The organism is Bifidobacterium amazonense (assembly GCF_018555435.2).
GTDB lineage: Bacteria > Actinomycetota > Actinomycetes > Actinomycetales > Bifidobacteriaceae > Bifidobacterium > Bifidobacterium amazonense.
On sequence record NZ_JAFEJT020000005.1, the window covers coordinates 1 to 90339 of the forward strand.

Below are 90339 nucleotides of genomic sequence, written 5' to 3' on the forward strand. Positions count from 1 at the left end.
GTTCTTCGGTTCTATTCTTGGCGGAAACAAACCTAACAGAAGAACGCCCCTCTCATACCCGCACACACGAAAGCCCCGGCAACGACGCCGAGGCCCACAACCTCACCACACAAACTGGCGAAGACTCGATTATAGTAGCCGATCGGCAGCAGGTTGCCAATGCCCAGCACCTTGCCGTTCAGCAGCCACTTGACCAAGTCTCCCAAGCCGAGGCCGGGAATCGTATCCAGAATCTTCGCCAAACCATCGACCAGATTACCCAGCGTCTTCGTAATGATCTCATACTGGGTCTCACCGGTCACATAACCGACGAAACCACCAGTCATGCCCTTCACGTTCGACACGGTCACATCCTCGACCACGCAACCGGACACGGTCACCTCACCATCGATACGACCGGCAAAACCGCCGGTCGCGAACGTGGAAGGATCCTCCTCCCTGATGTTCAGCAACCCCTTCAACACGCCTTCAAGATTCGTTCCGAGCCCAGGAATAATGCCGGTCACCCAGTCGATGACCCCTCCCAGACCACCAAGAACCGTGCCAAGCAACTTCAGCAAGCCACCGACCAACGTCCCCTGTTCCTGGAACGAATCGGACTCGTTCTTCACATCCACATTCTGCAAATGGAGATTCGAAACAACGGTCTCACCCGTGCTGGCGATGCTGTTCGACGTCAGGCTGATCTTGTTGCTGATCGTAGCGAAGAAACCAACGCCTGACTGCTTCGACTGATCCATCGCACCGGTCTGACGAACCGTCACGTTCGAAATCACGGGACGATCGGCCTTGTCGGTGACCGCATCGCCCTTGTCATTCACACCGTCCCACAAGCTTCTCGCAGTATCGGGAGATTGCGACTTGGCACCAAGCATGATGGCCTGGAACATGAGCGGGGCCCAGTTGGTGTTGCTCTTTTCGGCTGCGTTCTTGGACAGGTCGATGTCGCGGAAGATGATGTAGTTGGCAGTGGAAGTATAAGTCGCCCCCGTATTGGCGGCTTTCACATCAGTCAATACCCCATCATCTGAAACACCGTAGTACTTGGTGCGCTTTTGACTGATCGTCAATGCGGTACATGCCAGCAATGGACTGTTATTATCGTCCGCATCTTTGGCTCGCAAAGTGGCATCAGACGCAAGATCAGCGTCACCCTCATATTCGACAGTTGCCTCAGATGTATCTTGCCACTCATAATCAAGGAATTTATTGCGCACGCAAGTCTGGGTTGTCCGCATCACGCGGCCAATGACCTTTTTGTCCGAACCAATCGCGCGCAGCTGCTGTTCGTTGCCGATGAGGATGTAGGTCTTGCCGTTGATGGTCTTGGTGACCTGGCCTTCGAAATCGCGGCCGCCGAGGGTGGATGCGGCGGCTTGGGCGGTGGCGTCGGCAGCATCGGAGGATGCATCGTCCGCAGCAGTCGCATCATCCGCGGCGGTGTCGTCGGCATTCTTGTCGTCCGCGGTACCGTCGGACTTGTCATCGGTGTCGGTTGCATCCGTCTTGCCGGTCACATCGGATTTGCCGGCGTTCGTTGCAGAATCGGCAGTATCGGTCTTCTTGCCGTCGGTCGATGATGCGGTCGAATCAGAAGCAGACGAATCGGCGGCCGCGGCGGACTGGTCGCTCCCCTCCCCCGCCGTGTCGGCGGCACCGGTCAGTGCGGACGAATCGTTGGAAAACGCGGAATCGGACTGGAATGCGGAATTCTGCTTGAACGTCACGCCGGACGCGTTGTCCGAAGCGGAGGACGTGGAGTTCGTGCCCGAATCGGCAGTCGTGCCGTTCTTGGCGGCATTCTTGGCGATCTCGTTGGCCGCAGAGACGATGGTGTTGTCGGTGACGACCTTGCCGTCGGAAATGACCGTGACATTCGACGAAACTGTCGAATTTACTGTCGAAACTGTCGAATTGGTGACAGTGTTCATGGTAATATCCTGCGCCTGCGCGGGGATGGCGCAGGTAAGGGACAACGCTGCAGCAACAAGGGAGGCGATGGTCTTGCGGCGGTTCAGGGTACGGAAATGCTGCGGCTTTGCGCCGTTTTTGCTCCTGTCCTTTCGCCTGTCCAAACCAAATCGCATCTCTCACCTCTCGTTTTAGCGAACGGGTCTCCTCACTGCGAAATCTGTCGACAACTTAACCCCCCCCCCCCCATGACAAATATGGACAAAAAGCATCCAAATGTTGGGTAACAGCCCCTATGTCAATCGTCAAATCCAACACGCACAAAACGATTGACATCACGTCAAAACACGGAAAAATACAACAAAAAACAAGAAAAACGAAAACTAGGCACCCTTGCCAGTTAACGTTCACACAAATACCAGTACACCCCCGAACGGTCACACAATACGACACGCCGAGGCTACGACGCCGTAACCTTCGAGACCAGCATCACCTGCAATTCCTGAATCTGTCGCTTCAGATCGGAGTTCTCCCGCTCCAGTCGATCAATGTAGTTTGCCTGCTGCGCCAGCATCCTGTTGCACACGTCCAACGGCAGCAGGTTCGCCGCAGAATCCGACGCCGGCACCGGCATATCGGCCGCCGCAGCGGCCGGCATCTGCGCCACCCCCTCGTCGGCGCCGTCCGTCACGCCCTTCTCCCGCTCACGCCGCCAACGCGACGTGCAGCGCTCGATCCGCTTGTATCCGATAATCGCCGGATCCAATCCGGCCGCGCGGAAAATCGCGACCGGCCCCTCGCCGGCATCGACGCGACGCAGAAAATCCTCACGGAACCACTGATGGAACACAATGCGGTTGCCGCTCACGCTCACCACCGCGGGCAGCGACTCCAGATACGCCAGCTGCTCGCCGGTAAACCGGAGACGACGTCCCGACGCATCCCGCGCAACATCCTGCGAGTCCGCCAACTTGCCTCCCTGACTTTCACGACGTTCTCGACTCTATCGTTGCAGATCGCCAGCCCGACCACTCGCCCCGGCCAGCCTCACTGCAATGGTTGTCATCCTACCAACACACGCGACCATCCCCAAGCAAACCAACACATCTCCGCATATCTGCATTCTCCGCCAAAATACGACGAACGGGAATCGTCGGTCCGTACGATCGCGCACAATCACGCACAATCACGCGCCCAACGTGGCAATGGGCACGACAAGAATGCCGCCGCACCAACACCGCCACCATGCGGACGGGTTTCGCACATGGCGGACGCAAAATCCGCGGGTGAGGGTATACGTTGGGGACGTAAGTTTCAGGGAAGGTGAAAATCCTTACTGGCGGTAAACGCGCGGCCGACCTTCATAACGGCCCCACGCGCAAGCCCGCGACCCGCGAAAGCGGCTGATCCGGTGAGAATCCGGGGCCAACGGTTACAGTCCGGATGGAAGAAACGGAGCTCAGCATGAGTGTCTCTTCGCATACCACCAATTCCGTCAGCGCAACCTCGTCGCGCCCCGACACCGCGCACTCCACCGGCGTCGCCGACTCCGGCCGCTGGTCCACGCGCCGCATCGCCATGTACGCGCTGTTCGTCGCGCTCGCCATGGCCACCAGCTTCATCGAATTCCCCATCATTCCGGGCATTCAGTGGCTCAAGTACGATCCGTCCGGCATCGTCGCGCTCATCGCCGGATTCGCGTTCGGCCCGGCCGCCGCCGCGATCGTGAGCGTCCTCGGCTTCGTGCCGCACCTGTTCATGGACCCGTGGGGCACGCTCATGGCCGTGCTCGTCGCGCTCTCGCTCTCCCTGCCGGCCGCGTTCATCTACCGCGCGAACCGCACGCGCAAGAACGCGCTCATCGGCCTGATCGCCGGCGCCGTGTGCGCGCTCGTCATCGCGATCGTCGGCAACCTGATCGTCACGCCGATCTACGCGCACATGACCGTCGCACAGGTCGCCGCGCTCATCGTGCCGGCCCTGCTACCGTTCAACCTGCTCAAGTTCGCGATCCACGGCGTGGTCACGTTCGCCATCTACAAGCCGATCACCACGCTGCTCGACAAGTAATCCCCGCAGCAGCACCAACGGCCATACGACCAATACCGGCCCTCCCTTGTCGGAGGGCCGTTTTTCGCGCAAGGAACACCATGAACACCACTGCAACCGCGGCCGAACTCGCCGGCATCCGCTTCAGCTACGACGGGGGCACGAGCTGGGCGCTGGACGGGGTCAGCCTGACCGTTCGCGCCGGCGAATACGTATGCCTGACCGGCGCGAACGGGTCCGGCAAGTCCACGCTCGCACGCCTGATCGCCGGACTCACCGCGCCGGACGCCGGCGACGTCACGCTGCTCGGGCATCGCGTGTTCGCATCGTCCGACGCCGACGGGACGGCAGGGACCGCAACCGGCGCGAATCCGGCCGAATACCGGGCCGCACGCCGCGGCATCGGCGCGGTGTTCCAGAATCCCGAAGACCAGATCGTCACCACGATCACCGAGGACGACGTCGCGTTCGGCCCGGAAAACCTTGGGCTTGCGCGCGAAACGATCGGCGAGCGCATCGTCGGTTCTCTGGACGCGGTGGACATGGCCGCGCATCGGCGCGACGATCCGACGCGCATGAGCGGCGGCCAGCAGCAGCGCGTCGCCATCGCCGGCATGCTGGCGATGAACCCGGCCATGCTGGTGCTCGACGAGCCGACCGCCATGCTCGATCCGGCCGCGCGCGCCGACGTGCTGCGCATCCTCGACGAGCTGCACGCGCGCGGCACGACCATCGTGCACGTCACGCATCATGCGGACGAGGCCGCGCGCGCCGGGCGCGTGGTGCGGCTCGAGCGCGGGCGCATCGTCGGCGACCGTCGGAACGCGGCGGATGGTTCCGTCCTGGGCACCCCGCAACCGATCGTTCCAGCGCAACAGTCGGCGCAATCATCGTCAGCAGAATCAGCGGAAGCGCAACCGTCGCCGGTCCGCTCATCGACGGCACAATCGTCTCCGGCAGAACGGCGTCCCGCAACATCCGTCTCTCGTCCGGGCGACGGCGATCAAACGAACGTTTCCACAACCGCCGCACATCGTCCGCTCCCCTCCCCCACTGCGACTTCCGCAGCAGCTTCCACGACGGCTTCCGCAGCGTCTTCCGCAGCGTCTTCCGCGCCGGCGATCGCGGTCAGCCACGTTTCGTACCGGTATCCGGGCGCGGACAGGCCGGCGATCAGCGACCTGTCGCTTACGGTCGGCGCGGGCGAAACCGTGGCGATCATGGGCGAGAACGGCGCGGGCAAGTCGACGCTGGCACGGCTGCTGTGCGCGCTCGACAAGCCGTCCGCCGGGTCGATCAGCATCGCGGGCGTGCCGGTCGCGGTCGATCGCGCGATCGGCGACACAATCGGTGACCTTGGAACCGTCGATTCGGGCCTTACCCCCGGCCTTACCCCCGACTATCCCCCCAAGTCAGAGCACGGGTCCGGCGAACGTCGTCATCGCAAGTCGCGCGTGCGCACGCTGAACCGTCGTCAGCGCGAACGGTTGCGCGGCGTGGTCGGATTCGTCATGCAGCATCCCGAACGCCAGCTGTTCGCGGACACGGTGGCCGACGACGTCGCGTACGGACCGCGCAATCAGCGGCTTACCGAACCGGAAGTGGCGAAACGGGTGACCGACGCGCTGCATCTGCTGCATATCGACCATCTTGCCGAACGTTCGCCATTCAGCCTGTCGGGCGGGCAGCAGCGGCTCGTCGCGATCGCGGGCGTGATCGCGTGCCGGCCGCGCGTGCTGGTCATGGACGAGCCGACGGCCAGTCTGGACGCCGATGCAACCGCGCGTATTCACGAGCTGATCCGCACGCTCAACGCGCAGGGCGTGACCGTGCTCATCATCACGCATTCGTTTGCGGAAGCGCGTGCGGTCGCCGATCGCACGGTGACGCTGGGCGGCGGTTCAGTCTCCGCGGACGCGACGGTCACAACGGCGGCGACGGCGACGGTCACAACGGCGACGGCATCGGCTTCGGCGATGGATTCGGCGATGACTTCGGCTGCACGTACGGACCATGCCGGTCATACAGATCATGACGACTATGCGGTTCGCACGAACCGCGCGGACCGCACGAATCACACCGATCGCACAAATCGTACGAATCATGTGAACCGTACAAACCACACGGACGCCGTGTCGGCTCCCGGCTCCGGCGCCGACACGGCCCGCGACGAACGTTCGCTGATCGCGCGGCTGGATCCGCGCGTGAAAATGGTCGCGTTTCTGGCGATGATGTTCACCGCGTTCGCGATCAACACGCCGCTGCAGCTCGCGCTGGGCGCGGTCGTGGTCGCGACGATCGTCGCCATGTCCGGCGTCGGACCGTTGCGACTGCTGCGTTCTGTGCACATGTTTCTGGCGATGTTCGTCGTCATGGGCCTGCTCAACGTGTTCTTCGTGCGTTCGGGCAATGCGCTCGCGCAGCTCGGCCCGATTCCGATCACCGACGACGGCGTGACGATCGCCATCCTGTACGCGCTGCGACTCGCGCTCGTGATCATCCTCGGCGCGATTCTGCTGGAAACGACCACGCCGACCGAACTGACCGACGGATTCGGCTCGCTGCTCTCCCCGCTCAACCGCTTCGGGCTGCACACGCAGGAACTGGCGCTCGTGATGAGCCTCGCGCTGCGGTTCCTGCCCACGCTCGGCGCCGAAGCGAAAGCCGTCGCGGACGCGCAGGCGGCGCGCGGCGGCACGATCGAAACCGGCCCGCTGCCCGCGCGGCTGCGCGCGATGACCGCACTGTGCGTGCCCATGTTCGCCGGCGCGATCCGGCACGCGGACAATCTCAGCCTCGCGCTCGACGCGCGCTGCTACGAGGAAGGCATCCGCCGCACGCACTGGCGCGCCCTGCGGGTGCGCGGGCGCGACCGGGCATTCTGCGCGGCGGTGCTCCTTTATATTGCGGTGCTGGTCGTGCTCGGAATGTTGGCGTAGCCGGGTCTCACCAACCGCAGCCCAACCGCAGCCGAGCCCGCGTCGCAGCACGAAGAGCCAACGCAACACTTCCAGCTTTTTACACGCTATCTCCGCTAAGTGTGGCGCTTTCCCCAATGTTCCACCATCTATCTGCGTTGCGTGTAGCGGATAATCAGCAGCACCACGAGCCTCAGTGCAGGAAATCCGCCATTATTGTCCGTGGATTCAGCAAAGAGACGCTACACGTAACGCAGATAGATGTCCGCGTGAGTGGAAAAGCGATACACTCAACGAAGATAGACGGCGTCAGCCCCTCAACAGGACTCGGATCAGGCCTCAAGCGCGTCGTGGGCAGGCCATTCGGGCTTCCACGTGTACTGCATGTCGTACGCGCTGGCCCAGAACATGTACTCGTTCTCCACGCCGGTGACGAAAATGTCGACCAGCTCGGCCTTGCGCTCCTCGCTGAGCCCCGCGGCAAAACGCTCGATATGCTCGATCAGCCAGGCGGAACCCTCCCAGAACGAGTCGGTCTTGTACATGTCGACCCAGCTCTTGTACGGGTTGCCCTCCAGCGTGTCGGCGAACTCGCGGGCGAGACGCTGACCGTAGTCGGCGTACACCCACGCGCACGGCAGCACGGCGACCAGAACGTCCACCAGCGGATTGCCGTAGGCGATCGAGAGAATGTTCGACGTGTACGCGCGGGCGAACGCGGACTGGCGCACGTGGTCCATCTGCTCCTCGGTCACGCCGTAGGACGCCATGTAGGCGCGATGCACGTTGGTCTCCACATTGAGGATGGCGCTCTGCACGTTCACCATGAACGCGGTGATCTCGGGATCGCGGGTCTTGGTGAGGGCGAGCGCGTGGACCTTGCCGTAGTCGTTGAGGTAACGGTAGTCCTGCAGCAGGTAGAACGCGAACTTCTCCTGGGCGAGCGTGCCCTTGCCGAGCTCGCGCAGGAACGGCTGGCGGTAGCCTTCCTCCCACACCACGTCGGCGGCCTTGCGCAGGCGCTGCGCGAACGGCGGCAGATGGTCGAGAGTGATCGGGCCGAACGCGGCGGCGTCGAAACCGGGCTGTTCGGATGCTGCGGGCGCGGTGGCGGTGGCTGTGGCGGGCTCGGTGGCAGGCGCGGATGCGGATGCTGCGGACGTTGCGGACGTTGCGGACTGGATGGCGTCTTCGGCCATGACATGTCTCCCTTCGCTGGTGTTAGCCAACAGGTTCTAAGGGTCAGGCCATTGCGGCCTTTCTCAACCCGTCGCCGGGTTCCCCTGCATTACGCGCCTCATTATGCCAACCCCGTCCGACCGACTGCACGGCATGTCCGCTTCGTTGTTCTCCTTTGTCGAGCTCCCTTGTCGGTCTCCCTTGTCAGGCTCCTTCGCTGTTCTCCTTTGTCGTTCTCCTTCGTTGTTCTCCTTTGTCGTTCTCCTTCAGCGCAGCAAACCCAACAGACCTCCAACAATCCACCACGCGGAAACCCCTCCCAGCGCAGCAATTTGTTGAAGAACCAGCAGATCTGCCACGCTATCAACCCGCAGCGCAGCAAAATCAACAGACCTTCGACAATCCACCACGCAGAAACCCCTCCTAGCGCAGCAACTCGTCAAAGAACCAACAGATCTGCCACGCTATCAACCCCCAACGCAGCAAAACCAACAGACCTTCGACAATCCACCACGCAGAAACCCCTCCTAGCGCAGCAACTCGTCAAAGAACCAACAGATCTGCCACGCAAAGACAGAGGTCAAACCAAACATCACCTAGGTGCCAACGCCAACCTAGATACCAGCCCTAGCTGCCAGCCGCACAATGCCAGCCTCACACCGAGCACAAATCGCTCACGCCACAAGCGTAGCGGCGTTGCATATCGCACCACAGACGCGCGAGAATGGGAGCCATGACCGAAATCATGCACAACGAAACCGTAGACACCCTCCTCAACCGCCGTTCCATCCGCAAGTTCAAGCCGGAACCGCTCGACGACAGCATCATCGCCACGCTGGAAACCGTCGCGCAGCACGCCGCGTCCAGCCAGTTCCTCAACGACTGGTCCGCGATCCGCGTCAGCGATCCGACCGTCAAGCGCAAGCTGGCCGAATTCGGCCATCAGCCGTACATCGCCGACGCTCCCCTGCTGTACGTGTTCGTGCTCGACGAGCATCGCAACGCGGCCATCGCAGCCGCCAAGGGCGTCGACACGCACGCCGACGCGTTCACGCTCACCGGCAGCTACCGTTTCACGCAGGCGCAGAACGATGCGGCGTTCGCGCTGCATGCGATGGAAACCGCCGCGTATTCGCTCGGTCTCGGCTGCGTGATCCTCGGCTCGATCTTGAACGACGTGGACGGGCTGATCGAGGTGCTGCACCTGCCTGAATACACGTATCCGCTGCTGGGACTGGCGATCGGCAAGCCGGATCAGGAGCCGGCGCTGAAGCCGCGCATGCCGCGTTCGATGCAGTTCTTCGAGAACGCGTATCCGGCCGACGATGCGACCGTGCTGGAACCGCTCGCCGAGTTCGACGACGAGGTGCACCAGTACTACGATCTGCGCAACACGGACCGTCCGGTGGACGCGTTCAGCGATCAGATCGCCAAGAACGCGGTCGCCGACATGACCGGCCGTACGGTCGGCGAGCCGGCCTCTCGTCAGGGATTCCGTCTCGACCGATAGACAGCTGGCGGGATGTCCCGGCCAGCCGACAGACAGTTCGGCCGGCCGACAGACAGTTCGACTGACCGACAGACAGTTCGACTGACCGACAGACCGTCTATCGGTCAGCAACTCAGCCGACCGATAGACCGACCAGCAGCCCGACCGGCAACCAGGTCGACCCGCTGACCGACCGACAGCTCGGCCGACCGGCAACCCGCTCGGCTGGCCGGCGACCCGATCGACCGACAGACTGACCAGCGACCCGATCGACCGACAGACTAGCCAGCGACCCGGCCAACCGACAGCTCGACCAACCAACAGCCCGACCGACCCGACCGCCCCATCCGGCAAACGGGTTCGACAACGTTGTCCGACACGCGCCCAAGTACCCGCGTTACCCAGTCAGAACGCCTATACTTGGGCGAATGGATAACACATATACCATTCGCAATATCGTCAATGAAGATGGTTCCGCACTGGTGAGCGACTACGGCGCGCACGTGCTCTCCTGGACCCCCAAGGGCCACGAGCCGGTGGTCTGGCAGCCCAAGGCCGTGTATCTCAGCGAGGGCACGGCGATTCGCGGCGGCGTTCCGGTGATCTTCCCGTGGTTCGGCCTCGGCTACGAGAACGGCGAGCCGGCCGGCAAGAACCCGCGACACGGCTTCGCCCGCACCGCGTTCTGGCATGTCGACCGCGACACGCTCACCGACCGCCATGTGCTGTACACGCTGGAATCCGACGAGATCGCCCCGGAGCTGCTCGCCGAAACCCCGTCCGGGCCGGACTCCAAGTTCCACGCCGAATACGACGTGGCCGTTTCCGACACGCTCACCATGACGCTCACCGTGGAGAACACGGGCGACGCGCCGCTCACGTTCGAGGCGGCCATGCACACGTACCTGCATGTGGGCGACGTGCGCTGCACGCAGATTTCCGGCCTCGTCGACACTCCGTATCTGGATTCGGCCGACGATTTCGCACCGAAGGAGCAGACGACCAGCCCGCTCGCGTTCGACGGCACGATGGTCGACCGCATCTACCAGTCGGAAGGCACGCTGCTCGTGCACGACGAGGCGCTACATCGCACGATCATGGTGGAGAAGTCCGGCTCGCCGCAGACCGTGGTGTGGAATCCGGGCGAGGAAGCCGGCAACAAGATCGGCGATCTGATGGAAGGCGAATGGCATGACTTCGTGTGCGTCGAGGCCGTGGTGAACCGCGACAGCGCGGTCACGATCGAGCCGGGCGAGGCGTACTCCATCAGCCAGACGATTCGCGTCAAGTAGCTCGCATACCGCTCGCGCAACGCTTGTCGGCAACGCCCGGTCGGGGACGGAAATGCTCCGTTCCCGACCGGGCGTTGTCATGTGCATTTATTCATATATTTGTATGGACTCGTCGTTCAACGGCCACGCGCCGCGCGCAGGCGGAACGCGGCGACGAGCGAGACGATCGACACCGCGCAGATCACGATCATCACGGCGAACACGGCAGCGCCGCCGACCGCCGTGGCGTGGCGGAACGCGGCCGAACCCTCCTCGCCGGCGCCGGCCTGCGCCACGCCGAGGATCGTGGAGAACAGGGCCGTGCCGACCGCGCCGCCGAACTGCAGCGACGTCTGGAACACGGCGTTGCCGTCCGGCGTGAATTCGCGGTCGATGCCGCTCAGCGCGCTGGTCATGATGTTCGAATAGCCGAGCGCATAGCACAGGCCGAAAATGAAGTAGAATCCGGCCAACAGCCCGGGCGTAAGGTTCATGGAGAACACGAGCAGCAGAATCGGACCGAGCGTGGCCGTGCCGATCGCGGCGAGCACCGGTCGCGGCGCGCCGAACCGGTCGTACAGCATGCCGCCCACGGGCGCGAAGAACGCGCCGATCAGCGCGCCCGGCAGCACGAGCGCGCCGGCCACGAACGCGGTCGTGCCGAGCGACATCTGCGCCACGTTCGTGATCACGTAGCCGAATCCGATGCCGTTGATCGGCAGCAGCAGGTACGGCAGCAAGTGCAGCAGCACGACCGGGTCACGCAGCCAGCCGAGACGGATCAGCGGCGAGAACGAGCGTTTCGACGACCAGCCGAAGAACAGCAGCGAGCCGACGCCGACGATCAGGCTGACCACGGCTAGAATCGCCGGACGCAGTGCCGCGGACGCGCCCGAGCCGCCGGACACGGCCTCGCTCACGGCCACGCCGGCCTGGTTGAGCGCGAAGATCAGCCCGCACAGGGCAAGCACGATCGCGACGAACTGCAGCGGATTGAGCTGCGCCGCTTCGGTCGGGCGCGTCTGACGGATGCAGCGCAGGCCGACCGGCAGGGACAGCAGGAGCACGATCGGAATGACGATGACGAAGATCGCGCGCCACGGCAGCACGCTGGAGATCGCGCCGCCGACGGTCGGGCCGATGGCCGGCGCGACGGTGATGACCAGAGAGCCCACGCCCATGAGCTGGCCGACTTTGGAACGCGGCGCCTGCTGGAGAATGATGTTCATCATGAGCGGCGTGGCGATGCCCGAGCCGACGCCCTGGATCACGCGCGCGAGCAGGATGAGCGGGAACGCGTGGCCGACGATCATGATGAACGAGCCGGTGACGGCCAATGCGACGGCCGCGACGAACAGCGAGCGCAGCGTGAACCGGCGGTTGAGGAACGACGAGAGCGGCATGGTGGCCGCGACGACGAGCAGGTAGATCGTGGTGATCCACTGCACGGTGGCCGTGTTGACGTTGAATTCGACCATGAGCTGCGGGAACAGCACGGTCATGACCGTTTCGGTGAGGATGCCGACGAACGCGAGCGAGCCGACGGCGACGATCGAGCCGATCAGACTGAGCGGAATACGCTCGTCGGGGCGTGCGGCGGACGTCGCGTGTCCGGTATCGGTGTTGTGCGTGATGTCGGTGCGTTCCGTTTCGGTATTGCCTGCCTGACGTGTCGTAGGCGATTCCATACGTACTCCCGTTTCTTGCTCTCGTCTCCCATGACCGTGACGGCGAGTCGCATGGCGGCGGCCACACGCGGTCATAAGCCTATCGGAATGTGGTTTGCCAACCGTCCGGGCGTCTTGTCTCGACGGATCGCAACCGGTTTCCGGCCATCCGCTTCCGCCCCTAACCACCGCACACCTTAGCCGACCGCGCTGGACAAATGCACCGGGCACATATCGACAGCCGCGCGCGACGCAACACGGCGCGACGCAACACGGCAGCAACACGGCAGCACGCAGCGCAACAACGCGGCACAACAAAAACCGTGGGGCGCGGCCGGCAAGCACCGGTCGCGCCCCACGCACAGGAGAAAGGAAAGAGAAGAGCAATCAGTATGGTCGTATAGGCGCTACTCCTTCTTGCCGACCGCGGTGACCGCGCGCTGCAGCACCACGAAGATCAGGATCATCAGGCCGACCACGATGGTCGTCCATTCGCTCGGCACGCCGAAGTCAGAGGTGAGTGGGTCGATCGTGGAGCGCACGAGCGCGCCGATCACGGAGCCGAGCACGTAGCCGAAGCCGCCGGTGACGATCGTGCCGCCGATGACCACGGATGCGACCGCGTCGAGCTCCCAGCCGACGCCGACCGTGTTCTTCGCGGAGCCGATGTTCGCCGTGTACACGATGGCGGCGAGCGCGGCAAGCGTGCCGGAGGTCAGGTAGATGATGCGCTGGGTGCGCTTGACGGGCAGGCCCATGAGTTCCGCGGAGGAGCGGGAGCCGCCGATCGCGTAGATGGTGCGTCCGGTGCGCGTCTTGTGCAGCAGGATGTAGCCGCCGGCGACCACGATCGCGGCGATGATCACGCCCGCATTGATCGACAGGTCGTTCTTGATCTTCGGATTGTCGATGATCTTGATGGTGGTGGCGATCCAGCCATAGTTGTTGTTTTCCGGCGCGATGAGCGAGTCGGTGGAGATCATGGCGGCGATGCCGCGGGCGAGGAACATGGTCGACAGCGTCGCGATGAACGGCTGCATGTTGAATTCCTCGATGAGCGTGCCGGCGATCGCGCCGAACGCGAGGCCGATGAGCAGCATGACGACGATCACGAGCCACGAGTTGACGCCCTGGTTGAGCAGGGTCATGCCGACGACGCCGCAGATGGCGACGATCGCGCCGATGCTCAGGTCGATGCCGCCGGTGAGGACCGGCAGGGTCATGGCGACGGCGAGGATGATTAGGTACGCGTGGTCGATGAACAGGGAGGAGATGAAGCCGAGGCTCGTGTAGGTGCCGAAGAGCGCCTGTCCCATGATGATCATGCAGATGAAGATCACCACGGCCGCGATGGTCGGGATCATCTGGGTGTTGATTCTGAGTGCCGGCTTCTTGGCCCGGGACTTGGTCTTGAGGTTGTTCCGGGTTGCCGGGTTTGCCGTTGCAGAGGTCATGCTGCCACCGCCTTTGCTTGTGCCTTGAGCGCGCGCCTGCGTTTCATTTCGGCGCCGAGGTTGTGGATCTTGGGTGCCTGCATCACGCAGATGACGATCACGACGAGGGCGAAGAAGGCCGGGGTTGCGGCCGAATCGATGCCGAGGGTGATGATGGTCTTGCGGATCATGGCGATGACGATGGCGCCGAGCGCGCTGCCGGCGAGGGAGAATTTGCCGCCGAGCAGGGACGTGCCGCCGATGACGACCGCGAGGATCGCGTACATTTCGAGGTCCTGGCCGGTTTTGGACACGTCGACGCGCATCACGGACGCGGTGGCGAACAGTCCGGCGACCGCGGCGAGCAGGCCGGAGATCGCGTAGACCATGAACAGGATCTTCTTGGGTTTGATGCCGGTCATGCGGCTGGCTTCGGGGTTGATGCCGACGGATTCGATCATCATGCCCATGGCGGTTTTGCGGCACAGCAGGCCGACGAGGATCACGATGAGCAGGGCGAGCAGGAAGTTGACGGGCAGGCCGAACACGAAGCCGTTGGCGAGCCAGCGCAGCGGTTCGCTGCCGGCCACGCGGGAGGCGTCGGTGTTTTCGCCGGAGGTGATGACCTTGGCGATGCCTCGTCCGGCGAGCATCATGATCAGCGTGGTGATGAACGGCTGCAGGCCGAGGATCGAGACGAGCGCGCCGTTGATGCAGCCGAGCAGCAGGCCGATGAGCAGGGAGATGAGGATCGCGGCCCACACGTTCATGCCGCTGGTGAGCAGCTGCATGGCGGCCGCGCCGGAGACGGCCATCACGGAGCCGACGGACAGGTCGATGCCGGCGGTGGAGATGACGAGCGTCATGCCGGTGGCGATCATCAGGTAGCGCGCGGATTCCTGCAGCATGGTGATGAGCGGGCCGGACAGGCCTCCGGTGTTCTTGTTCCAGTGCAGCGAGAGGAATTCGTGGCTGGGGTCGAAGATGGTGCACAGGGCGATCAGAATGACGAGCGCCACGACCGACCAGGTGAGGTTGTTGCCGAGCAGCTTGCGGGCGTCGAACCGTGCGGCGATGCCGGTTCCGGCGTTGTTGCCGCGTTTAGCGGTTGCCATCTCATGCCTCCTTTCCGTTGACGTTCGTGTTGGCGATGGTTTCGACGATGGTCTGCTGGGAGACGGTGTCGTCGTTGTCGATTTCGGCGATCTTGTGGCGGTCCTTCATGACCTCGATGTCGTCGGAGAGGCGCACGACCTCTTCGAGTTCGGAGGAGATGAACACGACGCCCATGCCTTCAGCGGCCAGGTCGAGCACGACCTGCTGGATTTCGGCCTTGGCGCCGATGTCGATGCCTCGGGTCGGCTCGTCGAGGATGAGCAGTTCGGGATGCGTGGCGAGCCAGCGGGCGATGAGCACCTTCTGCTGGTTGCCGCCGGACAGGTTTTTGATGAGCTTGTTCGGGTCGGCGGGGCGGACGTTGAGTTCCTTCATGTACTTGTCGACGATCTCGTCGGCTTCCTTTTTCGGGATCGGCTTGAACATGCCGCGCGTCGCCTGCAGGGCGATGAGGATGTTCTCGCGCACGGTCAGGTCGCCGATGATGCCCTCGTCGCGCCGGTTTTCGGTCGAGTAGGCGATCTTGTTCTTGAGCGCGGTGTACGGGTCGCCGATCGCGACCTGCTTGCCGTTGAGCTCGTACGTGCCGGAGTCGGGCTTGTCGGCGCCGTACAGCAGACGGCCGAGTTCGGTGCGTCCGGAGCCGAGCAGGCCGGCGAATCCGACGACCTCGCCCGAGTAGATGTCAAGGTCGGCGGGGTTGATGTCGCCCTTCTTGCCGAGTCCCTTGACCGAAACGATCGGCTTTTCGCCGGCCTTGGCCGCACGGCGTTCCTTCTTCGCGCCGATCTGGCTCAGTTCGGCGGCGGACTTGCCGATCATCATGCCGATGAGTTCGTCGCGCGGCGTGTCGCGGGTCATGACCTCCTTGATGAATTTGCCGTTGCGCAGGATGGTCAGGCGGTCGGTGATCTCGTAGATCTGATCGAGGAAGTGGGAGACGAACAGGATCGCGACGCCCGAATCGCGCACCTTGCGCATGATCTTGAACAGGTCCTGCACTTCGTTCGCGTCGAGCGAGGAGGTCGGCTCGTCGAGAATGAGCACCTTCGCGTCGATGACCATGGCGCGCGCGATGGCGACGAGCTGCTGCATGGCGATCGAAATGGAGCTCAGCGGCGCGTGCGAGTCGAGATGGTCGAGGCCCATCTGCGCGAGGTACTTGCGGGCCTCCTCGTGGGTTTTCTTCCAGTTGATGCCGAGCGGGCCGCGCGCTTCGTGGCCGAGCATCACGTTTTCGCCGATGGACAGGTTGGTGCACAGGTTGACTTCCTGGTACACGGTGGCGATGCCCGCGTTCTGCGCGTCGAGCGTGCCGTTGAACGTCTGCGGCCGGCCTTCGACGAGGATGGTGCCCGCGTTGATCTTGTACACGCCGGTCAGGGCCTTGATCATGGTCGACTTGCCGGCGCCGTTTTCGCCCATCAGGGCGTGGACTTCGCCCGGGTACAGCGTGAGGTCCACGCCGTCCAGGGCCTTGACGCCCGGGAATTCGATCGTGATGCCCTTCATCACGACGATGGGTTGCTTGTCTGTCATGGTGTTCGCCTTTGCGAGGGAAAATTGTTACCGTTTTGTGATGTTTCGCCCTGACATGGCGAACGGTGCGCATCTGGCTACGGATCGCGCACCGTTCGTCAAGTTCGGTTGTTTCAGGAAAGGTTAGGGGACGTTGGAATAAGACCGATTGGCCGGAGTGGGGCTCAGTACTGGCGTTCGCCGGAGTCGAGCGCGGCCTGCGCCTCCTCCTTGGTGAAGGTCTTCGATTCGATTTCGATGTTCGGCTCGACGTCCTTGCCGTCAAGGTAGTCCTGCACGGCCTGCGCGGTCTCCTTGCCGAAGATCGGGTTGTATTCGATGTCGAACGCGAGCTCGCCGTCGGCCACGGCCTGCAGGGCGGCCTTGGTGCCGTCGTTGCCGATGATGGTGACCTTGCCCTTGAGGCCGGCCGCGTCCACGGCCTGCGCCGCGCCGAGCGCCATCTCGTCGTTCTGCGCCCAGATCCAGTTCACGCCCTGCGACTTGTACTTGTCGAGCAGGCCGGCGGTCACGGTCTTGGCCTCGTCGGTGGACCAGTTGGCGGACTGGGATTCGAGCACCTTCTGGTTGGAGGCGATCTTCTCGTCGAAGCCGGTCTGGCGGTCCTTGACGACGGACAGGCCGGCGATGCCTTCGAGGATCAGGCCGTTGCCGCCGTCGGGGAACTGCTTGTTGAGGAATTCGGCGGCCTGCTGGCCGCACCATTCGTTCGACGGGCCGATGTGGGAGACGATGGCCTTCTTGGCGGCGGCGTCCTGCACGTCCACGTCGCGGTCGACGGTGAACACCGGGATTTCGGCCTCGGCGGCCTTCTTGAGGGAGTCGTCCCAGCCGGAGTCCTCGGTGGAGGACAGGATGATCGCGTCGACCTCGTCGTTGACGAACTTGTTGAACGCCTGGATCTGCTTCTGCTGGTCGGACTGGGTGGTCGGCGAGTAGCGCAGGTCGAAGCCGGCGTCCTTGAACGCGGTCTGGATGTCGTTCTCGTTCGCGGTGCGGAAGCCGCCTTCCGCGCCGACGGCCACGAAGCCGACGACCTTCTTGCCGCCGTTGCCGCCGCTGGCCCCGTTGGCCGAACCGCAGGCCGCCATGGACACGAGCGCGGACATCGATGCGATCAGGGCGATGGCTTTCTTCCAGTTCTTCATGGAACACTCCTCCTCGAGCTGTGTTTCCTTGCGTTCGGAGGACCGTTCCTCCGTCTGCTTGATGACTTCCTTCGTCATCTGACAGTCTCAAGTATGCCGACGCGCATAACTCGATTCAATCCACAGCGATAACGGTTCGATAACGGAACCATCACAATTCCATAACGTCCCTAACGCCCGTCGGAACGACGTTGCCGAACGTCATCGACCGTTATTGGGCGGACAAGGCGGCGACCTGCGAGTCGGCGAAGGCCCAGGCGCCGTCGAGGGAGCCGCTGGCGGAGCGGACCATGCCCTTGGCGTCGAGGGCGACGAGCCGGCGATACGAGGAGATCATGCCGGAGGCGAGCGCCACCGTGTCCTCGGGCAGCTGCTGGTCTTCGGCCGGGCCGGGCGCGATCTGGCGGAACGCCGGCTGCACGCCGCCGTCGGCGTCGGCGTCCGCGTCCTCGCCGTAGACGAGCATCACGTCGTTGTAGAACGTGAGCATCGTGACCCCGGATTGGGCGGCCGCCAACGCGTAATCTCCGGACAGCGCGTCGGGCAGTCCGTCATCGCCGCGCACGACGCCGCTCATGGCCACCCCGCTCGTGCCGTCCGTCCCCGCATCGTCGCCATCAGCGGCGCTCCCGCCGGCATTGCCAACGGCCGCATCATCGTCGCCGTCAGCGGCACCCCCGCCGTCGCCGTCATCCGCAACCTGCAGCGACACGGCGAGACGCGAGCCCTCCGGCGACACGGCGATCGCGGTCATCTCCGCATCACCGTCCAGCCACGGCACGGCGACGCGCGACGTGACTCCGCCGCGCGAAACGAACAGCGAGCGCCCATCCTCGCCGACCGCCCATATTTCGCCGTCCGCGCCCTTGACAATCGCACGTATCCGCCGTCCGCCGAACAGCAGCCCGCACGACGAGCCGTCGTCGGCAATGCATTCGACGGCATGGTCGGCGCGCAGCACGGCTCCCCCGCCGTCCGCGTACACGAATCCGAGCGCCCCGTCGAAACCGCCGGTCTGCGCGACTCGCAGCGGCGAGGCCGACCGGAGCGAGACCACGTTGCCGCCGCTCAGCGTGTACATGCCGGTGACCGGCAGCGACGCGGCGAGCATCATGCCGTCGTCCGCGGCGGAATAGTCGCCGTTGTCGGACGTGACCTTCACCGCGTCGCTGGCTGTGCCGTCGCCGAGCGTGAGCCGTATGAGGTGCACGAGCAGCGCGCGGTCGTCGTCGTTCATGTCCGCGATGTCGTCGGTCAGTTGCACGTGCATGTCGCCGTCGGTCATGGGCACCGTGTTCACGGCGAGCCGCACGCCGGCCGTGTTCAGGTCGACGGCCGCGCCGGCAAGCCAGTCCGGAGGCGAGGCGAGCGATTCGCGCACGGCCAGCGTGCGCCAGTTGCGCCAGCTGAACCAGCGCACGTCGGGGATGAGCACGGCGCGCGTGCGGTCGGTGCGGTACACGGACACCTGCCGGTAGACCTGTTCGAAATCGGATTCCGAAATGATCACGCCGTCGGGCAGCTCGCTGATGCGCCACTGTCCGTCCTGCCGGACGAGCCGGTAGTCGACCGTGGTGTCGCCCGCGCCGGCGGCGGAGAACAGGCCTTGCTTGTCGAGTCGGCCGGTCGCGTTCACACTGACGGCGATGATGACGCTGCCGTCGGATTGCGTGTCGGAGGTGCCGGTCGAGTTGGTTTTGCGGCGGGTCGACACGGTGCCGTCGTGGATGACGGCGGACTTGTCGCCGTTCCATGATTCCGCGGCCCTGTCGGTGAGGAATTCGCGCGCGACCCGATAGCCGTCGTCCTGCACGCCGGCCGGCAGCGCGTCGAGGAATCCGGTCACGATGGCTTCCGGCTGGGCGTCGGTTTCGGGCCCGTCGGGCGTGGTGTACACGCGTTTCGACTGGCGCAGTACCGGTTGGAGCGTGCGCACGTCGCCGGAGGTGGGCAGGGCGAACGGGCTGGAGCACGCGCCGATCATGCACACGATGGCGAGCATGGCGGCGATCGCGGCGGCTCCGCGACGAATGCGCCGAACGCGGCGAACCGCACGTCGGCCGCGAGGCTGGCCGCACGGTCGATCGCAGGGTCGGTTGCAACGTCGAACGCTTGGAATCATGCCGATCATCGGCCCGCTCCTTCCCGACCGTCGCGGTAGTCCGCGAAACCGTTGTCGGCCACGCCGAACCCGCCGACGATCTCCATCCGCTCCGTCTCTCCTGCCGTGCTACCGGTCGTCCCACGCGTCTCCCCACGCATCTCACCACGCGTCCCCTCGTCTGCCGTTCCGGCCGCGTCATCGTCATCCGCGCCGCCGGTCGTGCCGATGCGGCCTTCCGCGGCTGCTCCAGCGGCGTTTTGCGCGAACGCCACGGGCAGATCGGCGCGCGGCACGCTGCCGCGGTCCGGGTCGCGCGGCAGCGACAGCAGAAACCACGTGCCCTCCCCCGGCTTGGATCGCACGGCGAGCGTGCCCTGATGCAGCTGCGCGTCGGCGAGCGCGATCGACAGGCCGAGACCAGATCCGCCGGTCGTGCGCGAACGCGACGGGTCGGCGCGCCAGAACCGGTCGAACACGTGCGCGCACTGGTCGACGGTCATGCCGACGCCGTGGTCGCGCACGCTGACCACCACGGCCTTGCGGTTGGCGGCGAGCCGTATCTCGACCGGACGGCCTTCGGCGAAATCCACCGCATTGTTGAGCAGGTTGCGGATGATGCGCGTGATGCGCCGCGCGTCGATGCGCGCGAACACCTGTACGTTCGGCAGGTCGACGCGCAGCGGCACGCCTTTGGCCTGCGCGATGCCGCGCATCTGGTCGACGGCCTCGCCGATGGGTTCGCGCACGTCCGTCTCGGTCAGGTCGAGCGCCGCGTATCCGGCGTCGTAGCGGGAGATTTCGAGCAGGTCGGCGAGCATGTTCTGGAAGCGGCCGATCTGTCCGGACAGGAGTTCGACGGTGCGTCTGGTGGTCGCGTCGAACGTGTCCTTGCGCAGGTCGAGCAGGTCGGAGGCCATGCGCATGGTGGTCACGGGGGTGCGCAGTTCGTGGCTGACGTCGGAGACGAACCTGCGCTGGGAGGCGCCGGCTGCTTCGAGTTCGTCGATTTTCTGGTTGAGCGCGACGGCCATTTCGTTGAACGATCGTTGCAGGGTGCCGATTTCGTCGTTGCGGTCCACGTCGACGCGCGCGTCCAGGTCGCCGGATGCGAGTGTTTCCGCGGCGACGGCGACGCGTTCGACTGGCGTGATGATGCGGTGGATCACCACCCACATGAGCAGTCCCATCACGACGCTGAGCAGCACGCTGATGAGGATCAGGTTGATCTGGATCTGTTCGAGCGCCGACTGCTGGCTTGCGTACGAGTAGATGAAGAACAGTTCCAGGTCGCCGACGACGGGCATTTGCAGCATGGTGCCGAGCACGGCGCCGGGCGGGCCGCCTCGCGCCGCGTCCCCCGCCGTAAGCGCGACCGGCTGATAGAAGACGCTGCCTTCCCCGCCCGCGGCGACTGCGGAGCGCATGCCGTCGGAGATGAGGTCCGTGTACGCGGGTTCGGTGGACACCGGCATGATCGAATGCCGTGACGTGCTGCGGCTCCACAGATACACGCCCACGAGGTTCGACGCGCCGTCCGACTGGAGGCTGGAGGCCATGTCGTTGACGAGCTGCTGGTATTGGCCGCCGGCGGACGTGTCGGCCGAGTCGACGTTGCGCTGCGCCTGTTCGACCTGGCTGGCGAAGTCGCTGCCGGCCTGCGCGCTGACCTGGTCGAGCAGCGACGATCGGACGGACACGGTCGAGACGAGCGAGAAGATGACCGCGACCGCCAGCGACACGGCGACGACGAGCACGACGGTGCGTGCCTGCAGTGAACGGCGGATTTCGGCCCGTCCACGACGGACGAGCCGGAACGGATGGAACAGGTGTCTGAAGGTGACCGATGCGTTCATGGTGATCGATGGCGGCGTGCGTGCTGGTGATGCTGCTGGTGGTGCTGGCGGTGCTGTGGCTGCGACCGGCCCGGTCAGCCGAGCTCGGGCGTGACGAACTTGTAGCCGATGCCACGCACGGTTTGCACGATCCGCGGGTTTTCCGGATCGGTTTCGACCTTGGCGCGCAGGCGCTGCACGTGCACGTTGACGAGCCGCGTGTCGCCCGCATTGTCGTAGCCCCACACGCGTTTGAGCAGGCTGGCCCGGCTGATCGCCTCGCCCGCGTTGGAGGCGAGTTCGAACAGGAGCTGGAATTCCATGGGCGTGAGCGCAAGGTCGCACCCGTCCTTGGTGGCGGTGTGTTCGAGCCGGTCGATGACGATGCGACCGCGTTCGATGCGGTTCGACGGTGTTCCGTTCGCGCCGACGGTTTCGCTTCCGCCGTTTGCGCCGACGCCGGCGCCGTTCGCGGGCGCGGCGATGCGGAAGCGCGCGCGGATGCGGGCGAGCAGCTCGACGACCTTGAACGGTTTGGCCACGTAGTCGTCCGCGCCGGCCTCGAGTCCGGCGACCACGTCCTGCGTGTCCGATTTGGCGGTGAGCATGATGATCGGCACGTTGGAGGTTTCGCGGATCGCGCGTGCCACGCCCACGCCGTCGAGTCCGGGCAGCATCACGTCGAGCAGGATCAGGTCGGGGCGCACGAGCGGGAACACTTCGACCGCACGCAGGCCGTCCAGGCAGGTGACGGTGCGGAATCCCTCGTTTTCCAATACGATCGACAGCATCTCCCCCAATGCCTGATCGTCGTCCACGATCAGAATCGTGCGCGTCTCCGTCTCTCCCGCACCCGTCGCGGTCGCGCCGTCACTGCCCTGCGTCATTGCACCAGCCCCTTTGTCTCGTGTCAAGTACTTCCCTCATCTTAATGGACGCTTCACGTTTTGGCGCGTATCGGACGAGTGCCTGATGGGATCGGTATCGCGCGCGATGCCGGTGGGGCCTTGATTCCCTCGGCCGGGAACCGGTACGCAAGGCGTGTCGGACGGGTAATGTCTGGTGGAACGTCGTGGCACGGCAATGGCGCCGTCATTCGCCGCCGTGCAGGATGCGGCGGATCTTCTCCAGTCGCGGGCCGACCTCGTGCTCGTAGCCGCGATCGTTGGGATGATAGTATTCGCGCCCGCGCAGCTCCTCGGGCAGGTATTCCTGCGGGGCGACCGCACCCGGCCAGTCGTGCGCGTACTTGTATCCTTCGTGGTTGCCCCATTCCTTCATGAGCTTGGTGGGGGCGTTCCTTAAGTACAGCGGCACCTGGCCGATGAGCCCGGCATCCACGTCGGCGAGCGCCTGGTTGATGGCGTTGTAGCTGGCGTTCGATTTGGGCGCGGTGGCCACGGCGATGGTCGCTTCGGCCAGGATGATCCGCGCTTCGGGCATGCCGATCATGGCGACGGCCTGCGCGGCGGCCACCGTGACCTGCAGGATCTGCGGCGCGGCCATGCCGACCTCTTCGGCCGCGGCGATCATGATGCGCCGGGCGATGAACCGCGGGTCCTCGCCGGCCTTGAGCATGCGCGCAAGATAGTGGATGGCGGCGTCCGGGTCGGAGCCGCGCATGGATTTGATGAACGCGGAGATGACGTCGTAGTGGTCGTCGCCGTCCTTGTCGTAGCGCACGGTGGCCACGTCCATGACCTTGCTGACGATGTCGGGCGTGATGATCGGCTTGCGCGCGCCTTTTTTGCGCTGCTGGTCGCCGGTGGCCGCGCCTGCCGCCGCTTCGAGGATGGTGAGCGTCTTGCGCGCGTCGCCGCCGGCGAGCCGGATGATCTCGTCGATCGCGTCGTCGCCGATCTTCACCTCGCCTTTGAGCCCGCGCCTGTCGTCGACGGCGCGCGTGATAAGCGTTTTCAGATCGTCCGGTTCGAGCGATTCGAGCTTGACGACGACGGAGCGGCTCAGCAGCGGCTTGATGACCGAAAAGCTCGGGTTTTCGGTGGTGGCGGCGATGAACGTGACGTCGCGGTTTTCGACGCTGGGCAGGAGCGCGTCCTGCTGCGATTTGGAGAAACGGTGCACCTCGTCGATGAACAGCACGGTTTCCTTGCCTTCTGCGACGAGCCGCTGGCGAGCGCGGGCGAGCACGTCGCGCACGTCCTTGACGCCGGACGTGACGGCCGAGAGTTCCTCGAACGCGCGACCGGACTGTTTGGCGACGATGTAGGCGAGCGTGGTTTTGCCCACTCCGGGAGGTCCGAACAGGATGATCGAGCTGGGCGCGGCGAGCGATCCTTTGGACGCGGGGTTGGCGAGCCGGCGCAGTGGCGAACCCTCCCCCAGCACCTGGCGCTGGCCGACCACCTCGTCCAGCGTGCCCGGCCGCATCCTCACCGCCAGCGGCCGCGTCATGTCCTCGGGCACGTCCGTCGCGTCAAACAGGTCGTTATCGCTCATGGTCCATCATCCTACACCACGCATCGAACGTCTGTTCGATGATGCATCGGCTGCGGTTACGCGTTATACGGTTGCGTTGGGCATAAAGGGCGCCCTCGTCGTTTTCATGGGGGCGGGCGTGCCGCCGAGCCGTTAGAGAGGCAAGAGAAAAGCGCCTTCTGGGCAGGATGCCTGGCGACCAAGAACTGGCGACCAAGAACCAAGAAATTTGAAGCGTTGCATTTTGTCCGATTGTTCTTATTGACGGCATGATCGCATCCTCGAAGCTGTACTGTCAGTCGACGAGTCGAACGAGTCGCAGCAACGTAGCGGAAGATATGACGGCGTTTCTTTTCTGGTGCTCATGTTGCCGCACGAGCGCCTCACCTTGTCGCCGATAATCGGACATATCCTGAATGGTGCATGGTGAATCTCACACGATCCGCGATGAAAAGTTCTGAGGAACGTTCGAATGCGATCCCGTTGCGGTCGGATGTTGTTCGATGTATTCGAATGAGGGGCGTCGCTGAAGGTATCGACAACAGGCAGGCTTCCTCATTATTGGGCAGCACGGATTCGAGGTCTTCATCCACGTTTGCCGGGCGTATCCGATAATACCGTTCAAAAATCGCATAAAGCGGCTGAGCGAGATCATGGTCAAGCAGGTCAGGGAATAATTTTGCCGGGAAACGGTTGGCCTCAAGCGATAATGGCCGATCTCCAGTGGAGCGCAATCGGGTTATGCTGTAAATCGTCGGATTGGCGTCATCCAGTGAGAACACGCGAATATCCGATGGCGCCGCCGGAATGGTCTCAGCCTTAAGAACTCGAGAAGTTATTTCCAATCCTTGTCGTTTTGCAATGACCGGCAAGGATTCCAAAGTGTTAAAGTTACGTTCCAGTCTACCGTCCGACACGAAAATTCCGCCGTCTCGTCCTATTTTGCGGATGATTTCCTTATCAGATTCCAATATCGACAACGCGCTTTGTATATCATAACGAGTCACGTGAAAACAAGCGGCCAAGTGACGTTCGGTATCAAGCTTCTCCCCAGGTAGCAGCTGTTCTCGACCAATGATGTCGCGAATTTTTTGCACAAGAACATTGACTGGAATGTGATCGCTGACCCGCCCGTCCATTCCCATTGTCCGCTCCTTAACTCTACCGGCTTTCCGGCAAAGATTACGGGACGCGTGTTTCCATCACATCCAATGGATTAACGCCACGTTGCTCTGCTGTGCCGAATGTTAAAGGTTGATTACATATCAAACGCAAATAAGTTTAATACAGGCAATGTGCTTTTTGATTACATCATCGTAGATTCCTAATCAATTTTAATACCCCCATTTTTTCAACCATTAAAGCGATGATCATATTCATGAACATAAATACCATTTCAGGGGACAACTGAAATTCACGAGACATAATTCAGAAACAACATTTGGATATACCGTTCTCAACAGGTTCGAAAGGAATGAAATATCTGATACATTCCAGGAGATTGGAGTCGATAATGGGACGTTATATTCTCAAAAGATTAGCCCTCTTAATACCTGTCGTATTTGGTGTAGTGACGATTACATTTTTCCTTATCCACATCACTCCCGGCGACCCAGCTTCCTCGTATTTAGGGAATCGAGCGACACCTGAAGCCGTTGCCGCATTGCGGCACCAGTGAGGTTTGGATAAACCATTATTTGACCAATACTTATCTTTTATGAGCGGCCTCTTCACTGGAGATTTCGGACAGTCATTACACTTTCATACTCCGATTTCCACTTTGCTGGGACAGCGCATCCCTCTCACCTTATTGCTCATGCTATTCTCAGCAGTTTTGGCTGCCGCTATTTCCGTGCCTCTTGCCATGATCGCCTCGACCCATGAAAATGGCGTCGCCGATTGGATCGTTCGCATTGTAAACGCATTGGCTCAGGGCATGCCACAGTTCTGGGTGGGCACCATGCTGATCATTTACCTGTCGGTTAACGCGGGAATCTTCCCAGTGGGCGGATACGGCTCGACGACGGGAGAGCACTTCGTCTCTCTGGTGCTCCCCTCCCTCACTGTATCTTTGACGCTTATTCCGACCATGGTCAAAAGTCTTCGTTCGTCGCTTATCGATGCGCTGAACAGCGAATACGTCAACTTCGCCAAATCCAAAGGGTTGAGCGAACGTCGCATGCTGATCCGCTACGTGTTGAAAAACGGCAGCGTCTCCGGCATCAGTGTGTTCGGTATCAATGTAGGGGCGTTGGCCGGCGGTTCGCTGATCGTGGAGAACGTATTCGCGCTCCCCGGCATGGGCGCCACAATGATGCAGGGCGTTCTTACACGAGACTTTCCTGTAGTGCAGGTCTGCACGTTGGTGTTCGCCATCATCGTCGTTCTGGTCTATCTCTTGACCGACATTGCATATTCATTGGTTGATCCGAGGGTGAGGTTGAGTTGAAATGAGCACCATAGCGAAATCCGCGGCGATTCCCACGGTTAAGGAACCACTGCTCAATCGGATCGCATTCCCGGAATTTCTTCGCCGGGGTAACCTGCAGCTCTGGTTGGGTGTTGTCATTGTCGGATTCATTGTCCTGTGCGCCATATGCGCGCCGTTGTTGACTCGATACTCCCCCACCGATCAGGATATGACGGCGGTGCTGTTGGAGCCAGGATCGGCCGGTCACGTATTGGGTACGGACAATCTTGGTCGTGACGTGCTGTCACGGCTGCTCTACGGCGCACGAACCGATTTGAGCGTAACCCTCATTGCGGCGATTATCCCCTTCGTCGCAGGTTCCCTGATCGGCGCGTTATGCGGTTATTTCGGCAAATGGTTCGACGTGATCGTCATGCGTCTCGCCGATATCGTGACCGCGTTCCCGTTCTACGTGCTGGTGATTGCCCTCGTGTTCGCGATCGGCAATGGCACCAAAAGCATCTACATTGCCATCAGCGCCGTCAGCTGGGTCGCCTATGCGCGAATCGTCCGAGGCGAGGCGATGGTGGTGCGTCGCAAGGAATTCATCGACGCATGCGTTTCTTCCGGCTTGCCAACGTGGATGATCATTCTCCGCCACGTTCTGCCGAACACGCTGAGCCAATCGGTCGTATATGTGATGAGCGACATCGTCATGAACGTGAACGTGATCGTCACCCTCAGCTTCTTCGGCTTGGGCATCGTTCCTCCCACTCCCGATTGGGGGCAAATGATGAGCGACGGTCAGCAGTTCATTCTCAGCGGCAGCAGCTGGCTGACGCTGATTCCCGGTTTGACCGTCGTCCTGTTCAGCTTGGGTCTTTCATTCCTTGGCGACGGACTTTCCAACATCATCAAAGCGAGGAGCTGATCATGAGCGATCCGATTCTACAAATCAATGATCTATGCGTCAGCCTTCGACAGCACGGTCGCAAGATCAACGTACTTGACCACGTGACGCTGGACGTGCCGGCGGGCGGTGCGGAAGGATTGGTCGGCGAGTCCGGTTCCGGCAAAAGCATGACGTTGCGATCGGTGATCGGCCTGCTACCGAAGAATGCGCAAGTCGATTCCGGCGAGATTATCTTCGACGGAGACAATCTGCTTGCCGATCCACGAAAGCTTCGCTCCATTCGCGGCACTGGCATCAGCATGATCTTTCAGGAGCCGGCCGTCGCATTGAACCCGATCATGCGGGTGGGAGAACAGATCACCGACGGGCTGCAGGAACATTTTGGCTTGGATTCCAGGCAGGCGCGCAATCAGGCCATCGAACTCATGGGGCAGGTCGGCATCGTTGACCCGGAACACCGCGTGGACGCCTATCCATTCGAACTGTCCGGAGGCATGAGACAACGCGTCATGATTGCCTCCGCCATAGCCTGCAAACCCAAGCTCATTCTGTGCGACGAACCAACGACCGCATTGGACGTTACCGTGCAGGAGCAGGTTATCGATCTGCTGACTAGTTTGCGCCGAGAAATGGGAATTGCGCTGCTATACGTGACCCACGATATGGCGGTGGTCGCCAACATCTGCGAAACGGTGACGGTGCTCTACTCCGGTCAGGTCATGGAGCGCGGTTCCGTACACGACGTGTTCGCTCACCCGGACCATCCGTATACGGCTGCACTTTTGCATTCCACGCCGCTGATTGACGGTCCGGCCAAACGGCTCGAACCCATTCCCGGCACCGCCCCGCTGTTGTCCGAACGACCGGACGGCTGCCCGTTTGCGCCTCGCTGCTCGTATGCCACCAGCGCCTGCACCGGCATAGTGCATCCGGTCCGTATCGGTCACAGCCGATTCATTTCCTGCACTCATCCATTAGACAAGGAGGCGTGATATGTCATCCCCATACCTGCTTGACGCGCAGAACCTGACCGTGTCGTTCAATACCGGACACGGCAAAAAACGGCAGACCGTCCACGCTCTCAATGCGGCATCCATGTTGGTCTCCAATGGTGAAATCCACGGATTGGTCGGCGAATCGGGGTCTGGGAAATCAACGTTTGCCCGTGCCGTTTGCGGTCTCCAGACGGTTACATCAGGCGCGGTCGTATTTGACGGGACTGCCTTGGACGACCGACGTTCCAAGGAGCAGCGTCGTGAAATCCAAATGGTGTTTCAGGATCCGTATGCATCCTTGGATCCACGATTCACCGTACGCGACGTCCTTTCCGAAATCATCAAATTCCACCACACTGCTCCGAAAGACCAGATTGAAAACCGTTGCAAGGAGCTCATGGATCTGGTGCAGCTGCCGGAGGCATTTCTGGACAACAAACCGGACAGCATGTCCGGCGGGCAACGGCAACGCGTTGCGATTGCAAGAGCCTTGGCAGCGAACCCCAGTCTGCTGATTGCCGATGAAGCCGTAGCCGCGCTGGACGTTTCCGTTCAGGCTGGCATCATCAATCTCATGCTCGACCTGAGAGACCAACAGGGCATCACGATACTGTTCATCGCTCATAATCTGGCGGTCGTACACAACATTTGCGATCGAATCTCCGTCATCTATCTTGGTTGCATCGTAGAGGAAGCCTCCACAGAAGAGCTTTTCTCCAATCCGCTGCATCCGTACACTCGACGTCTGCTCTCCGCAGTGCCCCGTCTTGACGGACGGCAGACGGTAGTGCCTTCGGTGCAAGACCCCGAGCACACGATCCTTCCAGACGGCAATACGGGAACTTACTTCGACCCGTCCAAAGACAGGTGCAAATGGTCATTGCTGAGCGTCGACACCAAACAAGACCATTACGTCGCCTGCAAGGTCAGTTAAAACTACCACATCAACCAACATCACGAGAGAGGAAATACCATGAAAAGGAAGAGTCTAATCACAGCGCTCATCGCCGCGGTTTCAGCTTGCACACTCGCGCTTTCCGGCTGCGGTTCCGGCACGTCAGCAGCCGCCAAAGTGGACGAGAGCAAACCGCAGTCCGGTGGTGACCTTGTCGTTGTTCGCAGCAGCGACGCTACCAGCCTGATTCCAACCGTATCTTCGGAGAATCTAGATATATGGGTTGTTGAATTGATCTACGAACCGCTGTTCCTGCCAAAAGCCGACGGCAGCGGCGTAGAACCGGCGGTCGCCGATAAGTATGAGGAATCTTCCGATCACCTGACTTGGACGTTCCATATCCGTGACGGCGTCACGTTCTCGGACGGCACTCCGATCACTTCCAAGGATGTGAAGTTTAGTTTGGAAAAGGCTTCGGATCCCAGTGCCCCGTTCAATTTCACGAACTCATCCATCGCATCCATCGAAACGCCCAGCGACGACACGGTCGTGATCAAAACCAAGACTCCGTGGACACCACTTCTTTCCGATCTGGCGATCAGCTCGAACGGGATCGTCCCCGCTGATTACGGTGGCAAGACCGCCGAAGAATTCGCGGAACATCCAATCGGCTCCGGCCCGTTCAAGTTTGACAGCTGGACCAAGGGACAGGATCTCAAACTCGTCAAGAACGACAAGTACCGCATCAAGGGCAAGCCATACTTGGACTCGGTCACGTTCCGCGTCGTTCCCGACGACAACACGAGAGCGCTGCAAATCCAAGGCGGACAGGCAGACATCAACGAATTCCCACCGTACTCATCCATCAAAACACTGAAGAAGGCGAAGAACGTCACGGTCAAGGCATTTGAATCCAGTCGCGTTGACTATCTGACGTTCAATACGACCAAAGCGCCATTCGATGATGTTCATTTCCGCAGGGCAATCTCCTATGCGATCGACCGAAAAGCCTTGAATTCGGCGACCTTGTACGGCAATGGCGAAGTAGCTGGAGCCTATCTGACGCCCGCACTGTGGGCGCATGCCGACAAGTTGAAGAATATGATCAGCTTTGACCTCGATAAAGCCAAGGAAGAGTTGAAACAGTCCAAGTATCCGAACGGCACCACCGTGGAACTGGCGACCGAATCCGGCAACGCCAACCATAGCTCCATGGCCCAGATCATTCAGGAGAACCTGAACAAAATCGGCATCAAGGTGACCATCAAGCAGATGGACGGCGCCACGAAGACCGACGCGATGCTCAACGCCAACTATGACATGGGATTCTCCTACTGCACGACTGACATCATCGATCCGGACGAGATCATCCGTTTCGTTGCCGATTACAATGGCGGAAGCAAGGCCATGTATTCTCACTACAAGAACGAAGAGATCTCCAAACTTGCCGACGAGGCTGCAAGCACCTCTGACCAGTCAAAGCGTCAGGAACTGTACACGCAGATCCAGCAAATCTGGAACGACGAATCCCCATCCGCCGCCCTGTTCTATTCGCCTGCCATGTACAGCTGGAACTCCCGTGTTCACGGATTCAGCGTATATGCCACCGGCAACTACGATCTGGCCAATACGTGGGTGAGCCGCCAGTAGTCGCATCCACTATCCAATTTCAGGGGGCACGGTGATTCTCCAAACGAAAACCGTGCCCCCATCCATTGAGAGGGGACTAACATGTCATTTCCTTCCATTGATGCAACACAAGAAGTGCGTCGCATCCTGTCCGGTCTCATTAGCGAAAGGAAGACACCGGGATACGCTTACGCCGTATTCGATCGGAGCGGACTTGTTCTTTCCGGCGGCGGAGGCGTCAAAAACGCGACGTTACCGGCATCCGACGAAAACGTTCCGACCAGTTCCACGGCTTTCCGCATTGCGTCGATGTCAAAGAGCTTCACGATCGCAGCCGTGCTGAAGCTTGCATCCGAGGGAACAATCGACATTTCCCGACCGGTGGAAGAGTATGTTCCGCAGTTGAAGGGTCTGAAGACATACAGATCGGATGATCTTCCGGTTCTGATTCATCAGCTCATGTCCATGTCGTCCGGACTCGCCACAGATGACCCTTGGGCGGATCGTCAGGAATCATTGTCGAGAACCGACTTCCAGGCATTGATGCGTCGAGGATTCCGATTCATTTTCAGCCCCGGCGAGGATTTCGAGTATTCGAATACCGGGTTTGCGATTCTTGGCGAACTCGTCAAACTGGTCAGTGGAAAATCGATGCCAGAGTATGTCCGAACGGAATTCCTGAACCCCCTCGGCATGGAACATACCAGTTACGATTACCAATGCAGTCGCGTCAAGAACATCGCCACCGGTCACAGCCTGTCGCACGACAAGTGGGTGACCGAACCCTTCACCGACCCCGGCAGCTACTCGTCTATCGGCGGTGTGATCAGCACCGTCGAAGACATCGCGACTTGGGCCACGTGGCTGGCCGATGCCTATGAAAATGACGACGATTCCGAAGGTTCGATTCTCCCAGCGCCATATCGTCGAATCATGCAGGTCGGTCATATCGCCATTCCCCCGGTATTGCGATCCGGCAGCAGCCGCGGCAGACTATGCGTGCGGGACACTTCGGAATTCACCTCGTACGGGTATGGATTATTCGTCGAACACGATCCTCGATTGGGAGACATCGTCTACCATCCAGGCGGTTATCCGGGATACGGATCAGCCATGATCTGGCACAAAGACTCCGGCATTGGCATGGTCGTGCTCGCCAATGGTCGATACGCGCCGGCATTTACGGTCGCACGTCGCGCTCTGAACGTCCTGTTGCAGGAGGCGAATGTTGCGGGAAGGTCTTACCCGCTTTGGCCTGAGACGGAACACGCGATGCAGGCAGTGACCGCCATGATCACCAAGGCGGCGGAACATGCCGAACCGGATGCGGCATCCAGTGAAGACGTTCAACAGCACGTCATCCGCGCATACCGTCATCTTCAGCCAATGCTGTCCATGAACGTTGACATGGACTGCATCCTCGAGGAACGCGGAATCAATCTTGCTCAAGAATTAGCGATCAGCGGACGGCCGGTTCTTGAAGCCAATGGCCGATGCCGGATTGATCACTGCGCTTCAGAAACGCCGGCACACGTCACATGGACCATTCCCTGTGAACGCACTCCTTTGCTGTGCGAGCTGAGGATGAATCCGCTCGACAAACCGCAGATCGAAACCGTCGTCATCAAGCATAAGCCGGCAATATCAGCCGACGACATTGTCACGGTAAGCAGGACGACCACGATACTCGAAAGCTGATGACAATCAACGAGGACGACCGGTCCTTGAAGCCAATGGCCGATGCCGGATTGAGATTACATCGCACGACAGGCCTACGCTACATGGACCGGTCATGCTCATGCAAACCCAGCGACCACGCAATATGCGCGCGGCAACCTTGCTCATCCGCCTTTTTGCGGCTCTGGGATTACCGGCCATGTACCTAGGCGGAGACCCGTTCACCCATAGCTATCAGTGGATGCAGATAGCCGCGCTGCCGTTCATACTGCTGTACAACGGCAAGCGGGGCAGAAGCATGAAATGGTTCTTCTACGCCTTCTACCCCGTCCATCTGCTGCTGCTCAACGCCGTTTCCTTGGCCTTGTAGCAAGGCGGCAGCCCGGCAACCGCATTTCAGTTGCCGACGTGATAGTCGAAGAACACCACCTCGCCGGTCTCCTGCGTGGTGTCGAGGTCAACGGTGCCGGTGATGGCCCAGTCATGGTCGCCGTCGGAGTCGTCGATGATCTGGCGCACCTTCCACGCATGCTCCTTCTTCTCGAGCGAATCGTCGAGAATGAACAGCTTGCCGGAACGGGCGGCCGCGTCGATGCCGACGTATTCGTGCTCGTCGTAGTAATCGTCGAGCGCATCCTCCCATTCGTGCACGCCGTAGCCCCAGTCCTTGTCGAGCGCGCCCAGCTCGTCCGGACGATCCAGGTCCATGAGCTGCACGCGACGGAACATCGCGTTGCGAATCAGCACGATCAGGCCGCGGCGATCCTCCACCACCGCATCCTTCGCGCCCGGCGCAGCAAGCGTCGCAGCCGCCTCCGACGCGTCCGACTCGGCGCCCGCGTTCTCCCATTCGTCGACCAGGCTGGAGTCGATCGAACGCACGACCACGCGCAGCCACGAAATGATGTCGTCCAGCTGTTCGTCGCGCTTCTCGACCGGCACGGTGCGCGCCAACGCGCGGTACGCGTCCGACAGGTAGCGCAGCAGCGTGCCTTCGGAACGCGCGATGTTGTAGCGGGCGATGTATCCCGTGAAATCGGACGCGGTTTCGACCATGTCGCGCACCACCGACTTGGGGCTCAACCAGTAGTCGTTCGCCCACGGCACGTCCTGCCGGTACTGGTCGAACGCGGCCTGCAGCATGTTCTCCAAGGGCTTCGGATACGTGATCTCCTGCAGCTTGTCCATGCGCTCGTCGTAGTCGAGGCCGTCTTCCTTCATCTCGACGAGCGCCTTGTCGCGCGCCTGGCGCTCCTGCGCCTTCAGGACCTGCTTGGGGTCCTCGAGCGTGGCCTCGACCATCGAGATCACGTCGAGCGCGTACGTGTCGGATTCCGGGTCGAGCAGTTCCAACGCGGCCAGCAGGAACGGCGAAAGCGGCTGGTCGAGCGCGAAATCGTCGGGCACATCCACGTCGAGGAAATAGTCCTTGCCGCCGTCGTCGCGATCCTCGGTTTCGATGACCTTCGTGTCGAACAGGGTCTGGAAGATCTCGTCGGCGCGCTGATGCAGCTGCTCCTTCTGGTCCGGGGTCTGCGCGGAGTCGTCGATAAGCCGGTCGACGCGGTAGCGCGCGTCGCCGCCCTGCGCGACCTCGTTGAGCACCATCGAATGCGTGATCTTCATGTGCGGCACGAGCGTTTCGGGGGCCGCGTCGATGAGCTTGTCGAACGTGGCCTGATTCCACGTGACGAACCCTTCGGGAGCTTTCTTGCGCTTGACCTTCTTGAGCTTCTTCGGATCGTTGCCGGCCTTGGCCACGGCCTTCGCGTTCTCGATCTCGAACTCGGGCGCCTCCGCGATCACGAGCCCTTCCGTGTCGAAGCCCATGCGGCCCGCACGGCCGGCGATCTGGTGGAACTCGCGGGCGCGCAGCTTGCGCATGTGCGTGCCATCGAATTTGGTGAGCGCCGTGAGCACGACGGAATGGATCGGCACGTTGATGCCGACGCCGAGCGTGTCGGTGCCGCAAATGACCGGCAGCAGGCCCTGCTGGGCGAGCTGTTCGACGAGCCTGCGGTAGCGCGGCAGCATGCCGGCGTGATGGATGCCGATGCCAGTGCGCAACAGCCGCTGCAGGATCTTGCCGAACGCGGTGGTGAACTTGAAGCCCTTGACCGCCTCGGCGATGGCCGCGCGCTGCTCCTTGCTGGACACGCCGGTGGAGGCGAGCGCCTGCGCGGTGTCGAGCGCCGCATCCTGCGAGAAGTGCACGACGTAGATCGGCGTGGAGCCTTCGCGGAACGCGAGTTCGACGGTTTTCTCGAGCGGGTCGAGCGTGTACTCGTAGGTGAGCGGAACCGGCCGCGGCGCGTCGGCGATGATGTCCACGTCCGTGTCGGTCATGTCTTCGAGCTTGTCGGCGATCGCGTCCACGTTGCCGAGCGTGGCGCTCATGAGCAGGAACTGGGTTTTCGGCAAGGTGAGCAGCGGCACCTGCCATGCCCAGCCGCGCTCCGGGTCGCCGTAATAGTGGAATTCGTCCATCGCCACGCAGCCGACGTCCGCGTGCCGGCCTTCGCGCAGCGCCTGATTGGCGAGGATTTCGGCCGTGCAGCAGATGATCGGCGCGTCGGAGTTGATGTGCGTGTCGCCGGTGATCATGCCCACGTTGTCACGGCCGAACACGTCGACCAGGTCGAAGAACTTCTCCGAGACGAGCGCCTTGATCGGCGCGGTGTAGTACGAGCGCCGCCCGGTGCACAGCGCGGCGAAGTGCATGCCGAGCGCGACGAGCGACTTGCCCGAACCGGTGGGCGTGTTCAGGATCACATGGTCGCCGGCAAGCAGGTCCATGATGGCCTCTTCCTGATGCGGCCACGGGTCGACATGCTTGACGTCATGCACCCAGCCGAAAAACCGCTCATAAATCTCATCCGTGTCGATGTTGCGGTCGCCGTCGTCCCAACTCGGCGCCAACGCCCCCAGGGAGCCATAAGTTTCAGTATCTGCCATAATGCTTCCAGTCTACTCGACACCTTCCGGTTCCCTCCCGGTTCCCGGGATTGTCGCCATGAATCCCGGGAACCGGAAATCGCACATTACCGCACAAACTCACATGCCAGAATCGTTGCGATTCCAAGGGATTGCCCGGAAAACCGAACACGGTCCGGTTCCCGGGATTTTTGCCGCGAAATCCCGGGAACTGAAACGCCCCGGTTAGCCCAATCTCCTTCTGGCCTCCGCCGGGTCGACGCCCGCGTCCAACGGCGGCCACGTCATGTTCATGTTCTTGAGCGTGGTGCGCAGCAGTTCGGACACGACGGCGCGCGAATACCACCGGTTGTCGGCCGGCACGAGATACCACGGCGCGGATTGCGTGCTCGTGCGTTCGAACACCTCCTGCCATGCGGCCATATAGTCGTCCCAACGGTCGCGCGCGTCCAGATCGGACACGTCGAACTTCCAGAATTTAGTCGGGTCGTCGAGTCTTGAAAGAAAATGGCGCCGCTGTTCCTCTTTGCTGACGACGAGGAAGATTTTGATGACCGCACAGCCGTCGGCGACCAGATTGCGTTCGAACTCGTTGACGAGATCGTATCGCGCCCGCCATTCGGCTTCCGGCACGGTGCCGTAGATGTGCGGCATGACGATGTCCTCATAGTGCGACCGGTCGAACACGCTGATCCAACCCGGGTCGGGCAGTTCGCGCTCGACGCGCCAAAGGAAGCCGTGCGCGAGTTCCTCCGCGCTCGGCTTGCCGAATCCGTGATAGTGGATGCCCATCGGATTGCCTTGGCGGAACACGTGCTTGACGATGCCGCCTTTGCCGGAGGCGTCCATGCCCTGCAGCACGATGAGCAGCCTGCGACGGGATCCCTTGACGCCGTTCGCGTACAGCAGGTTCTGATAGCGTGCGATTTCGGACGCGCTGAGCGCGATGAACCGTTCCGCGTCGTCCTTGTCGCCGTCAAAGCCGGGCGTCGAGTCGCCGATGACGTCGTTGACGTTCATGCCGTGATGGAACATGAGACGTTGCGCCGGCGGCAGCGACCAGACCGCGCTGAGCAGTTCGCTGGATTTGGCAGCGTTGGCGAGACGTTCGGCCACCGTGGTGCTCGCCTCGATTGCGCCGATCCTGTTTTCCGCGCGTTTGAGCGTCTTGTCGATGCGCTTGTCGGATTTGGCGGTCTTATCCTTGTCGGCCTTGTCGATTTTGATGGCCTTGCCGCCGTCCTTGGCGCCTTTGAGGCCCGTCTGCTTGTCGTCTTTGCCCATGCCCACGATTCTACGGCGCAATCACAAGAACCCGCCAAAGCGTCTCCACGCTTCGACGGGTTCCTTACCCTCACAGCCAATGCGGTATCGCGCTTCGCGCGATGCTGTGTTGTTGCTCGCCGTCGCTCGCGGACGCTCCCTCAGTCACGCTTCGCGTGACAGCTCCCTCAGCCGAGGGAGCCAGCAAGGCGTGTTATAGCACCTGGGTTGATAACCGCAGCAACGCCATGAAGCTGGCGGAGCCTCGGCCCTCTCGGCTGAGGGGCTCCCGGCGAAGCCGGGTGGGGGAGCGTCCGCGAGCCGCAAGGCGAGCCGACAGCACGGCATCGGCCGAAGGCCGATCCCGTTCCCGCTGCGGCAGCGAGCCAACAGCACCGTATCGACCGCACGCAGTGCGGGCGATGCTGCTGGCGCTTGCAAAAAAGATCAGCCCTTGACGGCGCCGATCATGACGCCCTTGTTGAAGTACTTCTGCAGGAACGGGTACAAAATCAACAGGGGGGCGGTCGACACGATGATCACACCGTACTTGATCTGATCAGCCAACTGCTGCTGCTGCAACGCGGACTGGCCACCGTTGCCCGCACCGCCCTGCTGGGTCTGGTTCGCCAACAGAATGTTCTGCAACACCATCTGCAACGGCTGCTTCGTGTCGGTCCTGATGTAGATCAGGCCGGTGAAGTAATCATTCCAATGACCCACGAAATAATACAAGCCCAACACCGCGATGATCGCGCTCGACAAGGGAATCACGATCTTGAGGAAATACCCGAAGAACGACAAACCATCAATCTGCGCCGCATCATGCAACTCCTCAGGAATACTGGTTTCGAAGAACGAACGCGCGATAATCAGATTCCACACGCTCACCGCACCCGGCAGGATAAACACCCACATGTTATCCAACAGGTTCAAATCCTTATACAACAAGTAGCTCGGGATCAGACCGCCCGCGAAATACATCGTGAACGTGAACAAGAACAAAATCACACGACGCGGCTTGAAATCAACACGCGACAAAGCGAACGCGGCCGGCAGGGTCACGATCATGTTCAACGCCGTACCCACCACCGAGTAGATAATCGTGTTCTTATAACCAATCCAAATACGGGAATCGGAGAACACCTTCTCGTAACCGCCGAAGCTGATGTCCACCGGCAGGATCGTGACCTTGCCGGTCGAGACCATCGCGGGATTCGAGAACGAGGCGATCACCACGAACCACAACGGGTAAATCACCACCGCCACAATCAACGCCAACAGGACCCAGATCACGATATCCGCAACCCAATCAGCAGGCTCACGATGCTGCGCCACATGCTTGTTAAACGGAACCTCATCCCCGCTCTTCTTCACAGCAGGGGAAACGCTTGCAGTACTCATAACGCTCTAACCTTTGCCTTTCCTAACACAACCGCTTAGAAGATGCTCGTATCCGACACGCGCTTGGAAATCCAATTCGCCAGAATCAAGAAGAAGAAGTTAATCAACGTGTTAAACAAGCCAATCGCCGTAGCATACGAGAACTGGAACGACTTCAAACCAATCATGTACGTATACGTCGCGATCACCTGAGAACCCGGCAAATTCATAGCATTCTGCATCAGAAGGACCTTCTCGAAACCAACCGACAGAATCGAACCCATGTTCATAATCAACAAAATCACACACGTCGGCATAATCGTCGGAATATCCACATACCGAATCAACTGCAAACGACCCGCACCATCAATCTTCGCAGCCTCATACAAGCTCACATCCACGCTCGAGAGAGCCGCGAGATAAATGATCGCGTTCCAACCACAATGCTGCCACACCTCCGACAGCCAGTAAATCGGCGCCACCATATTCGGATTATCCAACTGATGTGATCTGGTTTTTGTTCCGTGTTTCACCTCATTGATGGGAGACTAGGAACATGACCGGAAAGATCCGTTATACGAAGGAGTTCCAGGAGAAGGCGTTGCGGCTTCTGGAGGAATCACGCGCGAATCATTCGTCGGAGACGAAGGCCGTGGCCTCGGTCGCGTCGAACCTGGGTATCGCCCCGGAGACGTTGCGCAGGTGGAGGAACAAGGCCGACCGGGCCGTTACGGCGCAATCCGCGCGCGACGCGCAGGAGACGGCCGCCGAGCTGAAGCGCCTGCGCGCCGAGGTCGCGGAGCTGAGGAAGGCGAACGAGATCCTGACGACGGCGTCGGCTTTTTTCGCGGCCAGGCTCGACCCGACACGGCGTTGAAGGCCGCGTACATCGATGCGTACCGGGGCCGTTTCGGGGTCGGGCCGATCTGCGAAGTGCTGTCCGCGGGTCTGGACTGCGGTTTCCTGACCGCCCGCGGCTACCGCATGTTCAAGGCGAGGCCGCCCAGCCGCATGGCCGCGCGCCACGAGGCGCTGGCCCGCGACATCACGGCGATCCGGGAGGACGAGTTCATGCGCGTGTACGGGTATCGCAAGGTATGGCATCAGCTCATCCGCCAGGGCTGGAATCCCAAGGAGATCGGCCGTGACCAGGTCGCCGGCATCATGCGCTGGCTCGGGTTCCAAGGCGTTCGGGGCGGCCGGAGGCCGGTCACCACGATTCCCGCCAAGGGCAGGGGCGGCAGGCTCGACCTGGTCGAGCGCAAGTTCGCCGCCATGGCGCCGAACAGGCTGCACGTGGCCGACATCACCTACGTTCGCTTGGCGGACGGGTCGTTCGCGTACGTCGCGTTCGTCACCGACGCGTTCGCCAGGAGGATCGTCGGCTGGGCGGCCGCCTCCACGATGCGCACTGAGGAGCTGCCGCTGCAGGCGTTGGATCAGGCCGTCATGTGGGCCCGGTGCCACGGCGGTGCGGACGGGTGCGTGCATCACTCGGACCACGGCAGCCAGTACATCAGCCTCGTGTACTCCACGCACGTGGTCGACGCGGGCATGCTCCCGTCGACCGGCACGGTCGGCGACTCGTACGACAACGCGCTGGCCGAGCGCACGAACAACACGTACAAGCGCGAGCTGGTCTGGATCAACAAACCGTACCGGACGGTCGGCGAGTTGGAGTATGCGACGATGCGGTGGGTCTCGTGGTACAACACGAAGCGCCTGCACGCCTCGTTGGGCTACAGGACACCGGAACAGGCCGAGAACGAGTATTATCAAACACAGACGGCACAAGCCGTCTCATAGCAGAAACGGAACAAAAATCAGGCCACTTCAAACAAGCTCGTCCCGCCAAAGAAACGACCCAAGAGTCCCGTATTCGGCGTCAGGAAAATATTCAACATCGCCACGATCACCACCGTCGAGATGAAGTGCGGCATATACGTGATCGTCTGCACGAAACCCTTCACCTTCGTGCTATGAATCTGATTAATCAACAACGCCAACACAATCGGCGCAATAAAACCAAGAACCAAAGTACCAAGACTGATCTTGATCGTATTGACCATCACCTTGCTGAACATCGGCGACGTAAAGAACTGGTTGAAATACTTCAACCCAACCCACTGGCCACCCGTGAGCCCCTTCGAAGGCACGAAATCACGAAAAGCCAACTGAATACCATACATCGGAATATACGCGAAAATGAACACGAACACCATCGCCGGCAACGCCATCACCCAATGCTGCCAATAATGCTGCACATGCCACACCAACTTCTTCGGCCACGGCAACGCCTTAAACGCAGCCGTATTATCAACCACTCCCGAAGCATCAACCGTCTGGACGGCCGCGGTCTTTGTCTTGGATGCTGTCATAGCAGTTCCTCCGCACGCATGATCATTGTCTCCTCCTGAGCCGTCGCCAGCCCATCCCTTACAAGCTGCAATGCCTGTAAACCCGAGTTCTCCGGTTTCCGGTGCTCCCGTCAACCTCTGAACGCCTATAACGATATACTTAACATTCCAAAAAGTCAAAAATCTCGATCCAAACATGTCTCAAACGCACAAAACCAAGTAATTGCAACGTTTTTGCCATCCGGTCGAGCTCTCAACATGAACAAACGGCATCGCAATCAGCAACAAAATACAACAGAACAGCTCATAATCACAACGACACGGTACGTAATTTATATATAAGTACATGTATCTTTACATGTATGAAGTCCGTATCATCTTCCCAACAGTCAAAGCCGACGCTCAAAGACGTGGCCGAAGCGGCGGGCGTGTCGATCATGACCGTGTCGAACGCGCTGCACAACAAGCCCGGCGTCAAAGCGGAGACCCGCAAGAAAGTGCTTGCGGTGGCCAGACGCATGAACTATTCGAGCAACCCGTCGGCGAAAATGCTGCGTTCCGGACGCAGCGACATCATCGAAGTCATCGTCGGCAGCTTCGACAATCCGTTCTACTCGCGTCTCGCCTCCGCGCTGTCCGACGAAATCGAACGCAACGGTCGCGAGGCGCTGCTGCGCGAAACGCACTATGACCGCCGCGGCGAGGAGAACGCACTGAGCGAGCCGTTCAGCCTGTTCTGCGACGGCGTGATCATCGTCACGCCGCTGCTGTCGTCGGAGAAGATCAAGCAGATCGCCCTGCACAAGCCGGTCGTGCTGCATGAAATGCCCTCCGACGACAACGTGTTCGACACCGTGAACCTCGCCAACGAGGACGGCGCGGCCGACGCGATCCGCCATCTGCACGCCAAGGGATGCCGCAACATCGCCGTGATCGGCTCGTCGCACCTCGGCCCCGAAGACATGCTGCTCAGCCTGAACAATCCGGGAACCCTGCGCTATCGCGGCTGTTTCCGCGCGTTCAGCGAACTTGGACTCACCATGAGCCAAGACACCGCGTTCGACTGCGGCTGGGACGCGCACAGCGGACGCGAGGCGGCCGAACGGATGCTCGCTTCGGACATCGCGTTCGACGGCGCGTTCTGCCTGACCGACTCGGTCGCGCTCGGCGTGCTGCAGACGCTGCGCCGGCACAATATCCGGGTTCCGGAGGACTTCAAGGTGATCGGCTTCGACGGCATCAGCATGGGAGCGGACGTCTCCCCCGCGCTCACCACCATCGAACCAGACTATCGGGAAACGGCGCGCGCGCTGGTCACGGACCTGCTGTCCCGCATCGACGGATCGACCGCCGCCCCGCGCAAGACAATCGTCGGGTACACGATCACCGAACGCGAATCCGCGTGATCCGCAATCAGCCGGACGTTCGGCTGGCGTTTCGGCGGTTGCGATCGTCTTGCCAGGTTGCCCGACGGAGCAGCAACGACCGATACGCACAAGGCGATATGAATGGTGGCGAGATGCTTTTCGGAGTATCCCGCCACCATTCATGTCAGCCGTTGAGCCCGCGTCACTTGGTGTACTTGTCGTACCACTTCTGCCACAGGGCGACCGTGTCGTCCATGCCGAGCGTCCTGAGCTTGGAGACGAAGTCGTCGAACTCGCCGTCCACGCCGCCGGAGACGATCCAGCGGGAGATCACCGGCATCGCGTAGTCGAACATCTGCGTGTCGTTGTTGGAGATCGTGGTCGAATCGGTGTCGGACGGGCGCACGTAGTCGGGCATCGTGTCCTTGGTCAGGTCGAAGTGCTTGTACTGCTCGGCGTACACGTCGTCGGCCTCGCGGAACGAGGTGAGATAGTCGACGTTGCCGACGGTCACGTCGTCCGGGATCCATCCGGCGGAGCTTTCGCCACCCAGGCCGACGCGGGCGTCGGAATCGATGGCCTTCTGTGTAAGCTCGTAGGTCTTGTCGTCCTTCTTGGCGAGGTAGTCCGGCGTGGAGCCGTAGAACTGCTGGACGGAGACCTCCGGGTCATAGAGCTTGTTGACGATCTTGAGCACGGCGTCCATGTTCTCGTCGCCCGCGCGCACGGCCAGCTTGTTGTTCTGGAACATGGTGGTCTCCACCGAGCCGTCCCACGTCACGTCGTCGGCCGACATGCCCGGTCCTGCGGGCGCCGGCATGGCCACGTACTGGTCGGCCAGATCGCCGAAGTCGGTGGCCGCGTACGCGAACGCGACGCCGGTGATCGCCGTCTTGCCGTCGCTGGACAGCTCGGCGTTGTACTTGGAATCGTCCTTGGTGAGCGCGGTGGACGGGATGAGTCCTTCGCCCATGAGCTTGTTGAGATACTTGACGACGGTCTTGAACTCTTCGGTGGCCATGAAGTTGCCGACCTTGCCGTCCTTGACGTAGATGCCCTGCTGGGACGGGCCGGAGTTGAAGTGGGTGACGATGCCCAGCGAGTTGAGCAGCAGGAAGGTGTTGTACCAGCTCGGGCCGAAGCCGGAGGTGTCGAACTTCTTGATGTTCATCGGAATTTCGTCGGCCTTGCCGTTGCCGTTCGGATCCTGCGTCTTGAACGCTTCGAGCACCTGCTCGAGCTCGTCCCATGTCTTGGGGATTTCGAGGCCGAGCTTGTCGAGCCAGGTCTTGTTGATGAGCATGTGCTGGCCGGAACCGTGGTACTGCTTGCCGCGGGACGACGGCAGCACGTAGACGCCGCCGGACGGGGTCTGCACGAGCTTCTTCGCGTCGGGCTGCTCCTTGAAGAACTTGGCGACGCTGGGCAGCTGGTCCATGTGCTGGCTGAGGTCCTCGAACACCGGCACCTTGTCGGCGTCGGACGGGTCGAACGCGGCGATGGAGATGTCCGGAACGGAACCGGAGGCGAGCATCGGGGACTTCTGGTTGTTCCACGCGTTGTTCATGACCTGGGACCACTTGATATGGCAGTCGCAGGCGGCGGTGAGCTCCTTGGTCCACGCCATTTTTTCGGGAGCCATGGTGTCTGCGGTCGTGACCACGAGGATCTCGACCTGCGGCTTGCCGTCGGCGCCGGTGGATGTGCCGCTGCCGCAGCCGGCCAGCACGGTGGTCGCCGCGCACGCCATGGCGATTCCGGCGACGATGCGTCCTCGCACAGTCTTCGTTGCACTGCTCATTGCTCTGTCTCCTCACTGAGCCGCGAACCATCCCTCTGCGGACGGCTCTGCACTGTCTCCATTGTTCGACCGGCTTGTTTTGATACACCGGTGAACCTCTTGACAATCTCTAAGATATACCGCTGTACCAAACATGTCAAGTCATCGCAACACGCCGACGCAACAGCGCATGGCCCATAGCGCAATATCCCCACGCACCGAACGCTCGATCGCCGCCGTCGCAGGCATGCAGGCATCGGCGACGCGCACGATCATCGCCCGCACCGGCATACGGCCAGCGCTCCCCGGCCACCGTCCGGCGAGAGTCCGGCAACTACCCGGCCGCCGTCCGGCAACCGCCCGGCCGCCGTCCGACAACCACACGGCGACCGCACGACGACCACCCAGCGACCGTCGGAGTCGAAAGGCCTGGAATCATCCGGGCCGATGTACACGCGATACATGCGCAATGCGACCGCGGCACAGCATCCGCCGCGCGCAGCGCTACATCTGCATCGTCTTGAGCTCGTAGAACTTGCCGCGCGCGGCCATGAGCTCGTCGTACGAGCCCTGCTCGACGATGCGCCCGTGCTCAAGCACCACGATGCGATCGGCGTTGCGGATCGTGGACAGGCGGTGCGCGACCATGAACGTCGTGCAGTGGCCCATCATCCGCTCAGTGGCGTGCTGCACCTTCTTCTCCGACACCGAGTCGAGCGCGCTCGTCGCCTCGTCGAAAATGATGATGCGCGGATGGCGGATCAGCGCGCGGGCGATCGAAATGCGCTGCTTCTGCCCGCCCGACAGCGTGCCGCCGTGCTCGCCGACCGTCGTGTCGAGCCCGTCGGGCAGCTGCGCGACCACGTCGTCCAGGCCGACCTCGTTGATGATCCGGTCCACCTCGGCCTCGTCGACGTGCTCCAGACCGTACGTGATGTTGTCGCGCAGCGTGCCGGAAAACAGGATCGTGTTCTGCGGCACGACAGCGATCTGGCTGCGGTAGGCGTCCAGGTCCATGCGCTTGAGGTCGATGCCGTCGACGAGCACCGCGCCCGCTTCCGGCTCGGCGAAGCCGATGAGCAGCTTGATGAGCGTCGACTTGCCGGAGCCCGAGTCGCCGACGAACGCGATCGACTCGCCGGCGCGCACCTTGAGCGAGAAATCATGCAGCACGAGCGGCAGGCCCTTGTCGTAGCGGAAGTCGACGTGCCGGTATTCGACGTCGCCGCGCAGCGTGCCCGGCTCGACGCCGGCGCTTTTCGGATTGTGCTCGACGTCGTCCTCCTGCAGGATCTCGCCGATCGAGCTGACCGATTCGACTCCCTTGGTGAGCAGCGGATAGAGGTTGATCAGGTTCGACACGCCGCCGACGATCTGCGTGAAGTACGTCTGGAACAGCACCACGTCGCCCACGGAAATGCGCCCGCGATAGGCGAGATAGCCGGTGAAGCCGAGGCACAGCAGCTGGAAGATCTGGAAGATGACCCAGCTGGTCGCGCCGAACACGATGTTGATGATGTCGAGCCGGAAGCCGGCCTCGCGGATGAACTCGAGCTTGCGGCTCATCTTGCGGATCTCCACGTCCTCGAGGCCGTGCGCGCGGGTGACGGGGATCATTTCGATCATTTCGGCCACAGCGGCCTGCGTGCGCTCCATCTGCGTTCGGAAGTCGTGGTTGGATTCGCGGATCGGCTTGCGGAAGAACCAGATGGAAAACACGGCGGTCGGGATGGCGAGCGCGAAGAAGATCAGCACGATCGGACTGCTGATCGCGGTGACGGTGATCGCGATAATGATGTCGAGGATGACCAGCGGCAGGCTGCGGTAGGTCTGGTCGAGCAGCACCTCGACGTTTTCGACGTCGCGCATGATCTTCGACATGAGCCGGCCGGACTGCGTTTCGGTGTGGAACCGGATGGACAGCTGCTGCAGTTTGGCGATGAGGCTGCCGCGCAGCCGGCGTTCGATGAGTCGGTTCACCTTGCCGAAGTGCTTGATGTACATGTACGCGGTGAAGATGTTCTGCGCGATGAAGAAGATGCCGATGATGAGATTGACGAGCATCTCGTTGACGCTGTGCGCGGCCGGGTTGGTCGCGCAGTTGATGATGTTGCGCGTGACGATCGGCGTGACCCACATCGGCGACTGCTTGGCGACGAGCGCGATGGTGGAGATGGTCAGGTCCATCGCGCTGCCTTTGAAGAAGCGCAGCAGGATGCGGATCGGATGCCCGCTGTTGCGCCGGTAGTTCTGGATGTACTCCTCGAATGTGGCCGCCTGCTGCGTCATTGCCACGCTCCCCTCAGTGCCGTCGGATTCCAACACTCAGGTTTAACGATACACAATGCTCGTTACAATGACGCGGCAAGATCGCTCCGACGGGGAACGTCAGGGCAGGTCGATGACGGGAGCGGCATTGCGGTCGCAGACGATCACGTCGCCTTCGACGCGCAGTTCGGCGGCCTGGACGACGCTGAGCTGCGCGGCGGCCGGATCGGCGGGCTCGCCGGCGAGGCACGGGGAGCCGTCGTCGTGCGCGTACGGGTGACAGAAGTAGAAGATGATGGCGTGGCTGTCCTTCGGGTTCACCCAGATGTCGGCATGGTGGCCGAGGCCCCGGTCGCGGTCCCGGATGCCCGATTCGGCGAGGATGTCGGGGCAGCGCGTCCAGCGGTGAAGGGCGGAATCGCCCTGCTCCCCGACCTCGCCAGCCTCGCCGATCTCCCCGACTTCCCCGGCCGCGTCGTCCTGCCGGTAGACGGCGAGGCCGTGCCAGTAGTCGGAGATCATCCAGCGTCGGCCGCCAAGATCGAACACGTTCGGACCTTCCTGGTGGCAATCGAACACCTCCTGCCCGAGCACGGTCCACTCGTTGAGGTCGCGGCTGACGGCCCGGCAGATGACGCCTCCCAGATCCTCGTCCTTGTACCACATGGAGTAGGCGCCGTCCGGCTCGCGCGCGACGCACGGGTCGATCACCCGATTGGAGGCGAGGTCGATCTCGGAGACGAACGTCCACCGCCACAGGTCGTGCGACGTGTAGTGCAGCATGCGCGAGCGGCCGCTCCAGTCGGTCGGCACGCCCACGATCATCGACACGAACATGTGGTAAACGCCGTCGATCGCGACGACTTCCGGCGCCCAGAACGTGTTTTCGCCGGGGAATCCGTCAAGATCGAGGTCGAGCGTGCCGCGGTACAGCCAGCGGGCGCCGTCGTCGCTGGAGGCGACGGCGATTTTCGTGCCGTGCACCCACGAGACGCCGACCGCGTGCGGGTTCGGCCTGCGCTGCGTATAGAACATGAACATTCGCCGTTCGCAATCGTTCCAGATCACGGTCGGGTCGGTCGGCCCTCCAGTGATCGGGTCTTCGTACAGCGGCGCGGGCATCGTCACTTGCGTCATGGCACAGCCTTTCAGCGCTTGGCCCGTCGCGGCCGCGACCACCGGCGGCTGCGCCGGCCCGGTCCGCGGTACGATCACGTCAGGCCTTGCAATCAGTTATATATATATCGTTACAGCAACTGTTATACCAAACAACACCCCATAGTTCAATCGTGTCAATGCCGTCGGCCGACAGCCGGTTCTTTACCCTGTCTACCGCCCACGCCGTCACTCGCGCGGTTTCTCGCTTACGTGTAGCGGATTTGGCCTCCCTCTCATTGCCATCTGGCTTACGTGTAGCGGTCGAATCCACATATGACAGGTATCGATGGCGGAATTCCGTCACCCGTACTCCGCCTCTCCAAAACCATCCGCTACATGTAAGCCACTTAGACCTTTGCGGCATGCGGCGTCACACGCTCACTGTGCAAACCGCGGCAACAAATGAACCGCCCCGCGCGAGGCGTCCCTACGCTGGCGGCATGAGCGAACACAGCAATGCAGCAATATCAGCATCCGAACATACCGACGACAAACCGGTCGCCGGCAACACGACCGGAGCCGCTCCGGCGGCGCCGCCCACGCTCAACGCGCCATACGCGATCGCGCATGGCCTGACCACGCGCGAAGCCGCCGCCCGGCCGATCCGCATCATCCAGTTCGGCGAAGGCAACTTCCTGCGCGGATTCGTCGACTGGATGGTCCAGCTGCTCAACGACCGCGAACCCTCGTTCGACGGCAACGTCGCCATCGTGCAGCCGCTGGCCGGCGGCCGCGTCACCGCGCTCGAAGCGCAGGACCGGCTGTACACCGTGCTGCTCGACGGCATGCTGGGCGGGCGCGACGTGCAGAGCCGCACCGTCGTCGACTCGATCGGCGCGACCGTGAATCCGTATGAGGATTGGGAGCGGTTCCTTGCGCTCGCCGACGATCCGGCCGCTTCGGTGATCGTCTCGAACACCACCGAGGCGGGCATCGCGCTCGACGACCGCGACGCGCCCGGCATGACCCCGCCGGCGAGTTTCCCGGCCAAGCTCACTCTGCTGCTCGAACGCCGATGGAAGCGTGGCCTGCCTGGGTTCCTGCTGCTGCCGTGCGAGCTGATCGAGGCGAACGGAGACGCGCTGCGGGATGCGGTCGTCAAGTGCGCGCGGCGGTTCGCACTGCCGGACGGGTTCATTGCCTGGGTGGAGCGCGACAACGTGTTCGCGTCCACGCTCGTCGACCGCATCACGCCCGGGTTCCCGCGCGACGACGCCGAGGCGATTTGGAAGAAGCTCGGCTACCGCGACGACAACATGGTCAAGGCCGAACCGTTCGCCTCGTGGGTGATCGCCGGCGACGAGCGCGTGCTCCGCACGGTGCGCGAACGATTCCCGGTGGATCGGCTCGGAACCGAGGCCGGCGCGGTGCTCGTGCCGGACGTGCGTCCGTACCGCGAGCGCAAGGTGCGTCTGCTCAACGCGCCGCACACCACGATGGCGCTGGTCGCGCGGCTGGCCGGTTTTGCGACCGTGGGCGACGTGGTGGCCGATCCGCGCATGCGTTCGTTCATCGAACGGGAAATGAGCGAGGAGATCATTCCCGTGCTGTCGTTGCCGGCCGACGAGTTGCGCACGTTTGCCGGCCAGGTAATCGAACGGTTCGCGAACCCGCACATGCGGCACGAGTTGGATTCGATCGCGTTGAATTCGGCGGCGAAGTACGCGGCGCGCGTGCTGCCGATCGTATTGGAGAACGTGCGGCTTGGCCGCGGTCTGCCGCGGCGCGCGGTGCTGGCACTCGCCGGTCTGCTGGCGGTCTACGGCGGTTTCGCGCCGGTCGATGTGGCGATCGCCGACGTGCCGGAAACGCTGGAGCGGTTCCGCTCGGCTGCGGCTGCGGCGGGAGACACGCACGGCGATGTTCGCGCGTATGTCGGGACGGTGCTTGCCGACCGCGCCCTGTGGCCGGAGGATCTGACCACGATCGACGGCTTGGCGGATCTGGTGGCCGACGACGTCGCGGCGATTGCGAACGGGCGTATGCAGCGGCTGATCGATCAGCTGGCGTAGCGGCGGAAGATCGTCGCTCTGCACGTTGAAGCTGGAGCACCGGCTTTCGCGTCACCCCTCAGTCGGCTTCGCCGGCAACTCCTCTGGCAAGGGGAATCAAGAACAAGGACGACAAGACTCATCACAAGGAGCAACGAAGCAACATGGACGTCATTCGTTTGGACGAACACGACACGGTGGTCGTGGCGACACGCGACATCGCCGCCGGCGAGCGCATGCGCATATCAGGGGCCGACGTGCCGGTCACGCTGCGCGAGCGAGTCGCGCGCGGACACAAGGTCTCGATCCGGCGCATGGAAATCGGCGATCCGATCATCAAATACGGCTATCCGATCGGTCATGCGAGCGTGGAGATCGAACCGGGCGACTGGGTGCACACGCACAACTGCCGATCGAATCTCGGCCCGGATCTGACGTACGAGTATCGGCCCGACGCGGGCCGCGTGCATCCCGGCGCGCCATCCGGCCGCACGTTTCTCGGCTATCGGCGCGCGACCGGCAAGGTCGGCGTGCGCAACGACCTGTACATCGTGCCGGCGGTCGGCTGCGTCAATTCGCTGTGCGACAACATCGCGCGCGCGTTCGAACGCACGCATCCGGGCAACGGGTCGTTCGACTCGGTGATCATCGCGCATCATCCGTACGGCTGCTCGCAGCTGGGCGGCGACCACGCGATGACCAAGCGCATCCTGCAGGACATCGCCATGCATCCGAACGCGGGCGGCGTGCTCGTGGTCGGTTTGGGCTGCGAAAACAATCAGATTCCGCAGTTCCGCGCGGAAATGACGTGCTGCGGCGAGGAGTCGGACGATCCGACGGCGTCGGTCGACGACCTGCGCGACGGGCTCGTGTACGATCCGGCGCGCGTGAAGTTCATGATCTGCCAACTGGAGGACGACGAATACGCGACCGCCGCCCGCCTGCTGGAGGAGCTGAACGACGCCGCGGCCGGCGACCGGCGCGAGCCGATCGGATTGGGCGAGCTGACGGTGGGCGTCAAATGCGGCGGTTCGGACGGGCTGTCCGGCGTGACCGCGAACCCGCTGGTGGGCCGGTTCGCCGAGTTTCTGGTGCGCGAGGGCGGGCGCGTGGTGCTTACCGAGGTGCCGGAGATGTTCGGCGCGGAGCAGGTGCTCATGAATCAGGCGAAGGACGAGGCGACGTTCCGTGAGATCGTGAAGCTCATCAAGGATTTCAAGGACTATTTCCGCCGCTACGGTCAGCCGATCGGCGAGAATCCGTCGCCGGGCAACAAGGCGGGCGGCATCACCACGCTGGAGGACAAGTCGCTCGGCTGCATCCGCAAGGGCGGCCGCTGCGAGGTGACCGACGTGATCGCCTACGGGCATCAGGCGACGCGTCCGGGGCTCACGCTGCTGCAGTCGCCGGGCAATGATCTGGTGTCAGCATCGGCGCTCGCCTCGGCCGGCTGCCAGATCGTCCTGTTCACCACGGGCCGCGGCAATCCGTACGGCACATACGTGCCCACGTTCAAGATCGCCACGAACACGCCGCTGGCCGACAAGCACGCGCGCTGGATCGACTTCAACGCGGGCCGTCTGCTGAACGAGCCGATGGACGACGTGCTGCCCAGGTTCATCGACGCGGTGCTGGCCGCGGTCAACGGGGCGCCCACGCGCAACGAGCGCTACGGCATGCACGAGATCGCCATCTTCAAGGACGGCATCACCGAATAGGTGCCGAACAGGCATCGGCTGCCAGCCGGGCGGACGGATAATCGGATAGGCGGATAACCACAGGCGGATAACCACAGCCTCCCGTGGCAAAACCAACGGACCTCCACCGCATTACCCCGCTGAAACCCCTCTCCGCGAAGCAAATTCAACAGACCTTCAACGCGTTGCACCGCCAAAGAAGCCCAACGCGGCAAAACCAACAGACCTCCACCGCATTGCCCCGCTGAAACCCCTCCTCGCGAGGCAAAACCAACAGACCTTCACCGTATTGCCCCGCCAAGGAAGCCCAGCGAAGCAAAACCGACAGACCTTCACCTCATTACCCCGCAGAAACCCCTCCCCGCAAAGCAAATTCAACAGACCTTCAACGCTTCGCCCCGCAGAAGCCCCTCCTCGCGAAGCAAAACCGGCAGACCTTCACCGCATTGTCCCGCCAAAGAAGCCCAGCGAAGCAAAACCGACAGACCATCTCCTCATTACCCCGCAGAAACCCCTCTCCGCGAAGCAAATTCAACAGACCTTCACAGCATTGCACCGCCAAAGAAGCCCAGCGCAGCAAAACCGACAGACCGTCACCTCATTACCCCGCCAAGGAAGCCCAGCGCGGCAAAACCAACAGACCTTCTCTGTTTTACCACGCCAAGCATCCTCTCAGCGTGGCAAAACAGAGAAGGTCTAACATAATTGCCCCGCAGAGACATGCAGAGGCACATCGCAGAGGCATTACGGGGACATGCCCTGCAAAGATCAGAAGATCAAAAAACCGCCTCAGCGAAAAGATTCACGCAAACAGCGCCTTGGCGTTGTTGAAGGAGATGTCGCGCACGAGCCCGCCGAGCCACGCCTCGTCAGACGGAATCTCGCCGCGTTCGGCCCATTCGCCGAGCAGCTCGCATAGGATGCGGCGGAAGAACTCGTGGCGGGGGAAGCTCAGGAAGCTGCGCGAGTCGGTGGTCATGCCCACGGCGTTGCCGAGCAGCGATTCCTCGGCCATGACTTCGAGCTGGCGGCGGATGCCGGCCCTCGTGTCGTTGAACCACCAGGCGTTGCCGAGCGCGAGGCGTTGGCGCACGCCGCCGCCCTGATAGCAGCCCATGACCGCGGCGATGGGCAGATAGTCGTTCGGGTTGAGCGAGTAGATGAGCAGCTTCGGCACTCCCCCGCGCCGCGACGCCGCGTCGAGCAGGCGGGCGAGCGGTTCGGCGACCGGGCGGTCGTTCAGCGCGTCGAAGCCGGTGTCGGGGCCGTGCCCGGCGAATCCGCGGGTGCTGACGTTGCGCATCGCGTGCAGGTGCAGCTGCATGGTCCAGCCATGGTCGGCGAACACCGACATGAGACCGACCAGCAGCGCGGTGCGGAACTGCGAGGCTTCCAGCGCGTCAAGCCCGCGGCCGGCGCGCGCCTTGTCGAGGATGCGGTCGAGTTCGGCGGGGGTCGCCTCGTCGTAGGTGACCAGATCGGCGGCCTGATCGGACAGGCGTGCCCCGTGCTCGTGGAAGAAGTCGACGCGTTCGGCGAGCAGTGCCATCAGCGAATCAAAGCCGGTCACGCGGTCGCCGCACGCGGTTTCGAGCCGTTCCACCCATTCGCCGAATCCGGGCTTGTCGGGGTTGAGCGCCTTGTCGGGGCGCATGGCGGGCAGCATGCGGAACGTGTCGCCGCCGTCGGCCGCGAACCGTTCGTGCCATGCGAGGTCGTCGGCCGGATCGTCGGTGGTGCAGATCGTGTCCACGTGCATGCGCCGCAGCAGGGCGCGCCGCGTGAAGTCCGGCCCGGCGAGCATGGCGTTGGTTCGTTCGTAGATGTCGCGCGCGGTGCGCGTGTTGAGCGTGTCCGTGATGCCGAAGTAGCGGCGCAGTTCCATGTGCGTCCACAGGAACACGGGGCTGCCGACGGCGCGTTCCATGGTGGCCGCGTAGGCCTGGAACTTGTCCCACGGGTCGCCGGATCCGGTGATGAGCTCTTCGGGCACGCCGTTGGCTCGCATGAGCCGCCACTTGTAGTGGTCGCCGTAGTTGGAGCCGTCGGTGAGCCAGGCCTCGACGATGTCGTCGAAATGCGGGTCGAGATAGATTTCCTCGGGGTGCAGGTGGCAGTGGTAGTCCACGATCGGCATGGCGGCCGCGTAGTCATGGTAGAGGGTTTTCGCCGTATTCGTGGTGAGCAGGAAATAGTCGCTGAGAAAGTCCATGGTCCGTCCTTTGCACGTGCGGTGTCGTCCGGGCGGGCGCCCGGCCGGTCGGCCGGGACCATCGCCGGCCGATGATGACGTCATCGTAGAAACGTCGCGCACGCGTAGGGTCTTTTGTTGCCAGCGTTTGCGAACGGTCGTATGATGCCGCGCATCGTCGCGCGACAGCCGCCATGCGCGCGAACGTCACCGCGCGTCGGCGATGCTCGCGCGTTCGGTCAGCGACGACGGCACGGTGATCCGTCCCGGCACCGGCTCTCCTGCGAGGCGCCGCAGCAGGATGCGCGCCGCGTATGCGCCGAGTTTCGGCACGGACAGGTTGATGCTGGCGATTGCCGGATCGCAGATGCGCGCGACCACGCCGTCGTCGAATCCGAGCAGCGAGTAGTCGTCCGGGCAGCGTACGCCGCGGGCGCGCATGGCGGCCATGAATCCGGCGGCCATGAGGTCGTTGTGCGCCACCACGGCGTCGGTGGGCGATGCAACGTAGCGTTCCGCCGCCGCGGCCCCGCCGTCGAAGGTGGGCGGGTTCGGCCACAGGCGGCGAACGGTCACGCCATGCCGCTCGCACGCGGCCTTGAGCGTTTTCCACCGCACGCCGGCGGACCACGAGGCGGCCGGCCCGTCCAGATACGTGACGCGTCGATGCCCGTGGTCGGTCAGGCATTGCAGCGCCTGATCGATGCCGGATCGCACGTCCACGACCACGCTGGGCACGCCGCGCACCTCGCGGTTGACGACGACCAGCGGCCTCGTCTGCGCGCATTTGCGTATCGTCGCGTCGGGCATGCGCGAGCCGGCCAGCACCATGCCGTCGGCGTATGGGGCAAGGCGGTCGAACGCCTCGCGTTCGGCGCGCGCGTCCTCCCGCGATTCGGCGACCATGAGCGAAATGCCGTCGCCCTGCAGTTCGCGCTGTACACCGCGCATGATGGTGGAGAAGAACTGGTTGGCGATGTCCGGCACGATGATGCCGACAAGTTTGGTCGGCTTGCCTGCCGGACGGCTTTCGACGCGATCGTCGTGGTATCCGAGCCGTTCGGCCGCGTCGAGGATGCGCTTGACCGTCGCCGTGCTGACACGGTCCGGCAGCGCGAACGCGCGCGAGACGGTCGACGGCGATACGCCGGCGAGCGCCGCGACGTCGCGGATGGTGACGCGATGAGGGGCGTGAGGCGCGTCTGCCGGCGACGGCGATGCCGGACGTCCGGGCATCGTCGTCGCTGCGCCGGTGTCATCTTCATCGTCGCGCCGTTCGTTTCCGTCCGTCATGTCGCCTCCCGTCAGATGTTCGTCAAGTTTCTGCCGGACATGCCGTTCCGCAGCAGGTTTTCCGCTGTATCGCCCGTCGTGTCCGCAACAGCCGACCGTCATATGTAACGATATAATAAACGTCGGTTCCATCTCACGATACCTCGACGCAAAGGAGCACGACATGACCGAGCCGACCACCGACTATCTGTTCGTCCATTTCACCGGATTCGAGCAGTCCCCCGACGACGAGCAGCTGTACTTCGCGCTCAGCCACGACGGCCGCGTCTGGCACGACCTGCGCAGGCACGGCGATCCCGTGCTGCGTTCGGAGCGGTTCGAGCACGGCGTGCGCGACCCGTACATCATCCGCGAGCCGAACGGCACCGGCTTCACGATTCTCGCCACCGATCTGAGCGTGTATCACCGCCACGGCTGGAACGGCACGATCAACCATGGCAGCACGCGGCTGGTCGTCTGGCATTCCGACGATCTGATCGACTGGGGCGAGCCGTGGTATCCGGACGTCGCCTCGCCGATTCCGGGAGCCGGATGCGCGTGGGCGCCCGAGGCGATCTGGGACGAGGAGCACGGCTGGTATGCGGTGTATTTCGCGGTCGGCGCGGACATGAGCACCACCGACCTGCAGCCCGACGAGCCGAACGGTTCGATGAACATGTACATGACCACCACGCGCGATTTCCGCGAGTTCACCACGCCGGTCAAGTGGATCGACTACACGGGCGCCGCGCTCGACACGACGGTGATCGCGGCGAACGGCCGCTTCTACCGCGCGTCCTCCACCGAGGGCGGCATTCCGCTGGAAACATGCTCCGACCTGTACGCGCCGTCGATCGGCCACGACACGACCGGCCGCGCCGACCGCTGGCAGGGCATCGCGACCGTGGCGGGCCTGTTCCCCGACGGCGACTGGTTCGGCAAGCTCGAGGGCCCTGAACTGTTCCTGCGCAACCGCACCGACTGGCGGCCGGGCGCCGACGGCGAGCCGACGCCGACGTGGGGTCTCATGTGCGACCAGTTCCGCGAGTCCAAGGGCTACATCATGTTCTCCACGACCGACCTGGACGATGCGACGGGCGCCGCGTGGCTGACCGAGAACATCGACTTCGGCACGCTGGTCAAGCGGCACGGTTCGATTCTGCCGATCACCGCGGCCGAGGCGGCGCGCCTGCGCGAGCGCATCGCGCGCTGAACGGCGGTCGATTTCAGCGGAAGTTTCGGCAAACCGTGGCAACAGTTTGCCGCCGGTTCATCCGACGTTGGTAGCGTAACCATGTATGGAACAACGGGCTTTGCAGCCCGAATACGCTAGACGCACGACACAAAAGAGGCATACATGGCTGAGGCAACGTTGCAGTACACGGCGACGCACGATTCGCTGACGGTATGGTGGGATCGGCCGGACGACGCAGGCGCCGAGCGACGCTACCGCGTGATGGTCAACGGCGAGATGGAACGCGAGACGACCGTGACGCATTGCGTGATCCGCGGCCTGCAGCCGTCGCAGACGTACCGCGTCGCCGTGCGGGTCGACGCCGACGGTTCCGGCCGATTCCACGGTCTGGCGAGCGTCGAGGCGCGCACGGCCGACGTCAAGCGCGTGATCGACGTCACCCAGCCCCCGTACTATGCGCTCGGCGATGGGCGCAAGCTCAACACCCACGCCATTCAGCAGGCGTTGGACGACTGCGACGCCGACTCGGTCGTGGTCGTGCCGGCCGGCACGTTCCTGACCGGCGCGCTGCGCATGCACTCGCACACCGAGCTCGTCGTCTCGGCAGACGCGACATTGCAGGGCACCACGGATCCGGCCGACTACGAGCCGTACATCCGCAGCCGGTTCGAGGGCATCGAAATGGACTGCCTGTCGAGCCTGATCAACATCGGCGAACTCGACCACGACGGCCCAGCCAACGTCACCGACGTGACGATACGCGGCGAAGGCGCGATATTGAGCGGCGGGCGCGAACTCATGCGCAACGTGATCGAACGCGAAAAGCAGCGCATCCGCGACGGCCGGTCCACCGCGCCGGCTGCGGTCGGCCGCCCGGACGGCGACGACACGGTGCCGGGACGTGTGCGTCCGCGTCTGATCAACATGAGCAACGCCAGCCGCGTCACGATCGCTGGGCTCACGCTCGGCCAGTCGGCCAGCTGGAACGTGCATATGATCTACAGCGACCATATCGTCACGTACGGCTGCACGTTCCGGTCGAAGGGCGTGTTCAACGGCGACGGCTGGGATCCGGATTCGTGCGAGGACTGCACGGTTTTCGACTGCACGTTCGAGACGGGCGACGACGCGATCGCGATCAAGTCCGGCAAGAATCCGGAAGGCAACGTCATCAACCGGCCGTGCCGGAACATCCGCATCTTTGACTGCCGGGCCGAGTTCGGCTTCGGCATCACGCTCGGCTCGGAAATGTCGGGCGGCATCGCAAACGTGCGCATCTGGGACTGCGACATGTCGCGCACGTCGTTCGGCCTAGAGATCAAGGCGACGCGCAAGCGCGGCGGCTACGTGCGCGACGTGCGCGCGTACGACAGCACGTTCTCGCACATCCAGCTGCACGGCGTGCCGTACAACGACGACGGCGAGGATTCCGGACAGGTGCCGGTGTTCGAGGACATGCTGTTCGACAACGTGCGCATCGAGGATCGCTTCCCCGCCGCCGGAGACTCGCGCGGCAAGGGTCGCGACATCGAGGTGTGCGGCTTCGATGCGAAGCATCCGGCGCACGACATCGAGTTCCGCAATCTCACAATCGCGCCGACGCAGGCCGGCGACATCGACCCGAACGCCAACGGCATGGGCAACATCCGGCTGCGGTTCGCGCGCAACATCGGCTTCACCGGCGACTGCGCGTAAGCCCGCCGACGGGCAAGCCTGCCCGGCTGCGCAGGCGTCTTGCGGGGCCGCTCCCAATGGCGGCCGCAGATAGCAGCCGCATAGCATATAGGGCGGGCGCTGGTCCCATAAGGATCAGCGCCCGCCCTGTTTGCCGTCATCCGATCGGATCGGCCGAATCGGCCGCCCCGTCATCCGGCCGGTCAGATCTTCGGCCGGTGCGGACCGATGCCCGGGTGGCTCTGGTGCCCTTCCGGATTGGTGTGGCCCTTGCCGACGTCGTTGCCGTGGTTGAACACGGCCTCGTTCTTCGGCATCGCGTCCGGCTTGGACGGCTTGTCGTCGCCGGAACCGCCCTTGCCGGAGCCGGACTTGGACTTGTCGATCGCGCCGACCTTGCCCGGCTTCTTCGACTTGCCCTTGCCGGCCAGCGCCGGGAATTCACCGGTGGCCGGATCGACCTGCGACTCGGGATGCGTCTCGTCGTAGCCCTGCTCGTAGCGCGTCTTGCGCCAATTGCGGATGGACGCGTTCGTGCCGCGATGGTGCACGTGGTACTGGCGCGGCGTGCCGCCGAGCGGCAGCTCCTTGACTTCCTTCGCGACGGCGATCTGGTTGACGTTCGACGGGTCCATGATCGCGATCGGCGCGACCGGCTCGGGTTCGGCCGGCGCGGCCGTGCGCTGCTGCATGCGCGCAGGCAGCCATTCGGCGAGTCGCGACAGCAGCCAGCAGGCGATGAAGTAGATCACCGCGGCCATGACGAGCGTCTGCAGGATGTTGAAGTACATCGAGCCGAGTCGGCGCGACTCCTGCAGCAGATCGGTGTACATGATGATCGAGCCGAGCGCGGTGTCCTTGAGCACGACGACCAGCTGCGTGACGGCGGCCGGTAGCATCGCGTACACGGCCTGCGGCACCTCGATCTGCATGAGCGACTGCGTTTCGGTCAGGCCCAGCGCCAGCGACGCCTCGCGCTGGCCGTTCGGCAGGTTGCCGACGCCGGAGCGCACCAGCTCGGCCACGACCGAGCCGTTGTACAGCACGAGCGCAAGCACGACGGCCCAGTACGAGGGGCTGTCCATGCCGGCGAACGCGAACAGTCGCCAGAAGAAGATCATGAGCAGCAGCACGGGCACGGCGCGGCAGAATTCGACGATCACGGCGGCGATCGCGCGCAGCACCGGATTCGGCAGCAGTCGTCCCACGCCGAACACCAGGCCGAACGCGACGGCGCCGACCACGGCCACGACGGTGGCCTTGACGGTCATCCACAGGCCAGGCAGGTAGAAGTCGGTCCACGCCTCGCGTTCGACCGCGGGCTTCCACAGCTCCCAGCTCAGCTGGTTCTCGCCGTCCGGCGGGTTGTGCAGGCGCATGAGGATGAGCACGATCACGAGCGCGAACAGGATGCCCGCGACCCAGTTGGCGATGCGGATGGTGCGGCGGCCCTTGGGACCGGGCGCGTCGAACAGTACGGAATTCGAAGTATCAGCCATGGCGGGTCACCTCCTGACCGCGAGCTTGTTGGACAGGTACGTGGTGAGCATGCCGATCGGGATGATCAGGATCACGTAGCCGAGCGCGAAGATCAGGAAGATCTGCACGATCACGTCCGGGCGGAATTCGATCATTTCGCTCATGAGCGACGACGTTTCGGTCGACACGGACGCCGCCGCGGCGACGGTCGAGTTCTTGAGCAGCGCGATCAGCGTGTTGCCGAGCGGCGCGACGGAGCCGCGGAACGCCTGCGGCAGGATGATCTGCGTCGCGGCCTGCATGAAGTTCAGTCCCAGCGCGCGTGCGGCTTCGGCCTGGCCGATCGGCACGGTGTTGATGCCCGAACGCAGCGATTCGCACACGAACGCGGCCGTGTACAGCGACAGGCCGGTCACGGCGAGCCAGAAGAAGTTCGTCGCGAACGTGTCGGAGAAGCTGAGCTTGAGCTGTGCGTACGCGCCGAGCACCATGAACACCATGATGATCGTCAGCGGCAGGTTCTTGAACAGTTCGACGTACGCGCCGGCCACGGCACGCAGCGACGAGATCGGTGAGATGCGCATCATGACGAGGATCACGCCGAGCACGGTGGAGAACAGGGCGCTCCACAGGGTCAGTTCGATGTTGACGAGGAACGCGCCGAGCACGTCGTAGGTCTGCAGCAGTTGGACGAATCCGTTCATGTCACGCCTCCCCTTCGGTCGGTTCCGGCGGGTTGTACTTCGCGTTCGGCTGGTACGAGGTGCCCTTGGTGTTGTCCTCGATGGCGCGCTGCCAGGCGCCGTCCTGGATCATGTCCTCGATGGCGGCGTTGATGCGCGCGGCGAGGCGCACGTCGCCCTTCTTGATGCCCACGCCGTAGTATTCCTGCGTGAACGGCTTGCCGACGACGCGCAGCTTGCCGCGCGAGGCGGAGGCGAGTCCGGCGAGGATGATGTCGTCGGTGGTCACCGCGTCGACGATGCCGGAGAACAGCGCGGTCGCGCATTCCGCGTAGCCGGGCTGTTCCATGAGCTGGACTTCGGACGCGAACTTCTCCTTGACGGTCTTGGCCGACGTGGAGCCGGTCACGGAGCACAGGCGCTTGCCGTCAAGATCCTCGGGGCCGTTGATCGAATGGTCGTCGTCGCGCACGAGCAGGTCCTGGCCGGCCACGAAGTACGGTCCGGCGAAGGAGACGGCCTTCTTGCGCTCGTCGGTGATGGAATAGGTGGCGAGGATCATGTCCACGTCACCGTTCTGGATCATCGCCTCGCGCTGCTTGGACGGGGCTTCCTTCCAGATGATCTCGTCCTCGGAGTAGCCGAGCTCCTTGGCGATGTACTTGGCCACGTCCACGTCGAAGCCGACGTACGTGCCGGACTTCTTGAAACCGAGGCCCGGCTGGTCGAATTTGATGCCGATGCGGATCTTGCCCGCCTCGTCCTCGCCGCATCCGGCGAGCGAGAACGCGCAGGCAAGCGCGGCCACGGCGGCCACGACGCGCGTGGCGGCGCGTTTGATGCTTGGTCTGAATATCATATTGCTTCCCTCAGTTGCTTCCTCAGGTGTTCCGCTGTCGCAATGCGATTACGCGATCAGGCGGTCAGTGGGTGAGGATCTTCGACAGGAAGTCCTTGGCGCGGTCGGTCTGCGGATGCTCGAAGAACTCGTCGGGCGTGTTCTGTTCGAGGATCTGGCCGTCGGCCATGAACACGATGCGGTCCGCGGCCTTGCGCGCGAAGCCCATCTCGTGCGTCACGCAGATCATGGTCATGCCCTCGTGGGCGAGTTCGACCATGACGTCGAGCACTTCGTTGACCATTTCCGGGTCGAGCGCGGAGGTCGGCTCGTCGAAGAGCATGACCTTCGGCTTCATGGCGAGCGCGCGGGCGATGGCGACGCGCTGCTGCTGGCCGCCGGAAAGCTGGGACGGCATCTTGTTCGCCTGCGTGGCGACGCCGACGCGGTCGAGCAGGTCCATGGCGAGGCGCTCGGCCTCCTTCTTGTCCATGTGGCGGACCTTGACGGGCGCGAGCGTGACGTTGTCGAGAATGGTCTTGTTGGCGAACAGGTTGAACGACTGGAACACCATGCCGACCTCGGCGCGCAGGCTGGCGAGCTCCTTGCCCTCCTGGGGCAGGGGCTTGCCGTCGATGCGGATGTCGCCGGAGTCGATGGTTTCGAGGCGGTTGATGGTGCGGCACATCGTGGACTTGCCGGAGCCGGACGGGCCGACAACGACGAGCACCTCGCCCTTGTTGACGGTCAGGTTGATGTCTTTGAGGACGTGCAGGTCGCCGAAATGCTTTTCGACGTGGGTCAGCTCGACGAGCGGACGGCCGGGTTCATCTCCCGGGACAAGCGGCATGGTGGGCCGCACTTCTTCTTTCTTATCGGACATAGCGGGCAGTATATCGACAGCATGTTACCGACTCAACCCCCGTCGTTCACCCCGCGGACAAGTGAACGTTCACATGGGGTCGTTTGCGACATGCGGCAGCAAACGGCCTCATGCCGCCGGTTCCGGCAGGTCAGACGCGCGGGTGGCCGAGCCCGGCCACGAACGTGACGCCGGGGATGTCGTCGAAGATCGACCCTTCGACCACGAGCTTCGACGGGCGGATGCCGCTGCCGAGATACAGCTTCGGGATCGACAGGATGTGCTGGTCGACGAGCAGCGGCCAGCTTTCGGGCAGCCCGATCGGCGACATTCCGCCGGATTCCATGCCGGTCGCCTCCACCGCGTCGGCGATGGGCGCGAAGCTGACCTTGCTGACTTCCAGCGTGCGCTTGACGACGCCGTTGAGGTCGGCGCGCGTGTCCGCGGTGACGAACGCGGCGGCGAACTGCGGCGGCGCCTTGCGGGTCTTGTGCGTGTGCACGACGACCACGTTGCCGGTTTGTTCAAATGGGATTCCGTATTTCGGACACCACAGGTCGGTGTCCGACTCCTCGTCGGAGTTGATCGTCACTCCCAAAATTTTGCGTTCCGGCACGCCGCGTTCGACCAGCCCCTTCAGCGCGTCGAACACGGGCGCCGCCAGCAGATCCCCATCATGCCAGTCAAGCAGTTCCAATGTCATCGAAGTCCTCCCCGCAAACTTGTTACGGGACAGCTTACCGGCGCGGACACGCACGCAACGCCGCGCGACTATAGGCGTTGCTTATGGCCGTCTATCAGCGGCTCGCCGATCGCGACGACCGCGCAACGCACGCACGTCAGCGTCCCGTTTCGCGCAGATCGTCGCGCAGGATGCGCCGCAGCACCGGCACGGTGACGGCGAACGAAAGGATGTCGGAGACGGACTGGGCCATCTCCACGCCGAGCACGCCAAAGAACTGCGGCAGGATCAGCACGACGGGCGCCAGGAACAGGCCCATGCGGCACACGGCGAGGAACGAGGCGATGCCGGTCTTGCCCATCGTCTGCGTGATCATGTTGCCCATCATGTTCACGCCGTTGACCACTACGGTCACGCATTCGAAGTGGAGCGCAGCCACGCCGACCTCCACCACGGCCGGGTCGGAGCGGAAGATCTCGACCAGCTGCGGCGCGAACAGCCAGACGAGCGTGCCGATCACGACGAGCACGGCGGTGGACAGGCGGATCACGAACCAGAACGCCTCCTTGACGCGCCCGTACAGCCCGGCGCCGTAGTTGTAGCCGCACACCGGCTGGAAGCCCTGGCCGAGGCCGATGATGACCGAGTTCGCGCCGAGCATGATGCGCATGACGATCGCCATGCCGGCGATGGCCGCGTCGCCGAACGGATTGGCGGCGATGTTCACGCAGGTCGTGGCGATGGAGCCCGCGCCCTGGCGCACGAGCGAGGGCAGGCCGCCGCCGACGATCTCGCGCATGAGCAGCGCGTCCGGCCTGCAGTTGCGCAGGGAGAGCTTCATGACGCCGAACCTGCGGCTCATCGTGGTCAGGATGACGAAGCTGACGGTCTGGCAGATGCCGGTCGCCAGTCCCGCGCCGAAGATGCCGAGATCCAGCACGAAGATGAACAGGGGGGCGAGCAGGAAGTTGAGCAGCGCGCCGGTGACGAGGCCGATCATGCCGAACGCGGACTGGCCCTGGTAGCGCAGCAGGCCGTTGAGCGCGAACGATCCGCACACGCACGGCGCGGCGACGAGGATCGGCGTCAGATACTGCACGGCATACGGCGCGATCGTATGCGTCGAGCCAAGCATGACGACGAGCGGGCGCAGCGTGACGAGGCCGATCGCGGCGACGGTCAGGCCGCACACGACCGCGCCCGTGAAGCCGACGGCAAGCAGACGCGCGGCGCGATCGTTGTTCTGCTTGCCGAGCTCGCGGCTCATGGAGTTGCCCGCGCCGTTGCCGAAGAAGAATCCGATGGCCTGCAGGATGGTCATGATGGAGAACGCGATGCCGATCGCGCCGGACTGCGCGGTGCCGAGCTGGCCGATGAAGAACGTGTCCGTGAGATTGTATGCGGTGGTGACCAGGTTCGAGACGACGGCCGGAATGCACAGCCGCAGGATGAGCGGACGGATCGGACTGCCCGTCATCTGCCGGTATTTCGCGTCCGCACTTGCCCTTTTGATCGCATGCATCTGAACCACGCCGCCACTCTACCACCCGCCCGGATAAGCCCGGGCAGGCCGGATGCATCACGGAACGCCTAACGCAGATATCGGCCGGTGATGCTGTCGGCGCACCGCGCGATCCGAGCCGGCGTGCCGACGGCGACCACGCGGCCGCCCGCCTCGCCGCCGCCCGGCCCCATGTCGATGATCCAGTCGGCGTTGGCGATCATGTCGAGATCGTGCTCGATCACCACCACGGTGGCGCCGGCGGCAACCAGCCGGTCGAACACGCCGAGCAGCACGCGCACGTCGAGCGGATGCAGGCCGATGGTCGGCTCGTCGAACACGAACACGGCGTCCGACTGCGCCTTGCCCATGTCGCCGGCCAGTTTGAGCCGCTGCGCCTCGCCTCCGGACAGGGACGGCGTCGGCTCGCCCAACGTGAGATAGCCGAGTCCCAGATCATGCAGCGTGGCGAGCCCGGCGTGCACTTTGCGCAGGTCGCCGGTCGCGCCCATCGCCTCGTCGACGCTCATCGCCATGAGCTGCGGCAACGTGAACTCCCGCCCGTCCTTGCCGCGGCGGCGGATGCGATCGGCTTCCGGCGAATACCGCGAGCCGCGGCAGTCCGGGCATTCGATGTCGACGTCCGGCAGGAACTGCACGTCAAGCGAGATCGATCCGGTGCCGTCGCAGGTCGGGCAGCGCAACCGGCCCGTGTTGTAGGAGAAATCGCCTGCCTTCCAACCGCCCTGCTTGGCTTCGTCGCAGCGGGCGAACGCGCGGCGCAGCTCATCGTGGATGCCGGCGTACGTGGCGACGGTGGAACGCACGTTCGCGCCGATCGGCGTCGCGTCGATCAGATTCGCCCGGCGGATGCCGTCGGCTTCCAGCGAATGCACGTGCGCGGGCATCGTCTCCCCCGCCGCCCAGGCCTTGAGCGCGGGAATCAGCGTTTCGAGCACCAGCGTGGTCTTGCCGGAACCGGACACGCCGGTCACCGTCACGAGCCGGCCGCGCGGAATGTCGACGGACAACGGCCTGACCGTGTGCAGACGGCCGGTTTCCAAGTGGATGCGGCCAAGGTCGAACACATGAGCTTCGTCTACGGTCGGACGCACGCGCTGCGGCCGGTCTTCGACGAGAAACGGCGCGATGCGGCTGCCGGGCGTCGCTTCGACGTCGCCGACCGTGCCCTGCGCGATCACGCGGCCGCCGCCCGCGCCCGCCACCGGACCCATTTCGATGAGGTGATCAGCCGCCTTGAGCACGCGCACGTCATGGTCGACCACCACGACCGAATTGCCGTCCGCGACCAGATCGCGCATCACGCCGAGCAGGCCGTCCACGTTCGACGGATGCAGGCCGATGGACGGCTCGTCGAGCACGTACAGCACGCCCGTGGTGCGGTTGCGCACGGCTCGGGCAAGCTGCACGCGCTGGCGTTCGCCGGTGGACAGCGTGGCGCCGGCGCGGTCCAGCGACAGGTAGCCGAGGCCGAGTTCGAGCAGCCGCTTTGCCGTGTCGAGGAACGATTCACCGATGTTCGCGGCCATCCGCCGCATGTCGGCCGGCAGCGCGTCCGGCACGCCGCGCACCCACGACACGGCCTCGTCCAGGGTCATGGCGGTCGCCTGCGCAAGATCGACGCCGCGCACCTGCGGAGCCCTGGCGCGGGCGCTCAGACGCGTGCCGCCGCAGTCGCGGCACGATGATTCCTTGAGGAACCGCGCCACGCGCCTGAGCCCCTTCTCGTCCTTGGCCTTGGCGAGCGCGTTTTCGACCGTGTAGACGGCGTTGTAATAGGTGAAGTCGAGTTCGGCGAAGTCGTCGCCCTTCTTCGGCCGGTACAGGATGTGCTTTTTGACGGCCGGCCCGTTGAACACGATGTCGCGCTCTTCGGGGGTGAGCTCGCGGAACGGCACGTCGGTGCGCACGCCCATCGCGCCGCACACCTGCTTCATGAGATCCCACATGAGCGAACCCCACGGCAGCACGGCCCCGTCGTCGATGGACTTGCTTTCGTCGGGCACGAGCGCGGCGCGGTTCACCTCGCGCACGATGCCGGTGCCGGAACAGGTCGGGCATGCGCCGCCCGAATTGAACGCGAGGTCCTCGGCGCCGGGCGCGCGGAACCGTTCGCCGCAGGATGCGCAGACGATGGGCAGGTCGGCGGCGACGTTGATCGTCGGTTCGTTGCGCGCGCCGCAGTGCGGGCACACGTGCCCGGCGCAGCGGGAGAACAGGAGACGCAGGCTGTTGAGCAGCTCGCTCATCGTGCCGAACGTGGACCGGATGCCGGGCACGGCCGGCCGCTGGTGCAGGGCGAGCGCCGCCGGCACGTACCGGACGTCGTCGACCTGCGCGCGCCCGGCCTGCGTGAGCCGCCGGCGCGTGTACGTGGACAGGGCCTCGAGGTATCGCCGCGATCCTTCCGCATACAGCACTCCCAGCGCGAGCGAGCTTTTGCCCGAGCCGGACACGCCGGCGATGCCGACCATCCGGCCCAGCGGCACGTCCGCGTCGACGTTCTTCAGATTGTGCACGCGCGCCCCGCGCACTTCGATCGCCTGCGGCTTGTCGCCGCCGTTCCCCGTCCGTTCGTTCATGCCCACCATTCTAGGAACCGCCGTCTCGGCGAAGGAACCGCGTTCCGGCCGCGTTCCTTCGTCCGCGTTCCTTCGCCCCGCGTTCCGACAGTGTTCCGCCTGCGCTCGCCGGCCGCATGCCCGACGCGATCAAACCGTCATGCGTTCGGTGAACGCATCGCCCGGAATTGGTATGCTTCTGCGTGAAACCTGTTCTGTTGCAACGTGTTTGGGGTGTGGTCGCATGTTCGATTTCGATGCGCCGGTGGACCGGTCGGGAACGTATTCGCTCAAGTGGGAGGAGGCCGGCGACGCGCTGCCGATGTGGGTCGCGGACATGGATTTCCGGACCGCGCCGGCGATCCGCGAGGCGCTGCGGCGCAGGCTCGACCATGGCGTGTTCGGCTATTCGATCGTGCCGGACGAGTGGAGCCGCGCGTACGTCGACTGGTGGGGTTCGCGGCACGGTCTGGCTATCGACCCGGAATCGCTGATCTTCACGACGGGCGTGATTCCGGCGATCTCGAGCATGGTGCGCAAGCTGACCACGCCGGCTGAGAACGTGGTCATTCAGACGCCCGTGTACAACATCTTCTTCAATTCGATTCTCAACAACGGCCGCAACGCGCTTGAGTCGCCGCTTGCCTACGACCACGGGTCCGGCCGCTACGCGATCGACTGGGCCGATCTGGAGACGAAGCTCGCCGACCCGCAGACCACGCTGATGATCCTGTGCAATCCGCACAATCCGACCGGCATGATCTGGGACCGGGACACGCTCGCCCGCATCGGCGAGATGTGCTGGGAGCATCACGTCACGGTGATCAGCGACGAGATCCACTGCGATCTGACCGACCCGGGCGTCTCGTACGTGCCGTTCGCGTCCGTGAACGAACGGTGCGCGTCGATTTCGGCGACGTGCATGGCGCCGACGAAGGCGTTCAACATCGCCGGCCTGCACACGGCGGCCGTGATGGTGCCCGATCCGACGCTGCGGCACAAGGTGTGGCGCGGCCTCAACACGGACGAAGTGGCCGAGCCGAACGCGTTCGCGATGGACGCGACGATCGCCGCGTTCGGGCAGGGCGGCCCGTGGCTGGACGAACTGCGCGCGTATCTGGCCGGCAACAAGCGCGAGACCGCGCATATGATCGACGACTGCAACGCCGCCGTTCCGGCCGACCGGCGCGTCACGCTGGCGAGCGGCCCGGCCACGTACCTGCTGTGGCTGGATTGCTCCGCGTTCGTGGGCGAGGGGAAGCGTTTCGCCGATACGAACGGCCTGTGCGACTGGCTGAAGCGCGAGCACAAGGTGCTCTTCTCCCCCGGCGCCCAGTTCGGCGGCAACGGCCGCGACTTCATCCGCATCAACGTCGCCTGCCCGCGCGCGCGGCTGCGCGAGGCCATCGGCCGTCTCGCCGACGGGCTCAAGAGCCTCTGACGCCGCGTTCGGCCGGCCGCGAACGGCAAACGGGCGACGGGAAAATCGATAGACAACGACTTTCCCGTCGCCCGTTCCCGTTTTTCGGACGGCGGCGCGAGGACCGCGATCAGAAGCGGATGAGGGACTTGATGACCTTGCGGGCGTCCATGTCCTCGTAGGCTTCCTGAATGTGGTCGAGATCGTATTCGCCGGTGAACACGCGTCCGGGGTTGATCTCGTGATTCAGCACCGCGTCGAGCAGGCCGGCGTGCAGGTCGTAGTGGCGCACCGGGGCCGGGCCGCCCTTGACGCCGATGTTGCGGCCGAACGTGCCTTCGGCGCTGATCGTGGCGTAGTGAGGCAGGCCCACGCGGCCGATCACGCCGCCGGCGCGCACGAGGCCCATCGCCGTGTCGAACGACTGCTCGGAGCCGACGCATTCGAGCACGGCGTCCGCGCCGTAGCCGCCGGTCATGGCCAGCACCTTGTCGATCGCGGCCTGATCGCGTTCGGCCACGATGTCGGTCGCGCCGAACTCGCGGGCGACGGCCGCGCGGTCCTCGTGTCGGCTCATCGCGATGATGCGGGCCGCCCCGCGCATTTTCGCGGACAGCACGCCGCACAGGCCGACCGCGCCGTCGCCCATCACCACCGCCGTGTCTCCCGACTTGACCTCCGCGGACGCGGCCGCATGGTAGCCGGTCGACATCACGTCGGAGATCGTCAGCAGCGAGGCGAGCGTCGCATCGTCGTAATCCTCCGGCTTGCCCGGAATCTTCACGATCGTGCCGTCGGTTTCCGGCACGCGCACGTATTCGGCCTGATTCGAGCCGAAGTAGCCGCCGTGCGGGCACACGGACTCGAAACCGGCCTTGCACACCGGGCACACGCCGCAGCTGTACGGGAACGGCAGAATCACAAAATCGCCCGGCTTGACGGACGTGACGGCCGAACCGACCTCTTCGACCACGCCGATGCCCTCATGGCCGATCTGCGCGTGACGCTCGTGCGGCGAGAGCCCCCGGAAATACCACAGGTCGGAACCGCACACGCAGGTGCGCACCATGCGCACCACGGCATCCGTATCGGTCTCAAGACGCGCCTTCGGCACTTCCTCGACGGCCATGCGGCCCGGTTCCATGAAAATCGCGGCCTTCATCGTTTCGCTCATGTCATGCTCCTTGCATCAGGGATCCTGCTGTTTTGCCGAAACCGCGGCGGCACGTTCCGCAACGGTTCCGGCGATGGCATCAACGCTAAGAACTTCGAGCGCTCGAAGTAAAGCGCGCGACACGCCGAGCGACGCCGACGGGCTACGCGCGGGCCGCGGCCATGCGCGAACGGATCTTCATCACCGCGTACCAGACGACCAGCACGACGATCACCGCGGCGACCGCGACCTGGAACCGGTCGAGGAAGCCGAGGATGCCGCACCACTGCGCGCCAAGCAAATATCCGGCCATCACGAGAATCGTGTTCCACACGAGCGATCCGAGCGCGGTGAGCAGGGTGAACCGCAGCAGGTTCGTCTTCGCAATGCCGGCGGGAATCGAGATCAGGCTGCGCACGATCGGAATCACACGGCCGATCAGCACCGACGCGGAGCCGTAACGCGCGAACCAGTCGTTCGCCTTGTCGATGTCCGAAGCGTCGGTGAGCGGCAGCAAGTCGAACAGGCGGCGCATGCGTTCGGCGCCGATCGCGTACGCAATGCCGTACAACGCCCACGCGCCGATCACGGAACCGGCGGTCGCGCCGCCGATCGCCTCGACGAACGTCATATGGCCCTGCGCGGCGGTGAACCCGGCGAGCGGGAGGATGACCTCGCTGGGGATGGGCGGAAACAGGTTTTCGAGGAACACGGCCACACCGGTGCCGAGACCGCCCATGACGGTCATGAGGCCGACGAGCCAGTTGGTGATCGCGCCGATGAATCCGCCCGTGTCGACGGGGCAAGATGTGACGGGAGCGGCAAGAACAATATCAGTGATCATGGCTTCCACCGTACGGAGGCGCCTCTTAGGCGGCGCTAATCGACGCCGCACAAGGCAAAGGGACCTTCATGCGCGCACGGGTCCTGCACATCCAGCAAGCGTTCAGAAAACCTCCAGCGATTTGTTCCATGGCTTGGAGGCGACGTTTCGCGACATTGCAGGACGCCTTTCGGAAACGGTCGTTCAATAAGAGTCATCCAAACAAGCGAAAGGATGACACCATGAACAGGAACAGGCGCACTGCCACAGTCGCTCCGGTGATCGTCACCCGCAAGCTCGTCGCCCTCGCCGCGGCCGTCGCACTCGGCTCCGGACTCGTGGCGGGAGCCGGCGCCGCGGCGATCGTCAACCACAACTCCTCCTCCAGCCAGTCCCAAACCGGCATGGGCACCCCGCCCGGCGGCATGGGAGGCGCGAACACCATGAGCTACGACTACACCGGCTCCTACACCGCCTCTCTCACCGCGGACGGCAAGGACGTCGCCTCCTCCGACGACACCGAGGCCACCAAATCCGACCAGAACGCGGCGCTCGCCCAGAACGGCGGCACGCTCACCATCACCGACGCCACGCTCACCAAGTCCGGCGACTCCGACAACGCCGACAACAACAACTTCTACGGCACCAACTCGATCTCGCTGACCGTCGGCGAGGGTTCGAAAACCGTCATCTCCGGCAGCAAGCTCACCGCGTCCAGCTCCGGCTCGAACGGCGTGTTCGCCACCGACTCGGGCACCGCGCTCGTCTACGACACGACGATCAGCACCACGTCCGACAATTCGCGAGCGCTCGACGCGACCTACTCCGGCACGATCCTGGCCGGCAAGGTCACCGCCAGCACCAAGGACGATCACAGCGCGACCGCGGCGACCGACCGCGGCGGCGGCAGCGTGTCCGTCACCGATTCCGAGCTGAGCACGGCCGGCTCCGGCTCTCCGCTGCTGTACTCGACCGGCGACGTGCAGGTCGACAACGTGACCGGCACCGCGTCCGGCAGCCAGATCGCCGGCATGGAGGGTTACAACACGATCCTCATCAGCAACTCCACGCTGGAAAGCACGAACACCGGCAAGACCGGGTCCGACCCGATCGCCAACGGCGTGATCATCTACCAGTCCACGTCGGGCGACGCGGAAAGCTCCACCGGCGAGCACGCGACGTTCCAGGCGAAGGACTCCACGCTCAAGTCCGCGATCGAATCCGGCTCGATGTTCTACTTCACGAACACGACCGCCGACGTGGTGCTGAACAACACGACGCTTGACTTCGACACGAGCAGGGCGACGCTCATCAACGCGTCCGGCAACGACTCCAACAACTGGGGTTCGGCCGGATCGAACGGCGCGACGGTCACGTTCACCGGACGCGACCAGACGCTCGAGGGCGACGTGACGGCGGACACGATCTCGTCGGTCGACCTGTACCTGCTGGAAGGCTCGACATGGACCGGCTCGGCCTCGATCACCGAGAACTCGTCGGCCGCGAACGGCTCGACCAGTGACGCGCCGATCACAGTGAACGTCGACGGCACGTCAACGTGGGTGGTCACCAAGGACACGACGATTTCCGCGCTGAACGTCGCGTCCGGCGGCAAGGTCGTTGACGAGGACGGCAAGACGGTGACGATCGTCGCGAACGGCAAGACCGTGGTGTCCGGCGACAGCGGCATCACCGTGACCGTGACCGGCTCGTACTCCACGACCGTGGACGCCGGCTCCGATACGGAGCTTGCGACCGAGACGATTGACCGCTCCGACTTCGACAGCCAGTTCGGCACCAGCACCAGCTGGTCGATGAGCTGACGGCCAGCTCTCACGCCACGTGCGGCCTGGTCCGGGAAGTCCCGAATCCGAACCAAGCCGCCCCTTCCCTCTTCTGTTCACCTATCCGATATCACGAACGGCAAATCAACCTTCCTCCCCGAAAGGAATCCATCATGAGCAACAGCACCTTCAATCCGAATTCCAGCAACGGCACCGATCCGACCATGGCAGACGCCGACCGCACCGTGCCGCTGGCGACCAGCCACGCCGACGCTGCGGACGACGCGCAGCCGACGTACCGCACGTATCACAATGCGGCGCCGACCACGTCCGGGTTTGCGTCCGCCGGCGCCGCGAACGAGACCAACGACACTGCATCCGCCGCAGCATCCGCCGGCGGCGCCGACGCGCAGCACGCCGCGCAGGGCGAGGGACAGCAGTACGCGGCCGCGCAGGGCTATCCGCAGCAGCCGTACGGCCAGTACCCGCCGCAGTACGGACAGTACGGACAGTACGGTCAGAACGCGCAGGGCGCTTGGCAGCAGCCTCCGGTGTGGACCGCGCAGAACGCGACGGGAACAGGCGTTCCGGGAGTCCCGGGCGTGCCCGGGGTTGCGGCGGCGAACGGCGCTCCGCAGGGCAAGAAGGCGCTGGCGAAGGCGTGGGGCCTCGTCGCGGCCGTCTCGCTGGTATGCGGTCTGATCGGCGGAGGCATCGGCGCGTTCGCGGTGACCGAGCTCGTCGGCGACCGCGGCGGCTCCTCCAGCCAGCAGATGAACATGCAGATGCCCGGCGGTGGCATGGGCGGCCAGTCCGGCAACGGCCAGTCGGGCAATGGCCAGTCCGGCAACGGCATGGGAGGCGGCATCCCCGGCAGCGCGAACGGCCAGTCCGGCTCGTCCGACGGACAGTCAGCCGGTGGCCAGTCGTCCGATGGCCAGTCCGGATCCTCAAACGGCGGCGGCTCCAATGATTCGAGCAGCTATTACGGCTCCTCCAGCGACGATCTGATCGAATCCTGAGCCTGATCGCTTATCGAATGCGACAGACCGTGGCCGCAACCCATCGCCATGGATTGCGGCCACCAAAACGCCGGCAATACTCACTACGTGTAGCGGTTTCTCCCCTTCACCATTCTCTATCTCGCTTACGTGTAGCGGCCAATCGCGGCAACGCATAGTATGACGGGCAGCATTCCGACGCAACTACTGCCCGTAACGCAGACGAACCGCTACACGTAAGCGGGATGGATCTCGCACGAAGCAAGAAACCGCTACACGTAAGCGAAATGGAAGCCCACAATCACCTTCAACCCGTCGAAGCGGCTGCGAACCGCCTGTGCAGGTACGCAGCCGCATTGCTTATCCCGCCGAATCCCGTCGCGGAATCAGTCGGTGAAGATCTTGTCGCCGTAGTCCTTCCAGTCGGGGCGGGGCGTGCCGTCGCGCAGGCTGTCGCGGATGTCGCCGTAGAAGTGGAGCTTGCGCAGCACATGATGGTAGGCGGCTTCGAGCGCGCGGCGCTGCTCTTCGATGGCGACGCGGCGTTCGGCGAGCAGTTCGACCATGTCGTCGATGTGCTCGTCCTCGTTCGCCTCGTACATGAAGAAGCGCTTGATTTCGTCGATCGTCATGCCGGCGTCCTTGAAGCAGCAGATCGATCCGAGCCGCCACACATGCCATTGGCGGTAGACGCGCTGGCCGCTGGCCGTACGCTCCACGCCGGGCAGCAGGCCAACCTCCTCGTAGTAGCGCAGTGCGGAGGGCTCCATATGGAAGCGCTTCGCCATGTCGCGGATCGTATATCGGCGTTCGTCGCCGTTCTCGCAGCATTCGTCGGTCTCGTCATTCGCCATTGGTCAGTCCCCTCCCCGATCGTCGTTCCAGTCGGTCGCATAGTCGAGATGCTTGAAGTCCGGCACCTTGTACCACTTGACCGGATAGCCGGCCCCGTGCGCGCAGAACACCGAGTCCGGCGTGTTCTCCAGGTCGGATTCGGGGTCGTAGTCGGCCCGCGCGATCACCTCGTCGGCGTCGTGGCAGGGCCGGTAGCCGCCGAACGTGCAGGAGAGCCGGCCGAGCCCGTGCGTGTACGCGTTCACGTCCATCGCATAGTCGCGCATTTCGGACACCGGGCAGTCGCCTTCGAGCACCGCGTAGTCGCCGTCGGTCGTGACCGGGTCGAACGTGCCAGCCATGCGCTGCACGTCGGACATGGCGCGGCCGATCATGTCCTGCGGGATTTCCAGGCGGAACCGGTACCACGGTTCGAGCAGGCGGCACCAGCCGGGGTCGACCGGCATCGCGGACACGTCGCCGTCGCCCGCCGAACCGGGCTGATCGGCCATTCCGATCTTCGCGCCCGTCTTGCGATCGCGCGCGTTCGCCGCGTTCGCCCCGTCACCGGTCGTCGTTCCGGACTGATCCGCCGCGCCCGCCTTGCGATCGCGCGCAGCGGCATCGTCCGCACCGTCGTCAACCGCGCCCCGGCCGTATCCGGACACGTCGCCTTCCGCGCGCGCCATCATCAGGCCCTCGCGCACGGCGCGATACGTGGCCTGGCGGAAATCGCCGCCCTCGGTATGCTTTTCGTGCGCGCGTCCGGCCACGAGCGTGAGCCGCATGTCGGTGATCGGCGAGCCGGTGAGCACGCCCAGATGCTCCTTTTCGCGCAGATGCGTGAGGATGAGCCGCTGCCAGTTGCGCGCGAGCACGTTTTCGCTCACCGCGCTGGCAAAGCTCAGGCCGCTGCCCGGCTCGGCCGGTTCGAGCAGGATGTGCGCCTCGGCGTAGTGGCGCAGCGGCTCGAAATGGCCCACGCCCTCGACCGGATGCGTGATGGTTTCGCGGTACAGGATGCCGCCCGGCCCGAAGCCGATGTCGAGCCCGAACCGGTCGTACATGATCTGCTCGACGATTTCCAGCTGCACCGCGCCCATGAGCTGCACATGGATCTCCTGCAGGCGCGGCACCCACACGACGCGCAGCAGCGGATCCTCATCGTCGAGCTCGCGCAGCGCGACCAGGCACTTGTGCACGTCGTTGCCGCGCGTCTCGAGCGTGTACGTGAGCACCGGCTGCAGGCTCGGACTGCCCGCGTCCGGCTCGAAGCCGAGCCCTTCGCCAGGGAACGTGTGCGTCAGTCCGGTGACGGCGCACACCGCGCCGGCCGGCACGCGTTCGACGGTCGTGAACTTCGCGCCGGAGTAGACGCGCACCTGATCGGCCTTTTCGCTCCACGGATCGTCCGCGGCGTCCGTGGGGCCCGCCGGGTCGCCGGCTTCCGCCGCAGCATCGCGAGCATTGGTGAGCGTCATCTTCGCGCGCAGCTCGCCGCCGGTAACCTTCAGCCATGTCAGCCGGTTGCCCTGCGCGTCGTGCGAGATTTTGTAGATGCGCGCGCCGAACGCGTCGCCGTACCGCGGCTCGCGCACGTACCGTTCGAATCCGGACAGGAACTCGGCGATGCCGTCCATGCGCAGCGCGGATCCCCAGAAGCACGGGAACAGCTTGCGCTCGGCGATCATCCTGCGCACGTCGTCGTCGGATACGCGACCGTTCGCAAGGAACGCGTCGGTCGCGGCCTCGTCCTGCATCGCGACGTCCTCGGATTCCTCCGGTGCGACGTCGCCCTGAAAGTCGACGCAGCCGTCGCCGAACCTGCGCCGCAGCTGCGCGAGCAGGGCGACACGGTCCGCGCCCGGCGCGTCCATCTTGTTGACGAAGACGAACGTCGGCACACGGTAGCGCGCGAGCAGCCGCCACAGCGTCGCCGTGTGCCCCTGCACGCCGTCCGCGCCGGAGACGACCAGGATCGCATAGTCGAGCACGTTCAGCGTGCGTTCCGTTTCGGCCGCGAAGTCGACGTGGCCGGGCGTGTCGAGCAGGGTGAGTTCGAGATCGCCGGTTTCGATGACGGCCGGTTCGGCGAAGATCGTGATGCCGCGCGCGCGTTCCATCGCGTCGGTGTCGAGAAACGCGTCGCCGTGGTCGACGCGGCCGAGCTTGCGAATCGTGCCGGTGTCGTACAGCAGCGCTTCGGACAGCGTGGTCTTGCCCGCGTCCACATGAGCGAGGATGCCTGCGACGATGCGTTTCATACGATGATCCCGACTCCTTCCGTCATAGTTTCACAGCATGTTCCACGACGAGTTTCACGATATGTTTCACTGGTGTCCGATCGTGAACGGCCGCGACACACCAGCATACCCATCACGGCTCACCGCATATGCCGGAACGCAGGCCGCCGAACAACGGCAACGCGTAAACAATATGTGAATTCCACTATCCGAGTATTGACAACACCCGTGTCTCGATTAAGGGCTTGAATAGAGGCATGGCAGAAATGAGATCCGCGAAACTGATGAATGGGCGCGTATTCGCGGGCGCCCGAGCCCTCTACCGTGCCGCCGGTGTCGACGGCAAGGATTTCGGCAAGCCGATTATCGCCATCGCCAACTCGTTTGACGAGTTCCTCCCCGGCCACGTACACCTCAACAAGGTCGGCCGCATCGTCTCCGAGGCGATCAAGGAAGCCGGCGGCATCCCGCGCGAGTTCAACACGATGGCAGTGGACGACGGCATCGCCATGGGCCACACCGGCATGCTGTACTCGCTCCCCTCGCGCGACATCATCGCCGACACGGTCGAATACCAGGTGAACGCGCACTGCGCCGACGCGCTGATCTGCATCCCGAACTGCGACAAGGTCGTGCCGGGCATGCTCATGGCCGCGCTGCGCCTCAACATCCCGACGATCTTCGTCTCCGGCGGCCCGATGGAGGCCGGCACCACGGTGCTCGCCGACGGCACCGTCAAGAAGAACACCGATCTGATCTCCGTCATGTACGCGTCCGCCGACGACAACATCTCGGAAGAGGACCTGCTCAACTACGAGAAGACCGTGTGCCCGACCTGCGGTTCGTGCGCCGGCATGTTCACCGCGAACTCGATGAACTGCCTCACCGAAGCTATCGGCCTCGCCCTGCCGGGCAACGGCACGATCCTGGCCTCGCACGGCTTCCGCAAGGAGCTGTTCCGCAAGGCCGCGCGCGAAATCGTGCACATCGCGAACCGCTACTACAAGGAGGACGACGATTCCGTGCTGCCGCGTTCGATCGCGACCAAGCACGCGTTCGAGAACGCGATGACGATGGACGTCGCCATGGGCGGCTCCACGAACACCGTGCTGCACATCCTCGCGATGGCCCAGTCCGCGGACGTGGACTTCACGCTGGACGACATCGAGCGCATCTCGCACACCGTGCCGTGCATCTGCAAGGCTTCCCCGTCCGGCAAGTGGGAGATCTCCGACGTGCACCGCGCCGGCGGCATCACCGGCATTCTCGGCGAGCTCGACCGCGCCGGCAAGCTGCACCGCGACGTGCATTCGGTCGACTATCCGTCGCTCGAGGCCAAGCTGGACGACTGGGACATCATGCGTCCGACCTGCACCGAAGAGGCCAAGACCATGTACCATGCGGCGCCGGGCCACATCATCTCCCCGGAGCCGTGGACGCACGAGACGCTGTTCGACTCGCTCGACACCGACCGCGTGAACGGCGCCATCCACGACATCAACCACCCGGAGATCCACGAGGGCGGTCTGGCCGTGCTGCGCGGCAACCTCGCGCCCGACGGCTGCGTCGTCAAGACCGCCGGCGTGCCGGAGGAGATCTGGAAGTTCCGCGGACCGGCGCTGGTCGTCGAATCGCAGGAGCAGGCCATCGAGGTCATCCTCAACGACACGCTCAAGCCGGGCATGGCGCTGGTGATCCGCTACGAGGGTCCGAAGGGCGGCCCGGGCATGCAGGAGATGCTGTACCCGACCTCCTTCGTCAAGGGCAAGGGCATCGGCAAGCAGGTCGCCATGCTCACCGACGGCCGTTACTCCGGCGGCTCCTCGGGCCTGGCCATCGGCCACATCGCGCCTGAGGCCGCGAACAAGGGCCCGATCGCGCTCATCAAGAACGGCGACATCATCAACATCGACATCGAGAACCGTTCGGTGAACGTGGAGCTGACTGACGAGCAGCTGGCCGAGCGCCGCGCCGAGCTCGAGGCCGGCGACGGCTACGTGGCGCACCGCGACCGCAAGGTGTCGCAGGCGCTCAAGGCGTACGCCGCGTTCGCGCGTTCCGCCGACAAGGGTGCTACGCGTGACCCTGAGCTGATCAACAAGCTCTCCGGTCTCGCCTGATCGGCGTCTTGCACGATATTGAGAAAGCCCTCCCGAATGAATGATTCGGGAGGGCTTTCTCTATCAGTTCGTATCAACCGTATTCATTCCATCATCCACTGGTGCCGGCATCGTTGAATAACGCGTGCGACTTCAAGGCGCACCGAAGGAAGGCGCTCCGTTATTCAGCGATGCCGTATTCTTTGGCGATGAGGGTCCACAACTCCTCCGCCGCCTTGTCGACGTTGTCGTTGACGATGGTCACGTCGAATTCGCTTTCGGCAGCGAGTTCGACCTTGGCGGTTTCGAGGCGGCGCTTGCGCTGGGCTTCGGTTTCGGTGCCGCGGCCGACGAGGCGGCGGACGAGTTCGTCGAAGCTGGGCGGGGCGATGAAGACGGAGAGGACTTCAAGGCCGAGGTCCTTGGCGGTTTCCTTGACTCGACGGGCACCCTGCAGGTCGATTTCGAGGATCGTGGGCGTGCCTGCGGCGAGATGCTCCTCGACAGGCTTGAGCGGGGTGCCGTAGTGGGCCATGCCGTGCACGACGGCGGTTTCGAGGAACTCCCCCGCCGCTTCCTTGGCGATGAATTCGTCCTCGCTCATGAACCAGTAGTTGATGCCGTCGATTTCGCCGGGGCGAGGGTCGCGCGTGGTGGCGGAAACGGACACCCACACTTCGGGATGCTTCTTGCGCAGCGCGTTCTCCACGGTGCCCTTACCGACGCCGGCCGGACCGGTGAGCACCAACAGACGGCCGCCGTGCATGGCCCGCTTCATCTGCTGTTCGCGCACGTCCTGCGTGCTTTCGTCGGACACGACGGAAGGCGCGTTCGTCTTCGCGGCGTCGACATCGGACGCATCGGACTTGCCGGATGCGGCCTTCGCGGTCTCGGCGTCGGTGCGATCCGCGGCTGCCGCCGTATCGGTCCCTTCGTGCGCGGTTGCGGCGGGCGTCGCATCGTGGTCGGCCGCAACGGGCTGATCGGCCGCGGCGGCCGGCACGTCGGCACTCGCGACGGCTGTGCCGGCATCACCGGACACGCGGGAGGCGGATCCCATGTCCACGACGATCGGCGCGTTCGGATCGGCCGGATGCTTGTCCGCGGCCTTGGTCGCCTCGAGCAGCGCCTGGCGCACGTCGAGCGAGATCGCTTCCGTCGCCTGCGACAGCGCGGCGATGTCGGGACCGTGCGAGGCGATGAAACGCGACACGGTGACGAGCACGTTGCCGCGCGTGCCCTTGAACACGGTGCGCAGGTCCTTGGCTTCGGCGCCCTGCCAGCCGTAGCCGGGAGACAGGATCGGACCGGTGAACTGCGCGGGGTCGATGCCGCTGTCGCTGATCCACTGGCCGATGGTCGCGCCAATGATCAGGCCGACCGAACCCATGCCGTTGATGCCTTCGTTGAATTTCTGCACGGTGCTGGCCACGCCGTACGCCACGGTCTTGCCCTTGTAGTCGCCGCTTTGGCGGATGGCGGTCTGCAGGCTCGCGCCTTCCTCGTTCGAGGTGAGGGAGGCGACGAACACGCCGCGGCCGTTGTTGAGCGCGTCGTTGATCACGCCGCCGAGCGAACGTGCGCCGTAGTACGGCAGCAGCGTGATCGCGTCGGCGAGCAGCGGGGCGCCCGGCTTGAAATACGCGTCGGAAATCGCGGAGATCGTGGTAGACAGGCCGCCGTGCAGGCAGTCGACGATGGTGATGATGCCCATCTGGCGCGCCGCGTACAGCACGCGCTCGAGCGCCGCGAAGCCCTTCGAGCCGTAGCGTTCGAACATCGAGGACTGGAATTTGACGGCGGCGGCGCGGCCGGACGCGGCCTGCAGCATGCGCATGGCATACAGCTCCGCGCCCTCCGCATCGACGTTGTAGCCCCAGTCAGTGAGGAGCTTGCGATGCGGGTCGATTCCTACGCACAACGGGCCGTACTTGGCCATCGAATTGCTCAGGCGCAGACCGAAATCGGAGCGCTGAGCCTGCTGCTCTTCACTGCTGAGGCTGTTGATCATGAGTTATCCCGGCTTTCCATTTCGAACAACTGCTGCGAATGTTCCTGAATGCTCATGATCTGGTAGTCGTTCTTCTTGACGGCTTCAATGGCCATGAGCACAGCGGAGAATTCGGTCATCGTCGTGAACTGCGGAATGTCGGCGGCGATGGCCGCGGCGCGGATCGAGTATCCGTCGGAACGCGAACCGCGGGAGTTCGGCGTGTTCAGGATCATGTCGATGTTGCCGTCTTCGATCAGCTCGACGACGTTCTTGCCGATGCTGCCTTCCGCATGCTTGACAACGACCGGCGCGTCAGGATCGGAGTCCATGCGCGTGCTGATCTTGTCGACGATCTTCGATTCGATGCCATAGCGGCGCAGCACGGAGGCGGTGCCTTCGGTGGCCCACAGCTTGAACCCGAGTTCGACGAGTCGCACGGCGAACATCGGCAGCTGGCGCTTGTCGGAATCGTTCACCGAGATGAACACGTTGCCGCCGGTCGGCAGACCGCCTTCGTAGGCGGCAAGCTGGCTCTTGGCGAACGCGTGCGGGAAGTCGCGGTCGAAGCCCATGACCTCGCCGGTCGAACGCATCTCGGGTCCGAGCAGCACGTCGACGGTCTTGCCGACCGGCGTGCGGAAGCGCTTGAACGGGAGCACGGATTCCTTGACCGCCACCTGCTGGCCGCGGTGGATGACGCCGCCATCGCCCTTGGGCAGCAGCAGGCCGTTTGCGCGCTGGTCGGCGACGGTTTCGCCTGCCATGATGCGCGCGGCGGCCTTCGCCAGCGCCACGCCGGTGGCCTTGGAGGCGAACGGCACGGTGCGGGAGGCGCGCGGGTTGGCTTCGATGACGTACAGGGTGTTCGCCATGAACGCGTACTGCACGTTGATCAGGCCCTTGACGCCGCAGCCCTTGGCGATGGCGTACGTGCCCTCGCGCAGACGGCGGATCTGGTCGTCGGACAGCGTGGACGGGGGCAGCGTGCAGGCCGCGTCGCCGGAGTGGACGCCGGCCTCCTCGACGTGCTCCATGATGCCGCCGATGTACAGCTCCTCGCCGTCGAACAGGGCGTCGACGTCGATTTCGATGGCGTCCTGCAGGAACTTGTCGATGAGCAGCGGGGAGGGCAGACGGCCGGACACCACGGTGTCGGCCTTCGCCTCGTCGAGCGCGCGGTTGACGTACTTGACGAGCTGCGCGTCGTCGTACACGATCTCCATACCGCGGCCGCCGAGCACGTAGCTCGGGCGCACGAGCACCGGATATCCGATGTTATGCGCGGCCTCGCGGGCTTCGTCGAGGCTGAGGGCGGTGCCGTAGCGCGGCGCGTTCATGTGCGCCTTCTTGAGCACCTCGCCGAACAGCTCGCGGTTTTCGGCCAGATCGATGGATTCCGGTGTGGTGCCGAGGATCGGCACGCCCGCGGCCTTGAGTCGCGCGGCGAGCGAAAGCGGCGTCTGGCCGCCGAGCTGCACGATCACGCCCTTGACCGGGCCCATCTTCTTCTCGGCCTCGTAGATCTCGAGCACGTCCTCGAAGGTGAGCGGCTCAAAGTACAGGCGGTCGGACATGTCGTAGTCGGTCGACACGGTCTCCGGATTGCAGTTGACCATGATCGTGTCGTAGTCCTTGCCGAGCTCCTGCACCGCGTGCACGCAGGTGTAGTCGAACTCGATGCCCTGGCCGATGCGGTTCGGGCCGGAGCCGAGGATGATCACGGCCTCGCGTTCGCGCGGGCGCAGTTCGGACTCGTCGGCGTAGCAGCTGTAGTAGTACGGCGTGACCGCGTCGAACTCAGCGGCGCAGGTGTCGACGGTCTTGTAGACCGGCTTGAGGCCGTACGTCCAGCGCAGCTCGCGGATCGTGTTCTCGCCCTCGTCGCCGAGGCGGCGCAGATGCGCGATCTGCAGATCGGACAGGCCGGCCTGCTTCGCCTTCTTGAGCAGCTTCTTGGTGAGCGTTTCGGCGGCCGCGATCTCGAGCGCGGTGTCGTTGATGAGCGCGAACTGTCGGATGAACCACGGGTCGATCTTGGTCGCGTCGAAGATCTGCCGCTCGGTCGCGCCGCCCCACAGGGCGCGCTGGATCTGCAGATAGCGGTGTTCGGTCGGGACCTTGATGGCCTCGAGCAGTTCGGCGACCTCGTCGGCAGACGGCTTCTCGCCGTCCCAGTTGAAGCCCATGTGGCGCTTGTCGATCGAGCGCATGGCCTTGCCGAGCGACTCCTGGAAGTTGCCGCCGAGGGCCATGGCCTCGCCGACGGACTTCATCGAGGTGGTCAGGGTCGGGTCGGCGCCCGGGAACTTTTCGAACGCGAAGCGCGGCACCTTGGTCACGACGTAGTCGATGGTCGGCTCGAAGGAGGCCGGCGTGGACTGCGTGATGTCGTTGCGGATCTCGTCGAGCGTATAGCCGAGGGCCAGCTTGGTCGCGATCTTGGCGATCGGGAAGCCGGTGGCCTTGGACGCGAGGGCGGACGAGCGGGAGACGCGCGGGTTCATTTCGATGACGATGATGCGGCCCGTGTCCGGGTGGATGGCGAACTGGATGTTGCAGCCGCCGGTGTCGACGCCCACGCCGCGGATGATCGCGATGCCGATGTCGCGCAGCTTCTGGTATTCGCGGTCGGTGAGCGTGAAGCACGGGGCGACGGTGATCGAATCGCCGGTGTGCACGCCGACCGGGTCGACGTTTTCGATCGGGCAGACGACCACGACGTTGTCGTTGCGGTCGCGCATGAGCTCGAGCTCGAATTCCTTCCAGCCCTCGATGCCCTCTTCGATGAGCACCTCGTCGGTCGGTGAGTAGTGGATGCCGGCGCCGGCGATGCGGTGCAGCTCCTCCTCGTCGTGCGCGATGCCGGAGCCGAGGCCGCCCATGGTGAAGCTCGGGCGGACGACCAGCGGGTAGCCGAGCTCGTCGGCGATGCGGTCGCATTCGACGAGCGTATGCGCGATGCGAGAGCGGGCCGACTCGGCGCCGGCCTCCTCGACGACCTTCTTGAACAGTTCGCGGTCCTCGCCGCGGTCGATGGCCTCGAGCGAGGCGCCGATCAGCTCGACGTTGTACTTCTTGAGCACGCCGGCCTCGCCGAGCGCCATAGCGGCGTTCAGGGCCGTCTGGCCGCCGAGGGTCGGCAGCAGCGCGTCGGGGCGCTCCTTGGCGATGATCTGCTCGAGGATCGGGGTCGCGATCGGCTCGATGTAGGTGGCGTCCGCCATCTCCGGGTCGGTCATGATGGTGGCCGGGTTGGAGTTGACCAGAATGACGCGAATGCCCTCCTCGCGCAGCACGCGGCATGCCTGGGTGCCGGAGTAGTCGAACTCGGCGGCCTGTCCGATCACGATCGGGCCGGAGCCGATGACCATGACCGACTTGATGTCCGTACGCTTAGGCATTGCGCTTCTCCTCCTTGGCAGTCTTCGTCGTCTTCATCAGGTCGACGAAACGGTCGAACAGATATGCGGCGTCATGCGGGCCGGCCGCCGCCTCCGGGTGGTACTGGACGGAGAACGCGGGGATGTCCACGCACTGCAGTCCCTCGACCACGTCGTCGTTGAGGTCGATGTGCGAGACGAACACCTTGCCGTACCTGCCGTTCTCGTACGGGGCGTCCACGGTCTCGCCGATCGGCGCGTCCACGGCGAAGCCGTGGTTGTGCGCGGTGACCTCGACCTTGCCGGTGGTCACGTCCTTGACCGGCTGGTTGATGCCGCGGTGGCCGAACTTGAGCTTGTAGGTGCCGAAGCCGAGCGCGCGGCCGAGCAGCTGGTTGCCGAAGCAGATGCCGAAGAACGGGTAGCCGGCGTCGAGCACCTTGCGCAGCAGCTCGACTTCGGGGCCGGCCTGCTCCGGGTCGCCCGGACCGTTGGAGAAGAACACGCCGTCCGGGTTGAGGTTTTCGATCTCCTCGAACGTGACGGTGGACGGCACGACGTGCACGCGGCAGCCGCGCTCGGCCATGCGGTGCGGCGTCATGGCCTTGATGCCAAGGTCCACGGCCGCGACGGTGAACAGCGGCTCCTTGCCCTCGAATTCGCCGCACGGCTCGATGGTGTAGGTTTCCTTGGTGCTGACCTCGTCGTAGAGGCTCAGGCCCTTCATCTGCGGCGTGGCCTTGACTTCGGCCAGCATGGACGCGACGGAGCGCAGCGTGCCGGTGCCCTCGTCGATCAGCGCGTCGCCGGAGAAGATGGCCGCGCGCATCACGCCGGCCGTGCGCAGGTGACGCACCAGCTTGCGCGTGTCGATATGGCACAGGCCGACGATGCCCTCGCGCTTGAGGTCGTCGTCGAGAGAGCCGGTGGCGCGCCAGTTGCTCACGGTCGGGCTGGGATCGCGCACGATGTAGCCGGCAACCCAGATGCGAGAGGACTCGGGGTCTTCCTGATTGATTCCGGTGTCCCCGATGTGCGGGAACGTCTGCACCACGATCTGCCGATCGTAGCTCGGATCAGTCAGCGTCTCCTGGTAGCCGGTCATGCCGGTTGCGAACACGATTTCGCCGCTGGTCTTGCCGATGGCGCCGTAGGGGTCTCCCACATACACTTGCCCGTCCTCAAGAACAAGAACGGCTTCATCAGGGGAAAAACTCACGGCTTCGGAATCAATCTGGTTCACCAAAACCCCCTTAATTACTCGGGATATTCGTCACTCACGATAGCGGCCGGCGGGGACTGGCGAACCCGAACGAAACCGCTGGAAATGTGCTGTTTATTCGGACTCGCCGGTCGTTTCGGCGCTCTCGTCGGCGTTCTGCGCGCCCGGCTCGGACGGCTGATCGTCGGCGTGGTCATCGGTGTGTTCGGCGTCGACGGTCCCGGACCGCGACGGACCGTCGTCGACGGGACGCTCGATGTCGTTGCACACGGCGCTCAGCAGGCCGTGGATGAACGCCGGGGAGTCGTCGTCGCACAGGGTCTTCGCGAGGCCGAGGGCCTCGTCGATGGCGACCTTGTTCGGCACTTCGTCGTTGAACAGGATCTCCCACACGGCGATGCGCAGAATGTTGCGGTCGACGACCGGCATGCGCCAGACCTTCCAGCCAGTGGAATGGTCGTTCAGCGTGCGGTCGATGTCACGACGGTGCTCGGCGACGCCGCGCACGATGTCGATGGCGTAATCGGGAAGCGGGGTCTGCGCGCCCGGCTCGGCGATGCGCTCAGCAAGAAGGGACAGGATATCCTGTCCCTTCTCGTCCGCTTCGTACAACGTGTTCAGAGCCCTCTTGCGGGCGGTGGAACGTGCCATGAAGCTCTCTATTCCTTTGGTCCCAGCGGATCCAGTACCCGCGGATCAGTTGTTTTCGCGGCCGAGGTAGGAGCCGTCGCGGGTGTCGACCTTGACCTTCTCGCCCTCGTTGATGAACAGCGGAACCTGGATCTCGGCGCCGGTCTCGACGGTGGCCGGCTTGGTGCCGGCGTTGGAGCGGTTGCCCTGCAGGCCCGGCTCGGTGTGGGTGATGGTCAGGATCACGGAAGCCGGCAGTTCGACGGACAGCGGGGTGCCGTCGTGGAAGGAGACCACGCAGTCGGTGCCCTCGAGCAGGTACTTGGCCTGATCGCCGACCAGCGACTTCGGGATGTAGATCTGATCGTAGGTGGTCATGTCCATGAAGACGAAGTTCTCGCCGTCCTCGTAGGAGTACTGCAGGTTGCGGTTGTCGACGGTCTCGAACTCCATCTTCATACCCGCGTTGAAGGTCTTGTCGACGATCTTGCCGGACAGGACGTTCTTGATGGTGGTGCGCACGAAGGCGGGGCCCTTGCCCGGCTTGACGTGCTGGAACTTGGTGACGGTCCACAGCTGGCCGTCGAGGTTCAGGACGGAACCGTTCTTGATGTCATTGGTAGTCTGTGCCACAGTTACTCACCTATTCGTTTGATTGAATGTGCGTGAAGCTTAAAAATAGCCTTCGCTATTATGCCATACCGCCTATACAGGCGTTTCATGGACTGTTCCGGACTTGCATCCGATATGAGAAACCCCCTGAATCCGCGAGGATTCAGGGGGTTTCTCAGAACGCTAGTTCAAGCGTGTCATGATGCTCTACTGATGAAATCAGGCGAGGATCTTGGTGACACGGCCCGAGCCGACGGTGTGACCACCCTCACGCACGGCGAAGGTCAGGCCCTCCTCCATAGCGATCGGCTGGATCAGCTCGACGGTGAAGGTCGCGTGATCGCCCGGCTGGACCATCTCGACGCCTTCCGGCAGCTCGATGACGCCGGTGACGTCGGTGGTGCGGAAGTAGAACTGCGGACGGTAGTTGGAGAAGAACGGCGAGTGACGGCCACCCTCATCCTTGGTCAGAACGTAGACTTCGCCCTCGAACTTGGTGTGCGGGGTGACGGAGCCCGGCTTGGCCACAACCTGGCCACGCTCGACATCGGTACGGTTGATGCCGCGGAGCAGCAGACCGGTGTTGTCGCCAGCCTCGCAGGCGTCCATGGTCTTGTGGAACGTCTCGATGGAGGTGACGGTGGTGGTCTGGGTCGGACGGATGCCGACGATCTCGACCGGGGTGTTGACGGCCAGCTGGCCACGCTCAACACGACCGGTGACGACGGTGCCACGGCCGGAGATGGTGAAGACGTCCTCGATCGGCATCAGGAACGGCTTGTCGAGGTCGTGGACCGGGGTCGGGATGTACTCGTCGACGGCGTCCATGAGCTTCTTGATCTGCTCGACCCACTTCTCGTGATCCGGAGCGTCATCGTGCAGAGCGCCGTAGGCGGACACGCGGATGACCGGGCAGTCGCGATCGAAGCCGTTCTCGTCGAGGAGGTCACGGACCTCTTCCTCAACGAGCTCGATGAGTTCCTCGTCCTCGACCATGTCGCACTTGTTCAGGGCGACGAGGATCTTCGGGACGCCCACCTGACGGGCGAGCAGCACGTGCTCGCGGGTCTGGGCCATCGGGCCGTCGGTGGCGGCCACAACGAGGATGGCGCCATCCATCTGAGCAGCGCCGGTGATCATGTTCTTCACGAAGTCGGCGTGGCCCGGGCAGTCCACGTGAGCGTAGTGACGCTTCGCGGTCTGGTACTCGATGTGGGCGATGTTGATGGTGATACCACGCTGCTGCTCTTCCGGAGCGGCGTCGATCTGGTTGAAGTCGTACTCCGGGTTGAGATCCGGGTACTCCTCGTGCAGGACCTTGGAGATGGCCGCGGTCAAGGTCGTCTTGCCGTGATCGACGTGGCCGATGGTACCGATGTTAACGTGCGGCTTAGTACGCTCGTACTTTTCCTTTGCCATTACTTTTGTCCTCCTGGACGTCTCGTGTAGTAAAAGCCCCGGCTTGTGGCCCGGGCACTCGCTACAGTTTACTGGGTTTCTGGGTTATGTGCCACTTTGGAGCCAGAACCCAGTCAGCGCTACACGATATTAGCGCTGACTGGAGACACTGGACGCCTTAAGCGGCAGCGCGTGTCACTCGCCGCGCTGGGCCTTGACGATCTCGTCGGAGACCGACTTCGGGACCTCGGCGTAGGAGTCCATCTGCATGGTGAACATGGCGCGGCCCTGGGTCTTGGAACGCAGGTCGCCGATGTAGCCGAACATCTCGGACAGCGGGACCTTGGCGTCGATGACCTTGACGCCGGTGGCGTCGGTCATGGACTGGATGTTGCCACGACGCTGGTTCAGATCGCCGATGACGTCGCCCATGTACTCCTCCGGAGTACGGACTTCGACGGCCATGATCGGCTCGAGGATGACCGGCTTGGCCTTCGGAGCGGCTTCCTTGAACGCCATGGAACCGGCGATCTTGAAGGCCATTTCGGAGGAATCGACCGGGTGCATCTGGCCGTCGTACACGGTGGCCTTGACGCCCACGACCGGGAAGCCGGCGAGCACGCCGGATTCCATGGCTTCCTTGACACCGGCCTCGATGGGTCCGATGAACTCGGCGGAGATGTGGCCGCCGGTGACCTCGTTGACGAACTCGAACGTCTCGCCGGCCTCGGTGTCGAGCGGCTCGAAGTTCATGAACACCTTTGCGAACTGGCCGGAACCACCGGTCTGCTTCTTGTGGGTGTAGACTTCGTTCATCACGGCCTTGCGGATGGTCTCGCGGTAGGCGACCTGCGGCTTGCCGACGTTGCACTCGACCTTGAACTCGCGGCGCATACGGTCGACGATGATGTCGAGCTGGAGCTCGCCCATGCCGGCGATCAGGGTCTGGCCGGACTCCTCGTCGGTGGTGACCTGGAAGGTCGGATCCTCGTCGGAGAGCTTCGCGAGGGCGATGCCCATCTTCTCCTGATCGGCCTTGGTCTTCGGCTCCACGGCCACCTGGATGACCGGGTCCGGGAAGGTCATGGACTCGAGGGAGATCGGGGCGGACTCGGCGCACAGGGTGTCACCGGTGGACACGTTCTTCAGACCGACGAACGTGTAGATGTTGCCGGCTTCGGCGGCATCGACCGGGTTCTCCTTATCGGCGTGCATCTGGAAGATCTTGCCGATGCGCTCCTTCTTGCCCTTCGTGGAGTCGAGCACGTTGTCGCCCGGCTTGACGGAGCCGGAGTAGACGCGCACGAACACGAGCTTGCCGTAGAACGGGTGCGTGGAGATCTTGAAGACGAGGGCCGCGAACGGATCGGAAACCAGCGGCTTGCGGTCGATCTCGACGGACTCGTCGCCCGGCTTGAAGCCCTTGATGGACGGCACGTCCTCCGGGGAGGGCAGGTAGTCCACAACGGCGTCGAGCATCGGCTGCACGCCCTTGTCCTTGAACGCGGAACCGCAGAGGACCGGGTAGGCACGACGCTCGATGGTGAGCTTGCGGATACCCGCACGGATCTCCTCTTCGGTCAGCTCGCCGGCCTCGAGGTACTTCTCGGTCAGCTCGTCGCTGGCCTCAGCAACGTCGTCGAGCAGCTGGGCGCGGTACTCCTCGGCCTTGTCCTGCAGGTCGGCCGGGATGTCGGTGGTGTCGTAGTGGGCACCCTGATCGGTGGAAACGTCGTTCCACACGTAGGCCTTCATGCGGATCAGGTCGACGACGCCAGCGAAGTCGTTCTCGGCGCCGATCGGCAGCTGGACGACGAGCGGCTTGGCGCCGAGCTTGTCCTTGATGGTCTGCACGGAGAAGTAGAAGTCAGCGCCGAGCTTGTCCATCTTGTTGATGAAGCAGATGCGCGGGACGCCGTACTTGTCGGCCTGACGCCACACGGTCTCGGACTGCGGCTCCACGCCTTCCTTGCCATCGAAGACGGCGACGGCACCATCAAGGACGCGCAGAGAGCGCTCCACCTCGGCCGTGAAGTCCACGTGGCCCGGGGTATCGATGATGTTGATCTGGAACTTGTCCTTGGTGTCGTGCGTCTGGCGGTTCCAGAAGCAGGTGGTGGCGGCGGACTGGATGGTGATGCCGCGCTCCTGCTCCTGAGCCATGAAGTCCATCGTCGAGGCGCCGTCGTGGGTCTCACCGATCTTGTAGTTCTTGCCGGTGTAGAAGAGGATGCGCTCGGTGGTGGTGGTCTTACCGGCATCGATGTGGGCCATGATGCCGATGTTGCGGATCATGTGCAGATCCGTAAGCACGTCAAGTGCCATTTGCTATTCCTTAGCTCTCGTTCTTGGAAATTACCAGCGGTAGTGAGCGAAGGCCTTGTTGGCCTCTGCCATCTTATGAGTATCCTCGCGGCGCTTGACAGAAGCACCGAGGCCGTTGGAGGCGTCGAGGATCTCGTTGGCGAGACGCTCGGCCATGGTCTTCTCGCGACGGGCGCGGGAGAAGTCGGTCAGCCAGCGCAGGGACAGCGTGTTGGCGCGGTTCGGCTTGACCTCGACCGGGACCTGGTAGGTCGCACCGCCGACGCGGCGGGAACGGACCTCGAGGGACGGACGGATGTTGTCCAGAGCGCGCTTGAGAACAGCGACCGGCTCCTGGTCGGTCTTCTCCTTGATCATATCGAGCGCGGAGTAGACGATGTCCTCGGCGATCGACTTCTTGCCGTCGAGCAGGATCTTGTTGATGAGCTGAGCCACGACGGTCGAGCCGTAGATCGGATCGGGCAGCAGCGTGTGCTTCTTAGCGGGGCCTTTACGTGACATATCTCTTACTTCGCCTTCTTTGCTCCGTACAGGGAACGACCCTGCTTGCGGTCCTTAACACCCTGGGTATCGAGCGCACCACGCACGATGTGGTAACGCACGCCCGGCAGATCCTTCACACGGCCGCCGCGCACGAGCACGATGGAGTGCTCCTGCAGGTTGTGGCCCTCGCCCGGGATGTAGGCGGTGACTTCGATGCCCGAGGAAAGGCGCACACGGGCGACCTTACGCAGAGCCGAGTTCGGCTTCTTCGGGGTGGTGGTGTACACACGGGTGCACACGCCGCGGCGCAGCGGGCTGCCCTTCAAGGCCAAAGTCTTCGACTTCTTCGGCTTGGCCTGACGTCCCTTACGGACGAGCTGTTCAATAGTAGGCAACTTGAATTCTCCGATTCAGTGGTTTCTCTTGTTTCCGTGAGACCGCCGCACTGCGCCCACACTTTGCCCACTGATCGACAGATCGGTCAAAGATAGCCACAGTCCACCGGCCCGATGGCCCGATCCTCTTTCACAGTCCGCATTGCTGCGCGCGATCCAGTCGATTCACGGGATATCCCAACCCGCACGCCTGTTACATAAGGCATGCCGTTGGCACACACGAATTACTATGATACACCACCCCACGACATGCGACACGCTGCAGCGACCAACCGCCACGCGCGCCACTTCGCACATGCCGTAGACCTCAAAACGCAAAAACCCGGAGCAATGCTCCGGGTTTCTCGTGGGGTGGCTAACGCGGCTCGAACGCGCGACCTGCTGAACCACAATCAGCTGCTCTACCAACTGAGCTATAGCCACCATCGTCGTCCCCTGCACCAGCAGTGCAGCAGGCAACAGATGGATACTATACACGAACCTCCGAGATACGCCACTTCGGCGTGTCGCGACGGTTTCACTACGTACCCAGATGTCGGATCATGTGCGTTTTCCTGACGCACAGCAGTCAGAATGTGCGGTTCTGTTCATTCGGTAAACCGCAAGCAAACACTTGAAAACATTGGGTTGACAAGCCATTGCGCCCGCGAGGTGCCTCATTTGAAAATGAGCGCGTAATCCGGAGTGGTGCCTCACCTGTGGTGAGCGTGAAATCCTAGTCCGCGTCGGCTTGTGGGGTTTCGTCGTCTTCCGGTTCGACGCCCGCGATCCGG

The 90339-nt window shown here is 63.5% G+C and carries 62 protein-coding genes, 1 tRNA gene, 4 pseudogenes and 2 riboswitches; of the genes and pseudogenes, 22 read left to right on the top strand and 45 right to left on the bottom strand.

The genetic code is table 11. From position 1 onward, the window contains the following. Positions 1 to 32: 32 nt before the first annotated feature. Entirely contained in the window at positions 33 to 2087 is a 2055-nt protein-coding gene (locus tag JS533_RS02090; RefSeq protein WP_241512905.1) for a hypothetical protein, read from the bottom strand. Positions 2088 to 2371: 284 nt separating this feature from the next. Further along, positions 2372 to 2881: an HTH domain-containing protein gene (locus tag JS533_RS02095; RefSeq protein ID WP_241512906.1), complete on the bottom strand. Its 510-nt coding sequence runs from the start codon at positions 2879 to 2881 to the stop codon at positions 2372 to 2374. 336 nt (positions 2882 to 3217) lie between these two features. Then, positions 3218 to 3370, top strand: a riboswitch (FMN riboswitch). A gap of 5 nt (positions 3371 to 3375) precedes the next feature. Here JS533_RS02095 and JS533_RS02100 point away from each other — a divergent pair. Then, on the top strand, positions 3376 to 3981 hold the full coding sequence (locus JS533_RS02100; protein ID WP_241512907.1) for an ECF transporter S component: 606 nt from the start codon (positions 3376 to 3378) through the stop codon (positions 3979 to 3981). A gap of 80 nt (positions 3982 to 4061) precedes the next feature. Continuing rightward, positions 4062 to 6899: an energy-coupling factor transporter ATPase gene (locus JS533_RS02105; RefSeq protein ID WP_241512908.1), complete on the top strand. Its 2838-nt coding sequence runs from the start codon at positions 4062 to 4064 to the stop codon at positions 6897 to 6899. A gap of 311 nt (positions 6900 to 7210) precedes the next feature. Here JS533_RS02105 and tenA read toward each other — a convergent pair whose 3' ends face one another. Next, complete coding sequence (gene tenA, locus JS533_RS02110) at positions 7211 to 8077, bottom strand: thiaminase II (protein WP_241512909.1); 867 nt, start codon at positions 8075 to 8077, stop codon at positions 7211 to 7213. Then, positions 8068 to 8173, bottom strand: a riboswitch (TPP riboswitch). It overlaps the preceding gene by 10 nt. Before the next feature lie 617 nt (positions 8174 to 8790). Between tenA and JS533_RS02115 the strand changes: the two genes are divergently transcribed. Then, complete coding sequence (locus tag JS533_RS02115) at positions 8791 to 9567, top strand: nitroreductase family protein (protein ID WP_274619136.1); 777 nt, start codon at positions 8791 to 8793, stop codon at positions 9565 to 9567. A gap of 407 nt (positions 9568 to 9974) precedes the next feature. Continuing rightward, entirely contained in the window at positions 9975 to 10838 is an 864-nt protein-coding gene (locus tag JS533_RS02120) for a D-hexose-6-phosphate mutarotase (RefSeq protein WP_241512910.1), read from the top strand. A 116-nt stretch (positions 10839 to 10954) separates the two neighbouring features. Here JS533_RS02120 and JS533_RS02125 read toward each other — a convergent pair whose 3' ends face one another. The 10 genes from JS533_RS02125 to JS533_RS02170 form a co-directional block, all read right to left on the bottom strand. Beyond that, the gene (locus tag JS533_RS02125) at positions 10955 to 12505 is read right to left on the bottom strand and encodes an MFS transporter (protein WP_241512911.1); all 1551 of its coding nucleotides are present in this window, start codon (positions 12503 to 12505) and stop codon (positions 10955 to 10957) included. Positions 12506 to 12891: 386 nt separating this feature from the next. After that, entirely contained in the window at positions 12892 to 13938 is a 1047-nt protein-coding gene (locus tag JS533_RS02130; protein WP_241512912.1) for an ABC transporter permease, read from the bottom strand. Next, complete coding sequence (fruF, locus tag JS533_RS02135; RefSeq protein ID WP_241512913.1) at positions 13935 to 15032, bottom strand: fructose ABC transporter permease FruF; 1098 nt, start codon at positions 15030 to 15032, stop codon at positions 13935 to 13937. Before fruF ends, JS533_RS02130 begins: the two co-directional genes overlap by 4 nt. Position 15033: 1 nt before the next feature. Further along, positions 15034 to 16572, bottom strand: a complete 1539-nt coding sequence (gene fruK / locus JS533_RS02140) for a fructose ABC transporter ATP-binding protein FruK (RefSeq protein WP_241512914.1) — start codon at positions 16570 to 16572, stop codon at positions 15034 to 15036. 164 nt (positions 16573 to 16736) lie between these two features. Further along, positions 16737 to 17720, bottom strand: a complete 984-nt coding sequence (gene fruE, locus JS533_RS02145; RefSeq protein WP_338024157.1) for a fructose ABC transporter ATP-binding protein FruE — start codon at positions 17718 to 17720, stop codon at positions 16737 to 16739. Positions 17721 to 17931: 211 nt separating this feature from the next. Beyond that, on the bottom strand, positions 17932 to 19722 hold the full coding sequence (locus tag JS533_RS02150) for an LpqB family beta-propeller domain-containing protein (RefSeq protein WP_241512916.1): 1791 nt from the start codon (positions 19720 to 19722) through the stop codon (positions 17932 to 17934). A gap of 125 nt (positions 19723 to 19847) precedes the next feature. Then, on the bottom strand, positions 19848 to 21677 hold the full coding sequence (gene mtrB, locus JS533_RS02155; protein WP_241512917.1) for an MtrAB system histidine kinase MtrB: 1830 nt from the start codon (positions 21675 to 21677) through the stop codon (positions 19848 to 19850). Positions 21678 to 21751: 74 nt separating this feature from the next. Further along, positions 21752 to 22543, bottom strand: a complete 792-nt coding sequence (gene mtrA, locus JS533_RS02160) for an MtrAB system response regulator MtrA (RefSeq protein WP_241512918.1) — start codon at positions 22541 to 22543, stop codon at positions 21752 to 21754. A gap of 205 nt (positions 22544 to 22748) precedes the next feature. Next, on the bottom strand, positions 22749 to 24116 hold the full coding sequence (locus tag JS533_RS02165) for a replication-associated recombination protein A (protein ID WP_241512919.1): 1368 nt from the start codon (positions 24114 to 24116) through the stop codon (positions 22749 to 22751). A gap of 362 nt (positions 24117 to 24478) precedes the next feature. Beyond that, positions 24479 to 25240, bottom strand: a complete 762-nt coding sequence (locus JS533_RS02170; protein ID WP_241512920.1) for a GntR family transcriptional regulator — start codon at positions 25238 to 25240, stop codon at positions 24479 to 24481. Between the two features lie 368 nt (positions 25241 to 25608). Here JS533_RS02170 and JS533_RS13845 point away from each other — a divergent pair, with 368 nt between their 5' ends. From JS533_RS13845 to JS533_RS02205, 8 genes are all read left to right on the top strand, one after another. After that, on the top strand, positions 25609 to 25773 hold the full coding sequence (locus tag JS533_RS13845) for a hypothetical protein (RefSeq protein ID WP_420838611.1): 165 nt from the start codon (positions 25609 to 25611) through the stop codon (positions 25771 to 25773). A 39-nt stretch (positions 25774 to 25812) separates the two neighbouring features. Further along, the gene (locus JS533_RS02175) at positions 25813 to 26544 is read left to right on the top strand and encodes an ABC transporter permease (protein WP_241512921.1); all 732 of its coding nucleotides are present in this window, start codon (positions 25813 to 25815) and stop codon (positions 26542 to 26544) included. Position 26545: 1 nt separating this feature from the next. Then, on the top strand, positions 26546 to 27436 hold the full coding sequence (locus tag JS533_RS02180) for an ABC transporter permease (RefSeq protein ID WP_241512922.1): 891 nt from the start codon (positions 26546 to 26548) through the stop codon (positions 27434 to 27436). Positions 27437 to 27438: 2 nt separating this feature from the next. After that, a complete protein-coding gene (locus JS533_RS02185) occupies positions 27439 to 28410 on the top strand; it encodes an ABC transporter ATP-binding protein (protein WP_241512923.1) in 972 nt (323 codons plus the stop codon). Between the two features lies 1 nt (position 28411). Further along, complete coding sequence (locus JS533_RS02190; protein WP_241512924.1) at positions 28412 to 29347, top strand: ATP-binding cassette domain-containing protein; 936 nt, start codon at positions 28412 to 28414, stop codon at positions 29345 to 29347. Positions 29348 to 29386: 39 nt separating this feature from the next. Beyond that, entirely contained in the window at positions 29387 to 30958 is a 1572-nt protein-coding gene (locus JS533_RS02195) for an ABC transporter substrate-binding protein (RefSeq protein ID WP_241512925.1), read from the top strand. 81 nt (positions 30959 to 31039) lie between these two features. Continuing rightward, positions 31040 to 32635 (top strand): serine hydrolase domain-containing protein, encoded by a 1596-nt coding sequence (locus tag JS533_RS02200; protein ID WP_241512926.1) that lies wholly within the window; start codon positions 31040 to 31042, stop codon positions 32633 to 32635. 94 nt (positions 32636 to 32729) lie between these two features. Then, entirely contained in the window at positions 32730 to 32984 is a 255-nt protein-coding gene (locus JS533_RS02205; protein ID WP_241512927.1) for a TraX family protein, read from the top strand. A gap of 26 nt (positions 32985 to 33010) precedes the next feature. Here JS533_RS02205 and JS533_RS02210 read toward each other — a convergent pair whose 3' ends face one another. From JS533_RS02210 to JS533_RS02225, 4 genes and pseudogenes are all read right to left on the bottom strand, one after another. Then, the gene (locus JS533_RS02210) at positions 33011 to 35569 is read right to left on the bottom strand and encodes a DEAD/DEAH box helicase (protein WP_241512928.1); all 2559 of its coding nucleotides are present in this window, start codon (positions 35567 to 35569) and stop codon (positions 33011 to 33013) included. Between the two features lie 204 nt (positions 35570 to 35773). Further along, complete coding sequence (locus JS533_RS02215) at positions 35774 to 36832, bottom strand: PPK2 family polyphosphate kinase (RefSeq protein WP_241512929.1); 1059 nt, start codon at positions 36830 to 36832, stop codon at positions 35774 to 35776. Between the two features lie 426 nt (positions 36833 to 37258). Next, positions 37259 to 38215: a carbohydrate ABC transporter permease gene (locus JS533_RS02220; RefSeq protein ID WP_241512930.1), complete on the bottom strand. Its 957-nt coding sequence runs from the start codon at positions 38213 to 38215 to the stop codon at positions 37259 to 37261. 35 nt (positions 38216 to 38250) lie between these two features. After that, a pseudogene (locus JS533_RS02225) lies at positions 38251 to 38685 on the bottom strand (ABC transporter permease subunit); the annotation flags it as partial. A 65-nt stretch (positions 38686 to 38750) separates the two neighbouring features. Here JS533_RS02225 and JS533_RS02230 point away from each other — a divergent pair. Beyond that, a pseudogene (locus tag JS533_RS02230) lies at positions 38751 to 40026 on the top strand (IS3 family transposase); the annotation flags it as partial. Positions 40027 to 40032: 6 nt separating this feature from the next. On the opposite strand, the pseudogene JS533_RS02235 reads toward JS533_RS02230, so the two are convergent. Continuing rightward, positions 40033 to 40572 (bottom strand): annotated as a pseudogene (locus tag JS533_RS02235) (sugar ABC transporter permease); the annotation flags it as partial. Between the two features lie 341 nt (positions 40573 to 40913). On the opposite strand from JS533_RS02235, the gene JS533_RS02240 reads away from it, so the two are divergent. After that, positions 40914 to 41957, top strand: coding sequence for a LacI family DNA-binding transcriptional regulator (locus JS533_RS02240; RefSeq protein ID WP_241512931.1), 1044 nt, complete (start codon positions 40914 to 40916; stop codon positions 41955 to 41957). 163 nt (positions 41958 to 42120) lie between these two features. Here JS533_RS02240 and JS533_RS02245 read toward each other — a convergent pair whose 3' ends face one another. The 3 genes from JS533_RS02245 to JS533_RS02255 form a co-directional block, all read right to left on the bottom strand. Then, positions 42121 to 43719 (bottom strand): type 2 periplasmic-binding domain-containing protein, encoded by a 1599-nt coding sequence (locus tag JS533_RS02245; protein ID WP_241512932.1) that lies wholly within the window; start codon positions 43717 to 43719, stop codon positions 42121 to 42123. Between the two features lie 483 nt (positions 43720 to 44202). Continuing rightward, positions 44203 to 45987, bottom strand: a complete 1785-nt coding sequence (locus JS533_RS02250) for an ABC transporter ATP-binding protein (RefSeq protein WP_241512933.1) — start codon at positions 45985 to 45987, stop codon at positions 44203 to 44205. A 99-nt stretch (positions 45988 to 46086) separates the two neighbouring features. Beyond that, positions 46087 to 47103, bottom strand: coding sequence for a glycoside hydrolase family protein (locus JS533_RS02255; protein WP_241512934.1), 1017 nt, complete (start codon positions 47101 to 47103; stop codon positions 46087 to 46089). A gap of 461 nt (positions 47104 to 47564) precedes the next feature. Here JS533_RS02255 and JS533_RS02260 point away from each other — a divergent pair, with 461 nt between their 5' ends. Together JS533_RS02260 and JS533_RS02265 are read left to right on the top strand one after the other, a co-directional pair. Continuing rightward, entirely contained in the window at positions 47565 to 49136 is a 1572-nt protein-coding gene (locus JS533_RS02260; protein ID WP_241512935.1) for a tagaturonate reductase, read from the top strand. Between the two features lie 143 nt (positions 49137 to 49279). After that, complete coding sequence (locus JS533_RS02265) at positions 49280 to 50833, top strand: UxaA family hydrolase (protein ID WP_241512936.1); 1554 nt, start codon at positions 49280 to 49282, stop codon at positions 50831 to 50833. A 781-nt stretch (positions 50834 to 51614) separates the two neighbouring features. Here JS533_RS02265 and uxaC read toward each other — a convergent pair. After that, entirely contained in the window at positions 51615 to 53024 is a 1410-nt protein-coding gene (gene uxaC / locus JS533_RS02270; protein ID WP_241512937.1) for a glucuronate isomerase, read from the bottom strand. Between the two features lie 186 nt (positions 53025 to 53210). After that, on the bottom strand, positions 53211 to 54296 hold the full coding sequence (locus JS533_RS02275; protein WP_241512938.1) for a LacI family DNA-binding transcriptional regulator: 1086 nt from the start codon (positions 54294 to 54296) through the stop codon (positions 53211 to 53213). 163 nt (positions 54297 to 54459) lie between these two features. Between JS533_RS02275 and JS533_RS02280 the strand changes: the two genes are divergently transcribed. Both JS533_RS02280 and JS533_RS02285 read left to right on the top strand, forming a co-directional pair. Then, positions 54460 to 55488, top strand: a complete 1029-nt coding sequence (locus JS533_RS02280) for a glycoside hydrolase family 43 protein (RefSeq protein WP_241512939.1) — start codon at positions 54460 to 54462, stop codon at positions 55486 to 55488. 144 nt (positions 55489 to 55632) lie between these two features. Beyond that, the gene (locus JS533_RS02285; protein WP_241512940.1) at positions 55633 to 57165 is read left to right on the top strand and encodes a glycosyl hydrolase family 28 protein; all 1533 of its coding nucleotides are present in this window, start codon (positions 55633 to 55635) and stop codon (positions 57163 to 57165) included. Positions 57166 to 57347: 182 nt separating this feature from the next. Here the strand turns inward: JS533_RS02285 and JS533_RS02290 are convergent, their stop codons facing one another. The 7 genes from JS533_RS02290 to JS533_RS02320 all read right to left on the bottom strand — a co-directional run bounded on the left by JS533_RS02290 (position 57348) and on the right by JS533_RS02320 (position 65792). Next, a complete protein-coding gene (locus JS533_RS02290; protein WP_241512941.1) occupies positions 57348 to 58643 on the bottom strand; it encodes an amino acid ABC transporter permease in 1296 nt (431 codons plus the stop codon). Positions 58644 to 58649: 6 nt separating this feature from the next. Continuing rightward, the gene (locus JS533_RS02295) at positions 58650 to 59327 is read right to left on the bottom strand and encodes an amino acid ABC transporter permease (protein WP_241512942.1); all 678 of its coding nucleotides are present in this window, start codon (positions 59325 to 59327) and stop codon (positions 58650 to 58652) included. Between the two features lies 1 nt (position 59328). Continuing rightward, complete coding sequence (locus JS533_RS02300; RefSeq protein ID WP_241512943.1) at positions 59329 to 60165, bottom strand: glutamate ABC transporter substrate-binding protein; 837 nt, start codon at positions 60163 to 60165, stop codon at positions 59329 to 59331. Between the two features lie 64 nt (positions 60166 to 60229). Continuing rightward, complete coding sequence (locus JS533_RS02305) at positions 60230 to 60994, bottom strand: amino acid ABC transporter ATP-binding protein (RefSeq protein ID WP_162834997.1); 765 nt, start codon at positions 60992 to 60994, stop codon at positions 60230 to 60232. A 163-nt stretch (positions 60995 to 61157) separates the two neighbouring features. Beyond that, entirely contained in the window at positions 61158 to 61709 is a 552-nt protein-coding gene (locus JS533_RS02310) for a YbaK/EbsC family protein (RefSeq protein WP_241512944.1), read from the bottom strand. A 136-nt stretch (positions 61710 to 61845) separates the two neighbouring features. After that, positions 61846 to 63219: an MATE family efflux transporter gene (locus tag JS533_RS02315; RefSeq protein WP_241512945.1), complete on the bottom strand. Its 1374-nt coding sequence runs from the start codon at positions 63217 to 63219 to the stop codon at positions 61846 to 61848. Positions 63220 to 63278: 59 nt separating this feature from the next. After that, positions 63279 to 65792, bottom strand: a complete 2514-nt coding sequence (locus JS533_RS02320; protein ID WP_241512946.1) for an excinuclease ABC subunit UvrA — start codon at positions 65790 to 65792, stop codon at positions 63279 to 63281. A 223-nt stretch (positions 65793 to 66015) separates the two neighbouring features. Here JS533_RS02320 and JS533_RS02325 point away from each other — a divergent pair, with 223 nt between their 5' ends. Beyond that, entirely contained in the window at positions 66016 to 67212 is a 1197-nt protein-coding gene (locus JS533_RS02325) for a MalY/PatB family protein (protein ID WP_241512947.1), read from the top strand. A 109-nt stretch (positions 67213 to 67321) separates the two neighbouring features. Here the strand turns inward: JS533_RS02325 and JS533_RS02330 are convergent, their stop codons facing one another. Both JS533_RS02330 and JS533_RS02335 read right to left on the bottom strand, forming a co-directional pair. Continuing rightward, positions 67322 to 68365, bottom strand: a complete 1044-nt coding sequence (locus JS533_RS02330; RefSeq protein WP_241512948.1) for a zinc-dependent alcohol dehydrogenase family protein — start codon at positions 68363 to 68365, stop codon at positions 67322 to 67324. 142 nt (positions 68366 to 68507) lie between these two features. Continuing rightward, positions 68508 to 69188, bottom strand: coding sequence for a DedA family protein (locus JS533_RS02335; RefSeq protein ID WP_241512949.1), 681 nt, complete (start codon positions 69186 to 69188; stop codon positions 68508 to 68510). A gap of 221 nt (positions 69189 to 69409) precedes the next feature. On the opposite strand from JS533_RS02335, the gene JS533_RS02340 reads away from it, so the two are divergent. Together JS533_RS02340 and JS533_RS02345 are read left to right on the top strand one after the other, a co-directional pair. Next, positions 69410 to 70990, top strand: a complete 1581-nt coding sequence (locus JS533_RS02340; RefSeq protein ID WP_241512950.1) for an adhesin — start codon at positions 69410 to 69412, stop codon at positions 70988 to 70990. Between the two features lie 134 nt (positions 70991 to 71124). Continuing rightward, positions 71125 to 71973 carry a hypothetical protein gene (locus JS533_RS02345; protein ID WP_241512951.1) on the top strand — a complete coding sequence of 283 codons (849 nt, stop codon included), beginning with the start codon at positions 71125 to 71127 and terminating at the stop codon, positions 71971 to 71973. 365 nt (positions 71974 to 72338) lie between these two features. Here JS533_RS02345 and JS533_RS02350 read toward each other — a convergent pair whose 3' ends face one another. After that, entirely contained in the window at positions 72339 to 72806 is a 468-nt protein-coding gene (locus tag JS533_RS02350) for a MerR family transcriptional regulator (protein WP_241512952.1), read from the bottom strand. Between the two features lie 3 nt (positions 72807 to 72809). After that, positions 72810 to 75050, bottom strand: a complete 2241-nt coding sequence (locus tag JS533_RS02355; protein ID WP_241512953.1) for a GTP-binding protein — start codon at positions 75048 to 75050, stop codon at positions 72810 to 72812. A 236-nt stretch (positions 75051 to 75286) separates the two neighbouring features. Between JS533_RS02355 and ilvD the strand changes: the two genes are divergently transcribed. Further along, the gene (ilvD, locus tag JS533_RS02360) at positions 75287 to 77149 is read left to right on the top strand and encodes a dihydroxy-acid dehydratase (RefSeq protein WP_241512954.1); all 1863 of its coding nucleotides are present in this window, start codon (positions 75287 to 75289) and stop codon (positions 77147 to 77149) included. Positions 77150 to 77309: 160 nt separating this feature from the next. Here ilvD and gmk read toward each other — a convergent pair whose 3' ends face one another. The 11 genes and pseudogenes from gmk to JS533_RS02415 form a co-directional block, all read right to left on the bottom strand. Continuing rightward, a complete protein-coding gene (gene gmk / locus JS533_RS02365; RefSeq protein ID WP_241512961.1) occupies positions 77310 to 77906 on the bottom strand; it encodes a guanylate kinase in 597 nt (198 codons plus the stop codon). A 333-nt stretch (positions 77907 to 78239) separates the two neighbouring features. After that, a pseudogene (gene pyrF, locus JS533_RS02370) lies at positions 78240 to 79139 on the bottom strand (orotidine-5'-phosphate decarboxylase); the annotation flags it as partial. Continuing rightward, on the bottom strand, positions 79136 to 82522 hold the full coding sequence (carB, locus tag JS533_RS02375; RefSeq protein ID WP_241512955.1) for a carbamoyl-phosphate synthase large subunit: 3387 nt from the start codon (positions 82520 to 82522) through the stop codon (positions 79136 to 79138). The gene carB and the pseudogene pyrF, both read right to left, overlap by 4 nt. Beyond that, entirely contained in the window at positions 82515 to 83744 is a 1230-nt protein-coding gene (carA, locus tag JS533_RS02380; RefSeq protein WP_241512956.1) for a glutamine-hydrolyzing carbamoyl-phosphate synthase small subunit, read from the bottom strand. The genes carB and carA overlap by 8 nt, the downstream gene beginning before the upstream one ends. A gap of 93 nt (positions 83745 to 83837) precedes the next feature. Next, positions 83838 to 84374 carry a transcription antitermination factor NusB gene (gene nusB, locus JS533_RS02385; protein WP_241512957.1) on the bottom strand — a complete coding sequence of 179 codons (537 nt, stop codon included), beginning with the start codon at positions 84372 to 84374 and terminating at the stop codon, positions 83838 to 83840. 45 nt (positions 84375 to 84419) lie between these two features. Next, entirely contained in the window at positions 84420 to 84986 is a 567-nt protein-coding gene (efp, locus tag JS533_RS02390; RefSeq protein WP_219057659.1) for an elongation factor P, read from the bottom strand. Positions 84987 to 85184: 198 nt separating this feature from the next. Continuing rightward, a complete protein-coding gene (gene tuf / locus JS533_RS02395; protein WP_214375136.1) occupies positions 85185 to 86384 on the bottom strand; it encodes an elongation factor Tu in 1200 nt (399 codons plus the stop codon). Positions 86385 to 86558: 174 nt separating this feature from the next. Beyond that, positions 86559 to 88688, bottom strand: a complete 2130-nt coding sequence (gene fusA, locus JS533_RS02400) for an elongation factor G (protein WP_241512958.1) — start codon at positions 88686 to 88688, stop codon at positions 86559 to 86561. A 30-nt stretch (positions 88689 to 88718) separates the two neighbouring features. After that, positions 88719 to 89189, bottom strand: coding sequence for a 30S ribosomal protein S7 (rpsG, locus tag JS533_RS02405; RefSeq protein WP_241512959.1), 471 nt, complete (start codon positions 89187 to 89189; stop codon positions 88719 to 88721). A gap of 5 nt (positions 89190 to 89194) precedes the next feature. Next, entirely contained in the window at positions 89195 to 89566 is a 372-nt protein-coding gene (gene rpsL, locus JS533_RS02410; RefSeq protein WP_003813881.1) for a 30S ribosomal protein S12, read from the bottom strand. Between the two features lie 347 nt (positions 89567 to 89913). Then, positions 89914 to 89989: transfer RNA gene (locus JS533_RS02415), tRNA-His, on the bottom strand. Positions 89990 to 90339 lie beyond the last annotated feature (350 nt).

Coding starts and splice junctions, on each gene's coding strand:
- JS533_RS02275 (WP_241512938.1), bottom strand. CDS start 54,296: ATGACGGACGGAAACGAACGGCGCGACGATGAAGATGACACCGGCGCA.
- JS533_RS02330 (WP_241512948.1), bottom strand. CDS start 68,365: ATGAGCGAAACGATGAAGGCCGCGATTTTCATGGAACCGGGCCGCATG.
- gmk (WP_241512961.1), bottom strand. CDS start 77,906: ATGAAGCGGGCCATGCACGGCGGCCGTCTGTTGGTGCTCACCGGTCCG.
- JS533_RS02260 (WP_241512935.1), top strand. CDS start 47,565: ATGAGCGAACACAGCAATGCAGCAATATCAGCATCCGAACATACCGAC.
- JS533_RS02150 (WP_241512916.1), bottom strand. CDS start 19,722: ATGCTCGCCATCGTGTGCATGATCGGCGCGTGCTCCAGCCCGTTCGCC.
- JS533_RS02305 (WP_162834997.1), bottom strand. CDS start 60,994: ATGCCGCTTGTCCCGGGAGATGAACCCGGCCGTCCGCTCGTCGAGCTG.
- JS533_RS02195 (WP_241512925.1), top strand. CDS start 29,387: ATGAAAAGGAAGAGTCTAATCACAGCGCTCATCGCCGCGGTTTCAGCT.
- JS533_RS02245 (WP_241512932.1), bottom strand. CDS start 43,719: ATGAGCAGTGCAACGAAGACTGTGCGAGGACGCATCGTCGCCGGAATC.
- JS533_RS02200 (WP_241512926.1), top strand. CDS start 31,040: ATGTCATTTCCTTCCATTGATGCAACACAAGAAGTGCGTCGCATCCTG.
- JS533_RS02310 (WP_241512944.1), bottom strand. CDS start 61,709: ATGACATTGGAACTGCTTGACTGGCATGATGGGGATCTGCTGGCGGCG.
- JS533_RS02100 (WP_241512907.1), top strand. CDS start 3,376: ATGAGTGTCTCTTCGCATACCACCAATTCCGTCAGCGCAACCTCGTCG.
- JS533_RS02185 (WP_241512923.1), top strand. CDS start 27,439: ATGAGCGATCCGATTCTACAAATCAATGATCTATGCGTCAGCCTTCGA.
- JS533_RS02345 (WP_241512951.1), top strand. CDS start 71,125: ATGAGCAACAGCACCTTCAATCCGAATTCCAGCAACGGCACCGATCCG.
- JS533_RS02115 (WP_274619136.1), top strand. CDS start 8,791: ATGACCGAAATCATGCACAACGAAACCGTAGACACCCTCCTCAACCGC.
- JS533_RS02355 (WP_241512953.1), bottom strand. CDS start 75,050: ATGAAACGCATCGTCGCAGGCATCCTCGCTCATGTGGACGCGGGCAAG.
- JS533_RS02090 (WP_241512905.1), bottom strand. CDS start 2,087: ATGCGATTTGGTTTGGACAGGCGAAAGGACAGGAGCAAAAACGGCGCA.
- JS533_RS02180 (WP_241512922.1), top strand. CDS start 26,546: ATGAGCACCATAGCGAAATCCGCGGCGATTCCCACGGTTAAGGAACCA.
- JS533_RS02335 (WP_241512949.1), bottom strand. CDS start 69,188: ATGATCACTGATATTGTTCTTGCCGCTCCCGTCACATCTTGCCCCGTC.
- JS533_RS02105 (WP_241512908.1), top strand. CDS start 4,062: ATGAACACCACTGCAACCGCGGCCGAACTCGCCGGCATCCGCTTCAGC.
- JS533_RS02290 (WP_241512941.1), bottom strand. CDS start 58,643: ATGGCTGATACTTCGAATTCCGTACTGTTCGACGCGCCCGGTCCCAAG.
- JS533_RS02350 (WP_241512952.1), bottom strand. CDS start 72,806: ATGGCGAATGACGAGACCGACGAATGCTGCGAGAACGGCGACGAACGC.
- JS533_RS02255 (WP_241512934.1), bottom strand. CDS start 47,103: ATGACGCAAGTGACGATGCCCGCGCCGCTGTACGAAGACCCGATCACT.
- JS533_RS02210 (WP_241512928.1), bottom strand. CDS start 35,569: ATGGCAGATACTGAAACTTATGGCTCCCTGGGGGCGTTGGCGCCGAGT.
- JS533_RS02215 (WP_241512929.1), bottom strand. CDS start 36,832: ATGGGCAAAGACGACAAGCAGACGGGCCTCAAAGGCGCCAAGGACGGC.
- JS533_RS02175 (WP_241512921.1), top strand. CDS start 25,813: ATGAGCGGCCTCTTCACTGGAGATTTCGGACAGTCATTACACTTTCAT.
- carB (WP_241512955.1), bottom strand. CDS start 82,522: ATGCCTAAGCGTACGGACATCAAGTCGGTCATGGTCATCGGCTCCGGC.
- JS533_RS02165 (WP_241512919.1), bottom strand. CDS start 24,116: ATGAGCGATAACGACCTGTTTGACGCGACGGACGTGCCCGAGGACATG.
- JS533_RS02220 (WP_241512930.1), bottom strand. CDS start 38,215: ATGAGTACTGCAAGCGTTTCCCCTGCTGTGAAGAAGAGCGGGGATGAG.
- JS533_RS13845 (WP_420838611.1), top strand. CDS start 25,609: ATGGGACGTTATATTCTCAAAAGATTAGCCCTCTTAATACCTGTCGTA.
- uxaC (WP_241512937.1), bottom strand. CDS start 53,024: ATGGACTTTCTCAGCGACTATTTCCTGCTCACCACGAATACGGCGAAA.
- JS533_RS02170 (WP_241512920.1), bottom strand. CDS start 25,240: ATGGGAATGGACGGGCGGGTCAGCGATCACATTCCAGTCAATGTTCTT.
- mtrA (WP_241512918.1), bottom strand. CDS start 22,543: ATGACGCAGGGCAGTGACGGCGCGACCGCGACGGGTGCGGGAGAGACG.
- fruE (WP_338024157.1), bottom strand. CDS start 17,720: ATGAAGAACTGGAAGAAAGCCATCGCCCTGATCGCATCGATGTCCGCG.
- JS533_RS02250 (WP_241512933.1), bottom strand. CDS start 45,987: ATGACGCAGCAGGCGGCCACATTCGAGGAGTACATCCAGAACTACCGG.
- fruK (WP_241512914.1), bottom strand. CDS start 16,572: ATGACAGACAAGCAACCCATCGTCGTGATGAAGGGCATCACGATCGAA.
- tuf (WP_214375136.1), bottom strand. CDS start 86,384: ATGGCAAAGGAAAAGTACGAGCGTACTAAGCCGCACGTTAACATCGGT.
- JS533_RS02190 (WP_241512924.1), top strand. CDS start 28,412: ATGTCATCCCCATACCTGCTTGACGCGCAGAACCTGACCGTGTCGTTC.
- JS533_RS02325 (WP_241512947.1), top strand. CDS start 66,016: ATGTTCGATTTCGATGCGCCGGTGGACCGGTCGGGAACGTATTCGCTC.
- fruF (WP_241512913.1), bottom strand. CDS start 15,032: ATGGCAACCGCTAAACGCGGCAACAACGCCGGAACCGGCATCGCCGCA.
- rpsG (WP_241512959.1), bottom strand. CDS start 89,189: ATGTCACGTAAAGGCCCCGCTAAGAAGCACACGCTGCTGCCCGATCCG.
- nusB (WP_241512957.1), bottom strand. CDS start 84,374: ATGGCACGTTCCACCGCCCGCAAGAGGGCTCTGAACACGTTGTACGAA.
- JS533_RS02280 (WP_241512939.1), top strand. CDS start 54,460: ATGACCGAGCCGACCACCGACTATCTGTTCGTCCATTTCACCGGATTC.
- JS533_RS02130 (WP_241512912.1), bottom strand. CDS start 13,938: ATGACCTCTGCAACGGCAAACCCGGCAACCCGGAACAACCTCAAGACC.
- JS533_RS02125 (WP_241512911.1), bottom strand. CDS start 12,505: ATGGAATCGCCTACGACACGTCAGGCAGGCAATACCGAAACGGAACGC.
- JS533_RS02120 (WP_241512910.1), top strand. CDS start 9,975: ATGGATAACACATATACCATTCGCAATATCGTCAATGAAGATGGTTCC.
- mtrB (WP_241512917.1), bottom strand. CDS start 21,677: ATGAACGCATCGGTCACCTTCAGACACCTGTTCCATCCGTTCCGGCTC.
- JS533_RS02285 (WP_241512940.1), top strand. CDS start 55,633: ATGGCTGAGGCAACGTTGCAGTACACGGCGACGCACGATTCGCTGACG.
- JS533_RS02205 (WP_241512927.1), top strand. CDS start 32,730: ATGCTCATGCAAACCCAGCGACCACGCAATATGCGCGCGGCAACCTTG.
- fusA (WP_241512958.1), bottom strand. CDS start 88,688: ATGGCACTTGACGTGCTTACGGATCTGCACATGATCCGCAACATCGGC.
- ilvD (WP_241512954.1), top strand. CDS start 75,287: ATGGCAGAAATGAGATCCGCGAAACTGATGAATGGGCGCGTATTCGCG.
- JS533_RS02320 (WP_241512946.1), bottom strand. CDS start 65,792: ATGAACGAACGGACGGGGAACGGCGGCGACAAGCCGCAGGCGATCGAA.
- JS533_RS02295 (WP_241512942.1), bottom strand. CDS start 59,327: ATGAACGGATTCGTCCAACTGCTGCAGACCTACGACGTGCTCGGCGCG.
- JS533_RS02240 (WP_241512931.1), top strand. CDS start 40,914: ATGAAGTCCGTATCATCTTCCCAACAGTCAAAGCCGACGCTCAAAGAC.
- JS533_RS02340 (WP_241512950.1), top strand. CDS start 69,410: ATGAACAGGAACAGGCGCACTGCCACAGTCGCTCCGGTGATCGTCACC.
- JS533_RS02300 (WP_241512943.1), bottom strand. CDS start 60,165: ATGATATTCAGACCAAGCATCAAACGCGCCGCCACGCGCGTCGTGGCC.
- JS533_RS02265 (WP_241512936.1), top strand. CDS start 49,280: ATGGACGTCATTCGTTTGGACGAACACGACACGGTGGTCGTGGCGACA.
- tenA (WP_241512909.1), bottom strand. CDS start 8,077: ATGGCCGAAGACGCCATCCAGTCCGCAACGTCCGCAACGTCCGCAGCA.